This window comes from Benzoatithermus flavus, assembly GCF_037908215.1.
GTDB classification, from domain to species: Bacteria; Pseudomonadota; Alphaproteobacteria; order Geminicoccales; family Geminicoccaceae; genus Benzoatithermus; species Benzoatithermus flavus.
The window spans coordinates 1-95631 of record NZ_JBBLZC010000020.1; the positions used below are offsets into that span (position 1 = coordinate 1).

At 69.9% G+C, this 95631-nt stretch carries 97 protein-coding genes and 1 pseudogene; 27 read left to right on the forward strand and 71 right to left on the reverse strand.

Annotation, left to right across the window (positions count from 1 at the left end):
* Positions 1-172 precede the first annotated feature (172 nt).
* The gene (locus tag U1T56_RS17465; protein ID WP_418160773.1) at positions 173-718 is read left to right on the forward strand and encodes a hypothetical protein; all 546 of its coding nucleotides are present in this window, start codon (positions 173-175) and stop codon (positions 716-718) included.
* Positions 719-729: 11 nt separating this feature from the next.
* On the opposite strand, the gene U1T56_RS17470 is transcribed toward U1T56_RS17465, so the two are convergent.
* From U1T56_RS17470 to U1T56_RS17480, 3 genes are all read right to left on the reverse strand, one after another.
* Positions 730-1335, reverse strand: a complete 606-nt coding sequence (locus tag U1T56_RS17470) for a phenylacetic acid degradation protein PaaY (protein WP_418160774.1) — start codon at positions 1333-1335, stop codon at positions 730-732.
* A gap of 19 nt (positions 1336-1354) precedes the next feature.
* Positions 1355-2599, reverse strand: a complete 1245-nt coding sequence (locus tag U1T56_RS17475; protein ID WP_418160775.1) for an MFS transporter — start codon at positions 2597-2599, stop codon at positions 1355-1357.
* 135 nt (positions 2600-2734) lie between these two features.
* Complete coding sequence (locus U1T56_RS17480; protein WP_418160776.1) at positions 2735-3184, reverse strand: YgaP-like transmembrane domain; 450 nt, start codon at positions 3182-3184, stop codon at positions 2735-2737.
* Between the two features lie 124 nt (positions 3185-3308).
* Between U1T56_RS17480 and U1T56_RS17485 the strand changes: the two genes are divergently transcribed.
* Complete coding sequence (locus U1T56_RS17485; RefSeq protein WP_418160777.1) at positions 3309-4085, forward strand: OBAP family protein; 777 nt, start codon at positions 3309-3311, stop codon at positions 4083-4085.
* Positions 4069-5163 (forward strand): alpha/beta fold hydrolase, encoded by a 1095-nt coding sequence (locus U1T56_RS17490; RefSeq protein WP_418160778.1) that lies wholly within the window; start codon positions 4069-4071, stop codon positions 5161-5163. The genes U1T56_RS17485 and U1T56_RS17490 overlap by 17 nt, the downstream gene beginning before the upstream one ends.
* Positions 5164-5299: 136 nt before the next feature.
* On the opposite strand, the gene irrA is transcribed toward U1T56_RS17490, so the two are convergent.
* The 19 genes from irrA to U1T56_RS17585 all read right to left on the reverse strand — a co-directional run bounded on the left by irrA (position 5300) and on the right by U1T56_RS17585 (position 26371).
* A complete protein-coding gene (irrA, locus tag U1T56_RS17495) occupies positions 5300-5776 on the reverse strand; it encodes an iron response transcriptional regulator IrrA (RefSeq protein WP_418160779.1) in 477 nt (158 codons plus the stop codon).
* A 102-nt stretch (positions 5777-5878) separates the two neighbouring features.
* On the reverse strand, positions 5879-7288 hold the full coding sequence (locus U1T56_RS17500) for an NAD(P)H-dependent flavin oxidoreductase (protein WP_418160780.1): 1410 nt from the start codon (positions 7286-7288) through the stop codon (positions 5879-5881).
* Between the two features lie 96 nt (positions 7289-7384).
* On the reverse strand, positions 7385-9628 hold the full coding sequence (gene pnp, locus U1T56_RS17505; protein WP_418160781.1) for a polyribonucleotide nucleotidyltransferase: 2244 nt from the start codon (positions 9626-9628) through the stop codon (positions 7385-7387).
* 167 nt (positions 9629-9795) lie between these two features.
* Positions 9796-10065 carry a 30S ribosomal protein S15 gene (gene rpsO / locus U1T56_RS17510; protein ID WP_418160782.1) on the reverse strand — a complete coding sequence of 90 codons (270 nt, stop codon included), beginning with the start codon at positions 10063-10065 and terminating at the stop codon, positions 9796-9798.
* The gene (gene truB, locus U1T56_RS17515; protein ID WP_418160783.1) at positions 10062-11009 is read right to left on the reverse strand and encodes a tRNA pseudouridine(55) synthase TruB; all 948 of its coding nucleotides are present in this window, start codon (positions 11007-11009) and stop codon (positions 10062-10064) included. Before truB ends, rpsO begins: the two co-directional genes overlap by 4 nt.
* Positions 10996-11403 carry a 30S ribosome-binding factor RbfA gene (gene rbfA / locus U1T56_RS17520; RefSeq protein ID WP_418160784.1) on the reverse strand — a complete coding sequence of 136 codons (408 nt, stop codon included), beginning with the start codon at positions 11401-11403 and terminating at the stop codon, positions 10996-10998. Before rbfA ends, truB begins: the two co-directional genes overlap by 14 nt.
* Positions 11404-11488: 85 nt before the next feature.
* Positions 11489-14758, reverse strand: a complete 3270-nt coding sequence (infB, locus tag U1T56_RS17525) for a translation initiation factor IF-2 (protein WP_418160785.1) — start codon at positions 14756-14758, stop codon at positions 11489-11491.
* A complete protein-coding gene (locus tag U1T56_RS17530; RefSeq protein WP_418160868.1) occupies positions 14755-15519 on the reverse strand; it encodes an RNA-binding protein in 765 nt (254 codons plus the stop codon). Before U1T56_RS17530 ends, infB begins: the two co-directional genes overlap by 4 nt.
* The gene (nusA, locus tag U1T56_RS17535) at positions 15444-17015 is read right to left on the reverse strand and encodes a transcription termination factor NusA (protein WP_418160786.1); all 1572 of its coding nucleotides are present in this window, start codon (positions 17013-17015) and stop codon (positions 15444-15446) included. Before nusA ends, U1T56_RS17530 begins: the two co-directional genes overlap by 76 nt.
* Before the next feature lie 25 nt (positions 17016-17040).
* Positions 17041-17541 (reverse strand): ribosome maturation factor RimP, encoded by a 501-nt coding sequence (rimP, locus tag U1T56_RS17540; protein WP_418160787.1) that lies wholly within the window; start codon positions 17539-17541, stop codon positions 17041-17043.
* 141 nt (positions 17542-17682) lie between these two features.
* Positions 17683-18402, reverse strand: a complete 720-nt coding sequence (trmB, locus tag U1T56_RS17545; RefSeq protein ID WP_418160788.1) for a tRNA (guanosine(46)-N7)-methyltransferase TrmB — start codon at positions 18400-18402, stop codon at positions 17683-17685.
* Position 18403: 1 nt separating this feature from the next.
* The gene (metK, locus tag U1T56_RS17550; RefSeq protein ID WP_418160789.1) at positions 18404-19579 is read right to left on the reverse strand and encodes a methionine adenosyltransferase; all 1176 of its coding nucleotides are present in this window, start codon (positions 19577-19579) and stop codon (positions 18404-18406) included.
* 133 nt (positions 19580-19712) lie between these two features.
* On the reverse strand, positions 19713-20117 hold the full coding sequence (locus U1T56_RS17555) for a helix-turn-helix domain-containing protein (RefSeq protein ID WP_418160869.1): 405 nt from the start codon (positions 20115-20117) through the stop codon (positions 19713-19715).
* Positions 20118-20193: 76 nt separating this feature from the next.
* The gene (gene lnt / locus U1T56_RS17560; RefSeq protein ID WP_418160790.1) at positions 20194-21747 is read right to left on the reverse strand and encodes an apolipoprotein N-acyltransferase; all 1554 of its coding nucleotides are present in this window, start codon (positions 21745-21747) and stop codon (positions 20194-20196) included.
* Between the two features lie 31 nt (positions 21748-21778).
* A complete protein-coding gene (locus U1T56_RS17565; RefSeq protein WP_418160791.1) occupies positions 21779-22696 on the reverse strand; it encodes a hemolysin family protein in 918 nt (305 codons plus the stop codon).
* The gene (gene ybeY / locus U1T56_RS17570; protein ID WP_418160792.1) at positions 22693-23193 is read right to left on the reverse strand and encodes an rRNA maturation RNase YbeY; all 501 of its coding nucleotides are present in this window, start codon (positions 23191-23193) and stop codon (positions 22693-22695) included. Before ybeY ends, U1T56_RS17565 begins: the two co-directional genes overlap by 4 nt.
* Positions 23177-24193 carry a PhoH family protein gene (locus U1T56_RS17575; protein WP_418160793.1) on the reverse strand — a complete coding sequence of 339 codons (1017 nt, stop codon included), beginning with the start codon at positions 24191-24193 and terminating at the stop codon, positions 23177-23179. Before U1T56_RS17575 ends, ybeY begins: the two co-directional genes overlap by 17 nt.
* Positions 24194-24237: 44 nt before the next feature.
* Positions 24238-25638 carry a tRNA (N6-isopentenyl adenosine(37)-C2)-methylthiotransferase MiaB gene (gene miaB, locus U1T56_RS17580; RefSeq protein WP_418160794.1) on the reverse strand — a complete coding sequence of 467 codons (1401 nt, stop codon included), beginning with the start codon at positions 25636-25638 and terminating at the stop codon, positions 24238-24240.
* 301 nt (positions 25639-25939) lie between these two features.
* Complete coding sequence (locus U1T56_RS17585) at positions 25940-26371, reverse strand: Ros/MucR family transcriptional regulator (RefSeq protein ID WP_418160795.1); 432 nt, start codon at positions 26369-26371, stop codon at positions 25940-25942.
* A 101-nt stretch (positions 26372-26472) separates the two neighbouring features.
* On the opposite strand from U1T56_RS17585, the gene U1T56_RS17590 reads away from it, so the two are divergent.
* Positions 26473-26709, forward strand: a complete 237-nt coding sequence (locus tag U1T56_RS17590; RefSeq protein WP_418160796.1) for a sulfurtransferase TusA family protein — start codon at positions 26473-26475, stop codon at positions 26707-26709.
* Between the two features lie 12 nt (positions 26710-26721).
* Here the strand turns inward: U1T56_RS17590 and U1T56_RS17595 are convergent, their stop codons facing one another.
* From U1T56_RS17595 to U1T56_RS17625, 7 genes are all read right to left on the reverse strand, one after another.
* Entirely contained in the window at positions 26722-27252 is a 531-nt protein-coding gene (locus U1T56_RS17595; protein WP_418160797.1) for a GNAT family N-acetyltransferase, read from the reverse strand.
* A gap of 2 nt (positions 27253-27254) precedes the next feature.
* Complete coding sequence (tsaB, locus tag U1T56_RS17600; RefSeq protein WP_418160798.1) at positions 27255-27947, reverse strand: tRNA (adenosine(37)-N6)-threonylcarbamoyltransferase complex dimerization subunit type 1 TsaB; 693 nt, start codon at positions 27945-27947, stop codon at positions 27255-27257.
* A 15-nt stretch (positions 27948-27962) separates the two neighbouring features.
* Positions 27963-28517 carry a NifU family protein gene (locus U1T56_RS17605; protein ID WP_418160799.1) on the reverse strand — a complete coding sequence of 185 codons (555 nt, stop codon included), beginning with the start codon at positions 28515-28517 and terminating at the stop codon, positions 27963-27965.
* A gap of 36 nt (positions 28518-28553) precedes the next feature.
* Positions 28554-29510 (reverse strand): DUF2333 family protein, encoded by a 957-nt coding sequence (locus tag U1T56_RS17610; RefSeq protein ID WP_418160800.1) that lies wholly within the window; start codon positions 29508-29510, stop codon positions 28554-28556.
* A 107-nt stretch (positions 29511-29617) separates the two neighbouring features.
* Positions 29618-30622 (reverse strand): tryptophan--tRNA ligase, encoded by a 1005-nt coding sequence (gene trpS / locus U1T56_RS17615; RefSeq protein ID WP_418160801.1) that lies wholly within the window; start codon positions 30620-30622, stop codon positions 29618-29620.
* A 35-nt stretch (positions 30623-30657) separates the two neighbouring features.
* Positions 30658-32208, reverse strand: coding sequence for a murein biosynthesis integral membrane protein MurJ (gene murJ / locus U1T56_RS17620; RefSeq protein ID WP_418160802.1), 1551 nt, complete (start codon positions 32206-32208; stop codon positions 30658-30660).
* Positions 32209-32224: 16 nt separating this feature from the next.
* The gene (locus tag U1T56_RS17625) at positions 32225-34960 is read right to left on the reverse strand and encodes a [protein-PII] uridylyltransferase (protein WP_418160803.1); all 2736 of its coding nucleotides are present in this window, start codon (positions 34958-34960) and stop codon (positions 32225-32227) included.
* A gap of 256 nt (positions 34961-35216) precedes the next feature.
* Between U1T56_RS17625 and ccmD the strand changes: the two genes are divergently transcribed.
* The 6 genes from ccmD to ccmI are packed head-to-tail and all read left to right on the forward strand — an operon-like array spanning position 35217 to position 40362.
* Complete coding sequence (ccmD, locus tag U1T56_RS17630; RefSeq protein ID WP_418160804.1) at positions 35217-35456, forward strand: heme exporter protein CcmD; 240 nt, start codon at positions 35217-35219, stop codon at positions 35454-35456.
* 27 nt (positions 35457-35483) lie between these two features.
* Entirely contained in the window at positions 35484-35945 is a 462-nt protein-coding gene (gene ccmE / locus U1T56_RS17635; protein WP_418160805.1) for a cytochrome c maturation protein CcmE, read from the forward strand.
* Positions 35942-37930, forward strand: a complete 1989-nt coding sequence (locus tag U1T56_RS17640) for a heme lyase CcmF/NrfE family subunit (protein ID WP_418160806.1) — start codon at positions 35942-35944, stop codon at positions 37928-37930. The genes ccmE and U1T56_RS17640 overlap by 4 nt, the downstream gene beginning before the upstream one ends.
* Positions 37931-37934: 4 nt before the next feature.
* On the forward strand, positions 37935-38498 hold the full coding sequence (locus tag U1T56_RS17645; protein WP_418160807.1) for a DsbE family thiol:disulfide interchange protein: 564 nt from the start codon (positions 37935-37937) through the stop codon (positions 38496-38498).
* Positions 38495-38977, forward strand: a complete 483-nt coding sequence (locus tag U1T56_RS17650; protein WP_418160808.1) for a cytochrome c-type biogenesis protein — start codon at positions 38495-38497, stop codon at positions 38975-38977. Before U1T56_RS17645 ends, U1T56_RS17650 begins: the two co-directional genes overlap by 4 nt.
* Positions 38974-40362 (forward strand): c-type cytochrome biogenesis protein CcmI, encoded by a 1389-nt coding sequence (gene ccmI / locus U1T56_RS17655; RefSeq protein ID WP_418160809.1) that lies wholly within the window; start codon positions 38974-38976, stop codon positions 40360-40362. Before U1T56_RS17650 ends, ccmI begins: the two co-directional genes overlap by 4 nt.
* A gap of 168 nt (positions 40363-40530) precedes the next feature.
* Here ccmI and U1T56_RS17660 read toward each other — a convergent pair whose 3' ends face one another.
* The 14 genes from U1T56_RS17660 to fliF all read right to left on the reverse strand — a co-directional run bounded on the left by U1T56_RS17660 (position 40531) and on the right by fliF (position 53946).
* Positions 40531-40971 (reverse strand): response regulator, encoded by a 441-nt coding sequence (locus U1T56_RS17660; protein WP_418160810.1) that lies wholly within the window; start codon positions 40969-40971, stop codon positions 40531-40533.
* 133 nt (positions 40972-41104) lie between these two features.
* Positions 41105-41818, reverse strand: a complete 714-nt coding sequence (locus tag U1T56_RS17665) for a hypothetical protein (protein ID WP_418160811.1) — start codon at positions 41816-41818, stop codon at positions 41105-41107.
* 19 nt (positions 41819-41837) lie between these two features.
* On the reverse strand, positions 41838-42884 hold the full coding sequence (locus tag U1T56_RS17670) for a flagellin N-terminal helical domain-containing protein (RefSeq protein ID WP_418160812.1): 1047 nt from the start codon (positions 42882-42884) through the stop codon (positions 41838-41840).
* A 19-nt stretch (positions 42885-42903) separates the two neighbouring features.
* Positions 42904-44364, reverse strand: coding sequence for a flagellar hook-associated protein FlgK (flgK, locus tag U1T56_RS17675; protein WP_418160813.1), 1461 nt, complete (start codon positions 44362-44364; stop codon positions 42904-42906).
* A 19-nt stretch (positions 44365-44383) separates the two neighbouring features.
* On the reverse strand, positions 44384-45643 hold the full coding sequence (locus U1T56_RS17680; RefSeq protein WP_418160814.1) for a flagellar hook protein FlgE: 1260 nt from the start codon (positions 45641-45643) through the stop codon (positions 44384-44386).
* A gap of 98 nt (positions 45644-45741) precedes the next feature.
* Positions 45742-46590 (reverse strand): flagellar motor protein MotB, encoded by an 849-nt coding sequence (locus tag U1T56_RS17685; protein ID WP_418160815.1) that lies wholly within the window; start codon positions 46588-46590, stop codon positions 45742-45744.
* Position 46591: 1 nt separating this feature from the next.
* A complete protein-coding gene (gene motA / locus U1T56_RS17690) occupies positions 46592-47467 on the reverse strand; it encodes a flagellar motor stator protein MotA (protein WP_418160816.1) in 876 nt (291 codons plus the stop codon).
* A 50-nt stretch (positions 47468-47517) separates the two neighbouring features.
* Entirely contained in the window at positions 47518-48198 is a 681-nt protein-coding gene (locus U1T56_RS17695; RefSeq protein ID WP_418160817.1) for a flagellar hook assembly protein FlgD, read from the reverse strand.
* 12 nt (positions 48199-48210) lie between these two features.
* Positions 48211-49206 carry a flagellar hook-length control protein FliK gene (locus tag U1T56_RS17700; RefSeq protein ID WP_418160818.1) on the reverse strand — a complete coding sequence of 332 codons (996 nt, stop codon included), beginning with the start codon at positions 49204-49206 and terminating at the stop codon, positions 48211-48213.
* 938 nt (positions 49207-50144) lie between these two features.
* Positions 50145-50930, reverse strand: coding sequence for a flagellar type III secretion system pore protein FliP (gene fliP / locus U1T56_RS17705; protein ID WP_418160819.1), 786 nt, complete (start codon positions 50928-50930; stop codon positions 50145-50147).
* Complete coding sequence (locus tag U1T56_RS17710) at positions 50927-51154, reverse strand: helix-turn-helix domain-containing protein (RefSeq protein WP_418160820.1); 228 nt, start codon at positions 51152-51154, stop codon at positions 50927-50929. Before U1T56_RS17710 ends, fliP begins: the two co-directional genes overlap by 4 nt.
* A gap of 40 nt (positions 51155-51194) precedes the next feature.
* Complete coding sequence (fliN, locus tag U1T56_RS17715; protein WP_418160821.1) at positions 51195-51503, reverse strand: flagellar motor switch protein FliN; 309 nt, start codon at positions 51501-51503, stop codon at positions 51195-51197.
* On the reverse strand, positions 51500-52273 hold the full coding sequence (locus tag U1T56_RS17720) for a FliH/SctL family protein (RefSeq protein ID WP_418160822.1): 774 nt from the start codon (positions 52271-52273) through the stop codon (positions 51500-51502). The genes fliN and U1T56_RS17720 overlap by 4 nt, the downstream gene beginning before the upstream one ends.
* Before the next feature lie 2 nt (positions 52274-52275).
* The gene (gene fliF, locus U1T56_RS17725; RefSeq protein ID WP_418160823.1) at positions 52276-53946 is read right to left on the reverse strand and encodes a flagellar basal-body MS-ring/collar protein FliF; all 1671 of its coding nucleotides are present in this window, start codon (positions 53944-53946) and stop codon (positions 52276-52278) included.
* Between the two features lie 156 nt (positions 53947-54102).
* Between fliF and U1T56_RS17730 the strand changes: the two genes are divergently transcribed.
* The 6 genes from U1T56_RS17730 to U1T56_RS17755 are packed head-to-tail and all read left to right on the forward strand — an operon-like array spanning position 54103 to position 58929.
* Positions 54103-54621, forward strand: coding sequence for a flagellar basal body-associated FliL family protein (locus U1T56_RS17730; protein ID WP_418160824.1), 519 nt, complete (start codon positions 54103-54105; stop codon positions 54619-54621).
* 37 nt (positions 54622-54658) lie between these two features.
* On the forward strand, positions 54659-55747 hold the full coding sequence (locus U1T56_RS17735) for a FliM/FliN family flagellar motor switch protein (protein WP_418160825.1): 1089 nt from the start codon (positions 54659-54661) through the stop codon (positions 55745-55747).
* A 20-nt stretch (positions 55748-55767) separates the two neighbouring features.
* On the forward strand, positions 55768-56298 hold the full coding sequence (locus U1T56_RS17740; RefSeq protein WP_418160826.1) for a DUF6468 domain-containing protein: 531 nt from the start codon (positions 55768-55770) through the stop codon (positions 56296-56298).
* Between the two features lie 27 nt (positions 56299-56325).
* Complete coding sequence (locus U1T56_RS17745) at positions 56326-57042, forward strand: MotE family protein (RefSeq protein ID WP_418160827.1); 717 nt, start codon at positions 56326-56328, stop codon at positions 57040-57042.
* 10 nt (positions 57043-57052) lie between these two features.
* Entirely contained in the window at positions 57053-58075 is a 1023-nt protein-coding gene (locus U1T56_RS17750) for a flagellar motor switch protein FliG (protein WP_418160828.1), read from the forward strand.
* Positions 58076-58101: 26 nt separating this feature from the next.
* Positions 58102-58929 (forward strand): hypothetical protein, encoded by an 828-nt coding sequence (locus U1T56_RS17755; protein WP_418160829.1) that lies wholly within the window; start codon positions 58102-58104, stop codon positions 58927-58929.
* A 13-nt stretch (positions 58930-58942) separates the two neighbouring features.
* On the opposite strand, the gene U1T56_RS17760 is transcribed toward U1T56_RS17755, so the two are convergent.
* From U1T56_RS17760 to U1T56_RS17780, 5 genes are read right to left on the reverse strand one after another with little or no spacing between them, the layout of a single operon-like run.
* Positions 58943-59368, reverse strand: a complete 426-nt coding sequence (locus U1T56_RS17760) for a hypothetical protein (RefSeq protein ID WP_418160830.1) — start codon at positions 59366-59368, stop codon at positions 58943-58945.
* Positions 59369-59382: 14 nt separating this feature from the next.
* Positions 59383-59646, reverse strand: a complete 264-nt coding sequence (locus tag U1T56_RS17765; RefSeq protein WP_418160831.1) for a flagellar biosynthetic protein FliQ — start codon at positions 59644-59646, stop codon at positions 59383-59385.
* Positions 59646-59960 carry a flagellar hook-basal body complex protein FliE gene (gene fliE, locus U1T56_RS17770; protein WP_418160832.1) on the reverse strand — a complete coding sequence of 105 codons (315 nt, stop codon included), beginning with the start codon at positions 59958-59960 and terminating at the stop codon, positions 59646-59648. The genes U1T56_RS17765 and fliE overlap by 1 nt, the downstream gene beginning before the upstream one ends.
* Positions 59961-59980: 20 nt before the next feature.
* Positions 59981-60394 (reverse strand): flagellar basal body rod protein FlgC, encoded by a 414-nt coding sequence (flgC, locus tag U1T56_RS17775; protein WP_418160833.1) that lies wholly within the window; start codon positions 60392-60394, stop codon positions 59981-59983.
* Positions 60395-60405: 11 nt separating this feature from the next.
* The gene (locus tag U1T56_RS17780; RefSeq protein WP_418160834.1) at positions 60406-60834 is read right to left on the reverse strand and encodes a hypothetical protein; all 429 of its coding nucleotides are present in this window, start codon (positions 60832-60834) and stop codon (positions 60406-60408) included.
* Positions 60835-61054: 220 nt separating this feature from the next.
* Between U1T56_RS17780 and U1T56_RS17785 the strand changes: the two genes are divergently transcribed.
* Positions 61055-63502, forward strand: coding sequence for a hypothetical protein (locus U1T56_RS17785; protein WP_418160835.1), 2448 nt, complete (start codon positions 61055-61057; stop codon positions 63500-63502).
* 29 nt (positions 63503-63531) lie between these two features.
* On the opposite strand, the gene U1T56_RS17790 is transcribed toward U1T56_RS17785, so the two are convergent.
* The 13 genes from U1T56_RS17790 to U1T56_RS17850 form a co-directional block, all read right to left on the reverse strand.
* Positions 63532-63921, reverse strand: a complete 390-nt coding sequence (locus U1T56_RS17790; RefSeq protein WP_418160836.1) for a response regulator — start codon at positions 63919-63921, stop codon at positions 63532-63534.
* 20 nt (positions 63922-63941) lie between these two features.
* On the reverse strand, positions 63942-64958 hold the full coding sequence (gene cheB, locus U1T56_RS17795) for a chemotaxis-specific protein-glutamate methyltransferase CheB (RefSeq protein ID WP_418160837.1): 1017 nt from the start codon (positions 64956-64958) through the stop codon (positions 63942-63944).
* A 21-nt stretch (positions 64959-64979) separates the two neighbouring features.
* Entirely contained in the window at positions 64980-65549 is a 570-nt protein-coding gene (locus U1T56_RS17800) for a chemotaxis protein CheD (protein WP_418160838.1), read from the reverse strand.
* Complete coding sequence (locus U1T56_RS17805; protein ID WP_418160839.1) at positions 65546-66388, reverse strand: CheR family methyltransferase; 843 nt, start codon at positions 66386-66388, stop codon at positions 65546-65548. Before U1T56_RS17805 ends, U1T56_RS17800 begins: the two co-directional genes overlap by 4 nt.
* A gap of 17 nt (positions 66389-66405) precedes the next feature.
* Positions 66406-68475, reverse strand: coding sequence for a methyl-accepting chemotaxis protein (locus U1T56_RS17810; protein ID WP_418160840.1), 2070 nt, complete (start codon positions 68473-68475; stop codon positions 66406-66408).
* Complete coding sequence (locus tag U1T56_RS17815; RefSeq protein WP_418160841.1) at positions 68459-69070, reverse strand: hypothetical protein; 612 nt, start codon at positions 69068-69070, stop codon at positions 68459-68461. The genes U1T56_RS17810 and U1T56_RS17815 overlap by 17 nt, the downstream gene beginning before the upstream one ends.
* 45 nt (positions 69071-69115) lie before the next feature.
* The gene (locus tag U1T56_RS17820) at positions 69116-71026 is read right to left on the reverse strand and encodes a methyl-accepting chemotaxis protein (RefSeq protein WP_418160842.1); all 1911 of its coding nucleotides are present in this window, start codon (positions 71024-71026) and stop codon (positions 69116-69118) included.
* A gap of 34 nt (positions 71027-71060) precedes the next feature.
* Positions 71061-73676, reverse strand: a complete 2616-nt coding sequence (locus U1T56_RS17825; protein ID WP_418160843.1) for a chemotaxis protein CheW — start codon at positions 73674-73676, stop codon at positions 71061-71063.
* Positions 73677-73688: 12 nt separating this feature from the next.
* The gene (locus tag U1T56_RS17830) at positions 73689-74051 is read right to left on the reverse strand and encodes a response regulator (RefSeq protein WP_418160844.1); all 363 of its coding nucleotides are present in this window, start codon (positions 74049-74051) and stop codon (positions 73689-73691) included.
* Positions 74048-74338, reverse strand: coding sequence for an STAS domain-containing protein (locus tag U1T56_RS17835; protein WP_418160845.1), 291 nt, complete (start codon positions 74336-74338; stop codon positions 74048-74050). The genes U1T56_RS17830 and U1T56_RS17835 overlap by 4 nt, the downstream gene beginning before the upstream one ends.
* Positions 74339-74433: 95 nt before the next feature.
* Entirely contained in the window at positions 74434-75534 is a 1101-nt protein-coding gene (locus U1T56_RS17840) for an EscU/YscU/HrcU family type III secretion system export apparatus switch protein (protein ID WP_418160846.1), read from the reverse strand.
* Between the two features lie 7 nt (positions 75535-75541).
* Positions 75542-76372 (reverse strand): flagellar biosynthetic protein FliR, encoded by an 831-nt coding sequence (locus U1T56_RS17845; protein ID WP_418160847.1) that lies wholly within the window; start codon positions 76370-76372, stop codon positions 75542-75544.
* Between the two features lie 13 nt (positions 76373-76385).
* Positions 76386-78557 carry a flagellar biosynthesis protein FlhA gene (locus U1T56_RS17850; RefSeq protein WP_418160848.1) on the reverse strand — a complete coding sequence of 724 codons (2172 nt, stop codon included), beginning with the start codon at positions 78555-78557 and terminating at the stop codon, positions 76386-76388.
* Between the two features lie 205 nt (positions 78558-78762).
* On the opposite strand from U1T56_RS17850, the gene U1T56_RS17855 reads away from it, so the two are divergent.
* The 3 genes from U1T56_RS17855 to U1T56_RS17865 are packed head-to-tail and all read left to right on the forward strand — an operon-like array spanning position 78763 to position 80718.
* On the forward strand, positions 78763-79926 hold the full coding sequence (locus tag U1T56_RS17855) for a flagellar basal body P-ring protein FlgI (protein ID WP_418160849.1): 1164 nt from the start codon (positions 78763-78765) through the stop codon (positions 79924-79926).
* Positions 79923-80264, forward strand: coding sequence for a rod-binding protein (locus tag U1T56_RS17860; protein WP_418160850.1), 342 nt, complete (start codon positions 79923-79925; stop codon positions 80262-80264). Before U1T56_RS17855 ends, U1T56_RS17860 begins: the two co-directional genes overlap by 4 nt.
* A complete protein-coding gene (locus tag U1T56_RS17865; protein ID WP_418160851.1) occupies positions 80254-80718 on the forward strand; it encodes a hypothetical protein in 465 nt (154 codons plus the stop codon). Before U1T56_RS17860 ends, U1T56_RS17865 begins: the two co-directional genes overlap by 11 nt.
* A 12-nt stretch (positions 80719-80730) precedes the next feature.
* Here the strand turns inward: U1T56_RS17865 and U1T56_RS17870 are convergent, their stop codons facing one another.
* The 4 genes from U1T56_RS17870 to U1T56_RS17885 are packed head-to-tail and all read right to left on the reverse strand — an operon-like array spanning position 80731 to position 84082.
* Positions 80731-81627, reverse strand: a complete 897-nt coding sequence (locus U1T56_RS17870) for a lysozyme family protein (RefSeq protein WP_418160852.1) — start codon at positions 81625-81627, stop codon at positions 80731-80733.
* 6 nt (positions 81628-81633) lie between these two features.
* Positions 81634-83232, reverse strand: coding sequence for a DUF1217 domain-containing protein (locus U1T56_RS17875; protein WP_418160853.1), 1599 nt, complete (start codon positions 83230-83232; stop codon positions 81634-81636).
* A gap of 33 nt (positions 83233-83265) precedes the next feature.
* Entirely contained in the window at positions 83266-83721 is a 456-nt protein-coding gene (locus U1T56_RS17880; RefSeq protein ID WP_418160854.1) for a flagellar biosynthesis repressor FlbT, read from the reverse strand.
* A gap of 22 nt (positions 83722-83743) precedes the next feature.
* Positions 83744-84082 carry a flagellar biosynthesis regulator FlaF gene (locus U1T56_RS17885; protein ID WP_418160855.1) on the reverse strand — a complete coding sequence of 113 codons (339 nt, stop codon included), beginning with the start codon at positions 84080-84082 and terminating at the stop codon, positions 83744-83746.
* Between the two features lie 239 nt (positions 84083-84321).
* Here U1T56_RS17885 and flgF point away from each other — a divergent pair, with 239 nt between their 5' ends.
* The 5 genes from flgF to U1T56_RS17910 all read left to right on the forward strand — a co-directional run bounded on the left by flgF (position 84322) and on the right by U1T56_RS17910 (position 87788).
* Positions 84322-85029 (forward strand): flagellar basal-body rod protein FlgF, encoded by a 708-nt coding sequence (gene flgF, locus U1T56_RS17890; protein WP_418160856.1) that lies wholly within the window; start codon positions 84322-84324, stop codon positions 85027-85029.
* A gap of 34 nt (positions 85030-85063) precedes the next feature.
* A complete protein-coding gene (flgG, locus tag U1T56_RS17895) occupies positions 85064-85858 on the forward strand; it encodes a flagellar basal-body rod protein FlgG (RefSeq protein ID WP_418160857.1) in 795 nt (264 codons plus the stop codon).
* Between the two features lie 68 nt (positions 85859-85926).
* Positions 85927-86532, forward strand: a complete 606-nt coding sequence (gene flgA, locus U1T56_RS17900) for a flagellar basal body P-ring formation chaperone FlgA (protein WP_418160858.1) — start codon at positions 85927-85929, stop codon at positions 86530-86532.
* Positions 86529-87299, forward strand: coding sequence for a flagellar basal body L-ring protein FlgH (gene flgH / locus U1T56_RS17905; protein ID WP_418160859.1), 771 nt, complete (start codon positions 86529-86531; stop codon positions 87297-87299). The genes flgA and flgH overlap by 4 nt, the downstream gene beginning before the upstream one ends.
* Positions 87300-87350: 51 nt before the next feature.
* Complete coding sequence (locus tag U1T56_RS17910; protein WP_418160860.1) at positions 87351-87788, forward strand: hypothetical protein; 438 nt, start codon at positions 87351-87353, stop codon at positions 87786-87788.
* 5 nt (positions 87789-87793) lie between these two features.
* Here the strand turns inward: U1T56_RS17910 and fliI are convergent, their stop codons facing one another.
* Complete coding sequence (gene fliI / locus U1T56_RS17915) at positions 87794-89158, reverse strand: flagellar protein export ATPase FliI (protein WP_418160861.1); 1365 nt, start codon at positions 89156-89158, stop codon at positions 87794-87796.
* 80 nt (positions 89159-89238) lie between these two features.
* Between fliI and U1T56_RS17920 the strand changes: the two genes are divergently transcribed.
* Positions 89239-89955 carry a hypothetical protein gene (locus U1T56_RS17920; protein WP_418160862.1) on the forward strand — a complete coding sequence of 239 codons (717 nt, stop codon included), beginning with the start codon at positions 89239-89241 and terminating at the stop codon, positions 89953-89955.
* A 284-nt stretch (positions 89956-90239) separates the two neighbouring features.
* A complete protein-coding gene (locus tag U1T56_RS17925; RefSeq protein WP_418160863.1) occupies positions 90240-90827 on the forward strand; it encodes a Ros/MucR family transcriptional regulator in 588 nt (195 codons plus the stop codon).
* A 31-nt stretch (positions 90828-90858) separates the two neighbouring features.
* Here the strand turns inward: U1T56_RS17925 and U1T56_RS17930 are convergent, their stop codons facing one another.
* The 5 genes and pseudogenes from U1T56_RS17930 to U1T56_RS17950 all read right to left on the reverse strand — a co-directional run.
* Positions 90859-91323, reverse strand: a complete 465-nt coding sequence (locus U1T56_RS17930) for a hypothetical protein (protein ID WP_418160864.1) — start codon at positions 91321-91323, stop codon at positions 90859-90861.
* 287 nt (positions 91324-91610) lie between these two features.
* On the reverse strand, positions 91611-93422 hold the full coding sequence (locus U1T56_RS17935; protein ID WP_418160865.1) for a coiled-coil domain-containing protein: 1812 nt from the start codon (positions 93420-93422) through the stop codon (positions 91611-91613).
* A gap of 56 nt (positions 93423-93478) precedes the next feature.
* Positions 93479-94549, reverse strand: a complete 1071-nt coding sequence (locus tag U1T56_RS17940) for a protein-glutamate methylesterase/protein-glutamine glutaminase (RefSeq protein ID WP_418160866.1) — start codon at positions 94547-94549, stop codon at positions 93479-93481.
* Positions 94550-94676: 127 nt separating this feature from the next.
* Positions 94677-95222: a chemotaxis protein CheW gene (locus tag U1T56_RS17945; protein WP_418160867.1), complete on the reverse strand. Its 546-nt coding sequence runs from the start codon at positions 95220-95222 to the stop codon at positions 94677-94679.
* Between the two features lie 210 nt (positions 95223-95432).
* Positions 95433-95631 (reverse strand): annotated as a pseudogene (locus U1T56_RS17950) (hypothetical protein); the annotation flags it as partial.

Sequence of the window (95631 nt, forward strand, 5' to 3'; positions counted from 1 at the left end):
CGGCCTGAAGCGCCGAGCCGTCATGCCAGGGGGACGGCGTGCGAAGCTGACCAGGCCCACGAGGCGCAGACCGCGGCGCCGGATGACCCTCCCACGCTCCGCGCCGCTGGCTCCGGCCGAGGTGGGCGGGCTATCGTCGCCTCGGCCACCTCACTTGCCCGAAGGAGCCGTCATGGAGCCCTCCGCCGCCACGCCATCCGAGAGCACGAGCCGCTTCGGCGCCGTCCTGCTCCATCTCGGGCTCTACGTCTTCATGCTGGTCTGGTCGGTCGTGGGCCTCTTCTTCACCCGGCTCGATCCGCGCTACAGCGTGCTCTACTGGGAGGCCACGACCATCGTCTTCGCGCTGATCGCGATCGCGCGCGTGCTCGTGCGCGGCGGCGCGCGGCGCCATGTCCTGGCGCTGAAGCAGCTCGCCCACTGGGGCGCCTTTCTCGTCGCCATGCTCCTCCTGCACACGCGGCAGGTGACGAGCGTGCTCACCGACGACGCACTGGGCCTCGTCCTGCTGCTGCTCTTGGCACTCGCCACCTTCCTCGACGGCCTCTACGTCGACTGGCGTTTTTGCGTCGTGGGCGCCTTGCTCGCGATCGGGGTCGTCGTGCTGGCAGCGCTCTCGAACGTGCTCCTGATCCTGCTCCTTCTGCTGCTCGTGGGCCTCGCTGTCCTCTACTTCCTCCGCCATCTCGCCCGGGAAGAGACCGAGCCCGGCGTCTGATCCGGCGGGCTTCAGCCGCGCCTGGTCTCGAACAGAGGCTTGATGCCGGAGAGGCTGGGCGCGCGCGGCCGGTCCGGCTCGACTTCGCGCAAGGGCTCGCAAGGGGTGAGCGTCTCGCGGTATTTCCTGGCCAGCTCCTGGTACTCCCGGGTACCTGCCGCCTTCCAGGCGATCTCCTCGGGAGCGAGCGTGCGCACCACTCTGGCCGGGATGCCGGCGACGAGGGTACCTTCCGGCACCTCGAAGCCCGCCTTCACGAACGACATCGCCGCCACGAACGCGTCCTTGCCGATCACCGCCCCGTCCATGATCGTGCTGTTCATGCCGACGAGCGCGTTCCGGCCGACCCGGCAGCCGTGCAGGATGGCGCCGTGGCCGATATGGCCGTCCTCCTCGATGACGCAGTCCTTGCCGGGAAAGCCGTGCATGACGCAGTTGTCCTGCACATTGGCCCCGGCCTCGACGATCAGCCGGCCCATATCGCCGCGCAAAGAGGCGCCGGGGGCGATCAGCACACCAGGCCCGATGATCACGTCGCCGATGACGACGGCATCGGGATGGACGAAGGCGGTAGGGTCGATCACCGGCCGGATGCCGGCATAGGCGTAGATGGGCATGCGCGTCGTCTCCTATGGGTCAGGACGAGAGCCTGAGATCGGCGCTGCGGCGATAGGCGAGGAGTGCTGCCGCCAGGATCGCGGCGAGGAACAGGAAGAGCGCGCCATAGGTGCCGTCGGGGCCTGCGCCCGCGGCCCGCGCGAGCTCGACCACGACACCGCTCGCGGCCTGGATCAGCGCCGCCCCGGTGAAGCAGGCGCCGTTGAGGAAGGTGAGCCCGCGCCCGACCTCGCCCTCGGCCATGAACCGCCGCCCCTGCGCCATGAGGAGCGCGTAGGTCATGCCGGTGAAGGCGAACGCGGCGAGGAGGGCGGTGGCGAAAGCGGCCGAGCCGACCGGCACCAGCGCCAGGAGCAGGAGCATCAGGATGGCCACCGCCGTGCCCGCGAGCACGGGCTCGCGCCTGCGGTCCAGCCGCCGCTCGAGCGCGCCGTAGGCGAGTGTCCCCAGCATCATCGCGGCCGACACGACGAGAAGGGCGTTGCCGCGCTCGACCGGCCCGAGCCCGAACCGGTCGGCGAGGTAGGGTCCGGCCCACAGGCCCCTCACCGTGACCAGCACCGCATAGCCCGTGAAGCTCATCGGCACGATCGCCCACAAGGACCGGTTGCGGAGCACGGCGAGCACGCCGCCCACGGCCTGCCCCAGGCTCTCCCGGCCTTGGTGGGCGGCAGCACCCTCGGGCGCGTCGCGAACGACCAGTGCGATCAGCGCCGCCACGGCCAGGACGATCCCGCCCATGCCGAGGAACGCGCCGCGCCAGCCCAGCGCCTGCGCGGCCAGCGCCAGCGGCGTCGCGCCGATGAGCGTGCCGCCGCTGCCGATCGCGAGCAGCGTCGCGGCGAGGAACGCGAAGCGCTGCTGGTCGTAGAAGCGGGTGAGCACCACGAGCGCCCCCATGAACACCGGGGCGCAGCCGATGCCGATCAGTACCTGGCCCAGGATCGCGACACCGAGGCCGGGTGCCATGGCGAGCCCGGCGCAGCCCAGCCCGGCCGCCGCGAACAGCGCAGCCACCGTGCGGCGCGGCCCGAAGCGGTCCAGCGCCACGCCGATCGGGATCTGTGCTGCGGCGAAGGCCCAGAACCAGGCCGAGGACAGGATGCCGAGCCCGGCCGCATCCAGCCCGAGGTCGCGCGCGATCTCGGGTGCGACGACGGCGAGCGCCGTGCGGAAGAACTGGCTCAGCACGTAGGCCAGGGTCAGCACGGCCAGGGTGGGCAGCGCCGAAATCGGGGCCGCCGCGCCTCCCAGCGCCCGCATCAGCCGACCTCCGGCCGATGGAGGGGCGGCACGCTGGTGTAAGGTCGGGCATGGGTCATCCGGGGCACCTGGGCGACGGAGGGCGGCACGGAGCCTAGCGGCACCCGCCTGCCGCGTCGACCGGCGAGCCCCGGCTCAATGGCGCGTCGCCGCCAGGGCCGCCTGGGCGTCGCCGCCGTCGGCCCGGCCGAGGCCCTCGAAGTCGCCGCGCAGCGCCTTCAGCGCGTAGCGCTCCTCGTCGATCTCGCGCGCCGTGCGGAAGCCGAGCCGGCGGAAGACCTCGACCGGCGGGCACCAGCCCTGGATCGCGTGCTGCAGCAGGAAGGCGGCGACCCCGATCGGCAGCGCCAGCCAGCGCCGATCGACCCAGGCCGCGAGGGCGAGGCCCGCGAGCGCCACGCTGGCGGCGTTGGCCTCGAGCATGCGCTCGATGTCCCACTCGGCGTCGAGCTCCTCGAGACGGCGGTCGATCGTCTCCGGATGCCGGGCGTGCCAAGCGACGCTGTCGCGCGTCTGCGCGGCGATCCACGCGTTGACGTGGGCGGCGGTGTGCAGCGGAACCCGCTGCGAGGTCGCTGGCATCATCGCGAGCCTCCGATGGCGCTGTCGGTGCTGATCTGGCCGGAACCGGCACGGCCCGACTCGGTTCCCCGGGCAGGAACCACGGGGCACTCCTGCACGTTGGGCCGCTGATTCGCGCCTCTCAGGGATGAGAGCCCCCGTGACCAGCCGCCTCGCGTCTGCGCTCTGCCTGCTTCTCCTCGCCGCCTGCGCCGGCTCCGGCGCCGGCCCTTCCACCACCCCTGCAGGACGGCCCAAGACCACTGGGACCACGATGCTCGAGACGGGTGCGGCGGTGCTGCAGCCCGATGCGGCACCCCGCAGCCTCGACATCTACCTCGTGGGCTTCCACCCCATGAAGGACCGTCCCGACCACCAGATCGAGGCGCACCATTTCTGCCATCAGGTCAACGAGGACCTGGCGCAGTGCGCGCTGTTCGACGGCAGCACGGCCGGCGCCAACCTGACCGGGATCGAGTACATCGTCTCCGAGCGCCTGTTCCGGCGGCTGCCCGCGGCCGAGAGGCGCTACTGGCACCCGCACAACGGCGAGATTCTCTCGGGCCAGCTCGTCGCACCCGGCCTGCCGGAGCCGGCCGAGAAGGCGCTCATGCGCACGAAGATCAACAGCTACGGCAAGACCTGGCACACCTGGGACACGATGCAGGACCGAGGCGGCGAGCACCTGCCGCTCGGGCCGCCCGAGCTCGCCTGGTCGTTCGACCGCGACGGCGAAGTCCGGCCGGGGCTGGTCGAGGCGCGCGACCGGCGCCTGGGCATCGACACGGCGGCGAAGCGCGCCTCGCGGCAGGATCTCCTGCCGCTCGCCCGGCCGCAGGCCGGGGTGGACGCGCTGAAGGGCCGCTTCGGCCGACCGACCCGGCCGATTCCCGGCGTGGTGGACAGTGGTGAGGCACAGCCCTGACGTGGCGGGCCTGTCCGGCCACCCGCTCGCTCTGGCCTTCGCCTGGAGCGACCGCCTGCGGCGTGCCCGCGGCCGCGCGCTCGATCGCATCGGCGTCGGTCCCGACGAGACGCCGGCCGAGATCGTCCTTGCGAAGGACGGAATGCGCCTGCGCGCCTATGGCGGGCCGCCGGGCGGCCCTTCGCTCTTGATCGTTCCGGCGCCGATCAAGCGCCACTACATCTGGGACCTGACACCGGGGCGGAGCGTGGTCCGCACCGCGCTCGCGGCAGGTTTCGCCGTGCATCTCCTGGAGTGGACCGGGCCCGAAGGCGAGGCCGCGGGCTACGGCCTGGAGGAGGTGATCGAGCAGCTGATCGGTGCCGCCGCCGACCACGCCCGAGCACCTCACGATGGCGCCGTCCTGCTCGCCGGCCATTCGCTGGGCGGCACGCTCGCGACCTTGTTCGCCGCACGCCATCCCGAGCGAGTGCGGGGCCTCGTCCTGATCGAGGCACCCTTGCGCTTCGCGCCCGAGGCCGGGCGTCTCGCCGCGCTGGCCCGTGCCCTGCCGCGGGCGCCGGCACCGGTCGAGGCGGTGGCGATGGGCGCGGTGCCGGGCTCGTTCCTGAGCCTCGCCGGCACACTCGCCGATCCGGTCGAGTTCTATCCCGCCCGCTGGGGCGATGCCGTCGCCAGCGCCGGCGATCCGGAAGCGCTCGTGACCCATCTTCGCGTTCTGCGCTGGGCGCTGGACGAGCTGCCCATGCCGGGCCGCCTGTTCGCCGAGACCGCGGACCGCCTGTTCCGCGACGACGCCTTCGCCCGCGGCACCCTCGTGCTCGCGGGCGAGCGGGTCGGCCCGGAGCGCCTCGTGCTGCCGATCGCAACCGTCCTCGATCGAAGCAGCCGCCTGGTTCCGCCGGCCGCCGTCCTGCCGGTCCTCGAGCGCACGCCGGCCTCGTGGACCGTGCTCTGGCACGGGCAGGAGACCGGCACGGCGCTCCGACATGTCGGCGCACTGGTCGGCCGTCGTGCTCAGCTCGATCTTTGGCCCGGGCTCTGGGGTCGTCTCGCCGCCACGTGGGGCAGGGGCTGAGACGGGCGTGGCACGGCCGAGCTCCCTGGATCGACGCCACGCTCGCATCCGCCCTGCTCGCCCGTCCGGTACGACGCTGCGCCGTGTCGCCAAATGGGGTGGCGCCAGGGGTGAGACGAAACCGCCCGAGCCGGGCTCAGGCCTCGGGCTCGCCCGCCTCTTCCGCCGGTGTGGGGCGCGCTGCCGGCGCCGGCGCCCGCACGCTCCGGATGCGCACCACCACGTCGATCCGGTCGATCACCTTGCCCGGCGGCGGCTCGGGCAGGCGCTCGAAGCGGATCGCGTCCTCGGGCACGTCGATGATCTCGCCCGTGGACTTGTCGAAATAGTGGTAGTGCGAAGTCGGGTTGGTGTCGAAGTAGCTCTGCCCGCTGCCGGCCACCACCTCGGTCATGAGGCCGGCGGCGGTGAACTGGTGCAGCGTGTTGTAGACCGTGGCGAGCGAGACCGGGATGCCGGCGGCGCGGGCTTCCTGGAACAGCTCCTCGGCCGTGACGTGGCGCGGGCCGCCTTCGAGCAGCAGGCGGGCGAGGGCGATGCGTTGGCGGGTGGGCCGCAGCCCGCTCTCCTTGAGCTTGCGCACGGCCGTGAAGGTCGGTCGGTTGGTCAGCATGAGATCGGTGCGGGCACGCCGTTATCGGTGGTCCGGTCGGGGATTACTGCCATACCGGACTGATCTGGTCCAGATTGCCCGCTGGGTCAACCCCGAGCGTGGTCAATGACCGGTGAGGATCCGCTGCACGAGCTCCTTCACGGTCGGGATGAAGCCGTTGGCGTAGAACGGATCCTGCCGGAACTTGTAGACGTTGTGGCCGGCGAACATGAGCTGGTCCTCGACCGGCGCACCCCGGCCGTGCGCGATCTCCTGCAGCGTCTTCTGGATGCAGAACGAACGCGGGTCGGCCGGCTTGCCGGTGGTGTAGTCGTCGTGATCCTTCCAGTTGCTGAACTTGCAGTGGCTGAGGCAGCCCATGCAGTCGGCCTGGTCGCGCCGGATCCGGCGGGCGCTCTCCGGGGTCACGAAGATCAGCGTGTCGTCGGGTGTGCGCATGGGCTGGGTGAAGCCCTGGCCGATCCAGCCCTGGATCCGGGCATGGTCCTCGGCCGAGACCCACACACCGTGGCCGGTACGACCGTAGGCGAAGAACGTGTCGCGGCCGGCGGCCGGATCGGCGCTCTCGGAGAACGCCACCTGGCGCTCGGAGCGCTCGACCAGATCCTGCAGGAAGCGATTCTTGACGGCCGAGGAGTAGAATCCGGTCGGGCTGAAGCGGTGCAGCAGTACGTCGCCCGGCAGGAGCTCCAGAAGCCGCTTCTTCCAGCTCTCCGGGATCGGACTCTCCTTGGTGAGCAAGGGCCGGGTGCCGAACTGGAAGGCGATGGGCCCCAGATCCTTGTTGCCGATCCAGTCCTTCCAGTCCTTGAGGTGCCACACCCCGCCCGCCATCACGATCGGGATGTGGCCGAGGCCCATCGAGCGCATCAGCTTGCGTATCTCGAGCACGCGCGGGAACGGTGCTTCCGGCTGTGTCGGGTCCTCGCTGTTGGAGAGGCCGTTATGGCCGCCCGCGAGCCAGGGATCCTCGTAGACCACTGCCCCCAGCCAGTCCTGGAACTTGTGATAGGCACGCTTCCAGAGCGCGTTGAAGGCGCGAGCCGAGGAGACGATGGGGTAATAGTGCACGCCGTAGCGGGCGCAGATCTCGGCGAGCCGGTAGGGCATGCCCGCACCACAGGTCACACCGTGGATCAGGCCCTTGGCCCCCTCGAGCACGCCCTGCAGCACGCGCTCGCAGCCGCCCATCTCCCAGAGTACGTTCATGTGGATCCGGCCCTCGCCGGCACGAGTCTCGTGCGCGAGGCGGGCCTGGCTGATGCCGCCCTTGATCGAGTAGGCGATGAGCTCCTCGTGCCGCTCCCGCCGGTCGCGGCCGCGGAAGACGAGAGGGATGTACTCGCCATTGTCGTCGAGCGCGTCCGGGTTGACGCCGGAGAACGTGCCGACCCCACCGGCCGCGGCCCAGGCACCGGCCGAACGGCCGTTGCTGACCGCGACACCCTTGCCGCCCTCCACGAGAGGCCAGACCTCGAGGCCGGACATCATCATGGGCTGCACGATGCTCATCAAACCACTCCCCAACGCCCGAAGCGTTGCCTGCCGGCAGCGGGGCCGCCGCCGGCGACGCACGACGATCAGCCTTCCCTGCCACCTGTCATGAGGCTACTCGCTGCGCTCGCGCCGGCGACGGAAGCCGCCCTCGCGCTCGCGGTACTCGCCACGATCCCGATCACCCCGATACTCGCCCCGTTGTTCGCCGCCCTCGCGCGGCGGCCGGGGCCCCTCGCCCCGCGGCGGACGCGGCGCCACCTCGAGCGGCTCGCCGGTCTGCTGGTCGACGGCGCGCATGCTGAGCTTGATCTTGCCACGATCGTCGATCGCCAGGACCTTGACCTTCACCGCGTCGCCTTCCTTGACGACGTCCGAGACCTTGCCCACCCGCTCGTTGCTGAGCTCCGAGATGTGGACGAGGCCGTCGATGCTGCCCAAGATGGTGACGAACGCACCGAAGTCCACCACCCGCGCCACCTTGCCGTCGTAGATGGCGCCGACCTCGGGGCTCGCGGTGAGGCCGCGGATCCAGTCGATGGCGCGCTGGCTCGCGAGCGCGTCGGCGGATGCGATCTTGACCGTGCCGTCGTCCTGGATGTCGATCTTGGTGCCGGTGCGCTCGGTGATCTCGCGGATCGTCTTGCCGCCCGAGCCGATCACCGCCCCGATCTTGTCGACCGGAATCTGGATCGTGGTCACGCGCGGCACGGTCTCGCGCATCTCGGGACGCGGGATGCCCAAAGCCTTCGCCATCTCGCCCAGGATGTGGATCCGGCCCTCGCGCGCCTGGTTCAGCGCGATCTCCATGATCTCGGGCGTGATGCCGGCGATCTTGATGTCCATCTGCAGCGAGGTGACACCCCTCTCGGTGCCGGCCACCTTGAAGTCCATGTCGCCCAGATGATCCTCGTCGCCCAGGATGTCGGAGAGCACGGCGAAGCGCTCGCCTTCCTTGATCAGGCCCATGGCGATGCCGGCCACCGGCCGCGGGATCGGCACGCCCGCGTCCATGAGCGCGAGAGAGGTGCCGCAGACCGTGGCCATCGAGGACGAGCCGTTGCTCTCGGTCACCTCGGAGACGACCCGGATCGTGTAAGGGAAGCTGTCCTTGGGCGGCAGCAGCGGTCGCGTGGCGCGCCAGGCGAGCTTGCCGTGGCCGATCTCGCGCCGTCCCGGCGAGCCCAGGCGGCCGACCTCGCCGACCGAGAAGGGCGGGAAGTTGTAGTGGAGCATGTAGTGCTCGCGGATGTCGCCCTCGAGCGCATCCACGACCTGCTCGTCCTGGCCGGTGCCCAGCGTCGCGACCGCGAGCACCTGCGTCTCGCCGCGCGTGAACAGGGCCGAGCCGTGCACCCGCGGCAGCACGCCGACCTGGGCCTCGATCGGGCGCACCGTCTTGACGTCGCGCCCGTCGATGCGACGGCCGGTGTTCAGGATCTGGCTGCGGACGACCTCGGCCTCGAGCTGCTTGAACAGCTCGGCGACCAGGACGGCGCGGTTCACGTCCTCGCCGGCGTGGGTCTCGAGGGCCTGCGCCTTCAGAGCATCGATCTTCTCGTGCCGGAGCTGCTTCTTCGGCTCGGCATAGGCCTCGCGCAAGGCCGCCTCGAGATCGCGGCGCATCGCGGCGACGAGCTCGCTGTGATCGGGCTCCTCGAGTTCCCAGGGCTCCTTCGCGCACGCTTGCGCGAGATCGATGATGAGGTCGATCACCGGCTGGAACTGGCGATGGCCGAACATCACCGCGTTCAGCATGGTGGCTTCGGCCAGCTCCTTGGCCTCGGACTCCACCATCATCACCGCATCGCGCGTGCCGGCGACGACGAGGTCGAGATCGCTCCTTCGGGTCTGCTCGATCGTCGGGTTCAAGATGAACTCGCCGTCGATGTAGCCGACGCGCGCGGCACCGATCGGCCCGAGGAAGGGAATGCCACTGATGGTGAGCGCCGCCGAGGCCGCCACCATGGACAGGATGTCGGGATCGTGCTCGCCGTCATGGGCGAGCACGGTGACGATGACCTGGGTCTCGTTCTTGAAGCTGTCGGGAAACAGCGGCCGGATCGGCCGGTCGATCAGGCGGGAGGTCAAGGTCTCCTTCTCGGAAGGCCGGCCCTCGCGCTTGAAGAAGCCGCCCGGGATCTTGCCCGCGGCGAACGCCTTCTCCTGGTAGTTGACCGTGAGCGGGAAGAAGCCCTGCCCCGGCTTCACGCTGCGGCTCGCCACCACCGTGGCCAGCACGACCGTCTCGCCGAGAGAGGCGAGCACCGCACCGTCGGCCTGGCGGGCCATCCTGCCGCTTTCCAGGACGAGCTTGCGTCCGCCCCAGGTCGTTTCCTTGCGTGTGATCGTGAACATCGAACGTACCTTATGTGGGCGGCGGCATCGATACCGCCGCGGCGAGCGACGGAGCGCACGTCGGAATCGGGCACGAGCGCTCGAGCCTCACACGGAGGCCCCGGCGGCCCGTGCCTTCGGGGGCGGCCTCGATCCTCGGCGCGCTCCGTCGCTGCATGCCTTTCAGCTCAGCGGCGCAGGCCCAGACGCTCGATCAGCGCCTGGTAGCGCGCCTGGTCGTTGCGGCGCAGATAGTCGAGAAGACGACGGCGCTGGCCGACCATCATCAACAGGCCGCGCCGCGAGGCGAAATCCTTCTGATGCGTCTTGAGATGCTCGGTGAGGCCCGAGATCCGCTCGCTGAGCAGCGCCACCTGGACCTCGGGCGAGCCGGTGTCGCCCTCGTGGGTGGCATATTCCTTGATGAGCGTCTGCTTGCGCTCGGCCGTGATCGTCATTCGCGGTTTCCAATCGGCATCGGGCTGCTCTGAAAGACACGCACCGGGCTCAGCTCCATGTTCTCGAGGCGTGCGAGGGCGACGAGCTCGCCCGCACGCATCGCCCGGACCGTGACGGGCTCCTGCAGCACCTCGCCCAGAAGGGCGGGGGCGATGCGGACGGCCAGTCCGGACCGGAGCCGGTGCGCCTGCGGTTCCGTGACGGCCAGCGCCGGGATGCCGACCAGCGCGGTCGCCACGGGAACCAGAACCTGCGGCAGGGTATCGTCCTCGACGATCCGAGCCAGCGCATCGAGCGAAAGGGCGTTCTCGACCGAGAAGGCGCCGACCTCGGTGCGCCGCAGGGCCGCGACATGGGCATAACAGCCCAAGGCCAGCCCGAGATCCCGGGCAATAGCCCGGACATAGGCGCCCTTGCCGCAGCTCATGCGGAAATCGGCATGATCGGCATCGGGCCGTCCGACGAGCTCGAGCTCGTCGATCCTGACCTCACGCGCGGCGAGCTCCACGACCTCGCCGCGGCGCGCGATGTCGTAGGCGCGCTCGCCCTGCACCTTCACGGCGGCAAAGCGCGGCGGAACCTGCTGGATCAGGCCCAGGAACCGCGGCAGCGTCGCACGGATCGCTTCGTCCGTGGGCCGCGCCTCGCTGAACGCGATCACCTCGCCCGTGGCGTCGTCGGTGTCGCGCTGCTCGCCGAAGCGCAGGCGGAATTCGTAGGCTTTACGGGCGTCCATGACGTAGGCGACGGTCTTGGTCGCCTCGCCCATGGCGATCGGCAGGATCCCGGTGGCGAGCGGGTCGAGCGTGCCGCCGTGGCCCACCTTCTGGGCGTGCGTCAGGCGCTTGACCACGTTGACCACGTGGGTCGAGGTCATGCCTTCCGCCTTGTCGATCACGAGCCAGCCGTTGATCGGCCGACCGGTCGGCTTACGCCGCGCCATCGTCGTCGTCCTCGTCGTTCTGGTGCGGCAGGCGCGCGTCGCGCAGCAGCTCGTCGATGCGCGCCGCCTGCGCAAAGGTCTCGTCGGCGACGAAGCGCAGCTTCGGCGCGTACTTGAGATGCATCTCCCGAGCCAGCCAGCCACCGAGATGGGCGGCCGCGTGCCGCAGCGCCTCCGCCACCTCGGGGTCGAGACTTCCCCCGAGCTCGGCCGTGTACACGGTGGCACTCTTGAGGTCGCGGCTCACCCGCACCTCGGAGATGGTCAGACTCCGCCCCCGAAGACGCGGGTCGTGCAGATCACCTCTGAGCAGACGCTCCGCCAGGAGATGGCGCATCTGCTCGGCGACCCGGAGCTGCCGCTGGGAGAGTTCCGTACCGCTGCCCCGGCTCATGGCCGCCCTCCGTGCGGAGAGCCGGCCATGAGGGGAGAGCTTCTCTTCATCGGGCTCGCATGGCTGCGAGCGAGGTCCCGGTCGATCACAGCGTACGCGCGACCTCTTCGATCTCGTAGGCCTCGATCACGTCGCCCTGGCGGATGTCGTTGTAGTTCTCGATCGACATGCCGCATTCGAAGCCCTCGCGCACCTCGCGGACATCGTCCTTAAAGCGCCGCAGCGAGCCCAGCACGCCGTCGAAGATCACGACATTGTCGCGCAGGAGCCGGGCACGGGCGTTCCGCTTGATCACGCCGTCCGTGACCATGCAACCGGCGATCTTGCCGACCTTGGGCACGTTGAAGATCTCACGGATCTCGGCGTGGCCCAGCGTGACCTCCTTCGCCTCGGGCTTCAGCATGCCCGAGAGCATGCCCTTCACCTCGTCGAGGAGCTCGTAGATGATCGAGTAGTAGCGAATCTCGACCCCGTCGCGCTTGGCCATCTCCCGCGCCTGAGCGTTGGCCCGGACGTTGAAGCCGAGGATCACCGCCTTCGAGGCCGCAGCGAGCGTCACGTCGGATTCGGTGATGGCACCGACGCCGCCGTGGAGCACGCGCACCTTGACCTCCTCGGTGCTGATCTTCTCGAGACCGGCCGTGATCGCCTCGAGCGAGCCGTGCACGTCGGACTTGACCACCACCGGCAGCTCGCCCGTCTCGCCGCTCCTGAGCTGCGAGAACATCTCCTCGAGCGAGCCACGAGCACCCGTGGCCACGACCTGCGCCTGATCACGCCGCTTGCGCTGGCGGTACTCGGTGATCTCGCGCGCCCGCTTCTCGCTCTCGACCGCGACGAGCAGGTCGCCGGGCTCGGGCACGCCGTCGAGACCCAGGATCTCGACCGGCATGGCGGGGCCCGCCTCCTCGACCGATTGGCCGCGATCGTTGAGGAGCGCTCGCACGCGCCCCCACTGCGAGCCCGCGACCACGATGTCGCCGACCCTGAGCGTGCCGCGTTGGACGAGCACGGTCGCCACCACACCACGACCGCGATCGAGCTTGGCCTCGATGATGGTGCCGTGTGCCTCGCGGTTCGGGTTCGCCTTGAGATCGAGCAGCTCGGCCTGGAGCTGCACGGCCTCGATCAGCTTGTCGAGGTTGATGCGCTTGGTGGCGCTCACCGGTACGCCGAGCACGTCGCCGCCATAGTCCTCGAGCACGACGTCGTGGTTCAGGAGCTCCTGCTTGACACGCTCGGGGTTGGCGTCCGGCTTGTCGATCTTGTTGATCGCCACCACGATCGGCACTTTCGCCGCCTTGGCGTGGCTGATCGCTTCGATCGTCTGCGGCATGACACCGTCGTCGGCCGCCACCACGAGGATGACGATGTCGGTCACCGACGCACCGCGGGCGCGCATCGCCGTGAAGGCAGCGTGGCCCGGCGTGTCGATGAAGGTCACCGGCCGGCCGGAGCCGATATCCACCTGGTAGGCACCGATGTGCTGCGTGATGCCGCCCGCCTCCTTGGCCGCCACGTCGGTGGCGCGGAGCGCATCAAGGAGCGAGGTCTTGCCGTGGTCGACGTGGCCCATGACGGTCACGATCGGCGGCCGCGGCACGAGGCTCTCGGGCGCGTCCTCGGCACCTTCGAGCCCTTCCTCGACATCGGCCTCGCTCACGCGCTTCACCTTGTGCCCGAACTCCGCCACGACGAGCTCCGCCGTGTCGGCATCGAGCATCTGGTTGATGGTGGCAAGGATGCCGTTCTTCATCAGCACCTTCACCACCTCGGCACCGCGCACGGCCATGCGGGCGGCGAGATCCTGCACCGTGATGGTCTCGGGCAGCACGACTTCACGCACAACGAACTCGGAGGCGCCGGCCATCTGCCGCCGCTCGCGCTCGCGCTGGCGGCGGAGCGCGGCGAGACTCGGCCCGCGCCGCTCGTCCAGCTCGACGTCGCCGCCCAGGACCAGCCGATCCAGGCGCTTGGGCACGGCCTCGCGCTCGGGGCGCCGCAGGGTGGGCCGCTTCTCGACCTTGCCGCCGCGCGCCTTGCGCCGCTCCTCGGTACCTTCCTCGTCGAGCTCCTTGGCCGCGACCTTGCCGCCGGCACGCTTGGGCGCTTCGGCCGCCGCGGTCTTGGCGCGGCGCGCGGCCTCGCCCTCGGCACCGGCACGAACGGACTCGCTCTCCTTCTGCTTGCGCTCCTCCTCGGCCAGCAGCTTGGCGGCGAGCTCCTCGGCGCGCTTCCTGGCTTCCTCCTCCTGGCGGCGGCGCGCCTCCTCCTCGGCCTTGCGCTTGGCGGCGGCCTCCTCCTCGGCGCGACGACGCGCGGCCTCCTCGGCCATGCGGCGGGCATTCTCCTCGGCCCGGGCGCGAGCCTCCTCCTCGGCCTTGCGCGCAGCGCCGAGGGCGCGCAGGCGAACCGCCTTCTCCTCTTCGGTGAGCGGCTTCAGCACCATCGGCCGACGACCGGCGGCACCGGCAGCGACAGCACGTGCGTCCTGCGACCGGGTGCCGGGGCGGGCGGGCGGCGCAGCGCTGCCCGGACGTGCAGGCTGCCCGGGGGCGCCGGTGCGCAGGCTGCCCGTCGCTCCTGCCGGCCGGGGCGGCGGCGGCGCCGTCATTCTCGGGCCCGGACGGGGAGCCGCCGGTTGCGGCTGAGCGGGCGGCTGGGACTGGAAAGCCGGCGCGGCGGTCGGGGTGGCCGGCGCCTCGGCGGCGGATACGGGCGCGATGGGTGCAGTGGGCGCTGCGACGGGCTCGGCTGCTGGCGGCTGCTCGACGCGCGCCGTCGCCGGAGCCGCGGATGCGGGCGCCGGGATCTCGGCCGATGCAGAGACTGCAGGCAGGGTCGCGGGCGCCTCGGCCTCGGCGGCCGACGACGTCTCGGCCGGCGCAGGAGGCGACACCGGCGCGGGCGTGGCCGGCGCTCGAGCCGCCGGCGGGGTCGTCGGCGGCTGGGCCACTGCCGGCGCAGCCGGAGGCTCCGCCGCTGCGGGGGTGGGTGGGGTGATCGGACGCGCCTGGACGGGCGCTGCCGGGGGCGCCGCCGGTGCGGGACGCGGCGGGGTCGTCGGCGGTGTGGTAGCCGCCGGACGATGCGCCACGCCGGCCGGTCGCGCCTCGGCGGCCGCCGGCCGTGCCGGCGCCGCCGTCGGGGCCGTCGTGCCGGCGGCCGGCGCCGTGTGCGGTCGCACCGGGGTCCGGGTCTTCTTGACTTCCACTGCTACCGGCTTGCTGCGGCCGTGGCTGAAGCTCTGCCGCACCATCCCGGTCTCGACGGTCTTCTTCAGCTCGAGCTTGCCTCCCGTGGGACGGGAGAGGCCGATACGAGCCGTACGATCCTGGCCCTTACCGTCGCTCATGTGCGGGATGCGCCCTCTTCTACTGCGTTGCTGACTGCGTCATGCCCGAAGGGCATGCTGAACTCCCGAAAACCTTGCAGCCGTCCGAGCTCCCGGAGCAGCCGCTGGGCGAGCCCGCCCCTGGCGATGGCGATGTGAACACTCTCCTCCCGGCCGACCGCGGCACCCAGTTCGTCCCGCGTGAAGGGATCGAGCACCGGAACGCCGCGCGCCAACGCTTCGATCTTCCGCCGACCCTCGACACCGCCGTCACGGGCAGTGAGGACGAGAGCACACCGGCCGCTCCTCAGCCATTCCGCGCACTTGTCGAAGCCCGCGACCAACTCGCCGGCGCGGCGCGCCAAGCCCACGACGTCGAGGCAGCGCCGCGCCAGCATCCGCCCGACCTCCTCGACGAGGTCGACATCGGCTCTGACACGCCTGCGCGCCGCCTTCGCGAAGTGGTTACGGGCGAGCGCTTCTGCAAGGGTGCGGCGGTCGGCGCCGACCCACATGCCGCGGCCGGGCAGCCGTTCGGCGAGGTCGGGAACCAGCCGGTCGTCCGGGCCCAGCACGAAGCGGATCATGCGCTCGGCGGGACGCGCCGTCCGGGTCGCGACGCAGCGCCGCGTCGGGCCGGCCCTGCCCTCAGGCTCGACGACGATGCCGCCCTCGGTGCTGCCTTCTGGGGTGAGTTCGCCGATGGTCAGGCCCCCTCCCCGCTGGCGACAGGCTCGCCCGCCTCGGCATCCTGGGGTGCTGCGCTCGGGGCCTCGATCCAGCCCAGGCGCACCCTGGCGTCCATGATGATGTCCCCGGCCTCTTCGGCGGTGAGGCCGGCCGCGGGCACGAGCTCGACCAGCTCGTCGCCCGCGAGGTCGGCGAGGTCCTCGAGCGACTTGATGCCCTTCCTGCCGAGCTCGACGATCACCGGCAGCTCGAGGCGGTCGTAGTCGAGCAGATCCTGGGCGATGCCGAGCGCCTGCGCCTCGGCGCGCAGGTTCTGCTCCTGCTCCTCAAGGAAGGCCTGGGCACGTTCCTTGAGCGCTTCCGCGATCTCCTCGTCGAAGCCCTCGATCTCGGCCAGCTCCTCGGTCTCGGTGTAGGCGACGTCCTGCACCGAGGTGAAGCCTTCGGTGACGAGGAGTTGCGCGATCACCTCCTCGACGTTCAGGCTTTCCATGAACATCTCGGTGAGCTCGCGGAACTCGCGCTGACGCCGCTCGCGGTCCTGACTGTCGGAGACGATGTCAATGTCCCAGCCGGTGAGCTGCGAGGCGAGGCGCACGTTCTGGCCGCGCCGGCCGATCGCGATGTGCTGCTGCTGGTCGGGGACGATCACCTCGATCCGCTTGGCCTCGGGGTCGAGCACGACCTTGCTGACCTCGGCGGGCGCAAGCGCATTCACCACGAAGGTGGCGGGGTCGGGCGACCAGGGAATGATGTCGACCTTCTCGCCGCCGAGCTCCTGCACGACGGCCTGCACCCGACTGCCGCGCATGCCCACGCAGGCACCCACGGGGTCGATCGAGCTGTCCTTCGAGACCACGGCGATCTTGGCGCGGGAGCCGGGGTCGCGCGCGCAGGCCTTGATCTCGATGATGCCATCGTAGATCTCCGGCACCTCCTGCTCGAACAGCTTCGCCATGAAGCCCGGATGGGTGCGGGAGAGGAAGATCTGAGGGCCTCGCGTCTCGTGGCGCACGTCGTAGAGATAGGCGCGAATCCGGTCCTTGGGCCGGAACAGCTCGCGCGGGATCAGCTCGTCGCGGCGCACGATCGCCTCGGCCCGGCCGAGATCGACCAGCACGTTGCCGTGCTCGACCCGCTTGACCTCGCCGACGACGATCTCGCCGATCCGATCCTTGTATTCATTGTACTGCCGCTCGCGCTCGGCCTCGCGCACGCGCTGGACGATGACCTGCTTGGCGCTCTGCGCGGCGATGCGGCCGAGGTCGATCGGCGGCAGGGGATCGTAGATCTGGTCGCCGATCTGGGCCGCAGGATGGCGCGCCTGCGCGTCCTCGAGGCTGATCTGGCGGGTGTGGTCCTCGACCGGATCGGCTACCTCGAGCACGCGCCAGAGCTTGATGTCGCCGGTGCGGCGGTCGATCTCGGCCTTGATCTCGTGCTCGAGGCCGTATTTACGGCGCGCCGCGGTCTGGACGGCCTGCTCCATGGCGTCCAGCACCTCCTCGGCGGAGATGCCCTTCTCCTGCGCCACCGTCTCGGCGACGCGCACCAGCTCCGCGCGTCCCAGGGTCGAGCTCGTGTCCATCGTGCGACGTTCCTTGCCTTCGCCCTCAGTCCTGCCCGGCCACCACGCTCTTGAGCAACGCTTCCGAAAGCGTCAGCTTGGCCTTCTTGACCGATGCGAACGGGATCTTGATCAGCTCACCCTTCTCCTGCTCGACCAGCACCGCGTCCTCGCCCTCGTCGAGCCCGCGCACGATGCCGTGGAAGCGCTTCCTGCCCGCGACCGGCTCCTCGGTCTCGAGCTTGGCCTCAAAGCCGGCGAAGCGGACGAAATCCTGACGCCGGACCAGAGGCCGGTCGATGCCGGGAGAGCTCACCTCGAGCGTATAGGCGCCTGCGATGGGATCGGCCACATCGAGGACGGCCGAGATCGCATGGCTGATCTCGGCGCAGTCGTCGACGGTCATCCGGCGGGCACGGTCGATCGGCTCGGCCATGACCTGCAGTGTCCGCCGCGTGCCGCCAACCATCCGCACCTGCACCAGCTCGAAGCCCATGTCGCGGAGAGTCGGCTCGATCAGTTCGGCTACCTCGTTAAAGGAAGTCACCCCTATGCTGAAGGCAACGCAAAAAGAGCGGGCTCCCGCCCACTCTCCACATGCGTCTGCCGAGAGAGGATGTGGCCGTAATATGGCCGCTTCGGGGGGGCAGCGCAAGCCGATTCGGCACGTTCCGGCGCACGGAATCGATCAGGCCGCGGAGACCCGCTCGAAGCGGAGGAAGACCGGCCGGCGCCCGGCCCGGAGCGCCTTCTCCTCGTAGCGCGTCGGCGGCCAGTCGGCCGGGCGCTCCCGCCAGTCGGCAGCCCGCTCGGCGAGCCAGGCGAAGCGCTGCTCGGCCAGCATCGTCGCCAGCATCCAGCGGACATAGCCGGGATCGTCGCTGGCGAGCCGCAGCTCGCCGCCTGCCCGCATCACGCGAGCGAGCTCCGCCACCGTCACGGGATTGACGATGCGGCGCTTGTGGTGGCGCGCCTTCGGCCAGGGATCGGGAAAGAGAACGAAGGCGCGCTCGATCGAGGCGTCGGGCAGCGCCTCGAGGAGAAGGCGCGCGTCGTCCATGAGCACGCGGACGTTCCCGAGCCCGCGCGCATCGACTGCGTCAATCAGCCGCGCCACGCCGTTGAGGAACGGCTCGACCCCGAGAAAGCCGACATCGGGATGGGAAGCGGCCTGCTCGGCGAGATGCTCGCCGCCGCCGAAGCCGATCTCGAGCCAGATCGCCCGCGGCGGCCGCACGAACAGAGAGAACGGATCGAGCTCGTGGCCGGGCCCGACCGTGAAGCCCAGTGCCGGCAGCCGCTCCTCGAGCAGTCGCCGGCGCGCGGGCCGGAGCTTCGGCCCCTGGCGGCGGCCGTAGAGGATCCGCCGCCGCGGCTGCCGGTCCTCGTCGGTCGCCGCCTCGCTCATCTCAGTTGAAGGCCCGCCGGAGCTCGTCGGCGAGGTCGGTCTTCTCCCACGAGAAGCCGCCATCGGCCTCGGGGGCACGGCCGAAATGGCCATAAGCCGCGGTACGGGCGTAGATCGGGCGGTTGAGCTGGAGATGCTCGCGGATGCCGCGGGGGCTGAGGTTCATGATCTCGTTCAGGATCTTGCCCAGGCGCAGCTCGTCCACCTCGCCCGTGCCGTAGGTGTCGACGTAGATCGAGAGCGGCTTCGAGACGCCGATGGCGTAGGAGAGCTGGATCACGCACTTCTTGGCGAGACCCGCCGCCACGACGTTCTTCGCGAGATAGCGCGCGGCGTAGGCCGCCGAGCGGTCGACCTTGGTCGGGTCCTTGCCCGAGAAGGCACCGCCGCCGTGCGGGGCGGCACCGCCATAGGTGTCGACGATGATCTTCCGGCCGGTGAGGCCGGCATCGCCGTCGGGGCCGCCGATCACGAACTTGCCCGTGGGATTGACGTAGAACTCGTCCTCGGGGCACATCCAGCCCTCGGGCAGGACCGCTTCGACGTAGGGGCGCACGATCTCGCGGACGTCGGCGGGGCTCAAGCCCTCGAGGTGCTGGGTCGAGAGCACGACCGAGGTGGCGCCCACCGGCCGGCCGTCGACGTAGCGCAGCGTGAACTGGCTCTTCGCGTCGGGGCCGAGCTCGGGCAGCTTGCCGGCGTGGCGGTCCTCGGCGAGCCGGCGCAGGAGCTCGTGGGCGTACTGGATCGGGGCCGGCATGAGGGCGGGGGTCTCGTCGGTGGCGTAGCCGAACATGATGCCCTGGTCGCCGGCACCCTCGTCCTTGTTCTCACCGGCGTCGACACCCCTGGCGATATCGGGGGACTGCTCGTGGAGCAGCACGTCGATCCTCGCGTTGTGCCAGTGGAAGCCTTCCTGCTCGTAGCCGATCCGCTTGATCGCCATCCGCGCGGTGTGGGCGATCAGCTCCGGCGTGATCCGGCTCCTGGGTCCCGGCCGCACCTCGCCCGCGATCACGACGCGGTTGGTGGTGGCGAGCGTCTCGCAAGCGACGCGGGCGAAGGGATACTCGGCAAGGAACAGGTCGACCACCTCGTCGGAAATGCGGTCGCAGACCTTGTCGGGATGCCCTTCCGAGACCGACTCGCTCGTGAACAGATATTCGGTAGCAGCCATAGACCGAGGCGCTCCTGAAAGAGGGAGGAAGCTTGTCGCACCACAGCGAAACGACGCCAGCACTCGCGCAGCATCGGGCCAGCCCGCGGCAGGCGGGCGGCTGCGGCCTATAGCACGCCCGACGCGGCAGGGGTCAAGGGTCCGCCGTGCCGTGCGCGCCGTCGCGGTCGAACGCAGCCGCCAGGGCGCGGGCGAGCTCGAGCAGGCGGCGGCGCACCTGCGGGTCGCCGATACGGCGGAACGCGCGCACGAGCTCCTGCATCTCGCGACCTTCCGCCGCGACGGCGTCCGCGGACTGCGCCAGAGCCGCGTCGAACAGGAAGGCAGCCGCTCCTTCTTCGAGGCCGGCGGGAAGGCTCGGAATGCTCGCGGCCGGCATCCCGTCCTCGAAGAAGTAGGCCACCGGCACCTCGAGGATGCGACTCAGCGCGTGCAGCCGGCTCGAGCCGATGCGATTCACGCCGCGCTCGTACTTTTGGATCTGCTGGTAGCTCACGCCCAGGAGCTCGCCGAGCCGCTCCTGGCTGAGGCCCAGCATGGTGCGCCGCTGGCGCAACCTCTGGCCGACCTGCACGTCGGTAGGATGGGGAAAGCCGCTCACCCGCGCTGCCGCCTCAACTGGACCCGGCTGGACGATCGGGCCGCCGGTCAACCCAGAAGCTAAGAGCGGCCACCGCCAGGAGCAAGGCCGGAAGCAGCAGCGGGCCGGCCCGGCGTGCGGGCGAGGCTCGCGGGAGCGCTCCCGGCAGCACCGCATCGATGGCGCCGGACACATCGAGGCCGAGCCGGTGCAGTACCCGGCCGTAAGCGTCGGTCACGACCGAGATGCCGGTGTTGGCGGCGCGCACCAGCGGCAGACCTTCCTCGATCGCGCGCATCCGCGCCATGGCGAGGTGCTGGAAGGGACCGGAGCTCTCACCGAACCAGCCGTCGTTGGTGATGTTGACGATCCAGGCCGGCCGCTCGCCGGGAGCGGTGGCATCGTCGGGGAACGCGGCCTCGTAGCAGATCAGAGGGCTCGCCGGCGGCAGGCCGTCCGGAAGCGGCAGGGTGACGCGGCCCTCGCCCGGCACGAAGTCGATGGTGCCCTCGGTCAGCTTCTTGAGGCCGAGCCCGCCCAAGATGCCGCGCAGCGGCAGGAACTCGCCGAATGGAACGAGATCGACCTTGTCGTAGCGTGCGGTGACCGTGCCGGTGTCGTCGACGACGAACAGGCTGTTGTTGGCGACGGGCGGCTCGCGCCCGAGATCGTAGCGATCCCCGCCGGCCAGCAGCGCGCCGCCCTTGGGCGCGACCTTGCCCATCCAGGCGCGCACCTCGGGCTCGCTCTCGATTCCATAGGGCACGGCACTCTCGGGCCAGACGACGATCTGCGGCGGTGGACCGTCTTTTGGGACCGAGAGCTCGAGATGACGGCGGAACCAGGCGAGCCGGAGCTGCGGGTCCCATTTGTGATGCTGCGCCACGCTCGCCTGCACCACGCGGATCCGCACGCCCGTGTCGGGCGGCGGCGCGGCCGTGGCGAGGCGGAAGGCGCCTGCGCCCATGACGAGCAGCGTGAAAAGGGCCGGAGCCGCCAGCGCCAGCCGGCGCTGCCGGGGCGGGGCCGGCAGGAACAGAGGTGCCGCCAGCGCTGCCGCCGTGACGGTGAGAAGGCTCAGGCCGTAGGTGCCGGTATAGGCCACCACCTGGAGCGTAGGATCGCTCACGGCCCAGACGATGGCGATCGGGTTCCAGGGGAACTGCAGGCCCCAGCTGCCGCGCAAGGGCTCGGCCAGTGTCCAGAGCGCCGCGAAGGCGAGGGCCAGCGCCTCGACCCGGCGCCAGCGGCGAAGTGCCGTGAGCGCGGCGGCAAGGCCTGCCGTGAGCCCGAGGCCGAGGCAGAGCAGGAGGACGGCCGGAACGGCCAGCGCCCCGAACTGCTCGGCATCGACGAAGAAGGCGATGGCGACCCAGTAGAGGCCGACCGCGAAGAAGCCGAAGCCGAAGACCGTCCCTTGGTAGAAGGCCGCGAACGGTCGCGGCCCCGCCCGCCACAACAGGGCGACGAGGACGGCGAAGCCCAAGAGTCCCGGCAGAAAGTAGACCGGCGGCAGGGCGGCGGCCACGGCCATTCCGGCGAGCAGCGCGGCGAGCGTAGGGTATCGTTCGAGCCAAGCTCGCTTCATCGAGGTCTGCTCTCGCTGGAATCGCCGGGGCTCAGCCGAAGCGCTCGCGATCGCCCGCCTCGGGCTCGGCCACCGGCCGCCGCCGGATGCGCACCCGCTTGATCCGGCGCGGATCGGCATCCAGCACCTCGAACTCGAGGCCGCTCGGGTGCCGCACGATCTCGCCGCGGGACGGCACGCGGTCGACCAGCGTGAAGATCAGCCCGCCCAGCGTGTCGACCTCGTCGCGCTCCTCCTCGCCGAGCAGCGGGAAGCCCAGCTTCTCCTCGAGCTCCTCGAGATCGAAGCGGCCGTCGGCATCGATGGTGCCGTCAGGATTCTCGACGAGCTGCGGCTGGGCGGCCCGCTCGTGCTCGTCCTCGAGCTCGCCCACGAGCTCCTCGACCAGATCCTCGATCGAGACGAGACCGTCCGTGCCGCCGAACTCGTCGATGACGACCGCCATCCGGTTCCGGGTCGCGCGCATCTCGAGCAGGAGGTCGAGCACGCGCATGGAGGGCGGAACGACGAGCACGGGCCGCATCACCTTCTCGAGCGAGAAGTCCTCGCCGTCGCCCCAGAACGGCAGCAGGTCCTTGATGTGGACGATGCCGAGCACGTCGTCGAGATTGTCGCGGTAGACGAGGAGGCGGGAATGGTTCGCGGCCTGCATCGCGCGCACCACGTCGCGCAGGGAGCTGCTCACCTCCACACCCTTGATGTCGGCGCGCGGAACCATGACGTCGTCGACGCGCAGCTCGCCGAAGCCGAGCGCGTTCCTGACGATCTCGCGCTCCTCCTCGCTCAGCGCCGTGGCACCTTCCTCCTCGGCCTCGGCGATCAGCTCCTCGAGTGCATCCCGCAGGCCGCTCTCCTCGTTGTCGCTGCGCCAGGTGAGCTCGCGCACGCGGCGGAGCAGCGATTCGATCAACGAGGGCGGATGCGGTTCTCGTCTCGCCAGCTGCTTCATGCCACCGCCTCCGTGCGGTACGGGTCGGCGATGCCCAGCCGTGCCAGGATCGCGACCTCGCGCGCCTCCATCCGCCGGGCCTCGTCATCCTCCTCGTGGTCGTAGCCGAGGAGATGGAGCGTGCCGTGCACGAGGAGATGGGCGAGGTGGTCGGAAAGCGGCTTGCCTTCGGCCTCGGCCTCGCGGCGGGTGGTCTCGAGCGCCACCGCGATGTCGCCCAGGAGGGCAGACAGGCCCGGATCGGGCGCCACATCGTTCCCGGTCGGGAACGACAGCACGTTCGTCGGCGCGTCCTTGCCGCGATAGGTCCGGTTGAGCTCCCGGATCGCCGCATCCCCGGTCAGCAGCACGCTGACCTCGCCGCCCGCGGGCACGGCCTCCTCGGCCAGAACGGCGGCGATCACGCGCCGGCAAAGCCCCTCGGGATCGGTGACGGCCGTGTGCCAGGCCTCGGCCTCGACCGCCACCTCGATAGTATGGCTACTGTCGTTGTCCATCGCTCGAAGACGTCGCCTCCCCATCCGGGGCGCGGTCCGCTTCCTCCTTCGCTTCGGCGGCAGGCCGGGCCGCCTGTTCGTAGGCGTTGATGATCTCGCTCACGAGCGGGTGGCGGACGACGTCCTTCTGGTCGAACCGCACCAGGCCCACGGCCTTGAGCGAACGAAGCTTGGCCACGGCGTCGCCGAGACCGGATGGCATGCCCGGCGGCAGATCGCTCTGCGACGGATCGCCCGTGATCACCATCCGCGAGTTCTCGCCCAGCCGGGTCAGGAACATCTTCATCTGGGACGGGGTCGTGTTCTGCGCCTCATCGAGGATGATGTAGGCGTTGCTCAGCGTGCGTCCGCGCATGTAGGCGAGCGGCGCTATCTCGATCTGGCCGGTCTCGATCCGCTGCTCGAGCTTCCCCTCCGGCAGCATGTCCTGCAGCGCGTCGTAGAGCGGGCGCAAGTAAGGATCGACCTTCTCCTTGAGGTCGCCCGGCAGGAAGCCCAGGCGCTCGCCCGCCTCGACCGCAGGCCGGGACAGGATGATCCGGTCGATGCGGCGCTGCTTCAGGAGCGAGACTGCCATGGCGACGGCGAGATAGGTCTTGCCGGTGCCGGCGGGCCCGAGGGCGAAGACGAGATCGTGCCGCTCGAGCAGGCGCATGTAGGCCGCCTGGTTGGGCGAGCGGGGGGCGATCAGCCGCCGGTCGGTCCTGAGCACGAGATCGTTGGCGCCGGCGCCACCGTTGCCCTGGGCGGCACCGCCCGTTGCCATCCGCAGGGCCGCGTCGACCTCGTCGCGGCCGACGATCCGCCCCTTCTTGAGCTGGGCGTAGAGGTCCTCGAGCACGGTCGCGGCCGTGCGGACCTCGCCTTCGCTCTCGCCTTGGATGAAGACCTCGTTGCCGCGGGTCACGATGCTGACCGGGAGCTTCTGCTCGATGCGCGCCAGGTTGAGATGGTGCTGGCCGAAGAGGAGCGCGCAGGCGGCGTTGTCGTCGAAGCGCATGCGGTGGCTGGAGCCCCGAAGATCGGGGAGAGGGGCAAGAGTGGTCAGGCGTGTGCCTCCTTCTGGGCCATGGCCTGCAGGGTCACCGTGACGCCCGCGAGGCTGTGCGGATGACACTCGGTGATCGTGACCGGCACGAGATCGCCGATGCCGAGCCCTTCGCCAGCGGCGACATGAACCGCCTGGAGATAGGGCGTGCGGCCGACGAGCTGGCCGGGATGGCGGCCGGGCCGCTCGAGCAGCACCGGCAGGGTGCGCCCGACGCAGGCCGCATTGAAGGAAGCGGCCTGGGCCTCGAGCAGTTCCTGCAGGACCCGCAGACGCTCCGCCTTGACGGGCTCGGCCACCTGCTTGCGCATGCCGGCGGCCGGGGTGCCGGGCCTGGCGCTGTACTTGAAGGAGAAGGCCTGAGCGAAGCCCACGTCCCGTACGAGCGCCAGCGTCGCCTCGAAGTCTTCCTCGGTCTCGCCGGGAAAGCCGACGATGAAGTCGGACGAGAGCGCCAGATCCGGCCGTGCCGCGCGCAAGGCGTCGACCACGCGGCGATAGTCGTCCGCGGTGTATTTCCGGTTCATGGCCTCGAGCACCCGATCCGAGCCCGACTGGACCGGCAGGTGCAGGAAAGGCATGAGCTGCGGCACTTCTCCATGCACCCGGATCAGGTCCGCATCCATGTCGCGAGGATGCGAGGTGGTGTAGCGGATGCGCTCGAGGCCGGGGATCTCGGCGAGCTGCCGGATCAGCCGGGCGAGGTTCCAGATCGTCCCGTCCGGGCTCTCGCCGTGGAAGGCGTTGACGTTCTGGCCGAGCAGCGTGAGCTCGCGGGCACCGGTGGCAACGAGTGCTCCGGCCTCGCGCAGGATGTCGGCCACGGGCCGGCTCTGCTCGGCGCCGCGCGTGTAGGGCACCACGCAGAAGGTGCAGAACTTGTCGCAGCCTTCCTGGATGGTGAGGAAGGCCGACACACCACCCGCCGCGAGGTCCTGCGGCAGCTCGTCGAACTTGCTCTCGGCCGGGAAGTCGGTGTCGATCACGGCACCCGTCTCGCGTGCGCGGCGGGCGAGGAGCTCCGGCAGGCGGTGATAGGCCTGCGGCCCGACGACGATGTCGACGAAGGGCGCCCGCTCGACCAGCAGCTCGCCCTCGGCCTGGGCGACGCAGCCCGCGACCCCGAGCAGCATGTCGCGGCCGGTGCGGCGCTTGCGGCTGTCGCGGAGCTGGCGCAGGCGGCCGAGCTCGGAGAAGACCTTCTCCGCCGCCTTCTCGCGGATGTGGCAGGTGTTGAGGATGACGAGGTCGGCGTCGTCCGGGCTCTCGGCCGGCTCGTAACCGTGATGCGCCAGAGCATGCGCCATACGATCGGAATCGTAGACGTTCATCTGGCAGCCATAGGTCTTGATGAAGAGTTTCTTGGTCACGTCGGCGCGGCGGTCAGCGATCTGCATGCCTGCGATCACATAAGGAGCCGGGGTGGACGTTCAAGCCACCCGAGGGGCAGGCAGAGGCGGGAGGTCGGGGAAGGCAGCGCCAATCGACTTGTGTCCTCACGGCGGTCCATCCATGCGGGCAGCATCATAACGCAGCGCGCACGGCTTGTGCACCCGGAAGATGGATGACGCGCCGGCCGCTCTCCGTCACACCATGCCAGGGAATCGTTACCGGAGGATGACTACGGCGCCGCGAAGACGGCGAGCCGAAGCGCCGGCCGCAGCTCCCCGTCGGCGGGGACCGCGGCTGGCACGAGGGTCAGGCGACACTGCGCCGGCCGCGGGCGCGCGGCTTGGTGCCCAGACCGATCTTCTTGGCGAGGCTCGAGCGCTGCTCGGCGTAGTTCGGAGCGACCATCGGGTAGTCGTCCGGCAACCCCCAACGCTTGCGGTATTCCTCGGGACTCATGTTGTAGCGGGTCTTCAGATGCCGCTTGAGCATCTTGAGCTTCTTGCCGTCTTCGAGGCAGATGATGTACTCCGGCATCACCGACTTCTTGACCGGAACCGCCGGCATCAGCTTCTCGGGCTGCTCCTTCTCCTCCTCGACCCCCTGGCTCGCCAGGGTGGAATACACCAGCTTGATGAGCTGTGGAATGTCGGACACGGCGACGGTGTTGTTCGAGAGATGCGAGGCCACGATCTCCGTCGTCAGGGAGAGCAGCTCGTTTTGGCTCAACTTTTCAGTCATTGTTCCTCGGGCGCCGAATCGAAGCAGCGGTGGGCGCAGGATATTTGCTTTTTACGTGTTGGCAAGCCATATTTTGCATCGGAAAGAAAGGACCAAATAGCGTGACCGAGGCTGATCTGGAGCTGGATATCACCGGAGAGGTGTGTCCGATGACCTTTGTCCGGGCCAAACTGGTCCTGGAGCAAATGGCGGTCGGGCAGGTGCTGAATATTAAGCTCAGGGACGGGGAAGCCCGTCACAACGTCCCGCGCGCGATCAGGGATCACGGCCACGAGATCGTGAAGCTGGAGCAGGTTCGAGGCGATCTGTACGAGCTGGTGGTGCGCAAACGGCGCTGAGCCGAGCCGGACTCAGGGGCCTCGCGACGGCCCGCACCGCGCCTCGAGATCGCAGCGCATGGTGTAGGCGGCGACTCGCTCGCCGTTCGGGCGGTGGTAGTAGTCGGGACGCACGCCGACGCGCTCGAAGCCGTGCTCCTCGTAGAGCCGCTGCGCGCCGTGATTGTCGACCGCCACCTCGAGGAACATCTGCGCCGCGCCGATGGCGCGGCAGCGCTCCATGCTGGCCTGGAGCAGGCTGGTCGCCACACCGCGCCGGCGCCAGGTCGGGGCAACACCGATCGAGAGCAGCTCGCTCTCGTCGCGCACCACACGGCAGAGCGAGAAGCCCACCCCACGCATGGCGTCGAAGCCGGCGACGAGCCCGCCCTCGTAGAGGCGGGCGATCAGCCCGAATCCGCCCGGCATGGCGAGGAGATGGGCGAGGTCGGAGCGGCTCCACGCCTCCTCGAAGCAGCTCTTGTGCAGACGCGACAGGCGGCCGAGATCGAACGGTCCCACCGTGCGGATGCTGATGGCAGCGGGCTTGGGTAGGGTAGCCATGTTCAGGAAGAGGCTGCCACCAGCGATGCTCCGGCGCTGAGCTTGGCGTCGGGCGGCCGGATGTAGAGCGGGCGGAGCGCCGTGCCGCGTCTGGGTCGGGCGCCACTCGCGAGCCGCCTCCACGCGAGTCGGGCAGCATACCGGGCATCCGGCCCGCTCTCGACTGCCTCGTGAACGCCTTGGAGCTGCGTCGCCAGCGCCGCAGCGGCATCGCCGGCGAGCCGGCAGGGGCTCTCGACGCGCCCGGGCAGGTCCTGCCGCCGGACCAGCTCGACCGGGCCGCGCGGCACGAGATCGGGCGCGAAGGTCTGAGCGTAGAACTCGTCGCGGCGGGCATCCATGGCGGCGAGGAGCGGAAGGTCGGGACGGGTCGAGCGTGCGGCCGCGGCCTCCGCCACCGTCTCCAGCGTGCCGAGGCCGAGCGCCGGGATACCGAGCGTGAGGCAGAGCGCCCGGGCGACGGCGATCCCGGCGCGCAGGCCCGTGAAGTTGCCGGGGCCGAGGGTAACGACGACGAGGTCGAGATCCGGCCAGCGCCAGCCGGCCTCGGCCATGACGAGGCTCGAGGTCGGCAGAAGCCGCTCGGCATGGCCGCGCACGAGCGGCTCGAGGCGGCAGGCGACGAGCTCGGGGCCCACGGCGACCGCAACCGAGAGCGCCGGGCCCGAGGTGTCGATGGCGAGAAGGCGGCGCAAGCTGCTGGCGACGGATCAGGAGATGGCGCGGACCTCCACCACCTCCGGCACGTAGTACTTGAGGAGGTTCTCGATCCCGTTCTTCAGGGTCACGATCGAGCTCGGGCAGCCGGAGCAGGCGCCGCGCAGGTGGAGATAGACGACGCCGCGATCGAAGCCGTGGAACACGATGTCGCCGCCGTCCTGTGCTACGGCCGGGCGCACCCGCGTCTCGATCAGCTCCTTGATCTGCCGGACGGTCGGGTCGTCGTCAGCGGTGGCGGTCTGGCTCAGCTTCGCTCCCTCGAACGCCACCGGATCGCCCGAAAGATAGTGCTCCATGATCGCCCCCAGCACGGCGGGCTTGAGCTCGTACCATTCCTGACCGGGTGCTTTGGTGACGCTCACGAAGTCGCGGCCGAGATAGACGCCCGTGACACCCTCGACCCGGAACAGCCGGGCCGCGAGCGGCGACAGGCGGTCGGCCTCGGCCGCATCGGTGAACTCGGCCACGCCGTCGCCCATCACCTCCCTGCCGGGAAGGAACTTGAGCGTCGCCGGGTTGGGTGTCTGCTCGGTCTGGATGAACATTGCCGTCCTACTCCGCTGCCGACCGCCGCTCTGGCTTCAGGTCTGCAGGATGTCGATGATCTCCTCGAGCTTGGTGCGCACCCGCAGGAGGAGGAAGCCTTGCGCTGCTAGATGGTTGGGCACGGCCTGGCTGTCGAGGGGGCCGTTGCTGACCATCCATGGATGCAAGGTCGCACCGAGGCGGGCGCTGTTGAGCAGATCCGCCCAGCTCGCCTGAAGGTTGCGCTCCTTGACGACGTTGGCGAAGTCGGCCTCGAAGGCGCGCAGGATCAGGTAATAGGCGTAGAGCTTGCCCTTGACGTTGTAGAACAGGTCGTCGGCCTCGGGATCGAACAGCCGCGTGGCGTTCAGGTCGACCTCGCGGGTGAGCGCCGCGGAGGCGGCGCCGAGATCGTCCGAGATCCGGTCCAGCGTCGCCATCAGGTTGTCGGCCCGGCGCTCGAGCACGGCCTGGCCCTGGGCGAGGCGCTCGTTGTAGCGCCGGAGGTCGGCCATCCCGCGCCGGTACTGGCTCTCGGAGCTCGGCTGGACGGGCGTGTTGGACCACTCGAAGATCCAGACGTCGCCCGGATAGTTGAGCCGACCGGCAGCGCTCTCGACGTCGGGATCGACGGCGCTCGAGCCGCGCACGCGGGCGAGCCGGTCCCGAAGCTCGGTCGCGAATCGGCCCAGAGCCTGCATGATCCCGGTCTCGTAGGCCGGCATGTTGTCGAGGAGATAACCCGGCAGGAAGGCCGGATCGTTCGCGACCCAGCGATGCTGGTTGACCTCGCGGTCGATCAGCGCCGCGGAGACCGCCACGGCCCGGCTCGCCTGATCCGGCACCGCGAGCTGCGCCGCGAAGTCGGGATCGTCGTCGATATGGTGCAGCCACAAGGCGCCCCCGACATAGTAGGCCACGACCGCGAGCACGAGGACCCCCAGCGCGATCAGCACGCGCCTGAGCCCGCGACGGGGCCGCTCGGTGGTGAGGTCGTCCTCGATCGTGGCCATGGCGCCTGCTGCCTCGCTTGTCCCGTCCCTCACCTAATCGCGACGAGCCGCGCCGGCAACGGGCAGCGAGGGGTCCGTTGCCCGGCCGGGGGTCGCGGCCGAAGGTCTCAGCGCTCGCGCGGGTCGAGGAAGCCCACGAGCTCGTAGGCCTCCTTCAGCACCGGCCCGGCGATGGCCGCGGCCCGCTCGGCGCCCTCGCGCAGGATGGCGTCGAGATAGCCGGGGTCGGCCTGAAGGCGGCGCATCTCGGCGTTGATCGGCGAGAGCTTCTCGACCGCGAGATCGGCGAGCCGGCTCTTGAACTCGGAGAAGCTGGTCCCGGCGAACTCGGCCTCGATCTCCGCGCGCGGCCGGTCGGCCAGTGCCGCGTAGATCGTGAGCAGGTTCGAGGCTTCGGGCCGGGCTTCCGGATCGTAGGTGATGCCGAGAATGCTGTCCGACTTGGCGCGCCGGAACTTGAGCGCGATCGCATCCGCATCGTCGGTGAGGTTGATCCGCGACTGGTCGGAAGGATCCGACTTCGACATCTTCTTGGTACCGTCGCGCAAGGACATGACGCGCGTGGCCTCGCCCAGGATCATGGGCTCGGGCAGCGGGAACAGTTCGTTGCCGAAACGGCGGTTGAAGGAGCCCGCGATGTCGCGTGCAAGCTCCAGATGCTGCTTCTGGTCCTCGCCCACCGGCACGTGGGTCGCTTTGTAGACCAGGATGTCGGCCGCCATCAGCACGGGATAGGTGAAGAGGCCCACCGGCGCGTTCTCCCGGTCCTTGCCGGCTTTCTCCTTGAACTGGGTCATCCGGTTGAGCCAGCCCATGCGCGCCACGCAGCTCAGGATCCAGGTGAGCTGGGAATGAGCCGCGACGTTGCTCTGCACGAACAGGATCGAGCGCTTCGGGTCCACCCCCGCCGCAACGAGCGCCGCCGCGGCCTCTCGCGTGTTGCGGCGCATCTCCTGCGGGTCCTGCAGCGTCGTCAGCGCGTGCTGGTCGACGATGCAGTAGATGCAGTCATAGGACCCTTGCAGCCGCACCCAGTGACGGATGGCGCCGAGATAGTTGCCGAGATGGATGCCGTGGGTCGGCTGGATGCCCGAAAAGATGCGGCCTTGCATGGATCAGCATATCCGTCCGAAGAGGAACGGGCGCTTTAGGGCACGGGGTCGACCCCGCCGTCAAGCGCGGGCCGCACCCAGAGCCGGCGGAGTGCGGTGGCGTCGATGGCGCCGGCGGCCCAGGCCGCGAGGAAGAAGCTGCCGCCGCCGAGTGCTATCAGGGACGCGAGCGCCACCGGGCCGGCGCCGGTGTGCCCCAGGGAGCGCCCGAGGGCGAGGACGGCCGCCATGGCCGCGGCTGCAGCGAGAATGGCGCCGCCGCGACGGCGAAGGCCCGCATCGGGCACCAGCACGCGCTTGCGCCAGAGCAGCCAGGCGAGGCCGAGCGCGTTGGCCCAGCTCGAGAGCGCGATGGCGAGCGCCACGCCGACATGGGCGAGCGGGCCGATGAGGAGAGCGGCCGCAGCACCGTTGACGACGAGCGCCATGGCCGCGATCCGGACCGGTGTCCTCGTGTCCTCGCTCGCGTAGAAGCCGGGTGCCAGCACCTTGCCGAGCACGTGGGCCGGGATACCCAGCGCCAGCCCGGCCAGCACCTGGCCGGTCGCCCGTGCCGCCTCCGGACCGAAGGCGCCGCGCTGGAACAGGACGGTGATGATGGGCTCGGCCAGAAGGAACAGGCCCGCAGCCGCCGGCAGGCCCAGAAGCAGCGCCAGCTCGATGGCGCGGTTCAGGACGTCGTGCGCCGCCTCGCCCTGCCGCACGGCGCGGCTCAGGGTCGGCAGGAGCGCCGTGCCCAAGGCCACGCCGACGATGCCGAGCGGGAGCTGCACGAGCCGGTCGGCGTAGAAGAGATAGGCGACCGTGCCGGCGGCGAGGTGGGTCGCGAACCAGGAGCCGAGCAGGAGATTGAGCTGGACGATGCCGATGCCGAGGATGCCGGGTGCGGTGAGCACCAGCAGCCGCCGCATCTCGGGCGAGAGGCGAGGTAGCGCCGGCAGCGGCACCATGCCGGCGCGGGCCGCGGCCAGGCCGACCCACGCGAGCTGGACGAGGCCCGCGAGCGTGACACCTGCGGCCAGGAGCCGGGCGGCCGCCTCGCCCTCGGCCAGGCTCACGAGCAGGATCGCGATCAGGACGAGGTTGAGCAGCACCGGCGCGAACGAGGCGGCGGCGAAGCGGTGGCCCGCCTGCAGCACGCCGCCGACGAGGGCCGCCAGCGAGATGAACAGGAGATAGGGAAAGGTGAGCCTGCCGAGCTCGACCGCGAGCCGGTACTGCAGCGACTGGGGCGGAAAACCCGAGGCCAGCAGGCGCACGAGCCAGGGCATGGTGAGCTCGCCCAGGAGCACCACGACGAGGAGCGCCAGGGTCAGGGCCGCCATCACCTCGCCTGCGAATCGGCGTGCGCGCGTTCCCCCCTCGCCTTCGCCCAGCCGGCTGTAGAGCGGAACGAAGGCGGCGTTGAACGCCCCTTCGGCGAACAGGCGGCGCAGGAGGTTGGCGAGCTTCAGGCTCACGAAGAAGGCGTCGGCCACGGGCCCCGCCCCCAGAGCGGCCGCGATCAGGAGGTCGCGAGCGAAGCCCGCGACCCTCGAGAGGGCGGTGAGCCCGCCCACGGTCGCGGTGGCACGGCCGATGCTCATGCGCTCCGGTTCCCGGTCATGCGGCTGCGAGCACCTCGGCGAGCCGCTTCTGCACCCGCTGCATCTTGCTGCGGTGCGCGATCTTCAGGCCGAACACGTCCTTGACGTAGAACACGTCGACCACACGCTCGCCGTAGGTGCTGATGTGGGCGCTGTGGATGACGAGGCCGAGATCTTTCAGCGTCCTCGCGAGATCGAACAGGAGGCCGGGACGGTCACGGCCGTTGACCTCGATGACGCTGTGGGTGCGGCTCGCGGTGTTGTCGACGAGAACGCGCGGCTCGACCTCGAACACGTCGGCCCGCTTGGGCAGCGAGCGCCGGCCCGCCAGCGCCTTCTCGAGCCAGATCTCGCCGCGCAGCGCCTGCTCGATGTTCTTCTCGATCCGCTCGAGTCGTGCCTTTTCGGTCACGGCGAGGCGCGTGGTCGCGTCCTGGAAGCCCAGCGTGTCGAGCGCCATGCCGTCCACGGTCGTGAAGATGTGGGCGTCGACGATGCTCACCCCGGAGAGGGCGAGCGCCCCCGCCACCTTCATGAACAGGCCCGGATGGTCGGCGGCATAGAGCAGGACCTCGGTGCGCGCCCGGAACTCGTCGATCCGGAAGTCGACCGCGAGTGGGGCCCGCTTCTCGTCGGCCTCGCGGACGATCACGGCATGGCGCTGGTGCTCCTCGGTGGTGAAGCCGAGCCAGTAGCGCGGGTCGTGGCGGGCGAGATAGGTCTGGATCGCATCCTGCGGCCAGGGCCGCTCGGGCAGCGTCGCGAGCGCCCGAGCGAGCTTCTCCTTGGCGTGCTCGATCCGCTCGGCCCGACGCCCTTGCGGATCGCCGGCCGCCATGGCGGCCGCAGCCTCGTAGTAGAGCTCGCGCAGGAGCTGGCCCTTCCAGCCATTCCAGACATTCGGCCCCACTGCGCGGATGTCGGCCGCGGTCAGGAGCAGGAGCAGCTTCAAGCGCTCCGGCGACTGCACGATGGCGACGAAGTCGGCGATCGTCTGCGGGTCCTCGCTGTCGCGCTTGAAGGCGAACTTGCTCATGACGAGGTGGTGGCGGACGAGCCAGGCCACCGTCTCGGTGCTCTCGTCGGAAAGGCCCAGGCGCGGGCACAGGCGCTTCGCGATCTGCTCACCCAGGATGCTGTGATCGCCGCCGCGGCCTTTGCCGATGTCGTGCAGGAAGGTCGCGACATAAAGCTCGCGGCGCGAGAGCAGCTTCGGCATCACCTCGGTCGAGAGCGGCAGTTCGTCCTGGACCTCGCCGTGCTCGATCTGCGAGAGGATGCCGATAGCGCGGATCGTGTGCTCGTCGACCGTGTAGACGTGGTAGAGATTGTGCTGCATCTGGGCGACGATGCGCCCGAAATCGGGGATGAACCGGCCGAGCAGCCCGACCTCGTTCATCCGGTTCAAGGTGAGCGCCGGATCCTTGCGCGAGCACAGCATCTCGAGGAACAGGCGGTTGGCCTGCGAATCCTCGCGTAAGTGCTGATCGATCCGGCGCAGGTTGTGGGTGACGGCGGCGAGCGCCTGCGGATGGATGTCGAGCTCGCGCTCCTGCGCCACGTGGAACAGCTCGAGCATCCGGATCGGCTCGCGCTCGAAGAGGCCGGGGTCGCCGAGGTTGAGCCGATTGCCCTGGACGAGGAAGCCGTTGATCCTGCGTCGACCGAAGCCGAAGCGCGGCAGCACGAAGCGGGGCTGGCGCTGCTGCTTCTCCTCGAGCGCGGCGCAGAAGATGCGGGTGAGCGAGCCCACGTCCTTGGCGACGAGATAGTAGCGTTTCATGAAGCGTTCGACCGCCCGGACCCGATTGCGCTCGCGATAGCCCATGCGGCGCGCGATCTCGGGTTGGAGATCGAAGGTGAGGCGGTCCTCGGCCCGGCCGGTGAGGTAATGAAGATGGCAGCGCACCGTCCACAAGAACCGCCGCGAGCGGTAGAACGTGCCGAGTGCCTGGCGGGTGAGGATGCCGTGGCGGACGAGATCGCCCATGTCCGCGGTGCGATAGAGGAAGCGCGCGATCCAGACCAGCGTGTGCAGGTCGCGCAGTCCCCCCTTGCCCTCCTTGATGTTGGGCTCGAGCAGGAAGCGCGAATCGCCCATGCGCTGATGGCGCTGCTCCCGCTCGTGCAGCTTGGCCTCGACGAAGGCGGGTCCGCGGCCGGCGACGATCTCGCGCTCGAAGCTCTTCTCGAGCTCGCCGAAGAGCCGTTCCGAGCCCCAGAGCAGCCGGGCCTCGAGGAGGGTGGTCTGCACGGTGAGGTCGCTCTGGGCGAGCTTGATGCACTCGCTCACCGAGCGCACGGCCTGGCCCACCTTGAGGCCGAGATCCCACAGCTTGTAGAGCAGAAACTCGGCCATCTGCTCGACGTGCGGCGTGCGCTTGTAGGGGCACAGGAACAGGAGGTCGACATCGGAGCCGGGGGCGAGCTCCTGCCGGCCATAGCCGCCGACCGCGATCACGGCGAGCTCCTCGCCCGTGGTCGGATTCGAGCTGCCGTAGAGGCGGCTCTGCGCGAAGTCGAGGGTGCCCTGGACGATCGCGTCCATCTGCCGGCTCAGCTCGCGATGGACCACCTCCGCACTACCGCCCGATTCGAAATAATCCTTGATCTCGGCCCGGCCGCGCTTGAGCTGCTGGCGCAGCTCCTCGAGCAGGCCGGCACCCGGATTCGGGCCGCCGCCGGGCAGTCCGGCGATGTCGTGACGCAGCCGTGCGGGGTCGAGGAGGCGGATATCGAGCGCAGTGGCCATGGGCATCCGTGGAAGCGGCGATCCGTCGCCTCGCGGCGGCGGCTCGCAGCTCCTAGCATAGTGCAATGGAAGCGGCCATGCTCCGCCCGGTCGCGCCTCTGTGGCTTGCCGGGCGGTCCGGATCGGCTAGGTTCCGGCGGGCAGCGGCCGAGCGGTCCTTGCCCGCGAGCGGATCGGAACGTCACGCGGTCTTCGGCGTGCGTTCAGGATTGGCGCTTGGATGAAGCACAGGGCTGGACAGGCTGAGAGGTTCGAGTTGAGCGAGTTCCTGGCGATGGGCGGCTACGCGGCCTATGTATGGCCTGCATTCGCCATCGCTGTCGTCCTGATGGTGGGTCTGTTCCTCGAGAGCCTGCGCGCGGCGCGCCATAGCGAGGCGCTGCTTGAGGAGCTGCGCGCCAAGGTCCGGCCGCAGCGCCCACGCGCCACGCGGCCGATGCGTCCGAGGCGCGAGGCCGATGCGACGGCCGAGCCGCGGCTCGGCGAAGGTGGCTGACCCTTTCCTGCGAGCGGCATCCCTCCCATGCGCCTACGCAAGCAACAGCGTCTCGCCCTCGTCCTCTTGGCCCTCCTCCTCGTCGGCGGTGCCACCGGGCTCGTGCTCGCGGCCCTTCAGGACAAGGTCGCGTTCTTCGTCTCGCCGAGCGACGTAGCGGCACAGAAGCTCGGCACCGGAAAACGCTTCCGCCTGGGCGGCCTCGTCGTCGACGGCAGCATCCGACGCGAGGCCGACGGAACCGTCCGCTTCGCCGTCACCGATACGGCGCATCAGGTCCCGGTGGTCTATAAAGGCCTCCTGCCGGATCTGTTCCGCGACGGACAGGGCGTGGTGGCGCAGGGTGTGCTGCGCCAGGACGGCGTGTTCGAGGCCGGCGAGGTGTTGGCCAAGCACGACGAGAAGTACATGCCCAAGGAGGTCGCCGATGCCTTGAAGCAGGCCGGCTACTGGAAGCACGACGAGAACGGGGGCCAGAAGACGCCATGATCGCCGAGATCGGCCATTACGCGCTGGTGCTGGCGCTGGGGATGGCCCTCGTGCAGGGCACCTTTCCCTTTTGGGGCGCGGCACGGCGCGATCCCGTCCTCGTCGGCCTCGCCTGTCCCACGGCTCTGGCCCAGTTCCTGTTCGTCTCGCTGGCGTTCGGGGCGCTGATCCACGCCTACGTCACCTCCGACTTCTCGCTCGCGAACGTCGCTCAGAACTCGGCGGTCGAAAAGCCCATGATCTACAAGATCAGCGGCACGTGGGGCAACCACGAGGGCTCGCTCGTCCTATGGGTCTGGATCCTGGCCCTGTTCGGCGCTCTCGTCGCGGCCTTGGGCTCGAACCTGCCACCCGCCTTCCGGGCGCGCGTGCTCGGCGTGCAGGCGCTGATCGGCGTGGGCTTCCTCGCCTTCATGCTGTTCACCTCGAACCCGTTCTTAAGGCTCGATCCCGCCCCGCTCGACGGGCGCGGCCTCAACCCGATCCTGCAGGATCCGGGCCTCGCGATGCACCCGCCGCTTCTCTATCTCGGCTATGTCGGCCTCTCTACCGCCTACTCCTTCGCCGTGGCGGCGCTGATCGAAGGCCGGATCGACGCCACCTGGGCGCGCTGGGTGCGGCCCTGGACGCTCATGGCCTGGATCGTGCTCACACTCGGCATCGCCGCCGGCAGCTACTGGGCCTATTACGAGCTCGGCTGGGGCGGCTGGTGGTTCTGGGACCCGGTCGAGAACGCCTCGCTCATGCCCTGGCTCGCGGCCACGGCGCTGCTGCACTCGGCGATCGTGGTCGAGAAGCGCGACACGCTCAAGAGCTGGACCATCCTGCTCGCGATCCTGGCCTTCTCGCTCTCGCTCTTGGGCACCTTCCTCGTCCGCTCGGGCGTGCTCACCTCCGTCCACGCCTTCGCCACCGATCCCGCGCGCGGCGTGTTCATCCTGGGCCTGCTCACGGTCGCGATCGGCGGCTCCTTGGTCCTCTACGCCTGGCGAGCGCCCGCCATGCAGGGTGGGGGTGTGTTCGCGCCGATCAGCCGTGAGGGCGGGCTGCTCTTGAACAACCTCCTGCTCTCGACCGCGGCCGCGACCGTGCTGCTCGGCACGCTCTACCCGCTCGTGCTCGATACGATCGGCGGCGACAAGATCTCGGTGGGTGCTCCCTTCTTCAACGCCACCTTCGTGCCGCTGATGGTGCCGCTGCTGCTGGCCGTGCCCGTGGGCTCGATGCTGGCCTGGAAGCGCGGCGACCTCGCCGGTGTCATGGACCGGCTCTTGGCCGCGGTCGGGGTGACGTTCGCAGCCGGGCTGCTCTGGCTGGCGCTGCACGATTTCCGTGCCAGCCTCGCCGCGGGCGGGCTGGCGCTCGGCGTCTGGGTGATCGCGGGCTCGCTCAACGAGCTTCTCTTGCGCCTCGGCGTGGCCTGGCCGCTCGATCTTTCCCGCGTCCTCGCCCGTGCGCGCGGCCTGCCGCGCTCGGCCTGGGGCATGGCGCTGGCCCATGCGGGCCTGGGCGTGCTCGTCCTCGGCATCACCGTCCAGGGAGCCGGGCAGATCGAGCGCATCCTGGTGATGAAGCCGGGCGAGACCACCGAGCTCGCCGGCTACGAGGTGCGCTTCGACGGGGTGAGCCAGGTGCAGGGACCGAACTACACCGCCCAGCGCGGCACCTTCACCGTGACCACGGATGGAGCGCCGGTCACGGTCCTGCATTCCGAGAAGCGCTTCTTCCCGATCGAGGGCATGCCGACGACCGAGGCCGGCATCGATACCACTCTCTGGCGCGACCTCTACTTCGTCCTGGGCGATCCGGCGCCGGACGGCGGCTTCGCCGTCCGGCTCTACTACAACCCGCTGGTGCTCTGGATCTGGGGCGGGGCGCTGATGATGGCAGCGGCCGGCGTGCTCTCGCTCTCCGACCGGCGCCTTCGGGTGGGGGCGCCGCGGCCGGCACGGGCCAAGACCGAGCCGGCGCCCGCTGGAGCCTGAACCCATGAGCGAAGCCGCAACCGATCCGCAGCCGGCGCGGCGCCGGCCTCTCCTCTTCATCGTGCCCCTCGTGCTGTTCGCGCTCACGGGCGTGTTCCTCGCGATCGGGCTCAGCCGCGACCCGAGCACGCTGCCTTCGGCGCTGGTCGGCAAGCCGGCACCGACCTTCGCCCTGCCGCCGCTCGAGGGCCGCGACGATCACGGGTTCGCCAGCACCGACCTCGGCGGCCGGCCGACGCTGGTCAACGTTTTCGCCTCCTGGTGCGTGCCGTGCCGGATCGAGCACCCGGTGATCAGCCGGCTGGCCGAGCAGGGTGTGGCGGTCCAGGGCATCGACTACAAGGACAAGCCCGAGGACGCGAGGGTGTGGCTTCGGGAGCTGGGCGACCCCTTCCAGCATCTGGGTGCCGACCGCGACGGCCGGGTCGCGATCGAGTGGGGCGTCTACGGCGTGCCCGAGACCTTCGTCGTCGACAAGAACGGCCGGATCGCCTACCGCCATGTCGGGCCGCTGCAGCCGCGCGACGTCGAGGAGAAGATCCTGCCGCTGCTCGAGAAGCTGAAGTGACCCGCATCCTTCCGGCCCTCCTCGCCCTGCTCCTCGTCGCCACCGGCCCGGCGCTGGCGATCACCTCGCCCGACGAGATGCTCAAGGATCCGGCCCTCGAGGCGCGGGCGAGGGCACTCGGCAAGGAGCTGCGCTGCCTCGTCTGCCAGAACCAGTCGATCGACGACTCGAATGCCGATCTCGCTCGGGATCTGCGCCGCCTCGTCCGCGAGCGCATCCTCGCCGGCGACAGCGACCAGCAGGTCCTGGACTTCCTCACCCAGCGCTACGGCGACTTCGTCCTGCTCAAGCCGCCCGTGAAGCCGGTCACCTGGCTCTTGTGGTTCGGGCCGCCCGCGGTGCTGCTCCTGGGTGCCGGCCTTGCCGTCGCCTTCTTCCGCGGCCGCGCCGGTCCTTCGGCCGAGCCGGAGCTCGACCCGGCCGAGCGCGAGCGCCTCCAACGTCTGCTCGCCGAGAACGGCGGCACGGGCCAGCCATGAACAGCCTTTTCCTCGTCTTCGCCGTCCTCACCGTGATCGCCGTGGGCGCCGTGCTCTGGCCCGTGTTCCGCCGCCAGCACACGCCGCAGCGCGCCCGTTTCGAGCTCGACGTCTATCGCGACCAGCTCGCCGAGATCGACCGTGACCTCGAGCGCGGCCTGATCGCACCGGCCGAGGCGAAGGCCGCCCGGCTCGAGGTCGAGCGCCGTCTCCTGCGCGCCGCCGGCAGCCTCGATCCCGAGGCCAAGCAACCGGCGGCCGCCGGGCGACACGGGCCCGTCCTGGCCGCGGCCCTGGCCGTACCTCTCCTCGCCGCCGGCCTCTACGGGATCCTCGGCTCTCCGGATCTGCCCGACCAGCCGATCGCGTCGCGCCAGGACCGGCAGCAGGATCCGGGCCGGCCCGACATCCGGCAGATGGTGGCCGGGCTGGAGGCGCGGCTGCAGCAGAACCCGGGCGATGTCGAGGGCTGGCTGATGCTGGGCCGCTCGAAGGGCGTGCTCGGCCGGCCGCAGGAGGCGGTCGAGGCCTATCGCCGGGCGGTTGCCCTGAAGCCGGACGATCCGCGCGCGCAAGGCGGGCTGGCCGAGGCCCTCGTCACCGCGGCGCAGGGTATCGTGACGCCCGAGGCCAAGGGCCTGTTCCAGCGCGTAGCCGAGCGCGATCCCGCAGATCCCCGCCCCGACTTCTATCTCGGCTGGGCCGACGCCCAGGCCGGCGACTATCACATGGCGCTCGAGCGCTGGCGGAAGCTCCTGGCCGCGACCCCGGCCGACGCGCCGTGGCGTCCGCGCGTGGTCGACGCGATCCGCGAGGCGGCGGGCGAGCTCGAGCTCGATCCCGAGGCCGTGCTGGCCCAGATCCCGACCCCGCCTGCGACCGCCGCCCAGCCGAGCCAGGAGGACGTGGCAAAGATTCAGGCCATGTCGCCCGAGAAGCGCGAGACCTTCATCCGCAGCATGGTCGAGAAGCTGCAGGCCCGGATGGACGCCGACGGCAGCGACGTCGAAGGCTGGCTGCGGCTGGCCCAGGCGCGCCTCGTCCTGGGGGATGCCGAGCGCGCCAAGGCCACCTTCGAGAAGGCGCTCTCGCTCCATCCCGACGTACCCGTGCTCCTCAAGGGCTACGCCGCGACCCTCCTCGGTCCCGTGCGCCCCGAGACCGGCCTGCCCGAGATCGGCGACAAGGCGGCCGAGCTCTACAGCAAGGCCGCGAGCCTCGAGCCCGGTGATCCCGAGGCCTGGTGGTATCTCGGCATCCGCGCGCTCCAGGAGGGCAGGAAGGACGAGGCCCGCGCCAACTGGCAGAAGGTGCTCGCCAAACTCGACCCGAGCCGCCCCGAGTACGCGGAGGTCAAGTCGCGCCTAGACCAGCTCGGCGGGTGAGCCACGACGCCGAGCAGGCTGCAGCGAGCAGGATCGCCGGCGACAGGCTCGTCGGGCAGACCGAACGTCGTGCTCCGCAACATGATCCAACCCTCGATCACCATGCGGCTGATGCTCTCGCGGGAACTCTCCCCCAGCCAGCGATGAGAACAGAATGGCTGAATAGGATTATACGGTAGAATGCCCGGCCGGGCGGGCAAGCACCGCCGGATCGCACCGTGCTCGGCCGGCGATGCCGCTGATGACGAAGCTCAGTTTCGCCGCGCTGACGGGCTTGGGAAGATAGGGCGCATCCTGCAGAACAGGCTCGAGCAGCTCCTCACGATCATAGCCCGTGGTGACCACGTAGGGGATGCCGCGGCTGCACAGGGTCTCGGCCACCGGCGTGGACCAGCCATCACCCAGTGCGACGCCGAGCAGCACGATATCGGGGCGACGGGCGGTGCTCCGGAGGTAGGCGAGCGCGTCCTCGACCGTGGCGACCGGGCCCAGGACCCCGAAGCCCGCCGTCCGCAGCTTGCCTGCGAGATCATAGGCGACGATGAGCTCGTCTTCGACGATGAGAACCTTCCACCGCGTCCTACGGTCAGAAGGGATCGAAGATGACATGCCCTGCTTCACCCGATGAATGACTAGTAATTCTGTCATACCGGAGGATGGAGGGTCAAGCCCGTGCCGGCGCCTGGGCGAGGAAGGGGCAGCCGGACCTGATAGGATAATATTCCTTCAAGAGAGCGAGGCGTCAGCCCCCCTCGCGCCGGCTCTCGCCTTCAAGCCGGGTGACGAGGCGCCAGCCGCCCGCGACGAGCTCGCGCGCGGTGGCGAAGCGGGGCTCGGCGCTGTCGAAGACGCCACCCGCCTCCAGCGCCCGGACGAGGTGCGGATCGGCCGCGGCGAGCGCCCGGAGGTAGGAGCCTTCCGCCGTAACGGCAATGCGACTCGCGAAGCCGGGGTCGGCCTCGCCGGCGAAGGTCGGGGCGTGGAACATGAACAGCGCCGAGGCGGCGGCGGCGCGCTCAGGGGCGGCGGCGAACAGGACGACGCACGCCGACTGGCAGGACCGGCCGGCCCCGACCCGGGTCTCGATCCCGGTGAGCCTGCCGGCCAGCAGCACGAGACGGCGCATGAGCAGGGCGGCATCGAGATTGCCGCCGTGGCTGTCGAGCTCGAGGACGGTGCGACCGTCCGGGTCGAGCAGGACCGCGGCAGCGAGCACGGCCGCGAAGCGGGGAAGCGTGGCGGGTGTGATCCGGCCCTCGAGCACGAGGCCGTTCCGGGTGAGGGCGACACGCGCCGGCAGCTCCTCGCCGGGTGCTGTGGCGCCGGAATCGAGCGTGGCAACGAGGCCGGCGGCGAGCACCGGCACCGCCGCCAGCGCCAGGCAGCCGAGGAGGCGCCACGCCCGTGCCACGAGCGGAAGGACCGCCGACGGGCGCTCGTGCGGACTCGCCGTCATGGCGCGAGCGGAGAGCGGCTCAGAGATAGCTCACGAGGGACAGCCTGCCGAGCCGCGCCGTCACCGCATAAGATGTCTCGAGCTGGGTCTGCAGCTCGCTCAGCCGTGTCGAGGCCGCGTAGTCGTCGATCGATTCCAGCTCGCTCAGCCCGGCGCCGAGCAGGCTCGCCATCCGATCGTGGCGGTCCTTGGTGTCCTCGACCACGCTTTGACGGTGGCCCACGGTCGCGGCGAGATCGAGGGTCCGGCTCACACCCTCGGTCAGGCGGCTGGCCAGAACGCCGGCGAGCTGCCGATAGCTCGCAGCGCTCGCCTCCCTGGCCGGCACGGCGGCGGCGACGCTCAGCGCCTCGAGCACGGTCTTGAAGGCCGGGTCGTTGGCGCGCACGTCCGTGCTGACCTCGAGCCCGCTGTCGATGATGCCGCTCATCGTCCCCGTGATGGAACCCGCATAGACGAGCTTGTCGAAGTTCCAGGCCGGGTTGGGATGCGTGCCCGCAAAGACCGCGTGCACCTCGTCGAGGAAGCCCTGCATCCCTTCGGTGGTCTCGAGGTCGTAGCCGGACTTGATCGCCGCGATCACCGATTGGAGCGAGTTGCCGTCGGCGTTGGCCTCGTCGGGTGCACGCACCGGCGCCGTGGCGGTGGCGGGCCCGGAGAACAGATACTGGCCGGCATAGGTCTGGTTGAGGGTGGCGCGCATCTGCGCCAGGTAGCCGGCGGCACCATCGCTGATCACCCGGACCGCGTTCTGGTCGGCGCTGCCGGACTGCACGGACAGCATCTGGTCACGGACGGCTTGCGCGATGTCCTTGACCTGCCCGATCGCCTGCTGCTGACCTTCGAGCCGGCTCGCGACGACGGCAGCCGCGTCCTGGTAGAAGATCGCCTGCTGGTAGGCGCTGCGCATCGCGAGGCCACGGCCGGACTGGGTGCCGAGGCCTTCGAAGTAATCGGCATGGGTACCGCTCGCCACCTCCTCGGTGAGCCGGTTCAGCTCCGAGCGGGTCGCCTGGATACGCGCCTGCAGGCGCAGATGCTGGCCCAAGGTCGAGATCGTGCTCATGCTTGCCTCCGTCCGCCGGTCAGATCCGCTGCAGGAGCTCGTCGAGCATCCTGGTCGCCGTCTGCAGCACCTGGGCCGAGGCGGCGTAGGAGCGCTCGAACAGGAGCGTGTCCTGCAGCTCCTTGTCGAGATCGACCCCCTGGTTGTCGGCGAGCCGGGCTTCGAGCGAGGTCACGAGCGAGCTCTGGTAGCTCTTGTTCGCCTCGAGTGCCGATTTTCCGGCCTGCTGCGCATCGGTGATCTGGTTGGCGTAGGCGATCAGCGAGGTGTTGCTCGCGAGCCCTGCCGCCGGATCGAAGTCGTAGCTCTGCTCGAAGATCCGGGCGAAGCGCCGGGCCTGATCTCCGTCGCCGACCTCGCCGGGACTCGTGGCGTTCACGCCGGTCCGCACCCGCCAGACCTCGCCGCCCCGTGCCGGATCGACGCGCGGGTTGACGGTCAGGCGCCCAGCGAGGCCGGTGACCGTGCCGGCACCCATGCCGGCGTCGGGCGCCGCGGAATCGACGAGCAGACCGGCCTGCGGCGTCGAGGCGCCGATGGTCGCATCCGCCTGCTGGAAGGCCCGTGCCAGCGTGCTCGCGAGGGCGTCGAGCTGGCGCTGCGCTTGCGGCATCACCTGGTCGCGCACGGCGAAGCTGCCGGCGAGCCGGCCAGTGCGGATCGCCTGTGGCGCGCCCGAACCCGGCGTGAGGTCGATGCCGTCGACGGTAAGGCCGGGCAGCCCGCCCCGGCCGCGGTCGTAGGCGAGTTCCGGTCCCATGGCATCGCCGCCTGCGAACTGCAGCTCGTGCACCTTCTCGTCGAGGAGGGTCACGCCCGTCTCGGTGAGGAGCGTGACCGTGCCGTCGGGCCGCTGGCTGACGCGGACCGGCAGGATCGTCGTGAGCTCCTGCACGGCCTTGTCGCGCGCATCGAGGAGATCCGAGGCGTCGCCCTGGGGCGGAACGACCCGGATCTCCTCGTTGAGCTTCTGGATCGCGGCGAGCCGGTCGTTGGCGGTGGCCACGTCGGCCGCGATCGAACGCTGGGCGAACAGCCGCTCGTTCTGGACCTCCTTCGAGAGCGAGTTCAGAAAGCGCGCGGTCTCGCCGGCGCTGTCCACCGCCTCCTGCTGCAGGACGATGTCGTCCGGCCGGTTGCCGAGCTGGGTCAGGGCCTGGGAGAGCCGCGTCAGCGACGAGCCGAGATCGTTGCCGGTTCTGGGGTCGCCCAGGCGCTGGACCAGCGAGGTTCGGGCGGTCAGCTCCGCCTCCATGCCCGCGAGGCCGGCGCGCTCCTGGCCGGCTTCTCGTGCCAGCGGCAGGTCGGCGGCCCGGATGATGCCGTCATACTGGAGGCCGAGCGGGCCCGAGCTGAACCGGCCCTCCTTGCGGACATAGCCCTCGACCGTGCTGCCCGAGATGTTGCGCGCGGCGATCTCGGTGCGACGCGAGGCGATCTGCAGGCCGGCGAGAGCGCTCGCGATGGCGGAGCTGATCATCGACGGGAACTCCTTCGCGTCAGCGCTTCAGGTTCGTGAGCTCCTGGAGCATCTGGTCCGAGGTCGTCACGATCGAGGCGTTGGCGGAGTAGGCGCGCTGCGTGGTGATCATGGAGGTGAGCTCGTCCGCTATGTCGACGTTCGAGCCTTCGACCGCATAGGAGCGGATGGTGCCGATGCCGCTGTCGCCGGCGAAGCGGCGGAGCAGCGGGCCCGAGTTCTGGGTGATGGCATAGGCGTTGCCGTCGAGCGGCTCGAGCCCGCTCGGGTTGGCGACGTCGGCCATCATCAGCTTGAAGCGTGGCTCGCGCGCGCCGTTCTTGAACACCGCATAGACCGTGCCGTCCTCGTCGACGTCGATGTGGGAGAAGTCGGAGGCGGTCACACCGTCGGTCGAGAAGGTGGGCGCATAGGTGAAGTCGAACTGGGTGATCTGCAGGTCGAGCCTCATGGTCTGTCCGGTAGCGGTCGTCAGCGTGATCTTGCCATCCGCATCGGCTCCTGGAATCGCGCCCGGCAGGCCGGCATTGGCGCCCGTGGCCTCAAAGGCGATGTTCTGGTCGTAGAGAGGCGCCGTCCGTGCCGGGTCGGCATCGATGTCGTAGATGGCGAGATTCCAGCTATTGGGGACACCACCCGCCGAAGGCGTCCAGACGAACTGCAGCGTCTTGGTGGCGCCGAGCTCGTCCACGTAGGTGACGGCGGTCTCGAGCGGCTCGCCCTGAACGGCCTGACTGGCGAGCGAGGCGGGCAGGTTGTCCTTGAAGGTGATGTTCTGCGAGGGCTTCGGGCTCGAAGGCTGCCAGTCGAACTGGATCGACTGCGGGACCTGCGAGACCATCTTGCCGTCCTTGTCGAGCGGCACGCCCTGCAGGTAGTAGCCGCTGTCGAGCCGAAGATAACCTTCGGCGTCCAGCGCGCTGCCGCCGACGCGCGTGAGCAGCAGCGGCTCGTCGGCCTGGTTCGCGGGCGTCCCGCCGCGGACGACGAAGAAGCCGCTGCCGTTGATCGCGAGGTCGGTCGAGCGCGACGTGCTCTGGATGCTTCCTGCCCGGTCGATCTCGCGGTTGACGAGCGTGGCGACGCCGCCGGCGGCGTATCCGGTATCGTAGGTGGCACTCCGGGCCGTGGCATCCACGACCCGGGTGGTGAACTCGACCACCGAGCGCTTGTAGCCTGCGGTCTGCGCGTTCGAGATGTTGTCGGCGATCGCGGCGAAGCGACGGGACTGGGCGCCGAGGCCCGACACACCCGCCTGGAGAGCGCTTTGGATGGACATGGTGCATTCCTTGCCGGAAGGAGAGGAGAGGTAGAAAAGCGAGCCGGGCCGCCTTGTGGCATCCTGCGCCCGAGCTTCTGGCGAGCCCGCGGAAGAATTCATGACGCGGCGTCCTTGGCGGCGCGCATCGACATCAAGAGGATGCTGATGCGCCGGTTGCTGGCCGCCATGGGGTCGTCCTTGATCAGGGGCTGGCGATCGGCGAGGCCGAGCACGCGCACGATTCGCGATTCCGGCACGCCGTTCGCCACGAGCAGGCGTCTCGCGGCGTTGGCCCGCTCGGCCGACAGCTCCCAGTTCGAATAGTCGCCGCGCTGGAGCGGATGGGCATCGGTATGCCCGCCGATGGCGATCGTGTTCGGCACCCGCGCCACCATGGCGGCGACGAGCTTCAGGAGCTGCTCCATGCGCGGCACGATGACGGCGCTGCCCGAGGCGAACATGGGCGAGCGCTCCTGGTCGATGAGCTGGATGCGCAAGCCGTCCGGCGTGCGCTCGACCAGCATGTTGCCGGCGAGCTCGGGCGAGTCCTTCACTGCGGCCTCGAGGTTGCGCTCGATCTCGGCGAAGGCGGCCTCCTCGCGGCTCGCGCCGTCGTCGGTCGGCTGCGGCAGGGGCCGGCCGAGGCCGGGTGCGGGCATCAGCACGATCGGCGTCATGCCGCTGGGCGTGGCGGCCGTCCGCTGCCCGCCGGCGATGTCGATCACCTTGCCCTGGAGCACGCCGTTCGAGCCGCCGCCCGAGTTGGTGACGACGTTGAAGTAGTCGCTGATGCCCTTGCGCTGCTCCTCGGTCGTGGCGCCGAGCAGCCAGAGCAGGAGGAAAAAGGCCATCATCGCCGTGACGAAGTCGGCATAGGCGATCTTCCAGGCGCCGCCGTGATGGCCGCCGCCACCCTTCTTCGGGCGCTTGATGACGATGATCGGGCTGCTCTGCTTTCTGCTCACGTCAGGCAGCCTTGCTCTGGCCGATGCTGGTCACGGCCTCGTCGAGCTCGGCGAAGCTCGGGCGGACCGTGTCGGCGATCACCTTCCGGCCGAACTCGACCGCGATCGCAGGCTGGCTGCCGTTCAAGTGCGCGATGAAGGCGGCGCGGATGGCATGATAGTACTTACAGTCGGAGTCGTGGATGCCCTTCACCTTGGACGCGAACGGGCCGACGATGCCGTAGGACAGGAACACGCCGAGGAAGGTGCCGACCAGCGCCGAGCCGATCATCTCGCCCAGGATCGCAGGTGGCTGGTCGATCGAGCCCATGGTCTTGATGACGCCGAGCACGGCGGCGACGATGCCCAGGGCCGGCAGGCCGTCCGCCACGGTCTGGAGCGCATGGCTGCCGTGGTGCAGCTCCTCGCTGATGACGCCCAGCTCCTGCTCCATGAGCGCGTCGATCTCGAGCGGGTTCTCGACGCGGAGCACGATCAGGCGGAGATAGTCGCAGACGAAGGTCACCGCATGGTGATCCTTCTGGAACAGCGGGAAGCTCTTGAACAGCTCGCTCTCGTGAGGCGCTTCGATGTCCTTCTCGATCGCCTTCGGTCCCTTCGTCTTCAAGGTCTTGAAGATGAGGAAGAGCAGAGTAAGGATCTCGATGTAATGCGCCTTCTTGTATTTCGGACCAGCGAAGACGAGCTTGAAGTTCCTGGCCGTCTCCTTGAGCAGATGCCCGTCGCTCGAGATCAGGAAGGCGCCGATGCCGGCGCCGCCGATCACCATGAACTCGAGCGGCAGCGCATGGAGGACGACCTCGAGATGGCCACCGCCCAGCCAGTAGCCACCGAAGACGCAGCTCAGCACCACGACGAAACCGATCGGGACCAGCATCACCGTCGACCTTCAGACCGTCTTTCGTCTCTGTCGCGTCGCGGGAGCGGTCACGACGTGCCTGCCGTCGGGCCGACGCTCGTGATCCTGTCGATGCCGATCTCCTTGCCGGCGACGACGGCCATCACGGCGCCGTTCACGAGCCGCAGCTCGTCCACCCTGCCGGAAACGGTCGTGTCGAGGGTGCGCGGCGTGCCGTCGGCAGCAGTTGCCGTGACCTTGAGCGTGTAGTTGCCGGCAGGCGCCGTGCCGCCCGCGTCCGTCGTCCCGTCCCAGGCATCGTCGTAGTCGCCCGCCGCCGCGGCGCCGGTGACGGTCCGCACCGCCCGACCCGAGGCGTCGAGCACCTGGACCGTGACGGAGCTCGCATCGCCCGGCACGGTGTAGGAGAAGCGCACGGGTGTGTGGCCGTCGAACGCGACCGCGTCGCTCGGCACCACGACCGTCCTGCCGAGAAAGCTCGATGCCGTGGAGAGGACCTGGCCCTGCACCATGCCGACGATCGTATCGAGCTTGTTGTTGGCGTTCACGGCCTGCTCGGCCTGGGCGAACATGGCGAGCTGGGTGACGAACTGCGTGCTGTCGACCGGGGCCGACGGGTCCTGGTTCTGGAGCTGCGTCACGAGCAGCTTCATGAAGCTCTGCAGGTCGCCGGCGACGCTGGACGAGGCGGCCTTGGCCACCTGGCCGGCCGTGGTGGCCGCAGCACCGGCGCTGGAGACGGTCGTCATCGAACGGGTTCCTCAGACGATGATGTCGATCGAGCCGTCGCCCGACCGTTGGACTGGGCGGACCGCCGGTGCCGTGCTTTCCTCGGCGGCCTCGGCGCGGGCGGAGACGGAGGCGTAAGGCTGATGGCGCCCTTCGCCCGAGCCGCGCGGCTCACCGCCGAAGCGCTGGCCGTCCTGCCGCAGAGAGAACTCGAGCCCGCCGTCGAGCCGCAGGTTCGAGCGGGCGAGCGCCTGGTCGAGCGCCTGGCTGTCGCGGCGCAGGAGATCGAGCGTTTCCGGCCGCTCGACTGCCATGGCGATGCGGACGAGATCGCCTTGGGCATCGAGCGTGACGTCGATCCGGCCGAGGTCCGGCGGGTCGAGCCGGATCGTGATCCGGTGCTCGTTGTGCGTCGCCGCGTGCGCGATCCGGATCGGAATCTGGTCGATGGTCAGCCGCGTCTCGATCGCGGCAGCGGCGCCGTGCTCGGCGGGCTTCACAGCGGGTGTGGTCATCTCGGGTGCCGGCCGCGCCTCGCGGACGGGCACAGGATCGGGCTGCGGCGTGGGCGACGGCTCGGCGCGGGATCGTTCGGCCGGCCCGGTGGTCGTGGCAGACGCCGTCTCGCGGGTGCCGGACTCCGGCCTGTCGGGTGAATCGGCTCGTTCCGCCCGCACCGGCACCGCATCGGGCTCGTCCGCGGCATCCGCCGGTGCAGCGGGATGCGACGGCGCGTCGGCAGCGGGCGCAGCACGCGCGGGCACCGGCGCCGCAGGAGTTGCTGCCGGCGGCTCCACGGCGGGCGTCGGCTCGATCGCGGGCTCGGCCGGTGCGATCCGGGTGTCGCTTCCGTCGGCTTCGGGCGCAGCGGGCGGCACCAGCTCGATGAGGAGATCAGCCGGCAGCACGAAGCTCGGCAGCTCCAGCACCGGGGTGCCCGCGGCAACATCGCTCGTCGGATCGGCAGCCGTCGGGCCCGTTGCCGGGGCGGTCGCCGGATCGCTCGCGAGGACGTCACCGGAGGGCACAGCCGTTCCATCGCCGGTCCCGGGGATCGGGAACCGATCGGCGCCGTCCGTCGTCGGTGCCGTCCCATCGGCGGCGACCGGAGGGACAGGAGGCGATGCGGGAGCAGGCGCGACCGGAACCGGCGTCCGACCGATATCCGCGGATGCAGCCAGGAGACCAGTGGCCGTGGCAGCATCGGCTCCCGCATCGGCGGGAAGCAGCGAGGATGCGCTGCTGCCTGCTTCGACGGTCGGGACCTCGGCGCTACTCGCCGTCGGCGACGGCCCACCGACGACGTCCAGGGGGGCGACAGGCGATGCGGAAGCGGACGCGATCGGAGAAGGCATCTGGCCAACGCCGACGAGGGATGAAGCCAGGGATCCCGTGGCCGTGGCGGGCTCGGTCCCCATGTCGCCGCCAAGCGGCGAGGACGTACCGCCGTCCGCTCCGACGGCCAGGGCATCGGCGCGGTCGGCTACCGTCGGCATCTTGCCCGCAGCGATCGGCGGCGTGGAAGGAAATACGGCCGGAGGCGGCGCAGGCAATGGCTGACCGATGCCGGAGAGCGCGGCCAGAAGACCGACGACGGGATTCCCGGCTCCGCTGCCGGCATCCCCGCCGGCAGCAAGCTCGGGATCGGCGCCGGCCTCTTCGGCGCTCTCCTCGCCCGCCGATCGGAGCACAGGTCTCTCGGCTCCGTCCTCGATGCCGAGGAAGCCGGAATCGGCCCCCGGTTCACCCGCACCGCCGCCCAGCAGCAGGCTGAAAGCCACCGACGCCGCATCGGAGGGTGCGGCGGACCTCGGCATGCCCGTGCTCGTCGTACCGGCCGACATCGTCGGGGAGATCGGCAGCATCGTCGGGAATCCTATGTGGATCCGGTTCCGTGTGAACGAGAGCTAGCAAGAATCCTCTTCATGGATCCATTGGAGATTGTGACGCAAGGATTCGTATTCGCTCAGCCGTAGCTACGGACCAGGCTGCCACCGAGCAGCCACCAGCCGTCGACCAGGACGAAGAAGATCAGCTTGAAGGGAAGGCTCACGACCACGGGCGGCAGCATCATCATGCCCATCGCCATGAGGACCGAGGACACGATCATCTCGATCACGAGGAACGGGACGAAGATCAGGAAGGCGATGGTGAAGGCCTTGCGGAGCTCGGAGGTCATGAAGGCCGGGATCAAGGTGGTCAGCGCCGGCCGGTCGGCCGCGGCGGCCTCCGCCGGTGCTGTCCCTTCCGTTCCTGCTGCCAGCGACGCTGCGTGGCGCCTGGCCGCGAGCTCCTCGAAGAGGGCGAGATCCTTCTCCCGGACGTTCGCCGCCATGAAGCTGCGGAACGGCTCGAGGGTGCTCGTGAACGCCGCCTCGGGCGAGCTCGAGCCTTCGAGGTAGGGCCCGATCCCTTCCTGCCAGGCCCGCTCGAAGGTCGGCTGCATGACGAAGAGGGTGAGGAACATGGCCAGCCCGACGATCACCATGTTGGGCGGCGACTGCTGCAGGCCCAAAGCGCTGCGCAGCACCGAGAGCACCACGACGAACTTCGTGAAGCTCGTCGCCATGACGAGAAGGCTCGGCACGAGCGCCAGGACCGTGATGAGCGTGACGAGCTGCAGGAGAGCGGGCGTCAGCCCGCCCTCGAGCTGGTCGCTCAAGGCCTCGAGCGGCCCGGCCGCGAGTGCGGGCGCGGCCAGGAACGTCACGGCCACGCCGCAGACGAGAGCGAGCGCGTGGCGGCGGCTCATGCCCGTCCGGATCCGTTGCCGGGCCCGGTGCGCCAGCGCCGCAGCATGTTGTGGATCGTGCGCACCGACACGCTCAGCATCTGCGCCGCATGGGTGCGGTTGCCACCGCAAGCCTTGAGCGTCTGCAGGACCAGGGCGCGCTCTACCTCGGCCATGTTCCGCCCGACAAGCGGGCGGACGAGTTCTTCCGTGGACGGGGCGTCGTTGTCGTCGAAGCGGTTCACGTTCGTTCTCGCACGGCTCGCATCATGTCTTTCCGGCGACTCAGATCGCCTCGCCGGACTGCTTCACGATCTCGATCAGGGTGACGCCGAGCTGGCCGTCGTTGAGGACCAGCTCGCCTCGCGCCACCGGCCGGCCGTTGACGAGCACCTCGACGGGCTCGCCCACCTTGCGCTCGAGCATGATGACGGAACCCCGCCCCATCTTGAGCAGCTCGCCCACGGTCATGGTGACGCGGCCGAGTTGGACCGCGACGGTAACTTGGACGTTCTCGACCGCGACGAGCGGCAGGTCGAAGGGCGGCGGCCCGACCCTGGTGTCGAAGGACGGCATCGCGATGGTCTCGCTCATGACGACGTTTCCGGGTTGGCTGGCTTGCGACGGCGGGGCGTGCGGCGCAGCGGCTCGGCCGGCCCGGGTGCTGCGGCCGCCTCCGGGGAGGGAAGCTCGGCCTCACCGGCGAGTATCCGGCAGGCGTCGAGAATGGATCGGGCGAGGCTCGCCGGCGACAGGGCAATGCCGCCCTGCTCCCAGCTCACCTGCAGGGTGCCAGCGGCGAGTGTCGGGTCCGGCCTGATCTCCACGCGCGCCGTGCTGCCGATGGCCGGGGCCAGCCGGGTCAGGGCCATGCGCGTGCGCTCGCACGCATCGGGAGCCACGCTGAGAACGATGCTCGAGGCTCTGGGCGCCGAGCGCAGCGCCTCCTCGACGAACCGCTCGAGGCGGAGGGACCCCAGCTGCGCCTCCAGGCCCGGCAGGAGCTTCGCCACCGCCTGGGCCACGAAGCTGCCGGCCTCGGCGACGACACGCGCCACCTGCTCCTCCATCGCGGCCTGGAGCGGCAGGACGGCATCCGCGAAGGCCCGTGCCAGACGCAGCGCCTCGCCCGCGAGATCCTGCTCGGCAGCGGCTCTGCCTTCGGCCACGCCCTTCGCGAAGCCCTCCTCGTGCCCCTGCCGGCGGGCATCGGCGAGCTTCCGTTCGAGCTCGGCGCGCGCCCGCTCCAGAGCGGCCTGACGGCGCGCCGCGCGCTCCTCCGCCCCGGCCTTCTCGGTCGGCTTCGCCGCCGACTGGGGCGGCAGCCGATCGAAGTCACGCGTGAACGGGAACGGCTGCGGCATGGTCAGCGCGCCTTGGCCTTGTCGTGGAGCCAGATCTTGAGGAAGGCCACGGCCTCATCGAGGTTGGTGTCGATGATCTGCTGCACCTGCTGGATGGTGGCGCGGCGCACCCCGCCCTGGACGTTGCCGCCGAGGTCGACCACGCCCTCGCCCGCCTCGCTGCTGACGGCGAGCAACGGCTGGTCTTCGGGCTGCGGCAGCTGCTTTGCGGCCTCGGCCGCCTCGAGCGCCCTGGCCTCGGCCGCCTCGAGCGCCGCCTTGGCCTCCGCCTCGGCCGCGAGCGCTCTGGCCTCGGCCTCGGCGCGCCGCCGGCGCGCCCGCAGTAGGGCGAGCAGGAGGGTACCCAAGAGCAGGAGGACGGTCACCACCCCCAAGACCGTGAGCACGAGATGCGCGCGCAGGACGTCGAGCAGCGTCGGCGGCGGGGCCGGCGGCGCCTCGCTCACGATGTTGGGCTCGAGCGCCGAGAACGGCATGCTCGCGATCTCGAACGTGTCACCGCGCTCGGCGGAGAAGCCGGCCGTGGCGCGGGCGAGGCGCTCGAGCAGGGCCAGCTCCTCGGTCGTGCGCGGCCGGCAGCTGGTCCGCCCCTGCGCGTCGACCTCGCATACGCCGTCGACCGCGATCGAGATCGAGAGCCGCTTGATCCTGCCGCTGCCCGCCACGAACTCGCGCGTGGTCTTGCCGATCTCGTAGTTGATGGTCTGCTTGCTGCGATCCTGCTCGGTCTGCCTGGCGCCGCCCGATGGCGGCTTGCCGGCGTTCTCGGGCAGATCCTTCTCGACCGAGACGTTCTGCTTGGTATCGGTGCTGCGCTCGCGCTCGGTCTCGGTCTGCTGCGAGCGGGGCACCTGCCCCATCGGGTCGTAGCTCTCCTGAACGCTCCGCTCGCTCGAAAGATCGAGCTCGGCCGAGACCTTGGCCCGCACCCGGCCAGCGCCCACGATCGGCGTGAGCTGCTCCTCGAGCGCCCGCGCGATCCGGTCCTCGAGCGCGATGCGGCGCTGGTCGTTGCGATCGAGATCGGCACCCTCGCCACTGTCGGCGCTGGCCAGGAGATTGCCGTAATTGTCGACGATCGAGACGTTCTCGATCCTGAGCCGCGGCACCGCCGAAGCGACGAGGTGGCGGATCGCCGCCACCTGCTGCCGTCCGACGAGGTCGGGCGAGATCACGGTGAGCAGCACCGAGGCCGAGGGCGGCGTCCAGTCGCGCGAGAACGGCTCGCGCTTGGCCATGACGATGTGGACCTTGGCCGCGCGCACACCGCTCAAGGAGGCGATCGTGCGCGCGAGCTCGCCCTCGAGGGCGCGCAGATAGGTCACCTCGTCGCGGAACTGCGTCGAGCCCAGGGTCTGCGCCTTGTCCAGGAGCTCGTAGCCGGTGGAGCCCTGGCTCGGCAATCCCTGCCCCGCCACCAGCATGCGCGCGCGACCGAGATCCTGCTCCGGCACCATGATCGAGCCGCCGTCGGACGAGAGCCGGTAGGGAATGCCGGCCCCGTCCAGGATCTGGGTCATGGCCGCGACGTCGCCGGGCGCCACGCCACCGAACAGCACCCGGTTGCTCGTCTCCGGCTGCGCCAGCATCAGCCAGGCGAAGAGCCCCATCAACGCCACGCCCACGGCGCCGAGCGCTGCCAGCCTGGGACGGGTCAGCTTCTCAAAATTCATGGTGGTATGCGACCGTGTGGGGCTCGTATGGATATCAGGGATTCAATGTCGCCGGATCAATGAATTCCGGTTGACGAATCCTTTGTACGAAGTTTTTTCCTTCACGCCAAGAGTGGTCTATAGACGGGTATCCGAACCCGAGCCTGACGGAAAACCATGGCGGAATCCCCTTCGAAGTCGGCGCAGACCGGCGCTGCGCCAGCGCCGCGAAGCAGGCGGCGGCTGTTCCTGGCCGGCTTCGCGGTGGCGCTCCTGGGCGCTCTGGGCGCCAGTGGCTGGGTCGCTTGGACGCAGTGGTTGCAGCCGGAGCCGGTCGGACAGGACGACAAGGAGCCGCAGGCCCACGAGGCAGAGGGCATCCGTCCTCTACCCTCGGTCGAAGCCCGCTATCTGCCGGTGCCGGAGATCGTGGCCGTCCTCGCCGACCCGCCGCACGTGGCCCGTGTCGGGCTCACGCTCGAGGCCCTGCCCGGCAAGGAGCCGCTGCCGACCGAGGCCGATCTGCAGCGGCTCGGCGAGGAGGTCCGCCGTTGGCTCGCCTCGCAGAACATGGCCGATCTCGGCAGTGCCGCCAGCATGTGGACGATGCGGGCACGGGTGCTCGCCATCGCGCGCGATCTGTTCCCCGCGGCCAGGATCCGGGACGTCCTCGTCAGCGGCTTCATCCTGCAGTGACCCGCAAGCATCCCGACGGCACACCATGGACCCGAGCATGACCCCCGATTCCGCAGACGGCGAGGCAGCCGCGCCCTCCCCTGCTGCCGCCAGCTCGCCGGTCGATCTCGACCGCGAGCTGACCGACGAGGAGATCGCGGCGCTCGCCTTCGGCAGCGTCGACCCGAGCGCCGGCTCCGAACTGTCCGACGAGGAAATCGCCGCCCTTCTGAACGGTGGGCCCGCCGCCGAGGAACCGACTGCCAAGACCACCGTCGAGGCAGTCATGGCCGGCAGCATCGTGAGCCAGGTCAGCCCGCAGAAGCTCGCCCTCATCAGCGATCGCCTGCGCAGCCGGCTCACGATCAGCCTGAGAAAGCTCGTCGCCGACAACGTCGACATCACCGACCGGGTCGAGATCCTGCGCTACGGCGACTACATCAATCGCGTGCCGCTGCCGGTGATCATCGGCGTCGCCGAGGCCCGCGAGTGGAACGGCTCGCTCATGGTGCTGGTCGACGCAGCGCTCGTCCACAACCTGGTCGAGCTGCTCATGGGCGGGCGCAGGCACGACGGTGGCGCCAAGCTCGACCAGCGACAGTTCACCGCGATCGAGCACAAGATGATCGAGCGCACGATCCAGATCGTGCTCGACGACCTGGGTGCGGTATTCAGCGCCTTGAGCGACGTCACCTTCACGGTGAAAGCTACCGAGGTGAACCCGCGCTTCGTGGGGCTCGCCCGGGAATCCGACGTCGTCGTCCAGATGCGGCACAAGATCCAGATCGACCGCCGCTCCGGGATCATCGACATCGTGCTGCCGCGCGCGACGCTCGAGCCCGTGCGCGAGCAGCTCAGCCACCAGCGCCACGGTGAGCGCGGCACGGCCGACGCCAAATGGGAGGAGCGCTTGCGCTCGCAGCTCGTCACGACACCGGTCGAGGTCGTCGCCCTCCTGCCGACGCGGCCGCGAACCTTGGGCGAGGTCCTGGCGTGGCGCGTGGGCAGCCACCTCGCCCTCGATGCGACGCCGGAGACGCTGATCGATGTCGTCTACGGCGGCATGGCGGCGTGGAAAGGGCTGACGGGGCAGAAGGCGGGCCGGGTCGCGGTCTGCCTCGAGCAGAAGATCCTGCGTGACGGCTGAAGGGCCAAGGGAACCGAGAGATGCTGCTTGCGACCATCATGAACATGATCCTGATCGGCTTCCTCACGGCCTGGCTCGTGTGGTGGCGGCGAGCCTCGCGCCATATCGAGCGGTTCAAGGAGGCTCGTGCCGAGATGGGCGCCCTGATCGGGCAGCTCCAGGAGCAGATCGGCGTAGCGCAGGCCGAGATCGCGCGCATCTCGCAGGCGACCCGCGCCGCCCTTCCCGAGATGCAGCAGTCGGTCGCACGCTCGGAAGCCCTCCTGCACGAGCTCGAGCTCGTGATCGCGAGCGGCGAGCGGGTGGCCGATCGGATCGAGGCCGCGGCCCGGCTCGCTCACGTGGTCTCGCGCCCGCTGCTCGACGAGCAGCCGGCACCGGCACGGGTCGCGGCGCGCAAGGAGCGGGTCGAGCCGGCTCCGGAGCCGAAGCCGGTTCCGGAGCCGGCCGCGGCGAACCGTCCTATCCCGCGCAAGAAGATGTTCCGCGGGCGCCCGACCGTGCCGCCCACGGCCGCAAACGCCCACGAGGACCGCCCGGAGCTGACCTGAAGCGCCGGCACCAGGAGCCAGAGACCCATGCCCATCTCCTTCCGCCCGTCCTTTCAGACCTCGATCTCGGTGTGCGCGCTCGTCGCCGTCGGCGCCCACGGCTGGCAGCTCGCTCACACCGACTGGAAGGCGCTGATCACCAATCTCCGCAACGCGGTCATGCCGCCCGTGACCGCCCTCGGCGCGGTGCCACCCCGCAAGCCCGCGGAGCCTCCCGTCACGCCGCCGCCTGCGACCGCATCGGCGGCGGCGCTGCCAGCCGCTCTGCCGGCGGCCCTGCCGGCAGCCTCCGGCACGGCTCCGGCTGCGGCGACGGTTCGAGACCAAGTGGAGAGCGAAATGGCCCGTCTGCTCGAGGAGCTGAGGCAGCGCCCCCGGCCGGCGCCGGCGCCCGCCGCACCGCCCAAGGGTGTCGATCTCGCCCGTTCGGCCGTGGCGAAACGGCTCGACGAGACCGTCGCCAAGCTCGAGGCGCTGGGCGCTCAGCTCAAGAGCTACGCCAATGCGTCGGCCGCCGAGATCGCCAAGCCCAAGCTGCTGCTCGAGAACATGAAGCCGACCGAGGCCGCGGCGATTCTCACGAGCATGGACGAGACGGTGGCGGCCCGGATCGCGGCTGCCATGGAGGAGCGCAAGGCCGCCGCCGTCCTCGCGGCGATGCCTTCGGACCGGGCCGCGCGCATCACCCTCACCATCCGCTCGCTCGTGCCCAACCCGATGAGCCAGCCCGTATCCCAGCGCTAGCAGGTCGCCCATGGCACGCATCAACGCGATCACCACCCGCCTCAACGGCGTCACCGGACCCGAGAAGGTGGCGATCGTCATGCTCGCGGTGGGCAAAACCCACGCAGCCAAGCTGCTCGAGCGGTTCGACGAGGACGAGCAGAAAGAGATCGTCCGGGCGATGATGACCATGGGCCTGGTCTCGGGCGACATGGTCGAGCGCCTGCTCGCGACCTTCGTGAGCCGGATCCAGAGCTCGGACGTGTTCGGCTCGGTGGCGCAGGCCGAGCAGATCCTGCTCTCGGTCCTGCCGCCCGAGCGGGTGCGGACGCTCATGGAGGAGCTCAAAGGTGCGGCCGGGTGCAGCATCTGGGAAAAGCTCCAGAGCGTTCCAGATGCGCAGGTCGCGGCCTTCCTCGCCGCCGAGAGCCCGCAGACCGCGGCCTTCGTGCTGACCCGGCTGCCCCCCGCACAGGCGGCGCGCGTGCTGCAACAGTTGCCACGGCCCTTGGCCGAGGACATCGTCAAGCGCATCCTCAACCTGACGCCGGTGGCGAAGCCGGTCGTCGACGACGTCGAGCGCGTGCTGCGCACCGAGTTCCTGATCAATATCGGCCAGAACCGGATGGCGGACAATCACGGTCTCCTCGCCGAGATCTTCAACCATCTCGACCACGAGCTCGAGAGCGCCATGTTCGCCTCGCTCGACAAGGACATGCCGGAGAGCTCCGAGCGCGTCCGCTCGCTCATGTTCACCTTCGCCGACCTCAAGAACATCGACGATGCCGGCATCCAGATCCTGATGCAGGAGCTGCCGCCGGGACTGCTGCCTCTGGCACTCAAGGGCGCCGCACCCGAGATGATGGATCTTTTCCTGCGCAACATGGCCGAACGCGCCGCGCGCATGCTGCGCGAGGAGATCAACGGCATGCCCAAGGTCCGCCTGCGCGACGTGGAGGATGCGCGCCGCCAGATCGTCAACATCTGCAAGGAGCTGATCGCAAGAGGCGAGATCACGGCATCCGGCGAGGACGACGGCGGCTGGGTCGGGTGAGCGGCTGAGCGAGCCGGAGCCGGCCCATGATCCGTCTCCCGCCCGGCATTCCGGGGCCGGACCGCAGCCATCGGTTGCTCGGCCCCAGGCTCGCCGCAGTCCCGACCGCTCCGGTGACGCACGAGCCGGCCGACCTGCTCCCGCAGCCTCCCGAGCAGGTCCCCTCGCGCGACTCCGTGATCCTAGAGCTCAGCACAAGCGCCCTCAAGGAGAGGATGGCGCTGCTCCTCGAGCGCTTCGTGCCGAAAGGCTGGACCGTGCTCGGCATCGGTCGCGAGCAGGGCTTCCTGGCGCAAGCGCTCGCCGAGAGATCCCCGGCCGTGGGACCGGTCGATTTCCTGGCGTTCGGCGATACGGCGGATCCGGCCGGGGCGCTCGGGCCGATGGTCATGATCGAGCCCGTCGACGCGGTCGTCCTCGACGACGACGTCATGGGGCTGCCCGGCCCCGAGAGGTCCCGACTCATCGGGCAGGGACTCGGCGCCCTGCGGCCCGGCGGGCGTCTTCTGCTCGTCGTGAGCGATGCCGGCACGGGGCTCTGGGCCGAGGGCCTGACGTCATACGATGCCGAGATGCCGGACCAAAAGGAGGCGGAGTCCCCGGCGCCGTTCGGCCGCACGGGCCTGACGATCCTGCATCGGGACGGCTGCGATCTCGGCGCCAGATCCTGCGTCGAGCTCGTGCTCGAGCTGCCCTGGCCGGCCTGGATCGCGGCGCTGCCCGTACCGGTACGGGAGCGATACGGGCGGAAGCTCTGGCGCCTGCGGCGCCGCATCGACCGGCTGCGGACCGCGTGGCCAAGGCTGCGCTGGCGGCTGATCGAGCTCCTGAAGGAGGAGGACGAGGACGGCTGAGCCGGCGGCCCGATCAGTCCTTCCGGACGCGCGCGTGCTGGCGCTCGGCCAGCCAGTCGAGGAAGGTGGCCTCGCGCCGCGCCAGCGCCGCCCGCCCGGCCGCCTCGATCCGAGCGAGCATCTCGTCCAGGCGGCGCACCTCGAGCCAGGCCTCGTGCGCCGCCCGCACCCGCCGGTCGAGCTCCTCGCGAGCGGCGGCGAGGTCGGCCGCGAGCCGATGGCGCCGACTGCGCTGCTCCTCCAGATAGTCCGGCAGGAGCAGCATGCTGCGTGGATCACCTTCGGCGCGCCCGCGCTCGTCGGCCGATTCCTGCTCGATCCGGGCCATCGCCGCCTCGAGGACATCCACGGCCTCGGTCTGCTCGCGGACCGCCTGCCGCTTCCGATCGAGCGCGTGGCTCGCCACCCGCCGCAGCATCTCGACATCGCGCCGCCGCATCGGACTCTCCTCACCTAGAGCGCCACGATCCGGTCGGCCACGCGCTCCATGAGCCCGGCGACGAGCTGGTACATGAAGGTGGAGGTGAGCGCCAAGGTCACGAACACGGCCACGATCTTGGGAACATAGGTGAGTGTGCTCTCCTGAACCTGCGTCACCGCCTGGGCCAGCGCCACGACGAGGCCGGCCACGACCGAAGCCGCCATGGCGGGAGCGATCGCGAGCAGCGTCGTCCAGAGCGCATCCTGGAACACGGCGAGGACGTCGGCCTCGCTCATCACACCGGCATCCGCATGATTTCCTGGTAGGCCTGCACCATCTTGTCGCGGATCGCGACCGTCGCCTGGATGGTGAGCTCGGCCTGGGTCATGGCCGCCACGACCTGGTGCGTGTCCATGGTGCCGGCGACACCCTGCATGGCGGCAGCCTCGCCCGCCTGCACTGTCCGGATGGCGCGGCGGGTGGCCTCGGCGAGGGCATCCGCGAAGGAGCGGACGTTCTGGGGCGTGGCGGTCTTGTCCGTGCCCGCGAGCGCGGACGAGCCGCCGAGGCGGGCGACGTTGGCATAGAGGCCGGCAGGCGAGAAGCTCATGGGCGTTGCGTGATGACGGGTCAGCGCAGGAGGTCGAGGGCGTGCTGCAGCATGTCGCGGCTGGTCTCGAGGGTCTTGAGGTTGGCCTCGTAGGACCGCGAGGCCTCGCGCATGTCGACCATCTCGACGAGCGCGTTCACGTTGGGCTTCAGGACATAGCCCCGAGCATCGGCCGCCGGATTGCCGGGCTCGTAGACCTCGCGAAAGGGCGAGGGATCCTCGGCGATCTGCTCGACCGCGACCCTCTCCGCACCGCTCTCCTCGTCGAGCACACTCTGGAAGGTCACGGTCTTGCGCCGGTAGGGCGCTTCGCCGGGCGCAGCACCGGTCGTGTCGGCATTGGCCATGTTCTCGGCGATCACCCGGAGCCGGGTGCTCTGCGCCTGCAGGCCGCTGGCCGAGGTGCCGAGCGCGCGGAACAGATCGTTGCTCACGTCCGCCGTCCTCAGATCTTGGTACTCGTGGCCGTGCGCACGAGCTCGGCCGCTTTCCGGTAATAGGCGAGCGCCGAGTCGTGCTGGAGCTTGGTCTCGGTCATGGCGAGCATCTGTTGCTCGAGCGCGATGTCGCCACCGCGCGGGAGCTCGTCCCAGCTCTCCTGGGCCGGGCCCGCGGCAAAGCCGCTCTCGTCGCCGGCCGCCATGTGGCCGGGCCGGGTGCACCAGAGCAGCGCGGGATCCTGACGGACAGCTCCGTCGTGCTGCGTGCGCGCGCGCTCGAGCTCGCGGGCGAAATCGAAGCTGCCGATATCGTATGCCCGGGCACCCGGCATGTCGGCATTGGCGACGTTGCGGGCGATCACCTGCTGCCGCGCCACGGCATGGCGCATGCGCTGCAGCGCCACCGTGAAGAAATCGACGTCGAGGAAGGACATCCTGCGTGCCAGCTCGTTCGTGCCGAGCGGATTTCTTCCGTTCTCGCCCACAGGTCTACAGAATCCATGGTGCTGCACAAGGAATGCATAGTGTCGCATGGATTGTCATGCGGCCGGCGGCTGCCTGGACCAACAGGCTCTGCTCCGGCTAGACGGCTTGCGAGAACTCGAACGCTGGGCTCGGATCGAATCCGATCAGCAGAACCGCTCGGATCTCCGGATGCACGTCAAGATCAGCCTCGCCCGTTACCAGCCGGATCACTCGGCGCGTCTGCGGCGTGCCTTGCTCGGGGCCGTGGCGCTCTGGGTCGCGGGCCTGCCAGGCGGCGTCACGGCCGAGCCCCCGCGCGTGATCCCGGTCGAGACACAGCGGATCAAGAGCGCCATTGCCGGTAAGGACGCGTTCTCGATCGAGGTCATGGTCGACGGCGAATCTTACCGCCTCCTGCTCGACGAGGCAGCCGGCGTGACGACCCTCGCGGGTGGAGACGAGCCGGAGGTCGGCAAGCGCAGCCACATGGTCCGCCCGCTGCGCACGGTGACGAGCGCCGGCAAGCTTCTGCTCGACGTCGAGGTCGATGGGACGACCGTGCGCGTGCCGCTCGGAATCGAGGCAGCCGACAACGGCAGGAAGACCCCCCCGGCTCCGGCGAGACCCAGGCGCGACCCAGTCGTCTGGGGCATTCAGGAGGGACTCGCCAAGCTGGGCTTCGATCCCGGTCCGGCCGACGGCCTGCCCGGCAGGCAGACCCGGATCGCGATGCAGCGGTTCGAAAAGCGGTCCGGCATAGCGCTCGCCGATCCGCCCACCGCTGCCGATCTCGCGATCGTGCGATGGTTTCTGGCGAAGTCGGCAGCCGAAGAGCCCCCGGTCCCCGCGACACGGCCGGAGCCGCCTGCGTCCTCGAAGACCCCGGCCCCGGCAGCAGAGGCGCGAGAGGCAAGGGCACCGGAACCTTCGCCTCCGCCCGTTGCGGAAGCAGCGGTGCCGGCATCGGCGGCTGTACCGGCGACGGCAGCCCCGGCGCCGCCTGCGTCCTCTGCCGGACCGGAGCCGACGCTCGATCTCGACGATTATGCCCGCGAGCCCTACACGCTGGAGTCGCGGAAGACGGTCGAGGCGATAGCCGAGCAGCCGGATGCGGCCCCGGCGGCGCTCGAGCGGATGGTCGGGGTGCTGCTCGTCCACGGCCGTCTCGACGAGGCGCGAGCGCTCGCCGACGACATCCTGCGCCGGTACGGACCCAGGTCGCGGCTCGGACTCCTGCGCGAAGCCGTGACCGCGCTGACGACCGGCGCGCTCGCTCCCGATGCCGCGCTGACACGGGTAGGAAACGGCTTGTGGTCCACGATCGCGGCCCTCTATCGGGGCGATCTCGACCGGGCGGCGAGCCTGGGCGAACGCGCCGCCGAGCTCGGCGCGCTCCCGGACGCGCTGCGCCGGAAGGTCGCGTTCGATGCCCTGGCACGGTTCGTGGAGGCGCGGCGCTTCGCCCCGGCGCACGACGCGATGCGCATGATCGAATCCTGGACAGCCGAGCCCGATGCCATGGACGAGCTCGCCTACTGGCAGGGTCGCGAGCTCGAGCTCAAGGGCGAGCCCGCGGCCGCGGCGACGCTCTATGGCCGACTGACCGGACGGCCCGATGCGATCGGGATCAGGGCGCGCTATCGCCTGGCCGGGATCCGGCTGGCCGATGCCGATCCCGCGACGGCGGCGAGGATCGCCGACGAGCTGCAATATCTCGCCGCCAACTGGGTCGAGCCGCAACTCGATCCCGAACACGAGCGGCTGATCGCCAAGGCTCTGCGCAAGAGCGGCCGGGTGCTGGACGCGATCGAGCAGCTGCGGCGCTGGGGAGCGGCTCCCGAAGCGTCGCAGGCGGCGGTCCGTGCGGAGACGGTAGCGCTCCTCGCCGGACTCGCCGACGGCTCGGTACCGGTGACGGAGCCTTTGCGCTGCGCCGTTCTCTCCATGGCCGATCGCCTGGCACCGGACGATCCGGCCGGCCGGACGCAGATCGTGGCCGCCGCACGGCGGCTCGCGGATGCCGGCCTCGAGGAGCGGGCGGACGCGATGCTGGAGGCGATCGAGGAACGTGGCGACACGGCCGAGCAGATCGAGGTCCGCCTGCAACGGGCAGCGCTCGCGATCGAGGGAGGCGACCCGCAGCGGGCCTTGCGGGTCTTACGCACCATGACGGCCATGGTGGCGCCTTCCTCTCCGGAGCGTGCGCGCTGGGCGATGCTCTCGGCACGGGCGCTGATCGACGCCGGCGAGCCGGCGGCGGCGAAGCACCTGATCGAAGGCGAGAGGATGGCCGCAGGCGATGGCGCCGCGAAGGCCGCCCTGTTCGAGGCGGCGCTCGCCACCGGCGACTGGGCCTGGATCGCCGAGCAGATGCGAAAGGCGCTGCCAGCCGATCCGGCCAAGGCCGCGCGCGACGATCCGGGTCTGCGCGACAATCTTCTGGGGCTGGCTGCGGCGTTGAACAACGCGGGACGTGTGGCCGAGGCGGTGGCGCTGGGCCGAACCTGGGGGCCGGTGCTGGCGGAAACGCCCGAGGCAGCTCTGTTCGAGGCACTCACGCGCCCCGAGCCGCAGACCGTGGAGGAGCTGCAGAAGACGGCCACGGTGCTGCTCGCGGCCGTGCGCGGCGGCTCCTGAGAGCCGCCGCCACGCAGGCTCGCCCGCTCTCAGGTGAGCGGGCCCAGCACCTGCTCCAGGGTCTTCTTGAAGTTCTCCTGGCTGTAGGGCTTGGCGATGTAGTGGCTGACACCGGCGCTCTTCGCCGCCAGGACGTGCTCGGCGGTGCGCTCGGTCGTTGCCATCACGAACGGCATCCGGGCCAGGACCGGGTTCTGCCGGATCTTCTTCAGGAACTCGAGGCCGGTCATTCCCTCCATGTTCCAGTCCGAGATGATGAGGTCGAAGGGAGCCTCCTTCAGCCGCTCGAGCGCGGCTTCCGCGCTCTCGACGAAGTCGATCTCCTCGACGCCCAGACCCCGCAGGCACATGCGCGCGAGCTCCCGCATGCTTTTCTGGTCGTCCACGACCAGGATTCGTAGATTCTTGGCGATGGGCACGATCTCATTCTCCTCTCGCTTCAGGCGCCGAGCGCCCGCATGATTTCTCTTCCCAAGGCATCGAGCGGCAGCTCGTGCTCGACCGCGCCGATGTCCATGGCTGCCTTGGGCATGCCGTAGACGATGCAGCTCTCGCTCGCCTCGCCGAAGGTCAGAGCCCCGGCCCGGCGCATCGCGAGCAGGCCTTCCGCCCCGTCCCGACCCATGCCGGTCAGGATCGTCCCGATCGCGGCACGACCGAAGCTCGCCGCGACCGAGTGGAACAGCGCATCCACCGAGGGCTTGTGGCCCGAGACGGGCGGATCGTCGGAGAGCAGGGTCACGGGCGCACCGCTTCGGTTCTCGACCCTGAGCTGCAGCCCACCCGGCGCCACGCGGACCTGGCCGGGGCTCAAGGCCTCGCGATCCTGCGCCTCGTCGACGGCGTGGCCCGTGACGGTCGCAAGGCGCTGCGCGAACCGATAGGTATACATGGCGGGCATGTGCAGCGTGATCACCACGGGCGGCAGCGGAGCGCGCAGCGAGGAGAGCAGGGCCGTCACCGCGTCGACACCACCGGTGGAGGCGCCGATCGCGATCAGGCGATAGCGGCTCGGGCGCGCGACGGGTGTGGGGATCGGCGCGGGCTCGGCGGCTCGCGCGGACCTGCCTACGGCGAGCCCGACCAACATCGCCCCGAGCTCGCGGCGAAAGTCGTCGAGCGTGCGCCGCACGCCGTCCGGCTTCTCGATGAAACTGAAAGCCTCGTCGGGCAGGCCGCCGCGCGCCCGCGCGATCTCGGCGAAGCCCTGCGAAGAGATGAGGACCACCGGCGTGCGGTGACGCTGGCGGAGCCGGGAAAGGAAGGTGAACCCGTCCATACCGGGCAGGTTCACGTCGAGCACGATCACGTCGGGGCGTGAGGCCTCGATGCTGCGCTCGGCCTCCTCCGCGCTCGTGGCCACGCCCGAGACCTCGAACCCGTTCATCGCCTCGATCACCGAGGTCAGCACGCGACGCATCAGCCTGGAATCGTCGACGATCAGCACGCGCGGCATGATAGATATCCGAAAAGGGCCTCATCCGAAGATGTCGATGTCGCCGGCGGGCGGCTGCCGGCTGATGCTGTCGCGGTAGCGGCTCTCGCTGAGCGCCAGCGGCTGCGTGTCCTTGGTCCCGAGTCGCTCGACCCAGACCCTTCCCGTGGCGGGATGCATCCAGATCCGCCGCGCCTCGGTGCCGCCGACGTCCTCGGAAAGGAGCGGAAACTCCTCCTTGGCGAGATAGAGGCGGACGAACTCGACGTTGCGCTGGCCGACATTGACGATGGGCGAGACGGCGTGGGCCACCATCCGCGCCCCGCCGAAGATCTTGGCCACGATGCTGCGGCGCCGGCCGCCATGCGTGAGGATGGCGTTCAGGAGCACCTCCATCGCATGATTGCCATAGAGAAGGTTCTCCTTGCCTTCGGGCAGGAGGAAGTGGTTGAGCCCGCCGACACGGGCCTCGGGATCGTAGAGGCAGGCGGCGACGCACGAGCCCAGGAGCGTCGAGAGCACCACGTCCGGCTCGGTCGAGACTCCGTACTCGCCGGGCGGCACGTGCCTGGTGTGGTAATGGAGCCAGGGAGGCGTGCGGTGTTGGCTCATGGCCGCCGCCGGTAGATGGTCCGTCCCACCGATTCCAGGAGCGGGTGCCGCGTGGTCAGGAACTCGGTGTGGCCGAGATAGAGATAGCCGCCCGGCCGGAGCAGCTCGGCGAACCGGTCGACGATCCGCGCCTTGGTAGCCGCATCGAAATAGATGAACACGTTCCTGCAGAAGATCGCTTCGTAGCCTGTTCGCATCGGCCAGGGGTCGATCAGGTTGAGGTGACGGAAGGCGACGAGCTCCGTGAGCTCGGCCGGGATCTCGAACGTGGCGTCGCTGCGACCGATCGCCGGTGCGAGCAGCTTCCGCCACTCGCCGGGCACCTCGTCGAGGGCAGCCACGGCGTAGCGGGCCCGGCGCGCGGTCGCCAGCACCTCGGTGTCGACGTCGGTCGCGAGGATGCGCAAGCCCGGCAGCGGGCCGGCTCCTAGTGCACGCCGCACGGCGGCGGCCATCGAATAGGGCTCCTCGCCGGTGGAGCAGGCAGCCGACCAGAGGCGCACCCAGCCTCTGGGATCGCGCGCGGCGGAGGCGACCTTGGGCATCACTTCCGACCAGAGATGCTCGAGGTGGTGCCGCTCGCGGAAGAACGCGGTGTGGTTGGTCGTGAGCGCGTTGATGAAGTGCGGGATCTCCGCCTCGGCTTCGGGCCCGCGCAAGAGCCGGCAATAGGCCGCGAGGTCGGGAAGCCCCAAGGCCCGCGCACGCCGTGCGAGGCGGCCGCTCACCATGACGGCCTTCTCCTCGCGCACGACGAGCCCGGCGCGCGCATGGGCCAGGGCCGCGACATGGGCGAAGTCCTCGCGGCTGAGGGACGCTTCGGCAAGCTCGCTCGACATGGTCGATGCCGGTCGGCTCAGAACTCGCTCCAGCTTTCGGCAGCGGCCATGGCCACCGGTGCTGGCGGAACGCGCGGGGGGACCGGCGGCACGTCACCGGGGCTCGGCCCGCGCCGACGGGCGGCCGCCGCCGGCAGGGAAGCCGGGCGCTGCCGCCTTTCGGGCCGCAGCGAGGGATCGATCCGGAACACCGCCACGCGGTCGAGGAGGTCGCGGACCCGACCCGCGAGCGCGCGTGCACCGCGTGCGGACTGCTCGGCCAGCGCCGCGTTCTTCTGGGTCATCCCGTCGAGATGGACGGTGGCGGCACTCATCTCCTTGATGCTGTGTGCCTGCTGCGCGTTGGCCGAGGCGATCTCGTGCACGGTGCTCTCGACGCGCTGGGCCGTGGTCACGATCGTCTCCAGCATCTTGCCGGCGCGCTTGACGAGCTCGACGCATTCGCCGAGCTGCTGGGTGCTGTTGGCGATGAGCTTGTTGATGTCGCGCGCGGCGTCGTTCGAACGGTCGGCCAGCATCCGCACCTCCTGCGCCACGACGGCGAAGCCCCTGCCCTCCTCGCCGGCCCGCTTGGCCTGGACCGCGGCGTTGATGGCGAGGCTCCGCGTCTGCTTCGCGATCTGCTGGATGATGGTCGTGATATCGCTCATCCGTGCCGAGGCCTGCTCGGTCCGGATCATGGCGGCCACCGCCTCGGCCGTGATCTCCCGGCCCTTCTCGGCGAGCTCGCGCGCCTCCCGGGCGAGGCCGCTCGCCTGCCGCGAGTGCTCGGAATTCTGCGTCACCGAGGCCGTGAGCTCCTCGGTCGTCGCCGCGGCTTCTTCCAGGCTCGAGGCCTGCTGATCGGTCCGGGCGGCGAGCTCGTCGGCGCCGACGCTGAACTCGCTCACGGTGGCGTTCACGTCGCTCGCCATCGTCTCGAGCTCGACGACGAGCGAGGTCAGGTTCTCGACCATGCGGTTGAAGTCGTCCTGCAGCCGAGCGAAGTCGCCCTGCCGCTCGCCTGCGAGGCGTTTCGTGAGGTCGGCGTCGGCCAGGGCCTCGCTCACGGCCATGAGGTCGCGCAGCTCGCTCTCGACGCCGCTCACGAGCAGGTTGACCCGCTCGGCCAGTTCCTGCAGATCGCGATCCTCGTAGCGGCAATCGATCCGGGCGCTGAAATCGCCCTTGAGCGCCGCATCGACCACCATGCCGAGCCGCGCCTGCAGATCGCCGACGCGGGCAGCGCGGGCAGCGGCCGTGGCCGCGGCCTCTCTCGCCTCGGCCTCGAGCCGCATCCGCTCCATGAGACTCTCACCGAAGCTCGCGACCGCGCGGGCGATGACGCCGATCTCGTCGCGGCGGTCGGCCTCCGGCACCGCGACGGCGAGCTCGCCGGCCCGCAGCCGGTCGAGGACACCGGTGATCTCGGCGATCGGCCGGAAGAGAAAGCGCCGCGTCCACCAGCCGGCGACGATCGCCGCGAGCAGGGTCAGCGCAGCGCACGCCGCAAGGCTCACGACGATTCGGGACAGCTCGGCGCGAAGCGCCGCATCCAGCCGGTCCTTCTCCGTCTCGCCGATGCGCACCAGCTCGCGCAGCTCCTCGTCGGCCCGGGCCAGCAGCGCTGCGGGCTCGCCCGTGACTTCGAGCGCACGGGCCGTATCGACGGTCGCGAACCCGGTCATGAGCTCGAGCTGGCGCTGCGCATAGCCGTTCCGCCACTGCTCGACGAGCCGCAGCATGCGCTCGAACCGCGCCAGATCCTCGGGCCTGTCGGCCAGGAGCTGGCGCAGGCGCACGACACGCGGCTCCATCTCGGCGGCGCTGGCCGCGAACGCGGCCGTGTGGCGCTCCTCGCCCGTGACCAGGAACGACAGGAGAGCGATGCTCTGCCGGTCCATCAGCGCGTTCAGCTCGGTGAGCACGGCGTGGCGCTCGTCGAGCACTCTCGCGACCTCCTGATCGGCCCGGATCTGGCCGATCTCCCGAAAGGCCACCGCACCGCTCAGCCCGGCGACCAGCGCCAGCACTCCGAACAGGGCCGTCGTGCGCGGCGCCAGCGGGAACATGTCCATCCTGAGGAGGCGCTCAAAGGCCGGCCGCATGACGCCGCTCCAGCTCGGTGAGATTGACGTCGAAGGAAGCGCCCCCGAGGGGCTCGCCACCGTCGGGATCGGGGATCGCGAGATCGACCTGGACCAGCCAGACCGCGTGCTCCGGGTCCCATTCCGGCTGGTCGACGAAGACGGCGCCCGGCCCCACCGGCACCGTCTTCGCCCACTTGTCCTCGTCGCCCTGCCAGTAGTCGGAAGAGACGGCGCTGAGGCCGGCATTGAGGCCGCGCCGGTCGAAGACGATGATCTTGCCGATGAGTCCCAAGGATGCCGCCTCGACGCTGCGCAGGTAGCTCGAGAGCGGCGAGGCCATGATCCGGGCGACGAGCGGCTGGCGCTGCTGGCTCCGCTCCTTCGTCCATTGCCGGTCGAGGGCCACGATCTCGGCCTCGCCGATGTCGGCGCGCCGGGCCCGCAGCGTCACCGTCACCGTCTCGCTCTTCAGGATCGTGCGTAGGCTCTCGATCAGCCGCGCGTCGATCAAGGAGAGAGGAGGCGCCGGCGGCGCCGCGGCGTTCGCGACGGAGGCGAGCAGGAGGGCCGCCGCCGTGGCGGCGAGACCTGCGCCCAGGTTCACGGGCCTCATGGCGAGGGCTTTCTGCGATGGCTCTTGCTGCATGGCGTGACGGCCTCAGTGCCCGACCCAGCCCTGCTGGCTCACGTAGCTGCCGGCATGACCGTTCGCGTGCCCGTTGGCGTAGCCGCCTCGATCGCCGGTCCGCGCGGCACGGGGAAAGGTGCTCGGATGATCGGGCTCGAGCGGGATCGGCGGCGCGGCCGCAGGGTGGGGCGCCGCGGTGGTGCCCAGCCTGAAGAAATCGATCTGGCGCTGCAGATCGGCGATCCGCTCGGCGAGCGCTCTGGAGGAGGCGGCGGACTCCTCGGCGAGGCCCGCGTTGGACTGGGTGATCCCGTCCATGTGCGCGATCGCCTGGCTCATCTCCTTGATGCCGTGCGCCTGCTCCTTGGCGGCGGTCGAGATCTCGGCGATGCGTGCGTCCACCTGCTGCGACTTGTGGAAGATCTGCTCGAGCACCTCGCCGGCACTCTTGAAGAGCGACACGCCTTCCTTGATCTCGCGGTTGTTGTTCTCGACCAGGCTCTTGATGTCCTTGGCGGCATCGCGCGAGCGGTCGGCGAGCGTGCCCACCTCCTGCGCCACCACCGCGAAGCCCCGGCCCTTCTCGCCGGCGTGCTCGGCCTCGACCTCGGCGTTGAACGCGAGCAGCTTGGTCTCGCTCGCGATCTCCTGGATGATGACGGTGATGTCGCCGGTCCTGACCGAGGCCTGCTCGATCTTCTGCATGGCCGCGATCGCCTCGGCCACGACCGCCCGGCCGCGCTCAGCGAGCTCGCGCGCCTCCTGGGCCAGCCGGCTCGCCTCGGCCGAACGCTGGGCGCCGTGCTCGACCGAGCCGGCGAGCTCGCGCGTGTTGCGCGCGGTCTGCTCGAGGCTCGAGGCCTGCTGCTCGTTGCGCCGTGCCAGATCGTCGGCACCGGCGTTGATCTCGCTGGCCGCGGTCTTGATCTCGGTCGCGGCCGTCTGGATCGCGGCCACGGTGGCGGCCAGCCGGTCCAGAGTCTCGTTCAGGCTGCGCTTGAACGCGCCGAAGATGCCGCGATGTTCGCCCGTGATCCGCCGGCTGAGATCGCCTTGCGCCAGCCGCTCGAGCGTGGCCGCGAACTCCGCCACGGCGTTCTCGACCATGGCCGAGAGCTGATTCAGCCCTTGCGCCACGCTCGCCATGCCACCGCTCTTACCCTCGAGCGGAACGCGACCGGAAAAGTCGCCTTCGGCGGCACGGCCGACCACGGCTGCGACCTCCTCCTCGGCCCGCACCCACTCGGTGATGTCCATCCATTCGGTCACGGTGGCGATGCGCCGGCCACGGGCGTCGCGGACCGGCGTGTAGACGAAGTTGAGCGTCCGCTCGCCGAGCTGCAGCACGGTGCTATGGCGGTCCTCGAGCTTCGCGAGGATCGCGTGCTGATGAGACGGGTTCTTGTGGAACTGGTCGATATGGCAGCCGACGATCCTGCTCGCGACGAAATCCGGAACGGTCTGCTGGAGCTCGGGCGTGAGCCGCTCGAGCAGCCGGATCATCGACGCATTGGCGTAGATGATGGTGCCTCCGGCATCGGCAACCATGACGCTCGCCTCGGAACTATCGAGCGCCGTCCGGATCTGGAGCGCCTCCACGCTTTTGCGATGGATGACGGAGAGCGAGCGGGCGAGCTCGCCGAGCTCGTCGCGACGGCCGGCACCCGGAATAGCCGGGTCCTCGCCGGCGGCGAGCCGCTCCGCCGCCGGCACCAGCGCCGCGAGTGGCCGGCCCAGGACCCGGCCGAGGACGAGGGCCGCGCCGGCGAGCACGACCGCAGCCCCGCCCGCGAGCGGGGCGAGGCCGACAGCACCTGACTGGGTGGTGAGGCTTTCGTGGGTGAGGAAGCCCGTGATGCCGGCAGCCGTGGCCATGCTCCCTGCGAGAGCGAGAGCGAGCTTCGAGGAGAGGCTGAGGCGAAACTCGGCGAAGCGCTTCATCTTCTTGTCCTTGCCGGGCTCTCGGGCACCCGGTTCAGGCAGTGGGGCGAGTGTCGATCGCGGCCGGAGCGGCAGAGCCCGCGACCTGGTGGAGGTTGAGCAGCGAGACCACGGCCTCCTCGCGCAGGATCACGCCCAGGAGCGGGGTGTCGTCCGTGGCAGCGAGGTCGGGGACGGGCTGCACGTCGGCCCGTGTGACCTCGGGAATGTCGCAGACCGCATCGACCAGGAGCCCGATCAGCCGGTCGTCGATGCTGACGATGATGATGATGTGGTCCTTCGTGGGCTCGGTGAGCCCGAGGCCCAGGCGGGCTCTGAGGTCGTAGACCGCGAGGATGGTGCCGCGCAGGTTGAGCACGCCACGCACATAGGCCGGCACGTGCGGCAGCGGCGTGGTCTCCATCCAGCGCTTGATCTCGCGCACGGCCCGCATCGGCACGCCGAACTGCCGGTCGGCGACGAGGAAGGTCACGATCTTGAACGTGCCGCCGCCGGGAAGGGCCGCGGTCGGAGTCTCGCTGTTCGCAGGCTTGTGGACGGCCACCGCCGTCTCTCCCCAGTTGCTCGTGTGCGTGAGAGCAGGTCTCGCCGCGAGCTGCGGCAGGGCATCGGCATCCAGGATCAGGGCCACGCGACCGTCGCCCAGGATCGAAGCGCCGGCGACACCGCGCACCTGTCCATAAGCCTGCTCGATACTGCGGACGACGACCTGCTGCTGGCCGATGATCTCGTCGACGAGAAGGGCGATCCGCTGCCCGGTCTCGGTCTCGATCACGACGATGACGACATCGTCCTCGCCGCCCGCAGCCGGGGCCGTGTCGGCCGGAAGGCCCATGGCGGCGGCGAGCCGGACCAGCGGGATCAGGTGATCGCGCATCCTGAGCGCCTCACGCCCGCCCGGCAGCACGTTGACGGCAGCACCGCCGGCGCAGATCGTCTCGACGATGCTCTGCAGCGGCACGACATAGCGCTGGGTGCCCAGCTTCAGGACCATGCCGTCGAGGACGGCGAGCGTCAGCGGCAGCGAGAGCGTGAAGCGGCAGCCCTGGCCGGGCTCGCTGTGCAGCCCGATCCGCCCGCCCATGGCCTGAATGTTGCGTTTGACGACGTCCATGCCGACACCACGGCCGGAAACGTCGCTGATGCTGTCCGCGGTCGAGAGGCCGGGATGGAAGATGAGCGCGTCGATCTCCTCCGGCGCCAGCCTCGTTCCCTCGGGAACGAGGCCGCGGCTCGAGGCCTTGGCGAGGAGCTTCTCGCGGTTGATGCCGCGGCCGTCGTCGGCCACGGTGATGACGATGCGCCCGCCGCGCTGCTCGGCGCCGATCGTGATGGTGCCTTCGGGCGGCTTGCCGGCGGCCAGGCGCTCCTCGGCCGGCTCGAGGCCGTGATCCATCGCGTTGCGCAAGAGATGCGTCAGCGGCTCCGAGAGCTCCTCGATGATGGTCTTGTCGACCTCGGTGCTCTCGCCGAAGAGGACGAGTTTCGCCTGCTTGCCGAGTGCCTGGCTCAGCTCGCGCACGAGCCGCGGCAGGCGCTGGAACACCGTCTTCACGGGCTGCGCGCGCACGGCCATGACGGCCTCGTGCAGCTCGCGCGAGCGCCGCGAGAGCGCCACGACGGCATCGATCAGCCCGCTGTGCCGGCTCGCGTCGAGGGCGAGACTCTGCTCGGCCAGGACCGCCTGGACGACGACGATCTCGCCCACGAGATTGATCAGCCGGTCGATGCGGCCGATATCGACTCGGATGCTGCCACCCGCACGGGTCTCGCTGCCCGCCGCAGCGGCTTCTGCGGATCTGGCGGCAGCCGGAGGTGTAGCGCGTGGCGTCGGGGCAGCGACGGCGGCTGCGGCGGGGACAGGAGTGGACGGGAGTGGAGCCGCCGATACCGTCTCGGTCGCCTCGGCCGCGGGATCGACGATCGTGTACTCGTCGGGATCGAGGAACGGCTCGAGGCTGGTATGGAGCGCACCCAGCGCGGCATCGGTCTCGAGCTCGAGCTCCCAGGCGAGCCAGCAGTCGCTGGGGTCGAGCTCGGCGAGCGGCGGCACCGCGGCGTCCTCGACCCGCTTCACCTTGACCCGGCCGAGCTCGCGCAGCATCCGGATGAGCATCGCGGGCTCGACCGCGCGGCGGAACAGGTCCTGGCGGGGATGCAGGCGCAGCTCGAGCCGCCGCAGCCCGGCGGGCGGAGCCTGGTTCGGCACGGATGGCGCGACCGGTGCCGCGGCTTCCCCGAACAGCTGGTCGAGATCGACCTCGTCGCGAGAGCCGGCGAGCTGTCCGAGCTCGATCTCCAGGGCATCGCCGTTGTCGAGCGCGCGCCCCTGCTTCGCGGCCTCGACGTGATCGGCGAGCCGGTCGGCGGCCCGGCGGAGCACGCCCACGACCTTGGGCGAGAGCGCAAGGCGGCCCGAGCGCACCGCATCGAGCGCCGTCTCGTAGGCATGGGCGAAGGCGATCAGCGAGCCGAGCGCGAAGGCCCCTGCTCCGCCCTTGATGCTGTGGATCGCCCGGAACGCGCCGTTGATGCTCTCCGGATCGCTACTGCCCGCCTCGAACGCCTGCAGATGCCGGTCGAGCTCGACGAGCAGCTCGTCGCACTCCTCGAAGAAGATGAGGCGAATCGTGTCGAGTTCGTCCGTCATCGCCGGGCGGCCTCACTGCACCTCGTAGCAGGCGATGGTGGCGATCAGCCGCTCGCTGTTGAACGGCTTGACCATCCAGCCCGTCGCCCCGGCGCTGCGACCCTGCGCCTTGCGCTCCGCTGCGGATTCGGTGGTCAGGATGAAGATCGGGACGGATCCACCATCGGGTCGCGCCCGGATGGCGCGGGTGAGTTCGATTCCGTCCATGACCGGCATGTTGAGGTCGGTGATGACGAGCGCCGGCCGCGTCGCCGCGAACCGCTCGAGCCCTTTGGCGCCGTCCTCGGCTTCGATCACCTCGTGGCCGGCCTCGAGCAGGGCGTCGCGCAGGAGCTCGCGCAAGGTCCGCGTGTCGTCGACGATCAGGATCTTCATGGCAGGGCTTCCAGGGGCATCGCCATCAGCGCGGCGAACAGGCCGAGCGCGCTGCAGCCGTCGACGAAGGCCCGGCTCGGGTTGCGCAGGACGAAGGCATCGCCGGACCGGGCCGCGGCAATCAGAAGCTGCATCGCGGCGGCGCCGGGCTCGCCGGCCTCGGAGAGGTCGATGACGAGAGGCTGGCCGCTCTGCAGCGCCGCCCGCAGGCGATCGGCCAGCGGGCCGAGCAGCTCGAGCCCCTCGAGATCGGCCCAGACGAAGACGTCGTCACCGGCTCCGGTCACGTCCGAGGTTCCATGTCAGGGGTGAAGCCACGAATCCATCAAGGATTCCCATTGCGAAGATTACACAACCGGAATCCTTCAAGGATTGGCGATCGTCAAGGATTCGACTGAGCGCGTGCGCTTCCGTCGCGTCGGCGGCGGCCGAGCACGAAGCCGATGATGCTGGCGACCGCCTTGTAGTGTTCGGGCCGGATGATGTCGCCGATCTCGAGCGAGGCGTGGAGCATCCGGGCGACCGGCGGGTCCTCCACCACCGGCACCTTCGCGTCCTCGGCGATCCTGCGGATCTTCAGCGCCATCGCATCCTTGCCCTTGGCGAGCACGCGCGGCACCGGCTCCTTCTGCGCATCGTAGCCGAGCGCGACCGCGAAGTGGGTCGGGTTCGTAACGACGACGGCGGCTCTCGGCACGTCCGCGAGCATCCGCCGCCGGGAGCGCTCGCGCTGGAGCTGGCGCAGCCGGGCCTTGATCTCGGGGTTGCCTTCCGTGGACTTGAGCTCGTCCTTGAGCTCCTGGCGCGTCATCATCAGGCTGCGGCGCCACGAGAGATGCTGCCAGAGCACGTCGATAGCACCGATCACGACGGAAAGGCCCAGGACGGCCGCGAGGACCCGCACGACGAGCCGTACCAGAAGGGCCAGCGCCTCGGCCGGCGGTGCGGTGCCCGTCTGCAAGATGGCGCCGACCTCGCGGCGCAGCACGAGGACGACGACCGCAGCGGCCGCAGCCACCTTCAGCGTGCTCTTCGCGAACTCGACCAGGTTGCGGGCCGAGGCCAGACGCTTCAGGCCGGCGAGCGGGTCGAGGCGGGCGAGATCGGGCGCCAGCTTCTCGCCCGTGAGCACCACGCTGCGCTGGGCGAAGGCCGAGAGCCAGGGGGCAAGGACGGTCAGGACGAGGAACGGAGCCAAAAGGCCGAGCGCCGCGAAGCCGGGGTCGAGGAGCAGGCGCATCGCCGCAGCGCTACCGTCGAGGTCGATCTCGCCCGCACGATCCAGAAGCTCCGCAAGCCGCACGAGAAAGCGCGGACCGGCGTCAGGCAGGATCCAGCCGGCCCAGACCAAGGCCGCGAGCAGGATCAGGACCTGGGCCGGCTCGCGCGAGAACGGCACGTTGCCCCGACGCCGCGCCTCCTCGAGCCGGTGCGGGGTGGCTTCCTCGGTGCGCTCGTCGCGCGGGGCGCCCTCCTCGGCCATGCCGATCTCAGCCTCCGCCGAGCCGGGTCAAGGTGGTCTCGAGCGCTGCGCCGAGCGCCTGCAGCATGGCGGGCGCTGCCCATGCCAGCAGGCCCAGCACGAGGAGGATCGCCACGGGCGTGGCGAGAAAATAGACCTGAAGCGAGGGCATGAACCGGTTGGCGAGCCCGAGGCCCAGATTGAGCAGCAACATGGCGACGAGGAAGGGAAAGGACACCCACAACCCCAGCGCGAAGCCGTCGGCCACGATGCGCATCACGGTCTGCACGAGCTGGTCCACGGGCGGCAGGGTGGGAATCCTGCCGGGCGGCGGCAGCACCGCGTAGCTCTCCACCACGCCGTGCAGGATCATGTGATCGAGGCCGGTGTTGACCAGGAACGCGATCGCCGCGAGGCCCAGGAAGCTCGCGAGCGTCGTGGTCGCATCCGGGCTGACGATGCCGGGTGTGAGCGCGTTGGCGAGCCCCGACTGGCTGGCGACGAGCGAGCCCGCGACCGCCATCGAAGCAGTGGTGGCCCGGATACAGAAGCCCAAGAAGCCACCGATCAGGACCTCGAGCCCGATCTGGGCTGCAGCTTCGGCAGCGCTACCCGGCAGAGGCGGCAGGTGGTCCAGGAGCGCCGGCAGGACGACGAACGAGAGTGCCAGGCCCAGGATCAGACGGACGCGTGCCGGGACCCAGAGCTCGCCCAGGCCCGGCAGGAGCATCGTCGCCGTGCCGAGCCGGGCGTAGACGAGGAGGAAATCGCGGGCGAGTTCGCTCGGCAGCACGGTGTCGGCCGTGCGGGACAGGGCATCCGCCGCGGCGGGCCCGAGGACGAGAGCGAGGTCCTGCACCAAGCGCTCGCCCCTATACCCGGCCCACGATCTTGAGGCGGGCCTTGGGGTGGATCTCCTCGGTGCTGAGGATCGCCATGCGCGCCACCGTCGGGTCGGCCGAGGAGCGGGTGACGATCTGGCGCACGAAGCGGCGGGCCACCGGGGTCACGATCAGGACCGGCGTGGCGCCGCCGCGGCTCGCGCGCACGGCCTGCTCGAGGGCGGTGATGAAGGTCGCGATGTCGCTGGGCTTGTGGACGGAACGGATCTGATCGCCCTCGATGCGCAGGCCCTCGCCCAGCATCTGCTCGTTCCGATCGCTGGGCACGAGAGCCGGGATCATGCCGTCGGGCCCTTTCAGGGCCGTGCAGATCTGCCAGGCCAGGCGGCGGCGCACCTGCTCGGTGAGCTGGTCGGGGTCGCGCGTGCGCTCGACACCCTCGGCGATCGCTTCGACGATCAGGCCCATGTCGCGGATCGAGACGTTCTCGATCAGGAGGTTCTGTAGCACGCGCTGCACGGTCACGGGCGGCACCCGACTCGGGCAGATCTCGCCCCAGAGCGTGCGGTGATCCTTGTCGAGCGTCTCCAGGAGCTTCTGCAGCTCGGCATAGCCCAGGAGCTGGCCCACGTGCTCGCGCACGACCTCCATGAAGTGGGTCATGAGCACCTGGACCGGGGTGACGACCGTGAGCCCGCGCGCGATCGCCTCCTCCTTCTGCTTCCGGTCGATCCAGCGGGCGGGGAGGTTGAAGGCGGGATCACGGCAGTCCTCGCCGGGAAGCGGGCAGGTCTTGGGATCGACGTCGACGACGAGGACCCGATCGGGATGGAGCTTGCCCTTGGCCGCGAGATTGTTGCGCACGTAGATGGCATAGGAGCTGCGCTCGAGGAGCGCGCTGTCGCGGATCCTGACCTCCGGAATGACGAAGCCCGTCTCCTTCATGAAGCCGTTCCTGAGCTTCAGGATGCGCGAGACGAGATCGTTCGACATGAGCTGCACGCCGCCCGGCGCCAGGGGGTCGGCATCGTCGGCGGGCTTCGAGGCGAAGGCGGCCGCGAGCCCGGTCTCGAGATCGATGCGCAGGGGATCGATCTGCAGCGCCTGCGCCAGCGTCTCCTGGCCGTCCGTCGCGGTGGCGGCGGGTTTCTCCGCCTCCCGCTTCGTCTCCGCCGCGAGCTTCGGCAGGAACCAGGCGAGCGAGCCCAAGATCGCCGCGAACAGCGCGAAAGGAGCGAACGGCAGGCCCGGCAGGAGCGAGACCGCGCCCATGAGGCCGGCGGCCACGCCCAGGGCCTGCGGGCTGCGGCCGAGCTGGCTCGCGAACAGCCGCTCGGTGCGGCCGCTGCCGGCATTGCCCTTGGCGACCAGCATGCCGGCCGCGAACGAGACGAGGAGGGCCGGGATCTGGGTGATCAGCCCGTCGCCAACGGTGAGGAGGCCGTAAGTGAGCGCCGCCTCGCCGAAGCCCTTGTCGTGGAGCGCCACGCCGATCGTGGTGCCGCCCACGAAGTTGATGATGGTGATGAGGAGGCCGGCGATCGCGTCGCCCTTCACGAACTTGGAAGCACCGTCCATGGCGCCCATGAAGCTGCTCTCCTCCTGCAGCTCCTGGCGGCGGCGGCGCGCCTCGGCATCGTCGATGGCGCCGGCCGCGAGATCGGCGTCGATCGCCATCTGCTTGCCGGGCATGGCATCGAGCGTGAACCGCGCCGACACCTCGGCGATGCGCGTGCTGCCCTTGGTGATGACGAGGAAGTTCACGATCAGGAGGATGACGAAGACGATGGCGCCGATCAGCGGCTGACCGCCCATCACGAACTTGCCGAAGGCGGCGATGACCCCGCCCGCGGCATGGGTGCCCTCGTGGCCGTGCGTGAGGATCAGCCGCGCCGAGACCACGTTGAGCGCCAGGCGCAGCATGGTCGCGAGCAGGAGCACGGTCGGGAACACCGAGAACTCGAGCGGCCGCTCGATCCACAGAGGGACCATGAGGATCAGGACGGAGAAGGTGAACGACAGCGCCAGGCCGAAATCGAGAGCGGCCGGCGGCATCGGCACCACCAGGATCACCATCATCAGCACGATGCCGAGCGCGAAGGCGATGTCCCGGTGCGCAGCCAGGAAGGCGAACGCCTTCACGAGCATCACCGACAGCGGCGCTCCCGCTGCGGACGGCAGGGCGAGCGAGTTCTTGACCATGGATTCAGAAGCTCTCGGGTTTCCGCAACCCGAATCGACCACCGACCGGAGCGGTTCGCAAGGAAAAATCTACAGAGCGCTCTAAGGAATCCATTGTGTCGCAGCTGGAGATCCTCGGTGGATCGGCTGCGAATCGGGCAGTATTCGTGTTATATATCCATAGGCCATATGGTTTCGCTCCAGCCGCCCCGGAAAACGTGCAAGCATGGCAAGACCCGACAGAGTCCGGCACCGGCGCTCCCGAGCGTGGCAGCATGCGCGCCCGAGCCGGCTCGCCGCCGCAGTGCTCCTCGCCTTCTGCCTCGCAGCCCCCGTGGTCGAGGCCGCCCCGGCGCGGATCAAGGACATCGCCGAGTTCCAGGGCGTGCGCGAGAACATGCTGATCGGCTACGGGCTCGTGACCGGCCTGAACGGTACCGGCGACAATTTGCGCTCCTCGCCGTTCACGCAGCAGAGCCTCGTCGGCATGCTGGAGCGGCTGGGCGTGAACGTCCGCGACCAGGCGATCCGCACCAAGAACACGGCGGCCGTAATGGTGACGGCGAGCCTGCCGCCGTTCCGGCGTCAGGGTAGCCGGATCGACGTCAACGTCTCGACCATCGGCGACGCGAAGAGCCTCCTGGGCGGCCAGCTCCTGCCGACACCTCTGCGCGGCGCCAACGGCCAGGTCTATGCGCTGGCGCAGGGCCCCATCGCCAGCAGCGGCTTCGGTGTGGAGGGCGAGGCCGCGAAGATCACGGTCGGCGTGCCGACCTCGGGCCGCATTCCGGGCGGCGCCATCGTCGAGCTCGAGGTGCCGTTCGAGCTCAAGGAGCTGCAGTCGATGCGCATCGCACTCCGCAATCCCGACTTCACGACGGCTGCCGAGGTGGCACGGGTGATCAACCAGGCGCTGGGCGACAGGGTCGCCACCATGGTCGACAGCGGGACGGTCGAGGTCGCGGTCAAGGCCAAGGGGCCGGACGCGGTCGCGAACCTGATCGCCCGGATCGAGAACCTCACGGTCGAGCCCGACACGCCGGCGCAGGTGGTGATCGACGACAAGACCGGCACCATCGTGATCGGGCAGGACGTGCGGATCAGCACGGTGGCGGTGGCGCACGGCAACCTCACCGTGGTCGTGCAGGAGAATCCGCAAGTGTCGCAGCCGGGCCCGCTCAGCAACGGGCAGACCGTGGTGGTGCCGCGCACGCAGGTGAAGGTCGACACCGGTTCCGGCAAGCAGCTCGCGATGGTGCCCTCGGGCGCCACGCTGAAGGAGCTGGTCGACAGCCTGAACGCGCTCGCCGTCGGCCCGCGCGATCTGATCGCGATCCTGCAGGCGATCAAGAACGCCGGCGCGCTCCAGGCGGAGCTCGTCATCCAATGACCGACATCACGAAGCTGCCGAGCCCTCGGCCCGCAGCACCCCAGAAGCCGGCCGACCCGCGCATCGCCGCCAAGGCGCGCGAGCTCGAGGGCGTGCTGCTGGGCCAGTTCGTCCAGCTCATGTTCCAGGGCATTCACGACGGCGGCACGCTGGGCGGCGGCAGCGCGGAAGGCCAGTGGCAGGACCTCCTGGCGCAGGAATACGGCAAGGCCATCGCCAACAACGGCGGGATCGGGCTCGCCGTCCAGATCGAGCGCGAGCTTCAGGCCGCGACGGCGAACGGCCAGCCTCGTCTCCCGGCGACATCCCAAGGAAGTGGAACGAAGCATGACGACTGAGCCGAACGACACCAGCGCTGCAGCGCTCCATCCGCTCCTCGCCCGGCTCGATGCGCTCGAGGCCGACATGGCACGGCTCGTCGAGGTGCTCGACCGGGAGACGGCAGCAGCCCTTGCGGGCCGCAGCGCCGAGCTCGAGGCCTGCTACGAGAAGAAGCTGGCACTGGGCATGGCGCTCGAAGCGCAGAACGAGGCACTCCGGGCGGCGGTCGCGGACATGCCGGGCGACGTGCTCGCGGCGATCCTGACGCCGGAGCGGCAGCAGCAGGCAGCGGCCGCGAACGCGACCTTGCGCGCGGCGCTCGCACGCAACGAGGCGGGCTTGCGGGCCGCGACCGAGGCGGTGCGGCGGATCTTCGAGAGCGCTGCCAGGCTGCTCGCAGCCGAGGACCTGGGCTACGGACCGGCGCGCCTGCCCGGCGAGGGCCATCTGTTCCAGCCGCGATCGGTCTGAGGCCGGACCGGCTCAGCGCTGCTGCTGCAGCAGGAGGCCCTTGCGCCGCTCGGGTCTCGCGGGCGGCTCGACGATCCGGGGCGGCGGCGAGAAGCGCTTGATGTAGGAAGGGGCCGCGGGCCGCTTGGGCGCAGGCGGCCCGCCGGCATCCGCCGTCGCCGGCGCGGCGGCCGTGTCGAAAGGCGGGCGGACAGCCATGTCGAGCACGGGCCGTGCTTCGTCTTTGGGACCGATCGCGGCCCCGAACGGCGTTGCCCAGTAGGCGACGAGCTCGAGGCCGAACGGATCGTTCGGATTGGCTGGACGGGCCGCCGGCAGCGGTGCGGCAGCGCTGCCGCTGCCGAGCGAGGCCAGCACGATCGGATCCGCGAGATCCTGCCAGTAGCGGCCGACCTGGGCGCGATAGGGTCCGGCATGCTCCTCGAGCGCGCTGTGGTAGAGGCCCACGGCCCGCATCCAGCCGGCCATCCCCGGCTCGGCGGCAGCACCACGCAGCTCGCGCAGGAAGCGCGCGGCGTAAGCCACGTTCCGGGCCGGGTCGAACGCTTCCTCGAGATTGGCGAAGGCGCCGGGATGCCAGCGCAGGTTGATCTGCATGCAGCCCACGTCCATGGACTGCCGCCCGAGCGCCTGCTGCCGGCGCACGAACTCGATGGCCTCGGCCTTGCTCGCGAAGAAGTGGCCCTCGCCGGCGATGTTGACGGTCCAGGGCCAGATCGTGGCACCACCCTCGACCCGCCGGCCGGCCTCGGTGAAGCCGATCGCCATGAGCATGCCGGGCGGCAGGCCGGCATCGGCCGCCAGAATCGCGCGTGTGCAGGCCGACGGGACGACGGCGGGCGCCGCTGCGGCCGCGGCCGGCAGGAGCGCCAGAACCGCCGCGGCGAGGGCAGCGGCACGCGACGTCATCGGCTTTCAGCGCGACTGCAGCTGCAGGAGAAGATCGATGCCGATGGAGCCGCCGTCGGCGGTGCCGCCCGAGAACAAGGCGAGCGCTGCGGAAGCCGCGGAGGGACCGGCCGACGTGGCGCCGGCGGACTGGGTGAAGAAGCGGCGGGTCAGCTTGTCGAGGTAGACGGCATCGCCGAGCTTGTCCATCGCGACCTTGCGCTTCACCGTGTCGGCGAGACGGTCGATGTCCTGCGAGGTGGCCACCGGCAGGCCCACCGCCGGAAACACGAACTGGCGCAGAGCCATGTCGCCCGTGATCTGATAGGGAGAGGTCACCTTGGGCAGGACACGCTGCGCGTAGAGCGCATGGCGCATGGTGATGTCGACCTCGCCGATCGCCCGCTCGAACTGGACACGCACATAGCGCTTGACGACGTCGTCGACGAAGCTCTTGTCGCTCGTGGCCGGCAGGCTCGAGCGGCCGATGAAGGACAGGCCCTCGGCCATGTCCTTGAAACGCTTGTCCTGCGCCGCGGGCGAGGTGCGGCTGGTGGCGGGCTCGTTCAGCGTCCGCAGCACGAGATCGACGTTCTTCTTGTAAGCCTCGAGTCCGTAGGCGCGGAGCACGAAATTGTAGGCGCGCGGCTTCGCCACGAGGCCGGCGCTGCTCGTGACGTCGGCGATCTCCGTGCGGAACTCCTCGACCGCCGCCTTCACGTCGCTGCGCTGGGCATAAGCGTCGAGATCGGCCTTGAGCCGGTCCGAGACCGGCTCGCTCACCTGCCGTCCGGTCTCGAGGCTGAAGCTCGCCTCGATCCAGCGATTCACCACCTCGTCGATCCGCGCGGCGATGCCGTCCGAGCGCAGCTTGCGGCCGGCGCGGGCATCGGCGAAGAAGCCCGCGAACCTATCCCAGCGCGTGTCGCCCAAGGACTTGCGCACGCTCTCGTCGTCGAGCACGCGCTGGATGAAATCGGCCCCGTAGTCGGTCCTGTCGGTGAAGCCCGCGGCCTTGCGGGCGAAGGCCACGAGGCGCGCGTCCTTCGCCACCTCCTGCGTGCTCGCGACCGAAGTGATCGCGGTCTTGAAGTAGGCGATCTCGGCGGCGACGGCGGGCTCCTTCGCGAGCGCTGCGAGCTCCTCGTCCTGCTGGTCGGTCGTGATCGTCGGCAGCCTGGTGTCGTGCCGGGCCTCGTACTCGGCGCGGAGATAGGCCCGGACGACCTTGTCGATCTTCTTCTGGTCGTCGCTGGTACCGCCCGCGAAGGCGAAGTCGCGCGTGATGGCGCGGTACCTATCGTCGCTCATCCGGTTCGCGGGCGAGCGGGAATCCGAAAGATCCGACGCCAGCACGCGCTTCATGAGCCCTTGCGCGTTCTCCTGACCCTCGAGATCGTAGGCCGTGATCGCGAACTCGTAGAGGCGCTGGTCCTTCACGAGATCGTCGGCCGTGCGCACGGAGCCGATCCTGTCGCGGAAATACGCGATCTCGCGCGCGATCACGGGCTCCTTCGCGAACTTCTCGAGCCGCTGGTCGAGGTTGCGCGTCAAGACCCTCCAGGCACCGAGACCCGTGAGGCCGGTCGCGATCATCGGCGAGGAGGCCTGGGGCCGGACGAGCATGGAATGCCTCCCCTCAGCGGACCGTGAACCGGCTCAGGCCGCGTTGGCGGCCAGCCGCTGGTAGGCGTGGCGCTCCTCCTCGCGGGCGGCGCGCAGCCTCGCGGCGGCGAACAGCATGTCCTCGTACTTGAGGACGGCGCGGAGCAGGGCGAGCCCGCGATAGTAGCGGCCCTCGGCCACCTCGACACGAACCTTGGCCAGCCGGTTCAGGATCTCGGGGTTGATGAACGCCTGCTCGAGCTGGCCGACGAGCTCCTCGAACCGGGTCTTGTAGAGGTCCCGACCTTCGGGATCGACGATCATCATCTGCACCTGGAAGTAGACGCGCCGGGTCGGCGTCGTCGCGTCCTCCTGCTGCAGGAGATCACTGCCGCGCAGGCAGTTGATGTGGTTGTGGATGACGAGCTCGCCGTGACGCTGGCCGATCTCGAGCACGGCACCGTTGACGAGGAGCTTCTCGCCGCGGCGCAGCTTCAGATGAAGGGGCATCCCTTGACCTCCCAAAGGCCGCTCAGGCGAGGCCGGCGGCGATGTTACGGTTGATCTCGACGATCGTGGCGACCGTCCGACGGTCGCCGGCGAGGATCTCGCTGCACGAACGATCGATGAAGCCGGCGATCCCGAGCAGGTTCGCCTTGAGCTGGTCCGGGAGCGCGTTGCCCTCGTGCACGAGATCGACGGCGAACGTGGTCCAGAGCTGCCGCACCCGGAACACGGCATCGGCGAGCGCTACCGGGTCGCCCGCTGCGTCGGCGGCCTCGAGGCGTCGAGCCACGTCGCGGAGCAACCGTGCCTCGGTCTCACGCGGCGTCTCGCACTGCTCGATCACGGCAGCATAGGGATTGGTCATCGGCAACGGTCCCTTTCCAGGGCCTCATTGAAATTCGTGAGACCGTTATCTGCAGGTCTTTGCTCAAGTTCAATGGAAAACGAATTGCCGCAGCGTCGCACGCCCCAAACTCCTTGACGGAGCCCTCTTCATATCCGATTCCTATACGAGAGAAAAGGACATGGCGCATCGGACTCGACGGCAGAAGCCCGACACCGAATCCTCCATAGGCGACCGTCAGCGACGAAAATCCCCGCTCCATGGAAAGCAGCATCAGCTTGGCGCTGGCCGCCCAGGTAGCGCTACGACGGCGCATGGACGTCGTGGCGAACAATATCGCCAATGCGAACACGACCGGCTTCAAGCTCGAGGCGCAGATCGTGCAGCGTCTCGACCAGCCGGTGGGCGACACCGATGTCGCCTACCCACTCGACCGCGGCAGCTACACCGATCTCCGCCCCGGCCCGATCACGGTCACCGGCAATCCGCTCGATGTCGCCGTGGTCGGCGACGCGCTGCTCGCGGTGCAGACCCCGCAAGGCTCGCGGCTCACGCGCGACGGCAGGATGACGCGCGCGGCCGACGGCACGCTCGCCGATCTGTCCGGCCATGCCGTCACCGCTGCCGGCGGAGGCACGATCCAGATTCCGGAGCAGGCACGGGAGATCACGATCGCGAGCGATGGGACGGTGACGGCCGACGGCGAGGAGGTCGGTCAGATCGGTCTGTTCGCCATTCCTTCGGACCTGCAGCGCGAGGCCGACGGCCTGTTCTCCGGCAGCGGCGCCCCGGTGCCGGCCACGGATGCGACCCTGCAGCAGGGAGCCCTCGAGCAGGCGAACGTCCAGCCCATCACGGAGCTCGTCGACATGATGGAAGTGCAGCGCGGCTACGAGCGGGTGCAGCGCCTCCTCGACGGCGAGGACGAGCGCATCAGGAAGCTCGTCGAGCGCGCCGTCCGCGTCTGACCCGAGGCCCCCCTTCACATCTTCGAGGAAACCCATGCGCGCCCTCAACACCGCCGCGACCGGCATGCTGGCCCAGCAGACCAACGTCGAGGTGATCGCCGACAACATCGCCAACATGAACACGACCGCGTACAAACGTGCGCGGGCCGAGTTCCAGGACCTGCTCTACCAGTCCGAGCAGCGGGTCGGCGGCGCCACCCGCAACACCGAGACCCTGAGCCCGGCGGGCGTGCAGATCGGGCTCGGCGTGCGCACGGCCGGGATCTCGCGCATCTACACCCAGGGCTCGCTCGTCAAGACCGACAACCAGCTCGACCTCGCCATCCAGGGTCGCGGCTTCTTCGTCGTGAACATCCCGGGCCAGGACCAGCCCGCCTATACCCGCGACGGCAACTTCTCGCGGTCGGCCACGGGCGAGATCGTGACCGCGCAGGGCTACACCGTCTCGCCCGGCATCGTGATCCCGGACAACGCGACCGATGTCACCATCTCGCAGAACGGCGAGGTCTATGCCTTCATCGGCAACGAGAGCCAGCCGCAGCTCCTGGGCCAGCTCGACATGGCCCTCTTCGTCAACGAGAACGGCCTGCGCCAGGCCGGCGGCAATCTCGCCTACCCCACCGAGGCCTCGGGCGAGCCGGTGATGGGCACCCCGGGCAACACGGAGGCCGGCTTCGGCACGGTGCTGCAGGGCTACAGCGAGAGCTCGAACGTCAACGTGATCGAGGAGATCACGAGCCTGATCACCGCCCAGCGCGGCTACGAGATGAACTCGAAGGTGATCCAGGCGGCGGACGAGATGCTGGGCACCATGAGCAACATGCGGTGAGCCCCGTGCACCGTCTCCGACTTCCGGCATGGCCGCTGCTGGCGCTGGCCGCGATTCTCGGGTCGACGATGGCCCGAGCCGAGCCGCTCTCGTCGGTCGAGAGGCGCCTCGAAGCGCTCGTCGGCATCGGCGCCGGACAGGGGCGCTATATCGTGGACTGGACCGAGGCGGTCCCGGCCGACAGCGAGGTCGCCGATCTGCGCTGGAACCCGCGCGAGCGCACCGTCACGGCGAGCATCAAGGACGGCAGCGGGCGGGAGGTGACCGGCCGCGTGCGGCTTCTCGCCGAGGTGCCCACTCCCATCCGGCCGATCCCGCAGGGCGCTCTCGTGACGGCGGCCGATCTCGGCATCATGGATCTCGACCTGCTCACGGCGCACCGCGAGACCGTGACCGACGAGGCGCAGGTCGAGGGCCACGCAGCGCGCCGCCGGCTCGATCCCGGCCGGCCGATCCTCGCCCGCGACCTCAAGCTCGTGCCCGCGGTCGAGCGCGGCCAGCTCGTCACCATCGTGGCCGGAACCGAGCGCGTGACGGTGCGCGCGAAGGCCAAGGCGCTCGATGCCGGCGAGATCGGGCAGTCGGTGCGGGTGCAGAACGTGGACAGCCGCATGGTCACGAGCGGCATCGTCGTGGAGCGAGGCCTGGTCGACGTGAGCGGAGGCCGGTCATGAGGCGATCCTGCGCAGCCCCGCTCCTGGGGCTCGTGCTCCTCGCGGCGGCCGGCTGCGACCGGCTCGACCATCTGGGCAAGCCCCCCACCCTCACACCCGTGGGAGCATCGGAGGAGACCAGCCGCCTCGCCGCGGCCGATGTCGTGCGCCGTCTACCCACCCCTTCTCCACCGCCGGCCCTGCCCACGCAGCCGGGCTCGCTCTGGCAGATGGGCTCGCAGAACTTCTTCAACGACAACCGCGCGTCGCGGGTCGGCGATATCCTCACCGTGCTCATCAACATGAACGAGCAGGCGCAGTTCAAGAATCAGACCAGCCGGGACCGGAACAGCAGCGAGTCGATGGGTGCGTCGAGCTTCTTCGGCCTGGAGAAGCGCCTCGCCAAGGTCCTGCCCAACGGCGGCAGCAACGGCACGCCCGTCGACCCGAGCAGCCTCGTCGACCTCAGCTCCGGCACCTCGAGCAAGGGCACCGGCAGCGCGCAGCGCTCCGAGCAGGTCCAGGTGAAGATGGCCGCCATCATCGCCGCGATCCTGCCCAACGGCAACTTCGTCATCAACGGCAGCCAGCAGGTCCGCGTGAACTACGAGCTGCGCGAGCTCCAGATCGCGGGCGTCGTCCGGCCGCAGGACATCACGGCCGAGAACACGGTGACCTACGACAAGATCGCCGAGGCACGCATCGCCTATGGCGGGCGCGGCCAGCTCACCGACGTTCAGCAGCCGCGCTACGGGCAGCAGGTGCTGGACATGGTGCTGCCATTCTGAACGGTGAACCGACGCCGATCCCTATCTCCCCAAGCCAGAAGGTGGATCATCATGCGCGCCCATGGCATGCTCGTCGCGGCTATCCTCGCCATGATCCTGGGCCCCGCCGCCCCCGCCTCCGCCAGGACCTCCGAGGAGGCACCCGCCGAAGGTGAGGCAGCGCAACAAATGCCGGGCTTCCTGCCCGTGAGCGACATCGTGATCCCGGTCGTGAGCCGGGGCCGGTTCGCAGGCTACGTCATGGTGAAGGCGTCGCTCGAGTTCCCCACGCCCGACATCGCGAAGAGCGCGCAGCCTTGGCTTCCCAAGATCATGGACGCCTGGATCAGGACCATGTACGGTCTCGCCCAGCGCGGCCATTTCGAGAACGGCACGGTCGATCCCGAGCTGCTGAAGAAGCAGCTTCTGCAGGCCGCGATCGACACGCTCAAGGAAGGGGCGCCTACGGACGTGCTGATCACGCAGGCTCTGTTCACGCGCGCGAGCTGAAATCCTCAGCCATCCTGCCGGCGCGGTGCCTCATGGCCCAGAATCCGAGCGAGTTCGGCGAATGCCGCTTGCGGCGCCTCGCGGCCGTCGCGCGGCTGGCCGATGAAGGCGTCGAGCTGCGGACCGAGCGCGATCGCCCGATCGGTCGCGGGATCGCCGCCGCGCTTGTAGGCGCCGATCCGCACGAGGTCGCCCATCTCCTCGTAGCGGGCGAGCACGCGCCGGGCCTCGGTCAGCAGCCGGTTCTCCTCCGCATCGTGGCAGTGCGGCAGCGTGCGCGAGATCGACTTCAGCACATTGACCGCAGGATAGCGGCCGCGCTCGGCGATGGCGCGCTCGAGCACGACATGGCCGTCGAGGATGCCGCGCACCGCGTCGGCGACGGGCTCGTCGTGGTCGCCGCCGTCGACGAGCACGGTGAAGATTGCCGTAATGTCGCCCTGGTCGCGCGCGGTCTCGCCGGGGCCGGCGCGCTCGAGCAGCCGCGCCATCTCGGAGAAGCAGCTCGGCACGTAGCCCTTGGTCGTCGGCGGCTCGCCGGCGGCGAGCCCGATTTCGCGCTGCGCCATGGCGAACCGTGTCACGCTGTCCATGAGCAGCAGCACGTGCCGGCCGCGGTCGCGGAACCATTCGGCAACCGCGAGCGTCGTGTAGGCGGCCTCGCGCCGCATCAGCGGCGGCTCGTTCGAGGTGGCGACGACGATAACGCTCCGCGCCATGCCCTCGGGGCCGAGCTCGTGCTGGACGAACTCCTGCACCTCGCGCCCGCGCTCGCCGACGAGGCCGATGACGATGACGTCGGCATCGGCCCAGCGCGCCAGCATGGCCATGAGGGTCGACTTGCCGACGCCGGAGCCCGCGAAGATGCCGAGCCGCTGCCCGCGGCAGAGGGGCGCGAACACGTCGAGCGCCTTGATGCCGGTCGCGAGCTTGCGGCCGACGCGGCGGCGGGCATAGGCATTGGGGCCGTCGCCGCGGGTAGGCTGGCGTATGGGGCCCTGGGGCAGGGGCCCGTGCCCGTCGATGGGACGGCCCAGCGCGTCGACGACGCGCCCGAGCCAGCCCTCGGAGGGGCGGACGACGGTGCGGCCGGCCGTCTCGACCCTAGCGCCCGGTCCGATGCCCTCCGTGCTGCCGAACGGCATCACGAGCGCGCTGGCCCGACGAAAGCCCACGATCTCGCCGAGCACGGGCCGGTGCGCCGTGCCGATGCGGACCGCATCGCCGACCACCGCCTGCCGCGGCAGCCCCGCGACTTCGATCAGCAGGCCCAAAGCACCCGCGACCTCGCCCCAGCGTTCCATGGGCTCGATGTCCTCGAGCGCGGCGCGGGCCTGCGCAAACGAGCTCGGGCTCTCCTTACGGGTCATGCCATCATCCCGCCGCCGATGCGGCCAAGCTGCGCGTTCATTCGAAGCATCTGCTCGAGCCGAGCAGAGGAGACCGTGCGATGAGGACCGGATTGCAGCTCACTTGGAATCAGCTCCTGGACGAGGCCCTCGAGACCTTCAAGGCGATGGCCCGCACCCGCCTGCGCGCCGGGGAACTGCTCACGCTCGACGCCTGGTACGACATCGCCGCCAAGGCGGCCGAGCAGACGGCGCCACGGCGGGACGTGGCGATCGCGGCGGTGCTGCAGTCCCAGCCGTCCCTCATGTCCCGGCCTCTGATCGAGGAGCGGGGTTCCCTGGGCGAGACCGCCTTCGTGCTGATCCGCGAGGCGCTGCGCGACGAGATCGCCGGCCGGATGAACAGCCTGCAGGCCCAGGTGACCCGCGGGCAGGCGACGGCGCCGGCCGAGGATCGCGTGCGCGCGCTGAAGGAGGATCCACAGGCGCAGGCTTCCTGGGAGCTGTTCGCCGTGCGGCTCGACGAGGCGTTCCTGTGGCGGCTCGCGCGCGATGCGGGCACCGAGCTGCTGCCCGATCCGGAAGCCGACCCGGAGGCGGCCGCCACCTACATCGAGGCCTTCCTCAAGGAGGTGATGCCGGAGGATCTGCAGGTGATCGTGACGCTTCTCGCTTCGTCTCCCACGCTCGCCGTGCGCCCCCCCGCAGAGGCGCAGACCTTCGAGGGCTGCGCCTCGTTCACGCTCGAGGAGGCGATCGGCGAGCGTCTGGCCGATCTGTTCCGACAGTTCTGGGAGCAGCAGAATCCGCCGGCGTGATCCGGCACCGCGACGATGCCCGTCGCTGGCAGATGCGCCGGCCGCGATCCTTCCATCCGAGCATAACATAGGACTTATCCGAATCGAATTCCGCAGCATGCTGCGAGCAATACGGCTTCGTATGGTAGCGGGTCGAAGGGAATCCTTGAACCGAACTTGACACCCCGGACCTTTGGTCGCAGAATCGTGCGACGCAGACCTTTTGCGTACCGCCCCGGCACAAGACGTGGAAACAGCTGCGCAGCGACGGCCGGTGCAGACAAGACAATAGGATTGGAGAAGGCATGTCGATCCCCCAGATCGACCCGAATGTGCCGCTTGGCATGACACGCGACATCGTGATCGCCGAAGTCTCGAACAATCACGTGCCGCCCGAGGCTTTGCCCGGCCTCATCCAGCAGGTCTACGACACGCTGTGCCGGATCGCCGCCGATGCGGTCGCGCGAGCTGCGACCAATGGACCCGCCATCCGCGAGACATCCGCGCTTCCCGGCCAGGAGCGGCTCGAGGGCAAGGCGTCCCGGCACCCGGCCGCGGACGAGACGGCCGCGGCATCCGGCACGGATGGCGGTCGCCTGCGGACCGCCCGCGAGGAGGGCCGCGAGCCGGCGGTTCCCCGGGATCGGAGCGTGTTCCCGGACTACATCGTCTGCCTGTTCGACGGCGTGAAGCGCAAGATGCTGAAGCGCCACATCAGGAGCCGCTACGGCATGTCGCCCGAGGCCTACCGGCAATATTGGGAGCTGCCCGACGACTACCCGATGGTGGCGCCGAACTATTCCGACGAGAAGCGCGAATATGCGCTCGCCACGAACTTCGGCGTCGGCCGCGACAAGCGGCGGAAGAGAGGCGGCGACACGCGGGCGGCGTGAGGCCCGGCTCGCCGCCATCGGGCCACGAGGGTCAGCCGAGATCGAGCGCGCGGCGGCTGTCCTCGCACGTCCAGCTCGGCACCGCGGCGGCGGCCTGGCTCCAGTTCATCGTCACGAGCTTGATCACCACCCATTGGCCGAGCTCGCGCAACAGCTCCGCAACGGCTTGCTGCACCTCGTTCCGGCTGCCCTCGATCATGAGATTGAGGACGACCTCCTGCCGCTTGGGCGGCGGAGGAAAGCCGGTCCTGAGCCATGAGCGGTGATCCCGCAGGTTCGCGTGCGCCTCGATCTCGTCGAGATCGAGGCGGATGTCACCGTCCTCACCGACGCCGCAGATCACGAGCTCCTGATCCTTCTCGCCTTCCAGCAGCGAGGCGATCTCCTCGAGGGCATCCTCGACCGCCTGCTTGGACCAGAGCGTGTCCGTGGCCGGCACGGTCGCCCTGACGACGACCGAGCAGGCCTGCGGACAGGCCGCGTCGACCGATGCCATGCGTGCCGCACCAACGATTTGACGCGCGATGTGACGGCTTGGAGCCATTGTCGGCCTTATAGATCGAGGAATGCTGCAACTTGGGCGTGTTTTCTCGCTTTCCGGGAATATCCCAACCTACAGGCAACAAGCAAGCGACATCAACGTCGCACAAAGGGTCCAGATTACTTCGAGTTGATATGAAATATTTTCCGAATAACATTAAAGTTTTGAAAGATTGAGATCCGAGATACTCCACATCCCTCCGGCAACATCCCCGGCCACCGGAGACGGACAGTGAGCGTGCGTCAGAACAGGACGTCGTCGAGATCGTCGACCGCGATGGCCGCCTCCTCGGTCGCGGGCTCGGGTGAGCCCGACAGCGCCTCGCCGCTGGCCCGAGCGTGGACCTCGCGCTCGCGCTGCATCGTGTAGCGGCTGCGCAGGATCGCATCGAGCTCCGGCCAGGGGGCCGTGTCGAGGCAGGGGCCGAGCTCGGCGGCGATGGCATCGAGCTCGGCGGCGGCGGCACGCATGAGGGCCTGACCACGCTCCCGCAGCTCCACAAAGCCGGTATCGAGCGCCAGCGTGGACGCGATCTCACGCAGCAGGCGTCGTACCTGCGCATTGGCGGCGCCGATCTCCTGCTCCTTGATCCGCAGCCGCTCGACCGTGGCGGCGAGACGGGAGCTCAGCTCGCCGGCGAGCCGGCCCGCAGGCTCGAGGATGTCGCCCGCCAGCGTGCCGGCGGTCGCCTCCATTTCCACGCCACGCTCGAGAAGCACCAGAGAAGCCTGGCGGATCTCGACCGAGTGCGACGACATCTGGCGTGCGATCGTCTGCAGCGCGTCGCCGCTCGGCCCCAGATTGGTGCTCTTGATCGTGGCGTTGAGCCCGGCGATCCGGATGTCGTCCTGCAGCCGCTTCAGCCGTTCGACCATGCCGGCGATGGCGCGCACGTGCTCCACGCTCTCGGCGAGGCCCGCGAGCATGCGCTCGCGATTGCCGCTCTGCTCGCGCAGGAGGCGTGCGACGGCGCTGGCCTCGAGATCGAGCGCCGCGAGCAGTGGCTCCTGCCGAGACGCATCGCGGCGACCGCTGGCCAGCGCATCGAACCGTTGCTCGGTGTGCCGCGCGGTCGCGGCCAGGTCCGTCACGGTCTGGGCGATCTTGCTCATCTCGGCCGCGGTCTCGACGGCGACATACTCGAGCTGCGCCGCCTCGAGGCGGCCGATCGTCTGCACCGCGCGCATGACGCGCTCGGGCGGCAGGCTCTCGCCCTCGTCCTCGAGGCGGCCATCGGCGAGGAGACGGCACAGCCGGTCGACACCGGCCGCGACGTGCTCGAGCCGCTGGCGGGCGATGTCGTGGAACTGCAGCCCCATCACCATGTCGGCGATCTGCCGCTGGAAGGTCCCGAACTGCTGTCGGGAGTCCTCGGCCCAGCCTTGGGCTTCCTCCTGATGGAGGCGGATCCGGCTCGCCATGTCGCGCAGGCGGCCGGCGATCACGGCCAGAGTCTCGTGCTGGCTCGCGGCCAAGCGATGCTCCTCGGCCCAAGCGCTGCCGACGAGAGCGCCCAGATGCCGGAGCCGGTCGCGGAGATCGGCCGCGGTCGTGCGACCGACCTCGATGAACCGCCCCATCTCTTCGATGAACTCCTCGAAATCCTGGCTCTCGCCATCGATCGTCGCAGCGTTGATCTGCCCCAACGTGACGAGCTGGCCGAGAAGATAGAGGGTCCCTTCGAGGTCCGAGCAGGGATTGCTCGCCTGCTGGATGTGCTCGGCCAGGCGCGCGGCGCACGTACGGCGCTGCGCGTCGAGCTTGCCGAGGGCGCTCGCGAGCTGCGCCAGCTCCTCGAACGCCTGGTGGATGGTCCGGGTGGAGTCGTCCAGGATGGCGTGCACCACATCGGTCATGATGTTGCGCGCCTCCTGCAGCCGCCGGTGCAGCTCCTGGAGCGATTGGCCGAGACTGACGAAGGCGTGCCCGCTCTCCTCCTGCCAGCTCTGCAGATGCTGCAGGTGCGAGCGGAGGCGGACGAGGTGGGCCGTCTGGGAGCGCAGCACGGGAGCATGGCCCTGCCGCAGCACTGCCCGGTGAGGATGGTATTGCATGGGATCTCGTCCTGGTGAGCGCCGGTGTCGGTCGCGATGAGCCAGAAGCCGGGCCATCATTCCCGATTGAAGCGCACGATCTCCTGCGCCAGGCGCTGGAGCGGCAGCTCCTGCTGCACGGCACCCAGCTTCATGGCCTCCTTGGGCATGCCGTAGACCACGCAGCTCGCCTCGTCTTGGCCGAGCGTCGAGGCCCCGGCCGCGCGCATCTCCAGAAGGCCGTGCGCACCGTCGTCACCCATCCCGGTCATGATGATTCCCAGCGCATTCTTGCCGGCGGCACGAGCCGCGGAGCGGAACAGCACGTCGACCGAAGGACGATGCCGCGAGACCAAGGGCCCGTCGCGGACCTCGACCGTATACTGCGCGCCGTTCCGGTGCAGGAGAAGATGCCGGTTACCGGGGGCGATCAGCGCCAGGCCCGGCACGAGGCGGTCGCCATTCTCGGCCTCTTTGACGTCGATCCGGCAGAGCTGATCCAGCCGGCGCGCGAACGCGGCGGTGAAGCCCGCCGGCATGTGCTGGACGATGGCGATGCCGGGCGCGTCCGACGGCAGCGCCTCGAGCACCTGGCGCAAGGCCTCCGTGCCGCCGGTGGAAGCGCCGATCACCACGATCCGCTCGGTGGTCCGCTCCAGTGGCCGGCCGACCGGCGGCGGCAGCACCGCGTCGGCGGTGAGCTTCTTCTGCGCCCCGAGCTGGACCGGCGGGCGCGGCTTGAGGCGGGCGCGGGCGGCGGCGCGGATCGCGTCGCAGATGATCGTGCGCGCCTCTTCGAAGAATGCCCGGCCGGCGAGCTGGCTCGGCTTCGCGATGATCTCGACCGCTCCGGCCTCGAGCGCCCGGGTCGCGGTCTCGGAGCCCGCCTGCGCCAGGGAGGAACAGATCACGACCGGAATCGGCCTCTGGCTCATGATCTTGTGGACGAAGGTGATCCCGTCCATCCGCGGCATCTCGATGTCGCAGACGATGACATCGGGGATCTCGCCGCGGATCTTCTCGGCGGCGAAGTAGGGGTTGGAAGCCACGCCCATCACCTCGAGGTCGGGCTCGGCCTCGACGATGGCGGCGAGCGCCTGCCGCACGGTGGCCGAGTCGTCGACGATCAGGACACGCAGGGGCTTCACGGGCGATCCCTCACAGGCGATCGTGGATGCTGGCGCGCAGAGGACGCCCGTCCGCACCGGGCCGGGCCAGCCCTTCGCCCGCGGGATGGTCGAAAGGCGCGGGCTCGCGGAAGACAATGGTCATGGCTCAACGCGCGGCCGCGACGAGCTCGAGCTCGTCGCGGCGGAAGAGGCGTTCGAGATCGAGAAGTGTCACGAATGCTCCCTGGCGCCGGCCGAGCCCCTTCATGAAGCTCGCGTCCCACGGCTCGCCGAACGAAGGCGGCGGCTCGATCGCAGCCTCGGCGAGCTGGGTGACCTCGTGCACCGCGTCAACGATGGCCGCGATCACGAGCTGCCGGCCCGACGGCCCGACCTCCAGCACCAGGATGCGCGTGTGCTCGCTGTGCCCGCTCGCCGGCAAGGCCAGCTTGCGGGCGAGATCGATCACCGGAATGCCCTGCCCGCGCACGTCGATCATGCCGAGGAGCAAGGGCGGCGCATTGGCGATGCGCGCGGTCTTCCGCAGGTCCAGGACCTCGCGCACGTGGCGCACCGGCACGGCGAAGGTCTCGCCGGCGAGGGCGAAGGCCAGGTACTGCTCGGGCTCGCCGTCCCCGCTCGCCGCCAGCGTCGGATCGTCGCCAACACCCGGCAGCACGTCGCCTCCAAGCTCGAGAAGCTCGTCGCTCATCTGCTGATTCACCCGAAGTGGCATGGATCGAGATCGGTCACGGGACCGGCAGGACCGGGGCCAGGCTCGACATCCTCGTGCCGCCACCGGCACGGGATGTCCCACCGTTGCGCCACGAGGGCATCGGGAGCCTGCTCCTCTCCACAGCGATGGTCATCCTGCCGAACGCCTCTGCGGCGATCGGCGCGCCGGCCGGTCGTGTCCGCATCGTCAGGCACTGATCCGCTCGAAGCGGTAGTCCTCGCTCTCCGCGCCGCCGGCGAGATCGAGCACGACCCCGTGCGGCTCGCCCGCCCGCGCCGCCGGCGGCTCGCCCGCGCTCCGCTCGGGGTGCCGCTGCGGCAGCGGTTCCCTGGCCGGCTCGGGCGCCACCGCCGCGCCCGCAGCCGCCTCGCCGAGCCGGAAGTAG

Coding starts and splice junctions, on each gene's coding strand:
- U1T56_RS17465 (WP_418160773.1), top strand. CDS start 173: ATGGAGCCCTCCGCCGCCACGCCATCCGAGAGCACGAGCCGCTTCGGC.
- U1T56_RS17470 (WP_418160774.1), bottom strand. CDS start 1,335: ATGCCCATCTACGCCTATGCCGGCATCCGGCCGGTGATCGACCCTACC.
- U1T56_RS17475 (WP_418160775.1), bottom strand. CDS start 2,599: ATGCGGGCGCTGGGAGGCGCGGCGGCCCCGATTTCGGCGCTGCCCACC.
- U1T56_RS17480 (WP_418160776.1), bottom strand. CDS start 3,184: ATGATGCCAGCGACCTCGCAGCGGGTTCCGCTGCACACCGCCGCCCAC.
- U1T56_RS17485 (WP_418160777.1), top strand. CDS start 3,309: ATGAGAGCCCCCGTGACCAGCCGCCTCGCGTCTGCGCTCTGCCTGCTT.
- irrA (WP_418160779.1), bottom strand. CDS start 5,776: ATGCTGACCAACCGACCGACCTTCACGGCCGTGCGCAAGCTCAAGGAG.
- U1T56_RS17500 (WP_418160780.1), bottom strand. CDS start 7,288: ATGAGCATCGTGCAGCCCATGATGATGTCCGGCCTCGAGGTCTGGCCT.
- pnp (WP_418160781.1), bottom strand. CDS start 9,628: ATGTTCACGATCACACGCAAGGAAACGACCTGGGGCGGACGCAAGCTC.
- rpsO (WP_418160782.1), bottom strand. CDS start 10,065: ATGACGATCACGGCCGAGCGCAAGCAGACGCTCATCAAGGAATATGCC.
- truB (WP_418160783.1), bottom strand. CDS start 11,009: ATGGCGCGGCGTAAGCCGACCGGTCGGCCGATCAACGGCTGGCTCGTG.
- rbfA (WP_418160784.1), bottom strand. CDS start 11,403: ATGAGCCGGGGCAGCGGTACGGAACTCTCCCAGCGGCAGCTCCGGGTC.
- infB (WP_418160785.1), bottom strand. CDS start 14,758: ATGAGCGACGGTAAGGGCCAGGATCGTACGGCTCGTATCGGCCTCTCC.
- nusA (WP_418160786.1), bottom strand. CDS start 17,015: ATGGACACGAGCTCGACCCTGGGACGCGCGGAGCTGGTGCGCGTCGCC.
- trmB (WP_418160788.1), bottom strand. CDS start 18,402: ATGAGCGAGGCGGCGACCGACGAGGACCGGCAGCCGCGGCGGCGGATC.
- metK (WP_418160789.1), bottom strand. CDS start 19,579: ATGGCTGCTACCGAATATCTGTTCACGAGCGAGTCGGTCTCGGAAGGG.
- U1T56_RS17555 (WP_418160869.1), bottom strand. CDS start 20,117: ATGCTGGGCCTCAGCCAGGAGCGGCTCGGCGAGCTCCTGGGCGTGAGC.
- lnt (WP_418160790.1), bottom strand. CDS start 21,747: ATGAAGCGAGCTTGGCTCGAACGATACCCTACGCTCGCCGCGCTGCTC.
- U1T56_RS17565 (WP_418160791.1), bottom strand. CDS start 22,696: ATGAAGCAGCTGGCGAGACGAGAACCGCATCCGCCCTCGTTGATCGAA.
- ybeY (WP_418160792.1), bottom strand. CDS start 23,193: ATGGACAACGACAGTAGCCATACTATCGAGGTGGCGGTCGAGGCCGAG.
- U1T56_RS17575 (WP_418160793.1), bottom strand. CDS start 24,193: ATGCGCTTCGACGACAACGCCGCCTGCGCGCTCCTCTTCGGCCAGCAC.
- miaB (WP_418160794.1), bottom strand. CDS start 25,638: ATGCAGATCGCTGACCGCCGCGCCGACGTGACCAAGAAACTCTTCATC.
- U1T56_RS17585 (WP_418160795.1), bottom strand. CDS start 26,371: ATGACTGAAAAGTTGAGCCAAAACGAGCTGCTCTCCCTGACGACGGAG.
- U1T56_RS17595 (WP_418160797.1), bottom strand. CDS start 27,252: ATGGCTACCCTACCCAAGCCCGCTGCCATCAGCATCCGCACGGTGGGA.
- U1T56_RS17605 (WP_418160799.1), bottom strand. CDS start 28,517: ATGTTCATCCAGACCGAGCAGACACCCAACCCGGCGACGCTCAAGTTC.
- U1T56_RS17610 (WP_418160800.1), bottom strand. CDS start 29,510: ATGGCCACGATCGAGGACGACCTCACCACCGAGCGGCCCCGTCGCGGG.
- trpS (WP_418160801.1), bottom strand. CDS start 30,622: ATGCAAGGCCGCATCTTTTCGGGCATCCAGCCGACCCACGGCATCCAT.
- murJ (WP_418160802.1), bottom strand. CDS start 32,208: ATGAGCATCGGCCGTGCCACCGCGACCGTGGGCGGGCTCACCGCCCTC.
- U1T56_RS17625 (WP_418160803.1), bottom strand. CDS start 34,960: ATGGCCACTGCGCTCGATATCCGCCTCCTCGACCCCGCACGGCTGCGT.
- ccmE (WP_418160805.1), top strand. CDS start 35,484: ATGCGCCTACGCAAGCAACAGCGTCTCGCCCTCGTCCTCTTGGCCCTC.
- U1T56_RS17640 (WP_418160806.1), top strand. CDS start 35,942: ATGATCGCCGAGATCGGCCATTACGCGCTGGTGCTGGCGCTGGGGATG.
- U1T56_RS17645 (WP_418160807.1), top strand. CDS start 37,935: ATGAGCGAAGCCGCAACCGATCCGCAGCCGGCGCGGCGCCGGCCTCTC.
- ccmI (WP_418160809.1), top strand. CDS start 38,974: ATGAACAGCCTTTTCCTCGTCTTCGCCGTCCTCACCGTGATCGCCGTG.
- U1T56_RS17660 (WP_418160810.1), bottom strand. CDS start 40,971: ATGTCATCTTCGATCCCTTCTGACCGTAGGACGCGGTGGAAGGTTCTC.
- U1T56_RS17665 (WP_418160811.1), bottom strand. CDS start 41,818: ATGACGGCGAGTCCGCACGAGCGCCCGTCGGCGGTCCTTCCGCTCGTG.
- U1T56_RS17670 (WP_418160812.1), bottom strand. CDS start 42,884: ATGAGCACGATCTCGACCTTGGGCCAGCATCTGCGCCTGCAGGCGCGT.
- flgK (WP_418160813.1), bottom strand. CDS start 44,364: ATGATCAGCTCCGCCATCGCGAGCGCTCTCGCCGGCCTGCAGATCGCC.
- U1T56_RS17680 (WP_418160814.1), bottom strand. CDS start 45,643: ATGTCCATCCAAAGCGCTCTCCAGGCGGGTGTGTCGGGCCTCGGCGCC.
- motA (WP_418160816.1), bottom strand. CDS start 47,467: ATGCTGGTCCCGATCGGTTTCGTCGTGGTGCTGAGCTGCGTCTTCGGT.
- U1T56_RS17695 (WP_418160817.1), bottom strand. CDS start 48,198: ATGACGACCGTCTCCAGCGCCGGTGCTGCGGCCACCACGGCCGGCCAG.
- fliP (WP_418160819.1), bottom strand. CDS start 50,930: ATGAGCCGCCGCCACGCGCTCGCTCTCGTCTGCGGCGTGGCCGTGACG.
- fliN (WP_418160821.1), bottom strand. CDS start 51,503: ATGAGCGAGACCATCGCGATGCCGTCCTTCGACACCAGGGTCGGGCCG.
- U1T56_RS17720 (WP_418160822.1), bottom strand. CDS start 52,273: ATGCCGCAGCCGTTCCCGTTCACGCGTGACTTCGATCGGCTGCCGCCC.
- fliF (WP_418160823.1), bottom strand. CDS start 53,946: ATGAATTTTGAGAAGCTGACCCGTCCCAGGCTGGCAGCGCTCGGCGCC.
- U1T56_RS17730 (WP_418160824.1), top strand. CDS start 54,103: ATGGCGGAATCCCCTTCGAAGTCGGCGCAGACCGGCGCTGCGCCAGCG.
- U1T56_RS17735 (WP_418160825.1), top strand. CDS start 54,659: ATGACCCCCGATTCCGCAGACGGCGAGGCAGCCGCGCCCTCCCCTGCT.
- U1T56_RS17740 (WP_418160826.1), top strand. CDS start 55,768: ATGCTGCTTGCGACCATCATGAACATGATCCTGATCGGCTTCCTCACG.
- U1T56_RS17745 (WP_418160827.1), top strand. CDS start 56,326: ATGCCCATCTCCTTCCGCCCGTCCTTTCAGACCTCGATCTCGGTGTGC.
- U1T56_RS17750 (WP_418160828.1), top strand. CDS start 57,053: ATGGCACGCATCAACGCGATCACCACCCGCCTCAACGGCGTCACCGGA.
- U1T56_RS17755 (WP_418160829.1), top strand. CDS start 58,102: ATGATCCGTCTCCCGCCCGGCATTCCGGGGCCGGACCGCAGCCATCGG.
- U1T56_RS17760 (WP_418160830.1), bottom strand. CDS start 59,368: ATGCGGCGGCGCGATGTCGAGATGCTGCGGCGGGTGGCGAGCCACGCG.
- U1T56_RS17765 (WP_418160831.1), bottom strand. CDS start 59,646: ATGAGCGAGGCCGACGTCCTCGCCGTGTTCCAGGATGCGCTCTGGACG.
- fliE (WP_418160832.1), bottom strand. CDS start 59,960: ATGAGCTTCTCGCCTGCCGGCCTCTATGCCAACGTCGCCCGCCTCGGC.
- U1T56_RS17780 (WP_418160834.1), bottom strand. CDS start 60,834: ATGTCCTTCCTCGACGTCGATTTCTTCACGGTGGCGCTGCAGCGCATG.
- U1T56_RS17785 (WP_418160835.1), top strand. CDS start 61,055: ATGCACGTCAAGATCAGCCTCGCCCGTTACCAGCCGGATCACTCGGCG.
- cheB (WP_418160837.1), bottom strand. CDS start 64,958: ATGCCGCGCGTGCTGATCGTCGACGATTCCAGGCTGATGCGTCGCGTG.
- U1T56_RS17800 (WP_418160838.1), bottom strand. CDS start 65,549: ATGAGCCAACACCGCACGCCTCCCTGGCTCCATTACCACACCAGGCAC.
- U1T56_RS17805 (WP_418160839.1), bottom strand. CDS start 66,388: ATGTCGAGCGAGCTTGCCGAAGCGTCCCTCAGCCGCGAGGACTTCGCC.
- U1T56_RS17810 (WP_418160840.1), bottom strand. CDS start 68,475: ATGCGGCCGGCCTTTGAGCGCCTCCTCAGGATGGACATGTTCCCGCTG.
- U1T56_RS17815 (WP_418160841.1), bottom strand. CDS start 69,070: ATGAGGCCCGTGAACCTGGGCGCAGGTCTCGCCGCCACGGCGGCGGCC.
- U1T56_RS17820 (WP_418160842.1), bottom strand. CDS start 71,026: ATGAAGCGCTTCGCCGAGTTTCGCCTCAGCCTCTCCTCGAAGCTCGCT.
- U1T56_RS17825 (WP_418160843.1), bottom strand. CDS start 73,676: ATGACGGACGAACTCGACACGATTCGCCTCATCTTCTTCGAGGAGTGC.
- U1T56_RS17830 (WP_418160844.1), bottom strand. CDS start 74,051: ATGAAGATCCTGATCGTCGACGACACGCGGACCTTGCGCGAGCTCCTG.
- U1T56_RS17840 (WP_418160846.1), bottom strand. CDS start 75,534: ATGGCCGAGGAGGGCGCCCCGCGCGACGAGCGCACCGAGGAAGCCACC.
- U1T56_RS17850 (WP_418160848.1), bottom strand. CDS start 78,557: ATGGTCAAGAACTCGCTCGCCCTGCCGTCCGCAGCGGGAGCGCCGCTG.
- U1T56_RS17855 (WP_418160849.1), top strand. CDS start 78,763: ATGGCAAGACCCGACAGAGTCCGGCACCGGCGCTCCCGAGCGTGGCAG.
- U1T56_RS17860 (WP_418160850.1), top strand. CDS start 79,923: ATGACCGACATCACGAAGCTGCCGAGCCCTCGGCCCGCAGCACCCCAG.
- U1T56_RS17865 (WP_418160851.1), top strand. CDS start 80,254: ATGACGACTGAGCCGAACGACACCAGCGCTGCAGCGCTCCATCCGCTC.
- U1T56_RS17870 (WP_418160852.1), bottom strand. CDS start 81,627: ATGACGTCGCGTGCCGCTGCCCTCGCCGCGGCGGTTCTGGCGCTCCTG.
- U1T56_RS17875 (WP_418160853.1), bottom strand. CDS start 83,232: ATGCTCGTCCGGCCCCAGGCCTCCTCGCCGATGATCGCGACCGGCCTC.
- U1T56_RS17880 (WP_418160854.1), bottom strand. CDS start 83,721: ATGCCCCTTCATCTGAAGCTGCGCCGCGGCGAGAAGCTCCTCGTCAAC.
- U1T56_RS17885 (WP_418160855.1), bottom strand. CDS start 84,082: ATGACCAATCCCTATGCTGCCGTGATCGAGCAGTGCGAGACGCCGCGT.
- flgF (WP_418160856.1), top strand. CDS start 84,322: ATGGAAAGCAGCATCAGCTTGGCGCTGGCCGCCCAGGTAGCGCTACGA.
- flgG (WP_418160857.1), top strand. CDS start 85,064: ATGCGCGCCCTCAACACCGCCGCGACCGGCATGCTGGCCCAGCAGACC.
- flgA (WP_418160858.1), top strand. CDS start 85,927: ATGGCCCGAGCCGAGCCGCTCTCGTCGGTCGAGAGGCGCCTCGAAGCG.
- flgH (WP_418160859.1), top strand. CDS start 86,529: ATGAGGCGATCCTGCGCAGCCCCGCTCCTGGGGCTCGTGCTCCTCGCG.
- U1T56_RS17910 (WP_418160860.1), top strand. CDS start 87,351: ATGCGCGCCCATGGCATGCTCGTCGCGGCTATCCTCGCCATGATCCTG.
- fliI (WP_418160861.1), bottom strand. CDS start 89,158: ATGACCCGTAAGGAGAGCCCGAGCTCGTTTGCGCAGGCCCGCGCCGCG.
- U1T56_RS17920 (WP_418160862.1), top strand. CDS start 89,239: ATGAGGACCGGATTGCAGCTCACTTGGAATCAGCTCCTGGACGAGGCC.
- U1T56_RS17925 (WP_418160863.1), top strand. CDS start 90,240: ATGTCGATCCCCCAGATCGACCCGAATGTGCCGCTTGGCATGACACGC.
- U1T56_RS17930 (WP_418160864.1), bottom strand. CDS start 91,323: ATGGCATCGGTCGACGCGGCCTGTCCGCAGGCCTGCTCGGTCGTCGTC.
- U1T56_RS17935 (WP_418160865.1), bottom strand. CDS start 93,422: ATGCAATACCATCCTCACCGGGCAGTGCTGCGGCAGGGCCATGCTCCC.
- U1T56_RS17945 (WP_418160867.1), bottom strand. CDS start 95,222: ATGAGCGACGAGCTTCTCGAGCTTGGAGGCGACGTGCTGCCGGGTGTT.